The sequence below is a fragment of the Streptomyces sp. NPDC092952 genome (assembly GCF_044754785.1).
Taxonomy (GTDB): domain Bacteria; phylum Actinomycetota; class Actinomycetes; order Streptomycetales; family Streptomycetaceae; genus Streptomyces.
On sequence record NZ_JBIVPT010000002.1, the window covers coordinates 282,753 to 398,095 of the forward strand.

Consider the following 115,343-nt stretch of genomic DNA (forward strand, 5'->3'; position numbering starts at 1 on the left):
CGAAATCGAACTCCTTGACGGTGCCCAGCTTGCTGCGGTGACGCACCACCAGCCCGGATGTATCAAGGACTGCCGGCCGCTGGTGCCCGCCCTCGGGAAGAGCCGCCTTGCGGCCCCGCCGGCTCACACCGTCTCCAGCAGCGTGTCGATGTCCTGGATGCCGTCGCTCTCCTCCGCAAGGCGGGCCAGCAGAGACGTGACCCGCGCATCTGACACGCTCAGGCCGCCGGCCTCGGTGTCCCGCGGTGCTGGGTCAGCCATCAGCGCCCGGATCTGCAGGTCCGAGACGGGCGCCAGATAGATCTTGCGGGTCAGCTCGATGTCCCGGTGCCCCAGCAGGTCCTGCACCATGCGCCACGGATCGCCGTAGAGAAGCCGGAAGTCCCGCCTCTCCTCAGGGGTGAGTCCCATCCGCACGTCCATAACGTGGTGCAGCACCACGAGCATGTAGAGGGCGAAGGAGTGTCGGCACATGTGCGGGGTGCAAAACGGCGGCTCCGCCATCACCGGTCCCAGCACGTCGTCGCACCGGTCCGAAGCCGTACGGAAGACGTTCTCCCACGATTCCGGCTGGAACGGCAGGCCCTGCTCGTTCAGCCACAACCACAGCGGTTCCGGCCCTACCGGGCCCTCGGTGAAGTACGTCATCCGCTCCTCCACTGGCGCGTCCGTCAGCGGCGTCTTCCCCACCGTCCCGTCACGGTCAACCCAGTGCAGGATCTTCTTGCGGCGCCCGGTGACCTTCGTGACCAGGCGCATCTCATCCAGCGCCTCATAGCGGCCCCTCACCTGCGCACGCCGGATCACCCGGGCCCGCAGCGACTCCATGTAGCTCTCGACCTCGCCGACCACGGGCGATGCCACGTAGTAGGTGCGGGCTCGCCTGGACTTCGTCACCCGCTTCGCCAGCCGCCCCGTGTAGTAGCGGGGGCCTCCAAGTCGCAGCCGTGGCACCTCAATCGTCAGCAGCGACGCTCCCTCGGTCAGCCGCATCCCCGAGGAGAAGAGCAGATCGGCGAAGGCGACGTTGCGGGCTTCCAGACGTCCCCGCCAGCCCGGCGACGGCAGGCCTTCCGCTGTATAGCCGCGCAGGCCGACGTCCACCCAGAGCCGGAACATCCGCGGCGTCAGCCAGTGCACATCACTGGACTTGGCCTCCTTCGCCCGGGCCTCCGGCGCCTGCACCACGTCGCCCTGGTAGCCAGCCACGGCATGCATCAGGATCGGGTTGCTCACCATGTTCTCCGTGGCAACCGCCCACTTGTACAGGCGGGTCAGAGCGGCAAGGCCGCGGTTCCAACGTGCGGCCCCGACTTTCTGCGGGTTCCGCGACGAGCGCGTACGCCAGTCCTCGAAGTCCCATAGGTCGTCGGCCGTGGCCTCGTTCCACACCTTGCCCCTGCCCCATAGGAAGTCAAAGAAGATCGCGTAGTCATCGGTGTAGTTCCGCTTGGTCTCCACCGCGAGACGGGCAAAGGAAGACCGGCACAGAAACAGGCTCAGCAATTCATCAATTCGGTAGTCAGGCGACAAGAGGATCGGATCCCCTGCGTGAATTCCCGTGCGGTCCTCCCTCTCAGCCAGATCCTCCAAACCCGTCAAAACGGGCACCCGGTGCGAATCAACCGCACGGACCCTCGGCACCCAGAAGACACGCCAGCCAGTCACAATGTCCCCTCCTGCTTCAGCTTCAACACGTCGATTCAACAGGGAACACGTCGCACATCGCGAACGCCCAGTCGGGCGGCGGCCATCCGGTCAGGGCCCGGGTGAGCGGCACGGGGCGCAGTACCGCGAGGACCAGCAGCAACGCCGCGGCCGAGCAGACCCAGGGGTGGCGCACGAGGCGGCGGACCAGAACCACCACCGCCAGGGTCAGGGCGGCGAGCAGCACCGCCCCTTTGCCTCCGTCCGGCCAGTCGATCCCCGCGCCGGGCAGGGCCGCCCCGGTACGGGCCACGGTGGCGATCCACCCGGCCGGCCACCCCGCGACCCGGGCGAGCAGCTCCGCCACCGGCATGGCCACCGGGGCCACGGCCAGCGCCGCGAACCCGAGGACCGTGGCCGGAGCCACCGCGAACTCGGCCAGGAGATTGCACGGGATCGCCACCAGACTGACCCGGGAGGCGAGCAGCACGACGACCGGAGCGCACACCGCCTGCGCGGCGGCGGCCGCTGCCAGCGCCTCCGCGAGCCGGGGCGGTACCCCGCGCCGTCGCAGCGCTCCGCTCCACACCGGGGCGACGGTCAGCAGGGCCCCGGTGGCCAGCACGGAGAGGACGAATCCGTAGCTCCGCGCCATCCACGGGTCGTGGAGCACCAGCAGCAGCACCGCCGCGGCCAAGGCGGGGATCAGGGATCTGCGCCGCCCGGTGCCGATGGCCAGCAGGGTGATCAGCCCGCAGGCCGCTGCCCGCAGCACACTCGGCTCGGGCCGGCAGACCAGTACGAAGGCCAGGGTGAGCCCGCCGCCGAGCAGTGCTGTCAGCCGGAGCGGAATCCCCAGCCGGGGCGCCAGCCCGCGGCGTTCGGCGCGGGTCGCCGTGCCGGGCGGTCCGATGAGGAGGACGAGCAGGATCGCCAGATTGGCGCCCGAGACCGCCATCAGGTGGGTGAGGTCGGTGGCCCTGAACGCCTCGTGGAGTTCGGGACCGACCCGTGAGGTGTCGCCGACCACCAGCCCCGGCAGCAGCGCCCGTGCGTCGGGGCCGAGCCGCTCGGTCGCCTGCCGCAGACCGTCCCGCAGCGTGCCCGCCGTGCGCTGGAGCAGGGACGGCGGGCCGATGACACGGGGCGGCCCCTTGCCCTCGGCCCGCAGTACGGCGGCGCTGCGCTCGCCGCCGTGCAGCGGTGGCGCCAGTCGGCCGTCGACGCGCAGGTGGGTGGACGGAAGCAGCCGCTGCCACCGGTCCGCCGGACCGCCTGGCTCGGCCGCACCGGGCCCGGCTCCTTCCGGCCCGGCTCCGCCTGGCGTGACGACGAGCAGTACCGGCGTGCTCAGCCCGGTGACCGTACCGCCGGGCCCGGTCAGCCGGTTCACCTCCGCGTCCACCAGGAGCGAGACGGGCATGCCGTGGTCACCGCTCACCCGGGGCCGGGTCCGCCGGGCGTCGGACACCACCGTCACCTCCGCCTCGATCCGCTCGTAGCCCTGGGCCAGCCGGTGGACCGGCCCCTCCCGTACGTCCGCACCGCGCAGCCCGGCGGAAGTGGCCCCGGCCGCCGCACAGAGCAGCGCCGCGGCGACGGCGGTCGCGGTCGCCACGTCCCGGGACGGCCGCCGGGGGACCGTGGCGGGCCCGCGCGACGCGGCGCGGCCGCTCCGGGCTCCGGACAGGGCCAGGAGGACCATGGCCGCGCCCGTACAGAGCACCACGCCCACGACGGTCCACCGCCCCGGCGCGCTCAGCGCCATGGCCGCTCCGGCCCAGGCGGCCAGGGCCGGCGGAACCAGACGGAGGTCGACCGGGCCCTCCCGGCGCGGCTCAGAGGCGCCACGCCGGTCGGGCGGCGACACATGGGTGTCCTCGACGCTCATGGCCCCACCAGCGGCCTGAGGTCGGCGAACCTGCGGTCACCGATCCCGCTGACCTCGCGCAGCTCGTCGACGGACCGGAATCCGCCGTGCTGTGCGCGGTAGCCCACGATGCGCTGGGCGAGGACGGGGCCGACCCCGGGCAGCGTCTCCAGTTGATCGGCGGTCGCCGAGTTGAGGCTGACCGGCCCGGCCGGTGGGGATCCGCCGCCGCCCGGCGCGGCTCCACCCGTACCGCCCGGCGCCGAGCCCTCCGGAGGGGCGCCCACCACGATCTGCTCGCCGTCGACAAGCACCCGCGCCCGGTTGAGGCCGCTGAGGTCGGTGCCCTCCCGGACTCCGCCCGCCGCCCGTAACGCGTCGGTGACCCGCGCACCGGACGGCAGCGTACGGACACCGGGCCTGTGCACCTTGCCGCTCACGTCCACGACCACGTGTCCGCCGGGCCCCGCCGCCGGTGCGGGACCGCTCGACGGCTCCGGCGTCCCGGCACCCTCGGCCACCAGGGGTGGCGTCCGTACGGCCCCGGCCTCGGCGACCGGATCGGGCGCCCGTACGGAGTGCGGACGCGCCGACCAGAAGTGCACCGCGGCGAAGGCCCCGGCCGCGACCAGGACCACGGCCAGGGCGGCGAGGGCCCTGGGATCCAGGCCGCACCGGAGCCGCACCCAGACCGGCACCCGCTCCCACAACGCGGGGGCCAGCCGCTCCCACCGCCCGCCCGATCCGGCGGAACCGGGGGCCGGAGCAGGAACGGAAGCGGCAACCGGCGCGACGGGCGCGGCCCCACCCGGATCAGGGTCCGGGCCCGCCCTCGTACCGCTCCCCGGCCCCGCGCCGTGCGTCGGCCGCGCGCCCCGTCCGTCGTACCCGCCCGCCATCAAGGCGTCCGCACGGCGGCGCGATGCCGCGGCCAGGGCGGCATCCGTGCCGCCGTTCCGCCGGCGGCCGGGACCGCTGCGTACCCGGACGTCCGAGACCGGAGCGCGGCCGGGGCCGCTGCCCCTGCCTGCGCGACTGCTTGCACGATGTGTTCGGAGAGCCATGCCTCACGACGTTAGGCACATCCGTCCGAACCCGCCGAGCAGCCTCAATTCCCGTGGATATCCCATGGGTTGTGGACAACTCGGTCACCCTTGGGAGTGAGGGGCGGAAAGAGAGAACAAGGGCCGGCCGGGCTCAGCGCGGCGAGACCACGGCACCGAGCAGGCCGGGCCCGGTGTGCGCGCCGATCACCGCGCCGACCTCGCTCACATGCAGGTCGACCAGGCCCGGTACCCGCTCGCACAGCCGCTCGGCGAGCCGCTCGGCCCGCTCGGGCGACGCCAGATGATGCACGGCGATGTCCACCCGTCCACCGCCCGCCCGCTCCGCGACGATCTCTTCGAGTCGGGCGATCGCCTTCGACGCCGTCCGCACCTTCTCCAGCAGCTCGATGCGGCCGCCGTCGAGCTGGAGCAGCGGCTTCACCGCGAGCGCCGAACCCAGCAGCGCCTGGGCCGCACCGATCCGGCCGCCACGGCGCAGATAGTCCAGGGTGTCGACGTAGAAGTAGGCGGACGTGCCCGCGGCCCGCTTCTCCGCGGCGGCGACCGCTTCGTCGAGGCTCCCGCCCGTCTCCACCGTCTCCGCCGCGGCCAGGGCACAGAACCCGAGCGCCATCGCGACCATCCCGGTGTCCACCACCCGGACCGGGACCGGCGCGTCCTTCGCCGCGAGCACGGCGGCGTCGTACGTACCCGAGATCTCCGCCGAGAGATGCAGCGAGACGACGCCGACGGCTCCGGCCTCCGCCGCGGCCCGGTACGCGGCGGCGAACGTCTCCGGGCTCGGCCGGGACGTGGTCACCGGCCGGCGCTTCTGGAGCGCCACCGCCAGCGAGCGGGCGGAGACCTCCGTACCGTCCTCCAGCGCCTGATCACCGAGGACGACGGTCAGCGGCACCGCGGTGATGCCGTGCCGCTCCATCGTCTCGGGCGGCAGGTAGGCCGTGGAATCGGTGACGATCGCGACATGGCGGGACATGAGCGGGAGGTTACCTGGCAAGCCCGTGTCCTGGCAGTCCGACCCCGACCGAACGATCCCCGCTGATCGCTTCGGATCACTTCCTGTCACCGAGGGTCGTCCAACGTCCCAGGAAAGTCGGAAAGCTCACCCGTCTCCAGCAGGCTCGCCGGGGGCCGGAAAGAGCCGGAAGGGGCTGTCGGACATCCCGGGTCGGCTCACCGTTTCGAGCCCAGCCGCACGACGCGCCGCTCCGACCCCGGCCGTACGGCTCGCGGTCCGGCCCCGGCCTTACGGCTCGCCGTCCCGAACCGGGCCGGTCAGTTCGTCGCCTCGGGCCGGGCCGTCTTCTGCCACGGGTATCCGGTGTTCCGGAGCGGGTCCGGAGGCGTGATCGAGCGGGCCGCGCCGTCGGCCGCGGGACCGTTCTCCCGGCTGCGCTCCGACCTTCTCGTGCTCTCCCGCCGGGGCCGGTTCCCGTCCGCGGCCGGCCGGTCCTCCTCCGCCGCCCAGTGCCGGAGCGCGTCCGCCTCCAGGTCGATCTGTGCGTTCAGCGCGTCGAGATCGTCGTCGGTGAAGCGCTGGGCCCGGTCGCGCGCCGCCCATCTCAACGCGTCCGCCGACTGGGTGATCCGCTCCGTGCGCTGCTTCAGGCCGGGCAGCAGCGAGGCGACCGTACTCCGGTCGGGGTCGCGCTCCAGCTTCTTCAGCTCCTCGTCGAGCTGCCGCCCGTGCGCGCTCAGCCGCTCGAAGAGGCCCAGCGACTCCGCGAGCGAGGCGTCCTCGGCGACGCCGTGTCTCAGGGCGTCCTGCGTGGCCCGCATGGAGGTGCGCAGCGAGAGCCGCAGCTGCGCCAGCTCGCCGCCCACGCCCGCCTGGCCATAGCTCTTGGCCCGCAGAGTGGTCTCCTCGACCGTCCGCCGAGCCTGCGTGATCGTGCGGTCCACGCCGCGCTTCGCCGCGCCGACCGCCTTGACGCCCGCGTACACACCCAGGGCCACGAACGCGAGAAAGAGCAATCCCAGGATCAGGACCACGGCTAGCATGAGTGCCCCTCGGATGTTGTTTCGGCTGCCGGTGCCGGCCCCTCCACCGTAAACGGAAAAGGGCGGCCGGGGGTTCCCCCGGAACCCCCAACCTGCCCGTAGGGGAAGGCCCCCACTTCACCGCCCGGCACCGCGGCGCCCCGCTCGCACGGGGCGCCGCGCCATCACGCCGGGACGATGTTGACCAGCTTCGGCGCCCGCACGATCACCTTGCGGATGCCCGCGCCGCCCAGGGCCGCGACCACGGCCGGATCGGCCAGGGCCAGGGCCTCCAGCTCCGCGTCGGTGATCGACGGGGAGATCTCCAGACGGGCCTTGACCTTGCCCTTGACCTGCACGACGCAGGTCACGGTCTCGTCCACCACGTACGCCGGGTCGGCGACCGGGAAGTCCTGGTGCACGACCGACCCGGTGTGGCCCAGCCGGCGCCACAGCTCCTCGGCGATGTGCGGGGCCAGCGGGGTCACCAGCAGCACCAGCGACTCCGCGACCGGCCGGGGCAGCGGGCCGCCCGCCTTGGTCAGGTGGTTGTTCAGCTCGGTGACCTTGGCGATCGCCGTGTTGAAGCGCATCCCGGCCATGTCCTGGCCGACGCCGTCGATCGCCTTGTGCAGCGCGCGCAGCGTGTCCTCGTTCGGCTCGCCGTCGACGACGGTGACCTCGCCGGTCTCCTCGTCGACGACATTGCGCCACAGCCGCTGCAGCAGCCGGTACTGGCCGACAACCGCGCGCGTGTCCCAGGGCCGCGACACGTCCAGCGGCCCCATCGCCATCTCGTACAGGCGCAGCGTGTCCGCCCCGTACTCGGCGCAGATCTCGTCGGGGGTGACGGCGTTCTTCAGGGACTTGCCCATCTTGCCCAGGACGCGGCTGACCTTCTCGTCCTGGTAGTAGAACGCCCCGTCGCGCTCCTCGACCTCGGCCGCCGGGACCGCGATGCCGCGGCTGTCCCGGTAGACGAACGCCTGGATCATGCCCTGGTTGTACAGCTTGTGGAACGGCTCGGCGGACGAGATGTGCCCCAGGTCGTGCAGCACCTTGGACCAGAAACGGGCGTACAGCAGGTGCAGCACGGCGTGCTCGGCGCCGCCGACGTACAGGTCGACACCGCCCGTCGGCTGTCCCTCGCGCGGCCCCATCCAGTACTGCTCGATCGCCGGGTCGACCAGCTGCCGGTCGTTGTTCGGGTCCAGGTAGCGCAGCTCGTACCAGCAGGATCCGGCCCAGTTGGGCATGGTGTTGGTCTCGCGGCGGTACTTCTTCGGGCCGTTGCCGTCGCCCAGGTCCAGGGTGACGTTGACCCAGTCGGCGTTCCGGGACAGCGGGGTCTCGGGCTGGGTGTCGGCGTCGTCCGGGTCGAAGGTGCGCGGCGAGTAGTCGTCGACCTCCGGCAGCTCCAGCGGCAGCATCGACTCGGGCAGCGGGTGGGCGACGCCGTCCTCGTCGTAGACGATCGGGAAGGGCTCGCCCCAGTAGCGCTGGCGGCTGAACAGCCAGTCGCGCAGCCGGAAGTTGACGGTGCCCTCGCCGACGCCGTGCTCCGTCAGCCACGCGGTGATCCGCGCCTTGGCGTCGACGACGCCCAGGCCGTCCAGCGAGATCTCGTCGTTGGCGGAGTTGACCAGCTTCGCTTCGTACGAGCCGAAGGCGTCGTCCCACGTCGAGGGGTCGGTGCCGCGGTCGTCCGACGGCTCGACGACACAGCGCATCGGCAGCTCGAAGGCGCGCGCGAAGGCGAAGTCGCGCGCGTCGTGCGCCGGTACGGCCATGATCGCGCCGGTGCCGTAGCCCATCAGGACGTAGTCGGCGATGAAGACGGGCACCTTCTCGCCGCTGACCGGGTTGGTCGCGTACGCGCCGGTGAAGACGCCGGTCTTGTCCTTGGCCTCGGCCTGCCGCTCCACGTCGGACTTGGCGGCGGCCAGCTTGCGGTAGGCGGCGACGGCCTCGGCCGGGGTGGCGTATCCGCCGGTCCACACGGGGTGGGTGCCCTCGGGCCAGACGGCCGGGGTGATCCGCTCGACCAGCTCGTGCTCGGGCGCCAGCACCATGTAGGTGGCGCCGAACAGGGTGTCCTGGCGGGTGGTGAAGACGGTGATGCTGTCCGCGCCGTCCACCGGGAAGTCGACGCGGGCGCCCTCGGAGCGGCCGATCCAGTTGCGCTGCTGCAGCTTGATGGCCTCGGGCCAGTCCAGACCGTCCAGGTCGTTCAGCAGCCGGTCGGCGTAGGCGGTGATGCGCATGTTCCACTGCCGCAGCTTCGCCTTGAACACCGGGAAGTTGCCGCGCTCGGAGCGGCCGTCGGCCGTGACCTCCTCGTTGGCCAGGACGGTGCCCAGGCCGGGCGACCAGTTGACCGGCGCGTCGGAGGCGTACGCCAGCCGGTACTCGCCCAGGACGTCGGCGCGCTCGGCGGCGCTCAGCGCACTCCAGTCACGGCCGTCCGGGGTGGGACGCGAACCGCTCTCGAACTGCGCGACCAGCTCGGAGATCGGGCGGGCCCGGTCGGCCTCGGTGTCGTACCAGGAGTTGAAGATCTGCAGGAAGATCCACTGGGTCCACTTGTAGTAGTCCGCCTCGATCGTGGCGAAGGAGCGGCGCTTGTCGTGGCCCAGTCCCAGCCGGCGCAGCTGGGCGGTCATGTTCGCGATGTTGGCCTCGGTGGAGACCCGGGGGTGCGTGCCGGTCTGCACCGCGTACTGCTCGGCGGGCAGCCCGAAGGCGTCGAAGCCCAGGGTATGCAGCACGTTGTGGCCGGTCATCCGCTGGTGGCGGGCGAAGACGTCGGTGGCGATGTAGCCCAGCGGGTGGCCGACGTGCAGGCCCGCACCCGAGGGGTACGGGAACATGTCCATGATGAACTTCTTCGGCCGGGCAGCCAGCGCCGGATCGCCCGCCAGGTCACCGCTCGGGTTCGGCGCCTCGTACGTCCCCTCGGCGTCCCAGAAGTCCTGCCAGCGTGCCTCGATGTCGGCGGCCATCGCCGCCGTGTAGCGGTGCGGCGCGGCCGTCTCGGCTGCGGAATTCGTCTCGCTCATGATCCTCAAAGCTCCATCGATCGACATCTGCCGACGCCGTGTCTACGGACACGCGTCTCGGGAAACGAAAAATCCCCTCGCACAGGAGGGGACGCCGCGCCGATTCCGACCAGGCATTCTCACCGGTCGGGACTGATCAGCGCGGCTCGCTAAGCAGAAGGCGTACGGCACGCATGGCGTCAGGGTACCGCACGACACCGGAACCGGTCCGGGTGCGGTCAGGAACAAGCAAAGGAAGCGGGCCACTCGCGATGAGTGACCCGCTTCCCATTTCACTGTGGAGCTAAGGAGAATTGAACTCCTGACCTCCTGCATGCCATGCAGGCGCTCTACCAACTGAGCTATAGCCCCTTGCGGTGTTCCGCCTGGTTTCCCTGGCGACATCGAGAACATTACCGGTGACCCGGCCAGTCCACCAAATCGATTCCCCACTGCTCCTATTTGCCCGATTTTGCGGTACCGTTCCGGGCCGGAGGACCCACGGGACGGTCAGGCGGTGGCGAAGGAGTAGAAGCGCTTGAGCGTGCAGTGCTCCTCCAGCAGCCGACCGTAGATCGGCTCCCCCTCCAGCTCCCGGTAGGTCTCGATCGGGTCGCCCTTTATGATCAGCGCCCGCGCGCACTCCTCGCACCAGTACTGGTACTCCGGATTGATCGGGTCCATGTCCCTGACGATGGGCGTGCCACTGCCGCACCAGTCGCACTTCCGCCTGTGTGCGCCCATGGATCAGCTCCGACCGGAGCTGCGGGCGGCGCCCACGCGGCGGATCGCGAGGGACCGGCCGGGGACGGGGAGAAGGCCGGCGTGAGCACGGCTCGCGGGGGCCGGCACGAGTCCCGGAGCGGAGGGCACGGAGACGGGGAACGCGGGAACGAGGAGCAGGTCCGGCATCGTGCGGCCGCTCGCAGGCATCGCGCGCTCCCTCCCGTTCGATCCGTCGCCCCCTCCGGCGTTCCGATTCTGCCATGCCCCCGCAAGGGGAACAGCCCGTCGGAGTTCAGCCCGTTCGACGACGTCGTACGAGCCCGGCCGCCGCGCCCGCCAGCGAGGCCGCGGCCAGTGCGAGGGCGCACACCCACAGGGCCTGCCCCGACCCCTTCGGCCCTTGTACGCCAAGGCGGTTGAGGTAGAGGGTGCCGAACGCGGCGACCCCGGTCAGCTGGCCGAGCTGAGTGACGGTCACCAGGACGCCGCTCGCGTCGGCCGCGTCCTCGGGGCGGACGTCCGCCAGCGCTCCGGTCAGGGTGGGGCTGAAGGCCAGCGCCATCCCGGCCCCCACCGTCACGAGCGTCACGTAGAGGAAGGGGCCGCCGTCCCCGCCGCCGCGCATCAGCAGCCCGACGGCCACGACGGACACGGCCAGCAGCCCGAATCCGCCCGGCACCAGGAACCGTCGCCACCCCGCCGGCCACCGCCGCCAGGTCAGCCCGATCGCCCCGAAGACCAGCGCGGTCGGCGCGAACACCAGCCCGGCCCGCAGCGGCGAGTAGCCCAGATCCGCCTGGACGTGCAGCGTCATCAGGAACAGGAATCCCGCGTTGACCGCCATCGTGAGCAGGACGCGCAGCGCCGCCGGAGCCATGCCGGGCAGGCGGAGCACCCGGGGCGCGATCAGGGGCGCGCCACCGCGCGCGGCGAGCCGGGACTCGTACGCCACGAAGCCGGCGAACACCGCGACGGAGACCGCCGGGCAGACCAGGGACCAGGCCGGCCGGCCCAGTTCCTGCCCGAGCACCAGGGGGACGGCGAGCAGGGTGACGGCGGCGGCGAGCAGCAGCAGCCCTGGCAGGTCGAGGCCCCGCTCCCGGGCCCGTGCCCTGCCGGGCGCGGTGCGCGGTTCACGGGGCAGCGTCCTCCCGCCCAGCACCAGCAGGACGATCCCGATCGGTACGTTCACCAGGAAGACCGGCCGCCAGCCCGCACCGAACAGGTCCATGCTGACCAGCACCCCACCGGCCACCTGCCCGGCGGCCGCCCCTACGGCCAGCACCGCACTGTAGGCCGCGAGCGCCCGGACCCGGGCCTCACCGGTGAAGTGGCGCTGGACGAGGCTGAGCACCTGCGGGATCATCACCGCGGCCGCCGCGCCCTGGACCAGCCGGAAGGCGATCAGCTGCCCGGTCCCGGGCGCGAGCCCGCAGGCCAGCGAGGCCGCGGTGAAGACGCCGAGCCCGATCAGATGGGCCCGGCCGTGCCCCAGCAGGTCGCCGAGCCTGGCGCCGGTGACCAGTAGGACGGCGTACGTGATGGTGTAGCCGGCCACGACGAGCTGCAAACCGGCGCCCGAGGCACCGAGTTCGCTCCGGATCGTCGGGGCGGCGACATTGACGATGAAGATGTCGAGCAGCGCCATGAACTGGGCCGCGAGCACCAGGGCAAGGATCCTGCGGGGCCGGTTCCCGCTGTCGCGCCCGCCGTTCGGGCGCCCGTTGTCAGTGGCGGGGTCTTTACTGGGTGCGGAATGCGGAGTTGCCTCGGATGCCGTCGTCATGACGTCGAGCCTGGCCCCGGCCTCATACGGGTAACGAGAGCCCGCCGATGCTGGTACCGACAGCACCTGGCAACTCCCCTGCCGGTCACCGAGCATGGGGGGTGTGACAGCGGTGACGACGCATCGGGCGGCGAACGGTACGGGGCGGCACCGGCGGCGTCCGGAGCTGGCGGCCTTTCTCCGCAACCGCCGGGCGCGGGTGACACCGGGCGATGTCGGCATGGCCCCCGGGCTGCGCCGCCGCACACCGGGTCTGCGCCGCGAGGAGGTCGCGCAGCTCTCCGGCGTCGGTATCACCTGGTACACCTGGCTGGAGCAGGGAAGACCGATCAATGTGTCGCCGCAGGTGCTGGACGCCGTGGCGCGTACGCTCCGGCTGGACCCGTCGGAGCGCGAGCACCTCTACCACCTGGCGGAGGTGGCCCACGCGCCCGACCGGCAGTCCGACGTCATCGAGGTGGGGCCGGAGATCCAGGGCATCATCGACGCGCTCGACCCGCATCCCGCCGTGGTCTACAACTCCCGCTACGACGTCCTGGCCACCAACCCCGCCTACCTCGACCTCTTCGTGGTCCCGGAAACGGTCGCGATCGGGGCACGGGTGCGCAATGTGCTGTGGACGCTGTTCACGGTCTCCGAGGAGTGCTGCCCCGTCGTCCACCGGTCACGGGAGCTGCCGATCATGGTGGCGACCCTGCGCGGCGCGTACGGGCGCCACATGGGGGAACCGGCCTGGGAGTCGTTCGTCGAGCGGCTCTCGGCCGCCAGCCCGTACTTCGCGGAGCTGTGGCGCAGCGGGGACGTCGCGCCGCCGGGGCCTCGGGTGAAGGCCTTCCGGCACTGGGCGGTGGCCGGGGAGATCCGGATGACCTCGGTGTCGTTGTCCGTCAACGGGATGCCGGAGTGCCGGATCGTGGCGTACACCCCGGCGGACGCGGACAGCCGGGAGCGGATGGCCGTGCTGCGGGGCCGCCGCGGAGCCTGAGCCCGGGCCGGAAGTCCGGCGGGGTACGGGACCACCGGGGCCGATCGGCGCGGCGGACATCCCGGGGATGCAGAAGATCCCGCCCCCTGCCGGGGACGGGATCTTGACTGTGGAGCTAAGGAGAATTGAACTCCTGACCTCCTGCATGCCATGCAGGCGCTCTACCAACTGAGCTATAGCCCCGTCATTCGCGGTTTTTCTCTGCGCTCCCGCGCTGCGAACAAGAAGAACTTTAGCCTGTGACCTGCCGGAAAGTGAAATCCGGCCGATGAACCCCGGTCTCCCGGCCGGACCGGGTCCGGCCCGGCCCGCGCGAAGGGACTCAGGTGTCGTCGCCGAGCACCGGCTCCGGCAGCGTGCCGGCGTTGTGCTCCAGCAGACGCCAGCCCCGCGCGCCCTCGCCCAGGACCGACCAGCAGCAGTTGGAGAGACCGCCGAGCCCTTCCCAGTGGTGCGCCTCCAGGCCCAGGAGCCGGCCGATGGTGGTGCGGATGGTGCCTCCGTGGCTGACCACGACCAGCGTGCCGTTCTCCGGCAGCTTGTCGGCGTGGCCCAGCACGACCGGGGCGGCCCGGTCGGCGACCTCGGTCTCCAGCTCGCCGCCCCCACGCCGCACCGGCTCGCCGCGCTTCCACGCGGCGTACTGCTCGCCGTAGCGCGCGACGATCTCCTCGTGGGTGAGCCCCTGCCAGGCGCCCGCGTACGTTTCCCGCAGGCCCGCGTCGTGCGCGACCTCCAGGCCGGTGAGCACGGCGAGCTGGGCCGCCGTGTCCGCCGCCCGCTGGAGGTCGGAGGCGACGATCGCGGCGGGCTTCAGCGAGGCGAGCAGCCGGGCGGCCCGGCGGGCCTGCCCGACTCCGGTCTCGGTGAGCGCGATGTCCGTGGATCCCTGGAACCTGTGCTCCAGGTTCCAGGCCGTCTGACCGTGGCGCCAGAGAACGATCCTGCGGCCTCTGCCGCTTCCGCTGCTGTTCAGCTCTGCTCACCTTCCGTGCCGCCGGTGAGCCGGGCGTGCTCCTCGGCCTTGCCGCGGGTCTTGACGGCGTCCTCGGGAAGCGCGATCTCGGGGCAGTCCTTCCAGAGGCGCTCCAGCGCGTAGAAGACCCGCTCCTCGCTGTGCTGGACGTGGATGACGATGTCGACGTAGTCGAGAAGGATCCAGCGGGCGTCGCGGTCGCCCTCGCGGCGCACCGGCTTGGCGCCCAGCTCCTTCTGGAGCCGCTCCTCGATCTCGTCGACGATCGACTTGACCTGGCGGTCGTTGGGGGCCGAGGCGAGCAGGAAGGCGTCCGTGATCGACAGCACGTCGCTGACGTCGTACGCGATGATGTCGTGCGCGAGCCGGTCGGCGGCCGCCTGGGCGGCGGCGGTGATGAGCTCGATGGAGCGGTCCGTGGCGGTCACATGCAGGCTTTCGTCGGAGGTCAGGTCGGCCTCTAAGGGCTGTCCCGTCATCCGTGGCGGATCGGCGCGCGGCGTCGGACATGGTGCATCGCAGGGCGGAGGGGCCGGCCGCACACCGGAAGTGTGCGGACGTTCCGACAACGCCGCGAGGCGCCGTAGCCGTCGTCGCGCGCCCGCCAGGGATCGCGGGGTCTGTCCTTAGGGTCTCACGGACCACCGACAGCGACCGCAGTGACGGCCGGCCGCCCGGACCGGCATGGTCCGGGCGGCCGGGTACGGCTCACTTGATCTTGTAGTCCTGGCCGAGCAGTACGGACACGTCCGCGTTGGCCGCGGGCTTGCCCTGCTTCACCGCGCTGTCCGGCAGCCCCAGGGTCGCGGCGACCTGTACCGCCTTCTCCTTGTCCGCCGCGGCCCGGTAGACGACCTCGGACAGGGGCGTGGCCGTGGACGAGCCGCCGCTGACGAAGGTGTAGCCGCCATTGATCAGCTTGACCCGGGCGGAGCCCAGCGCCTCCTGGTCCCCGGTACCGTTCTTGACGCCGACCCGCACGGCCGCGTCGGCCGCCGGAGCCTTGACCGAGCCGCCCAGGATGTTCTTGACGACGTCCTCGGTGGCCTCGTCGGTGAGCGATCCGTCCGCCTGCACCGGCAGCAGGGTCGTCTTGTAGTCACCGAGCTTGGCGTGCTGGGCGAGCTTCGCGAGCGAGGCCCCCAGGTCCTTCTCGGGGAGCGACGGGTCGAGGATCTGTCCCAGCGTCTGCACGGTGACCGTGGCGGCCTTCGAGTCGTCCGAGATCTTCCGCAGCACGCCGCGCATGACCGCCCCGAACCGGGTGAGCTGCTTGGCCTCGTCCTCGCCCGGCCCCCGGTAGGTGGCGTAGGCGACGGCCATCTGGCCGCTCAGCGTCTGCGCCTCGCCCTTGTTCACGAGCGGGGAGGCGCCCTTCTTGGTGTCCGGTACCTCGGTGTCGGTGTCGACCTCGATGTTGCCGACCAGGTCGACCAGGGTCTCCAGGTACGGGGTGTCGAGGCGCCAGGTACCCGTGATGTCGGTGCCGAGGAGGTTGCCGAGGGATTCACGGGTGCCGGTGGTGCCGTCGGCGTCGACGGATTTGCCGAGGGTGGTGCCGACACCGTCCTCGTCGGCCACCGCGAGCGAGTTGGGGAGCAGGACGGTGGTGCCCTGCTTGGTCGTCACATTGTCGACGAGCAGCGCCGTGGAGGTGCCGCCCTTCTTGGTGTTGTGCAGGTGGACCACGATGACGTCCCGTTGCTGCGGGCCCGTCGACGCCGTGGTGTCCTTGTCCGTGTCGGACAGGCCGGGGATCATTCCGGCGGACCAGAGGTAGCCGATCCCGCCGACCACCACCAGGGCCACCACGACTATGAGCGCGACCATGCGGTTGCGACCGCGACGCCGGGCCTCCTCGCGCCGCTCACTGCGGCTCTCGGTGAACTTCAGCCAGTCGATGACGTCTTCGGAGTCCTCGTCGGGCTCCTCGATGAAGGAGAACTGCTCGGTGCGGTAGTCGCGGTCGGCCCGGCGCTGTCCGGGGACGGCCGGGTCGGGGTCCGCGCCGTCGTCCGGCCCCGGCCCGGGCTCCGGTGCGGGCTGCGGTGCCGGTGCGGGGGGAACAGGCGGAGCGGCGGCCTGCTGCGGGATGTTCCACTGCTGGGTGGTGTCGACAGCGGCGGGCTGCTGCCCGGTGTCGTAGCCGTAGCCGTCGTACCCGCCGTACCCCTGCTGCTGCGGCTGCTGCCCGTACGGGTCGTACGCCTGCGGCTGTGCGGCCTGGGGCTGCTGGGGCTGGGCGTACGGGTCGTAGCCGTACCCCTGACCGGTCTGCTGCGACTGCTGCTGTCCGCCGTACGGGTCGTACTGCTGATGCGGCTGTCCGTGCTGCGGCTGCTGGTACACCGGCTGCCCGTACTCGTCGTAACCGACGATCTGCGGCTGCTGATAGTACGGATCGTACGGATTCTGTCGGTCGTTCACCGGTGCCCCTCTGCCTCGCTCATTCGCCGCGGTACAGCTGGCGCTTGTCGATGTAACGGACCACGCCGTCCGGCACCAGATACCAGACCGGCTCCCCCTGCGCGACCCTCTCACGGCAGTCCGTGGACGAGATCGCGAGCGCGGGAACCTCCACCAGGGAGACCCCGCCCTCCGGCAGTCCGGCGTCCGTGAGCACGTGCCCCGGCCGCGTCACGCCGATGAAGTGGGCGAGCGAGAACAACTCGTCGGCGTCCCGCCAGGTGAGGATCTGGGAGAGCGCGTCGGCGCCGGTGATGAAGAAGAGGTCCGCGTCGTCGTGGAGGGCGCGCAGGTCCCGCAGCGTATCGATGGTGTACGTGGGGCCGCTGCGGTCGATGTCGCTCCGGCTGACCGAGAACTGCGGGTTGGACGCGGTCGCGATGACCGTCATCAGATAGCGGTCCTCGGCCGGGGAGACGTGCTTGTGGCTCTTCTGCCACGGCTGCCCGGTCGGGACGAAGACCACCTCGTCGAGGTGGAACTGGGCGGCCACTTCGCTGGCCGCCACCAGGTGTCCATGATGAATCGGGTCAAACGTCCCGCCCATCACGCCGAGTCGGCGCTTCACGCGGCCGGTAGGCACTTCCTGCTCTCCCATGCGTGCAGAGCCTACTGGCACAGCTGTACGCCTCCGCCTCAGCGGTCGCGGTTGAAGCGCGTGGTGATCCAGAGGAGGAGCAGCAGCGCGACGAACGCACCGCCCCCGGTGAGAAGCGGGTTGAGGCTTTCGTGGTTGCCACCGTGCTCGCCGCCTTCGGAGGCGAGGGTGACCAGCTGGTGCGCGGTGCTCGTGAGGCTCATCTTCGGCAGGACCTATCGATCGGGAGTCGGAAGGAAGACGTCGCGCACATCGTATGCGTGCGCCCCGGGCACGCTCACGCCGACTCAGTCGTTGTCGTCGTTGTTGCGGTATCCGCGGAGCAGGAACCAGGCGAGCAGCACGGCCCCGACGAGCGAGACGAACAGCGCGATACGGAGCGTGCTGCCGGGTCCTTGCGCCCCGGAAGCAGCGGCGAGCAGAGCAACGGTGTGCGGCATGTCGGGCGTCTCCTCAGTTATCCACAGCCCCCCGCACACCGTAGCCCCAGCACCTACGCTGGGCTGTGTCAGGGGGCGAGCGACATCGTGTACGAAAAGGGGGCCCATTCATGACCGAACGCAGCCACGAGAGCCATGAGAACGTGCCGAGCAGGCAGCGGCGGCGGTTCCCGGACATCTCGTCCCGTGCCTACGAACACCCGGCGGACCGATCCGCCCTGGTCGCTCTGCGCAAGCTGAGCGGCTTCGACACCGTGTTCAAGACGCTGAGCGGTCTGCTGCCCGAGCGCAGTCTGCGGTTGCTCTTCCTCTCCGACTCCGTCCGGGTGAGCGACGCCCAGTTCACCCACCTCAACGACATGCTGCGCGACGCCTGTTACATCCTGGACCTGGAGAAGGTCCCGCCGATGTACGTCACCCAGGACCCGCGGCCCAACGCCATGTGCATCGGCCTCGACGAGCCGATCATCGTGGTGACGACCGGGCTGGTGGAGCTGCTCGACGAGGAGGAGATGCGGGCCGTCATCGGCCACGAGGTGGGGCACGCGCTCTCCGGGCACGCGGTGTACCGCACGATCCTCCTCTTCCTCACCAGCATCGCGGTGAAGGTCGCCTGGATTCCGCTCGGCAACGTCGCGATCATGGCGATCGTGACGGCTCTGCGCGAGTGGTTCCGCAAGTCCGAGCTGTCGGCGGACCGGGCCGGGCTCCTCGTCGGCCAGGACATACAGGCGTCGATGCGCGGTCTCATGAAGATCGCGGGAGGCAACCACCTGCACGAGATGAACGTGGACGCCTTCCTCGCCCAGGCGGACGAGTACGAGAAGGGCGGCGATCTGCGCGACTCGGTGCTCAAGATCCTCAACCTGCTGCCCCGCTCGCACCCCTTCACCACGGTGCGCGCCGCCGAGCTGAAGAAGTGGTCCGAGACCCGCGACTACCAGCGGATCATGGACGGCCACTACCCGCGGCGCGAGGAGGACAAGGACACCTCGGTGACCGACTCCTTCCGTGAGTCCGCGGCCCACTACGCGGACACGGTGCGCTCCAGCAAGGACCCGCTGATGAAGCTGGTCGGCGACATAGCCGGGGGCGCCGGCGACCTGGGCGGCAAGCTCCGCGACAAGTTCACCGGCCAGGGCAGGGGCCCGGCGGGCAAGGACGGTGCCGCCGGCGGGTCGTCGTCGGACTCGGACCGGCCCCAGGAGCCGGGGGACGCCGAGGGGCCGGGGGCTAGCGGGAGCTGAGCGACAGAGTGCCGCAGAGCGCCGCCGCGGACCGGCCCGTCGCGTAGGGGTCGGTGCCCGCGGGGCCGCGGAAGGCGGCATGCTGCCCGGCGAGCAGGGGGCGGAGCGCACCGGTGGTGTCCGCCGGGCAGGCCTGCGGTCCGGCCTCGACGTAACTGGCGCGCACCTCCAACCGGTGCAGTCGCAGGTCCTCCTGGTCGAAGCGGAAGGTCAGCTCGCGCCGCACGGTGAAGAGGGAGGCGTCACCCGTCCGGTGGGGGCCCTCGGCGGCCGGGCGCAGGGTGTAGGTGAAGGTGTGGTCCGAGGTCACCTGCAGTGTGTTGGCGCCCTCCTCCCGGTAGTCCATCGTTCCCCGGACCTTCACGTCCGGAGCGGCCAGCGCCACCTTCGCCGGGTCGAACCGCACCAGCCAGCCGGCGGTGGCGTGCGCGCCGTCGTCCTGCGGCCGGTCCACGCTCTGCTCGAACTGGGCGGTCTGGCCCGGGTCCAGCAGCATCTCCACGGGGCGCACCCGGGCACCGGTGAGGACGTCGGGGTCGAGCGAGGAGGCGACGAGATACTCCTTGACGGTGTTCAGGGCCGCCATCACCTGGCTCTCGGAGAAGTTGTCCGTCGGGCCGGCCGGAGGCAGGTTGATGCCGTCGGCGCCGGTGTCGAACTGCGCGGCGGGGCTCTTGGCGAGGAGTGCGGCAGGGGTGCCGCCCGGCACGGTGCCCCGGGGCGCGAGGGGGATCACCGTCGATCTGAGCGGCTCGGCCGGGCGGGCGGAGGATGCCTGGTAGGGCCTGCTCAGGCCCATGAAGACGGCGGTGCCGAAGGCCAGTGCGATCAGGAGGATCAGGACGATGGCGGCCCTGGGGCCGGTACGCCAGCGCCGGGACGGCAGGCTGCGCACAGCGGGGGCGTGGTCCTCCATGCGCTCCTGGGCGGAGAACTCGCGCAGCCGGGCAGCGCGGACGAACGACTCGTCGAAGACCAGTGACCGGTACTCGTCGTCACCGCCGCCCGCAGGGTTGCCGGGCCCATCTGGTGGTTCTCCGCAGTCTGCCATGACTTCTCCCGACTCCACGTCACCGACCGGGGCCGGAACGCTTCGCTCCGCCTCGGCCGAGCGGCCTCGGACAGGGCCTGCCCGTCATGAATGCGCATGGCGCCGCCCGACTACGCGTACGACGGACGGCTGAGGAGCCCCCTCGGCGAAAGGGGTCACACTTTCAGGGTAGGTCGATCGGGGCCCGGGTAAACGCCCGGTCGCGAAGGAACCACGGAGACCGTGAAGAACCACGGAGAACCGTGGAGAGCGCGGCGGAGGCGGGCCGGACCGCGGACCGCCACCGGTGCGGCTCAGCCGTTCTCCGGGGCCACGGACGCCGTGGGGCGCGGATAGTCCGGCGAACTCCGCGGGGCGGTGCCCGGAGCGGTGTCGACACCGGTCGTGGCGGGCGGCGGGGCGGGGTCCTGGCGGCCGCCAGAGCTGTTCCGGTAGACGGCGCCGAAGGCCAGCGCGACCATCCCGATGCCCATCAGCACCGCAAGCAGCCAGGCCACCGGCCGGTGCCAGCGCGCGGCGCCCCGGTACGGCCGCAGACCGCCGCCGTGCCGACCGTAGGGGCCGTCGTCGTACCCGTCGTCGTCCAGCTCCGGGGGGTTGCCGTTGCCGCGGCGGGCGTATCCGCCGGGGCCGTACCCCTCGTCGTGGAGATCGTCGTCCAAGGGGCCGCCGCGCGACGCCGCACGGGCGGCCTCGGCCTCGGCACGCGCCTGGGCCGCCGCCAGCAGCCGCTCGACGGCGGTCGGCTCATGGATCTCGGCGGCCCGTACGAAGTCCTCGTCGAACACCACGGAGGCGAAGTCCTCGTCCGCGCCCCCGCGGTCGTCGTCGGGCTCCCAGCCGTCCGGGAACGGCCTGCCCCCCACGTCGTCCGGCACGTCTCCAGACTAGACCCGCCGGGTCGTTCTGGGCAGGGAGCCCGCGACATTCACCGTGCCCGGATCGTCACCGCACGTGCCCGTCGCCAGTGACGATGTACTTGGTCGAGGTGAGCTCCGGCAGCCCCATCGGGCCCCTGGCGTGCAGCTTCTGCGTGGAGATGCCGATCTCGGCGCCGAAGCCGAACTGGCCGCCGTCGGTGAAGCGGGTGGAGGCGTTCACCGCCACCGTCGTGGAGTCGACCAGCTGGGTGAAGCGGCGGGCCGCGGCCTGGGAGGTGGTCACGATCGCCTCGGTGTGGCCGGAGGACCAGAGCCGGATGTGCGCGACGGCGGCGTCCAGAGAGTCGACGACGGCCGCGGCGATGTCGTACGAGAGGTACTCGGTCTCCCAGTCCTCCGGCACCGCCTCCACCACCGTGGCCTTGGAGCCCTCGGCGTGGGCACGGACCCGCGCGTCGGCGTGGACCGTCACTCCGGCGTCGGCCAGCGCGTCCAGGGCGCGGGGCAGGAACCGGTCGGCGATGTCCTGGTGGACCAGGAGCGTCTCGGCGGCGTTGCAGACGCTCGGGCGCTGCGCCTTGGAGTTGATCAGGATGTCCACGGCCATGTCGAGGTCGGCCTCGGCGTCCACGTAGACGTGGCAGTTGCCGGTGCCGGTCTCGATGACCGGGACGGTGGACTCCTCGACGACGGTGCGGATCAGCGAGGCACCGCCGCGCGGGATGAGGACGTCGACGAGGCCGCGGGCACGCATCAGCTCCCGCACCGAGTCGCGGCTCTCGCCCGGGACCAGCTGCACCGCGTCGGCCGGGAGCCCGGCGCCGCCGACCGCGTCGCGCAGCACCCGGACGAGCGCGGCGTTGGAGGAGTACGCGGAGGAGGAACCGCGCAGCAGGACCGCGTTGCCGGACTTCAGGCAGAGCGCGGCGGCGTCGACCGTCACATTGGGCCGGGCCTCGTAGATGATGCCGACCACGCCGAGCGGTACCCGGACCTGCCGCAGGTCGATGCCGTTGGGGAGGGTCGAGCCGCGGACCACCTCGCCGACCGGGTCGGGCAGCGCCGCCACGTGGCGCACGTCGGCGGCGATGGCGCGGATGCGCTCCGGGGTGAGGGTGAGCCGGTCGATGATCGACTCGCTGGTGCCGGCCTCACGGGCGCGGGCGACGTCCTCGGCGTTGGCCTCGACGATCTCGGCGGTCCGCACCTCCAGCGCGTCCGCGATCGCGAGCAGTGCGTCGTCCTTCGCCGCGCGCGGCAGTGGCGCGATGTCGGCGGCGGCGGAGCGGGCCCGGTAGGCGGCCTGGGCGACCGGGGACATGTTGTCGTACGGCGAGAGCGTGGTCATGCCCGCAGGGTAGTGCGCATACTGCGGGCATCCGGCGCGTATCCCGTGATGCGAGACGACTCCCCCGCCGACGGCCCCGGCGCTCAGTAGGGGTGCACGCCGACCGGGGCGGCCGGAGGCGGCCCGTACCCCTCGGCGACGCGCTGGTGGTACGTCTCGCGGTCGATGACCTCCAGGCCGACGATCGTCCAGGGCGGGAGTCTGGCCGTGGAGCGGTGCTCGCCCCACAACCGCAGGGCCACGGCCGCCGCGTCGTGCAGGTCCCGGGCCTCCTCCCAGTAGCGGATCTCCGCGTGGTCGTCGGCGTACCTGCTGGTCAGCAGGAAGGGGTGGTCGTGCGCGAGCTGTTCGAGTCCGCGCCTGACCTCCTTCAGCGGCGTGGCGTCCCCCGAGACGCTGAGCGTGATGTGCCACAGCTTCGACGGGGTGCGCTCCTCCCGCGCCGTCGGCTCGGGCGCGGTGGCCCGGCCGTCGTCGGCGCGGTCCGCCGTCCGGCTTCCGTCGCAGTCGGCCCCCGTTCCGACGCTGGTCAGGGCCCGGCCACTCGTTCCTCGGGGCGCCGCCCCCGGGCGCGCTCGTCTCACCGGCGGCCTCCTGTGAATGCGTTCGCTGTGCTGTAACCCCGCTGTTCCCCACTACAGAGTTGACCAGTCCGCGGCGGGAAATGGGGCGGTTTTCGTGAAGGTCTCCGTCCCGAGGCTGGACTTTCAGCCGTTTCAGGGTGTCTCGAGGAGGGCTTCAGCGGTCCAGGACGACCAGATCGTCCCTGTGTACGATCTCGCGTTCGTAGGCCGGGCCGAGCTCCCGCGCCAGATCGCGGGTGGAGCGGCCGAGCAGCTGCGGGATCTCCTTGGCATCGAAGTTGACGAGCCCGCGGGCCACCGGACGGCCTTCGAGGTCGCGCAGCTCCACCGGGTCACCGGCGGTGAACTCGCCCTCGACGGAGGCGATCCCGGCGGGCAGCAGCGAGCTGTGGCGCTCGACGACCGCGGCCACGGCGCCGTCGTCGAGGGTCAGCGAGCCCTGCGGGGCGGAGGCGTGGGCGAGCCAGAGGAGCCGGTCGGCCGAGCGGCGTCCGGTGCGGTGGAAGTACGTTCCGGTGTCGCGGCCCGCCAGGGCGTCGGCCGCCCGGCTGGCCGAGGTGAGGACGACCGGGACCCCGGCGGCCGTGGCGATCCGGGCGGCCTCGACCTTGGTGACCATGCCTCCGGTGCCGACCCCCGCCTTCCCGGCGCTGCCGATGGTGACGCCCACCAGGTCCTCGGGGCCGGCCACCTCGGCGATCCGCGAGGTGCCCGGGGTGCTGGGATCGCCGTCGTAGAGGCCGTCCACGTCGGAGAGGAGGACCAGCAGGTCGGCGCGGACGAGGTGGGCGACGAGCGCGGCGAGCCGGTCGTTGTCGCCGAACCGGATCTCGTCCGTGGCCACGGTGTCATTCTCGTTGACGACCGGGAGCGCGCCCATGTCCAGGAGCTGGTCGAGGGTGCGGTAGGCGTTGCGGTAGTGGGCACGGCGGCTGGTGTCGTTGCCGGTGAGGAGCACCTGGCCGACCCGTACGCCGTACCGCGCGAAGGAGGCGGTGTAGCGGGCCACGAGCAGCCCCTGGCCGACACTGGCGGCGGCCTGCTGCCTGGCCAGGTCCTTGGGGCGGCGCAGCAGGCCGAGCGGGGCGAGCCCGGCCGCGATGGCGCCGCTGGAGACCAGCACGATCTCGCGTTCCCCGCCGCTGCGCACCTTGGCCAGTACGTCGACGAGCGCGTCGACGCGGTCGGCGTCGAGGCCGCCCGCCGCGGTGGTGAGGGAGGAGGAACCGACCTTGACCACGATCCTGCGGGCCTCCGTGACGCCCTGCCTTGCCCCTGACACGTCCATCCCCAAATGTTTCGGCCGCTCCGGCCCACGCAATCTACGCGAGCCGGGGCGGCGGCGCTCGGGTGTTCCGCCCCCTGGACCGCTCCGCGCGGGCCGGGTTCCGCCGGGCCCGGGGTGGACCGCCCCGTCCGCCCTCTCCGTACGCGGACGTACCGGACCGGCACATCGTTGCCCCGCCGATGCGAAGGAATGGTGAATATCGAAATACCCGTTCTAAACCTGCCCGAACATCGAACACCCTCCCGACGAACACCCGCTGGACACCTGTTCACATTTGGCCGAATACCAACTGTCTGCGCGGGCAACCATAGGGGCACCCGGATCATCTAACAGCCGATAGGGTGCACGGCGGGCAACGCGCCATGCCCGTTTTCCAGCGGCATGGACCCCGTATCGAACGCCGCCAGAGGGACTTCTACAGACATGGGACCGCAGCAATGCCAGTCAAAGTAAGTGTCGTCATTCCTGTGTACAACCCGGGGGATTACATCACCCCCTGCATCGACTCGCTTCTGCGGCAGACCCTCCCGGCGGAGGAATTCGAAGTCCTCTTCGTCAACGACGGCTCGACCGACGACACGCGCGAGCGGCTGGAGAAGCTGGCCGGGGAGCACCCTCATTTCCGCGTCATCACCATCCCGAATTCCGGCTGGCCGGGGAAGCCCCGCAACATCGGTGTGGACGAGGCGAAGGGCGAGTACATCCAGTTCGTCGACCAGGACGACCACCTCGCCTCCGACGCCCTGCGGCGGCTGTACGAGATGGGGCGGCGCAACGGCTCCGACATCGTCATCGGCAAGGTGGCCAGCAACTTCCGCGGCGTACCGCACGGGGTGTTCAAGCAGAACCGCGAGAAGTGCACGCTGCACAACGCGCCCCTGTACGACAGCCTCACCCCGCACAAGATGTTCCGCACGGAGTTCCTCCGGAAGAACGGCATCGCCTACCCCGAGGGGAAGCGCCGCCTGGAGGACCAGCTCTACATGATGGAGGCGTACTTCCCGGCGGAAGTCGTCTCCATCCTGGGCGACTACACCTGCTACTACTACTCCCGCCGCGACGACGGCAAGAACGCGGGCTCCGCCCGGATCATCCCCGCCGCCTACTACGGGAACCTCCGCGAGGTCCTGGACGTGGTGATGGCCAACACCGAGCCGGGTGACTTCCGCGACCTGCTGCTGCGCCGCTTCTACCGGGTCGAGATGCTCAGCAGGCTCAGCGAACCCGCAGTGGTCAAGTACCAGCCCGTGTTCTTCGCCGAGATGTGCGACGCGATCCGGCCGCTGGCGCTCGAGTACATGGGCGACGGCGTGCACGACGGGCTCGGCCCGCTGCTGCGGCTCCGCTCCGACCTGCTGCGCGCCGACGACCGGGAGGGGCTGCTGCGGATCGCCCGGTTCGCCGGCTCCGTCAAGGCCGCGGCCCGGCTGGAGGAGTTCGCCTGGCAGCCGGACGGCAGCGCCACCGTGACCGTCACCGCCCGGCTGGTCCGGGGCGAGGACGGCGAGCCGGTGAAGCTGCTGCGCCGGGGCGACCGCTACTTCCTGCACCCGGACAACGAGGGCGCGCAGGCGGCCGGGGCCGAGCTCCTCGACGTCACCGACGACCTCGGCTCCTTCTCCGCCGAGATGTCCGTGCGCAACCGCGAGACGGCCGTCGAGTGGCCCTGCGCCTCGACGTTCACCCGGCGGATCGAGGATCTCGGCGACGGGGCCTGCGAAGTGGTCCTGCACGGCAGCGGCCGGGTCTCCCCGGAGGCGGTCAAGGGCCGCGGCCGGCTCGGGCGCGGCTTCTGGGACATCTGGGTGCCGCTGCGCGGCCTCGGCCTGGTCCGCAAGGCACGGCTGGGCGCCGACCGCGCTCCGGAGGTGGACGCCGCCTGCCTGCCCGCCTCGCTGGGCTCACCGGCCCGCGCGGTCATCCCGTACTTCACCGATCCGTTCGGCAACCTCACGCTCGATGTCGCCCGGCGCAGCAAGACGCTCGCCGTCTACCTGGCCGACCGGCCGGTGATGCGGGCCGGTCGCGGCAACGAGCTCCGGCTGGACCTGCTCACCACCGCGGCGACCGCCGCCTCGGACGTCGAGCTGGTCCTGAGCCCCGCCGACGGCTCCGGCGCGGCGGCGCACACGCTGCGGACCTCGCTCCACCCCACCGGGGGCCGGGCCCACATCGCCGTACCCGGCCGCGCGCCCGGCGTGGCGGCGGGGTCCTGGAAGCTCGCCGTGCGGCTGGACGGCGAGAAGCGCCCCGCGCTCGACCTCTGTGCCGTCACCGTAGGCGGGGACGGCCGGATCACGGTGGACCCGGGGCTGCCCGAGATCCCGGCGGCCCTCATGGCGGACGTGGCCGCCCTGCGCCGCAAGGCCGCCCTGCGCCGCGTGCTGCGCGCCGTCGGCGGCCCGGTCGTGCGCCGGCTCCCCCCGGCGGGTCGCAGGAAGGCCCGGCGGCTGGCCGCCCGGTTCACCGGCTGAGCCCCGCCCCTCCCCCGTACCCACATCAGCGACAGAACACAGACCACAGAACAAGGACGTGATCGCATGCGGCAGCTCTCCATCGACGGAGCCTGGGTGCATGAGCCCAAGGTCTTCCCGGACAGCCGCGGCAGCTTCCACGAGTGGTTCAAGGCCGCGGAACTGGAGGAGGCCGTCGGGCACACGCTGCGGCTGGCGCAGGCCAACTTCTCCGTCTCCAGCCGGGGCACGCTGCGCGGGGTGCACTTCGCCGACGTGCCGCCGAGCCAGGCGAAGTACGTCAAGTGCGTGCGCGGCGCGGTGCTCGACGTCATCGTGGACATCCGGGTCGGCTCCCCCACGTACAAGCGGTGGGAGGCCGTCCGGCTCGACGACGTCGACCACCGCTCCGTCTACCTCGCCGAGGGGCTCGGCCACGCCTTCATGGCGCTGACCGACGACGCCTCGGTCGCCTACCTCTGCTCCGAGGGCTACGCGCCCACCCGCGAGCACGGCCTCCACCCGCTCGACCCCGACCTGGGCATCGAGTGGCCGTCGGACATCACCGCGCTCCTGTCCGACAAGGACGCGGCGGCCCCCTCGCTGGCCGAGGCCGAGCGGACGGGCCTGCTGCCCACGTACGCGGCCTGCCAGGAGTACTACGCGCTGCTGCGCGCCCGCGGCTGAGCCCCGGACGGCACGCCGAAGCCCCGCGGGCCCTCCCGCGGGGCTCGGTGGGCGGCCGGTCAGCCGGTCACCCGCTCGATGCGCGGGCGCAGGGACGTGAACGCGGCGCGCGGACGGCGCAGGTCGCGGGCCCGGACGAGGGCCGGCCAGAATCCGGCGCGGAGCAGCGCCTCGGGCCGTACGGCGTTCTTCCGGCCCAGCACCTCCTCGGGCACGTCCTGCGGGTCGGGGACGACGTACTCCTCGACGATCCCGTCGTACGCGTCCCTCAGGGTGGTGTCCGCCGGGTCGGCGCCGAACACGACGACCACGCCGGTCGGCTCCGTGTCCACCTCGACGACCAGCAGATCGGGCCGGTGGCGGCGCAGCACCCGCACCAGCTTGTACACGTCGCCGGTCCAGTACTTGGTGTGCCGCTCGCGGGCGGCCTCGTCGACGTCGCGCGGCAGCATGTCGTCCAGCACGATCACGCTCGACCAGCGGGAGTGCCGCTCGACGTTCATGAAATCGCGCAGGGCGTATTCGAAGTGGTGTATCCCGTCGATGAACGACAGCTCCACCTTCGGGTCCCCGCCGAACAGGCCGAACGGGTCGCGACGGGCGAGGGCGCGGAACGGGTTGCGGCCGTTGCGCAGATGAATCAGCGGGTCCGCGCGGGCGAAGAAGTCGTCGCTCGTCGCCCTGATCAGGTGGATGTCGCAGCTGATGTCGGTCACCACCCGGAAAGCGGGGTCGACGGCGACGGAAGGAACCCGTGAAAGGGCAAGGCTTCTGCCGTCGTTGACCCCGATCTCCAGATAGTTCCGGGGGCGGTAGACACGGTGCAGCTGACGAAGGAAGTCATGGCGGTTCACGTGGAGCGGCCCTTCGCAGAAACCAAAATGACTTGGTGTCCCGCGAAGCTATCTCATGACCACTTCATGACCTGAGTATTCGCCTGTATGTAAATCCGTGTTGTATTTCTTTCGGGTGGGTCGGCCGGTCGACGCTCCGTGCTCAGGGGCGTTCCGCCGCGAGCAGCACCGGGAACGCCTCCGTCAGCGCCGCCCGCCAGTCCCGGACCGGTTCGATTCCGGCCGCGGCCCAGCGGTCGTGGCCCAGCACGCTGTACGCGGGCCGGGGCGCCGGCCGGACGAAGGCCGCGCTGGTGGTGGGGCGGACCCGCTCCGGGTCGGTGCCGAGCAGCCGGAAGATCTCCCGGGTGAAGCCGAACCAGGTCGTCTCGCCGCCGCTGGTGCCGTGGTAGACACCGGCGGGCGCGGTGCCCGCGAGGGCGGCCTGCCCGAGCCGGACCAGCCGGTCGGCCAGGTCGACCGTCCAGGTGGGCTGGCCGCGCTGGTCGTCCACCACGTCGAGGGTCTGCTTGACGCCCTCCAGCCTGATCATCGTCCGGACGAAGTTGCCGCCGCCCGCGCCGTACAGCCAGGCCGTGCGGACCACGTAGCCGGTCTCCGGCAGGGTGCCGAGCACGGCCCGCTCGCCGGCGAGCTTGGTACGGCCGTAGGCGCCGCGCGGTCCGGTCGGGTCGTCCTCGGCGTACGGCTTGTCGGCGTCACCGGCGAAGACGTAGTCGGTGGAGACCTGGAGGAGTACGGCGCCGTGCTCGCGGCAGGCCCGGGCGAGGACCTCGGGGCCCGTGCCGTTGACCCGCAGCGCGGCCTCCTCCTGGGACTCCGCGTCGTCGACCGCGGTCCAGGCGGCGCAGTTCACCACGACGGCGGGGCGGTGCTCCTCGAAGGCGGCCCGCACCGCGTCCGCGTCCGCGACGTCCAGCGCCGCGCGGTCCGCGGCGACCGCGGTCACGTCCTCCGTGGCGAGCCGGGCCAGGACGTCCCGGCCCAGCATCCCGGCGGCGCCGGTGACCAGCCAGACGGCGCTCACAGGGCGGCCCTCTCCTTCAGCGGCTCCCACCAGGCGCGGTTGTCGCGGTACCACTGGACCGTCTCGGCGAGGCCGGTGCGGAAGTCCTTGCGGGGCTCGTAGCCCAGCTCCGCGCGGATCTTGGTGCAGTCGACCGAGTAGCGGCGGTCGTGGCCCTTGCGGTCCTCGACGTAGGTGACGCTGGTGTCCCAGTCGGCGCCGCAGGCGTCCAGCAGCAGCTGGGTGAGCTCCTTGTTGGAGAGCTCGGTGCCGCCGCCGATGTTGTAGACCTCGCCGGCCCGGCCCCTGGTGCGGACCAGCTCGATGCCCTGGACGTGGTCGTCGATGTGCAGCCAGTCGCGGACGTTGGCGCCGTCGCCGTAGAGCGGGACCGTCTTCCCGTCCAGCAGGTTGGTGACGAAGAGCGGGATGACCTTCTCGGGGAAGTGGTGGTGCCCGTAGTTGTTGGAGCAGCGGGTCACCCGCACGTCGAGGCCGTGGGTGCGGTGGTAGGAGAGCGCGATCAGGTCGCTGGACGCCTTGGCCGCGGAGTACGGCGAGTTCGGAGCCAGCGGGTGGGTCTCGGGCCAGGAGCCCTTGTCGATCGAGCCGTACACCTCGTCGGTGGAGATGTGCACGAAGGTCCTGATGCCCGCCAGGTGCGCGGCGTGGATCAGGGTGTGCGTGCCCACGACGTTGGTGCGGACGAACTCGGCGCCCCCGTCGATGGAGCGGTCCACGTGCGACTCGGCGGCGAAGTGCACCACCTGGTCGTGCTCGGCCATCAGCTTGGCGACCAGCCCGGCGTCGCAGATGTCGCCCTGGACGAACCGGAAGCCCGGATGCTCGCGCACCTCGTCGAGGTTGGCCGGATTTCCCGCGTAGGTGAGCTTGTCGAGCACGGTGACCGCGACGTCCCCGGGGCCCTCGGGGCCGAGCACCGTACGGACGTAGTGCGAGCCGATGAAGCCGGCACCGCCGGTCACCAGGATGTTCGTGGTCATGAGGAGATCTGCACCTTGCTGTGGTCGCCGAGCACGAGTCGGTGGGCGGACGGGGAACGGGGGGCGGGGGTCACTTCGACGTCATGGCCGATGAGCGACGCCTCGACGCGGCGGACACCGACGATGGAGGCGCCCCGCAGGACGATGGAGTACTCGATCTCGCTGTCCTCGATGCGGACGTTCTCCGAGACCGAGGTGAAGGGGCCGACATAGGCGCCGCTGATCACCGAACCGGCACCGATGATCGCGGGGCCGACGATCCGGCTTCCGCTGACCCGGGCGCCCGGCTCGATCCGCACCCGGCCGATGATCTCGCTGTCCGCGTCGACCTCGGCGTGCTCGTGGGTGGGCTCGACGGTCTCCAGGACCGTCCGGTTGACCTCCAGCATGTCGGTGACGTTGCCGGTGTCCTTCCAGTACCCGTGGATCGTGGTGGAGCGCACGTCGCGCTTCTGGTCGATCAGCCACTGGATGGCGTGGGTGATCTCCAGCTCGCCGCGCCAGGACGGCTCGATGGCGCGGACCGCCTCGTGGATCACGGGGGTGAAGAGGTAGACGCCGACGAGCGCCAGATCGCTCTTGGGCTCCTTCGGCTTCTCCTCCAGCGCCACCACCCGGCCCGCGGCGTCCAGCTCCGCGACACCGAAGGAGGTCGGGTTGGGCACCTGCGTCAGCAGGATCTGCGCGTCCGGCCGGTCCGAACAGAACTCCTCCACCAGGCCGGTGATCCCGCCGACGATGAAGTTGTCGCCCAGATACATGACGAAGTCGTCGTCGCCCAGGAAGTCGCGGGCGATCAGCACCGCGTGGGCCAGTCCGAGCGGCTCCTCCTGCGGGATGTACGTGACCTCGATGCCGAGCGCGGAACCGTCGCCGACCGCTTCCCGGATCTCCGGGGCCGTGTCGCCCACGATGATGCCGACCTCGGTGATCCCGGCCTCCGCGATGGCCTCCAGCCCGTAGAACAGCACGGGCTTGTTCGCCACCGGCACCAGCTGCTTGGCCGAGGTGTGCGTAATGGGACGCAGGCGGGTGCCGGCCCCTCCGGACAGTACGAGAGCCTTCACTTGACCAGTCCCCAAGGTGATCTGTCGGTCCCGCCGCGTCCGCGACGTCTCTGCCGACTTTACGGAGTTGAGGCCCGGTATACGGGGAATTCATCGTTCCCACCACCCGGAAACGCACAGCCTTTACAAGCGCCCATTACCCCACATTCAGGCGCTTCTTCCAGCGCCTCGCGTCACGCCTCACACGGCGCGCCACCCGCCGCGAAAGCGAGGCCCGGCGGGCGGCCGGTGATGGTGCCGCCACCGCTGCCCTCACCGGCCGCTTGACCCGCTTGCCGTCGCGCCAGTCGGGCACGGTGACCTCGTACATCACGTCGGGCAGCGCCGCCGCCCGGTCGCGGAAGCGCGGGTAGGCCAGATGGACCGTCCGGCCGTCCGACGAACGGACCAGATCCGGCACCTTCTTCGCCCGGACGTACTGCACCACCTCGACGAGCAGATCCACGCTGCCGTACGCCACGCAGGCGAGCCGCAACCGCTCCGGAATCTTGATCAGCCGGGCCACGCCCTCGTGCCAGTACGCGTCCATCAGCGGACGCGCGAGTTCCATCTTGTGCCGGCGGACCTCTTCGGAATCCCGCAGCACGACCGGGCCGAACTGCTGGAGCATGCCGACCGTGAAGGGCCGCACCATCAGGTAGTCGCGCTTCGGCCCGGCCGGTTCAATCCGGTGAATGAGCTCCATCATGGCGCGCATGGAATCGAAGCGCCACACATAAGTGCCGCTCTTCGTGACGTGCTTACCGTCGTCACGGCCCACCAGGTAATAGCAGACGTAATCGGCGATCACCGAGATTCCGTTGCCCCGCAGATACGCCTCCATCGTGAAGAGGGCGTCCTCGCCGGTCCTGAGGCTCTCGTCGAACCGCAGGGAAAGCCGCTCCAGGAGTTCGCGGCGGAAGAGCTTCTGCGCGCTCAGGGTGTAGATGACCTTGGAGTCGTAGACGTCGACGCGCTCCTCGGTGGCGCCCCACATCGACTTCGGCGCCCCCCTGTTCACGCCGACGACCTTGCCGAGCACCACGTCGGTTCCGGCCCGGTCCGCCATGGCCACCATGCGGGCGAGCGCCTCCTCGCCGAAATAGTCGTCCGCGTCCAGGAAGAAGACGTAGCGGCCACGGGCCATGCCGATCCCCACGTTGCGGGGTCCGCTGGGGCCGCCGGAATTCTCCTGCCGAATCACTCGGGTCGGCACCTTCGATCGCGCCGCGAATTCTTCCAGGTACTCGCCGGTGCCATCCGTGGAACCGTCGTCGACCGCGACGATTTCAATCCGATCGGCCCCGATCGTCTGTGCCTCCACCGATTCGAGACAACGAACGAGGTAAGGCATTGCCTCATATGCACCGACGATCACAGTTACGTCTGGAATTCGCGTCTCGCTCACATGAAAAGAAGACAGTCGACCGCCCCCATCGGTTGTCTTCCGTGACGCGAATAGATGGTGACACTCATCACAAAGGCCCGGTACAACCTTTTTACGGGTTGTACCGGGCCTTGGTCGACCAGGTCATGCGAAGGGCTGGTCCCTCAGCCGCCCACGGGCTCCCCGAGGCTCCTGGCGACGCCGGTGTTCCGGGCTTCGGACTTGGCCGAGAGCGCCTTGACCGCGTTGTCGAACTGCACGATCGAGGTGGGCTCGTCCGGGCCGAGCAGGTACCTCTTCAGCTCGCGGCGGCCCTCCGCCCGGGTGTCCCCGGCCGGGTCGGTCACCGCGGCGAGCAGCTCGTCCAGCTCGGCCGCCGAGTTGGACAGGATCACGGCGGCACGGACCGCCGTGTTCTGCCGGCGGAACTCCTCCTCGCCCAGCTCGGCGGAGTCGGTGACCGCGTACGGCTTGCCGCTCGCGATGAAGTCGGAGACCACGCTGGAGATGTCCGAGACCATCGCGTCCGACTCGTTGAAGCAGTCGTACAGCCGCATCCGGGCACCGGTGATGACCCGGTGCTCCCACCAGCCCCGCGCACGCCAGGACGCCGCGTTCCACTCGTCCTTGAGCCGCGCCGTCTCGGCCTCGCGCGCCGGGTCGGCCAGCGAGTCGCGGGACATCTCCGCCTCGTCGCGGGCGGTGCTCGCGCCGCCCTCCAGCTCGGCCAGCCGGGCCTCGATACGGGCCAGCTCGGCCCGTGCCGCGGCCTGGTCGCCCTTGAGCGCCGCAGCCTGCTCCGCCCAGCGGGAATCGGTGGCGCGCTCGGCGGCGGCCCGCTCGATCATCGCGGTGATGCGCAGGTGGACGGCCTTGGCCTTGGCGCTGCGGGTGCCGGTGAAGGGGTGCGGCTTGTAGAGCAGCCGGACCGGCCGCTCGGCCTCCAGCAGCCGCCGGACGATGTTCTCGCCGGCCAGCAGCAGGGAGGTGTTGCCCGGGTTGTCGTCCCAGCCCTCCCAGGTGGGGGCGTACAGCACGGTCGGGATCGGGTTCCTCTGCGTACCGGACCACGTCTGGATGGTGGCCAGCTGCGGACGGCCCACCTCCACGATGTCCTCGTCGCGCACTCCGACGTCGGCCAGCGCGTAGCGGTCGCGGCCGGCCCGGCCCGCGGTCCACACCTCGTCGTAGACCTTGCTGAACGGGTTGACGCTGGCGAGCTTGTCGCTGTCGCCGTGGCCGATGAATACGTGCTTCATCGTCGGCACCCGGAGCAGGTGGATGTTCTTGCCGACGTTGGCCGCGTAGAGCGCGACCCGCACCGACAAGAGGTCCAGGTTCATCAGGTGCACGCCACCGGGCACGCAGAGCACCGGCACCGAGGTGCTGGCGAGCTGCGGCAGGATGTTGCGCTCACGCAGCAGGATCATCGGCCGGCCGCCGAGCTGAGCCATCGTCTCCAGCCACATGTTGGCCTGGTAGGCGGACTCCTTGGAGCCGGAGAAGTACAGCACCACGGTCGGCTGGTACTCGGTGAGCCAGGTGCCCACCGCGGCCAGCGTCTGGTCCGCGGACGGCACGCGCCGCTTCCGGCCGATGTACGGCAGGAGCAGCAGCAGGTACCCGAGGGCCGCGAGGAGCGTGACGGCGAAGCCCGCGTAGGCGATGCCGTCCACCCCCGTCTCGATCGCGATCAGCACGCCGATGACGGCGAAGACGTCCAGGTGGAGCATCTTCTCGGCGGGGCGGTTCATCAGCAGCGACGGCGGGGCGTCGGGAACGCGCAGCCGCTCCAGGTCCACGTTGAGAGTGACCACCGGCAGCTTCCGGCGCAGCCGGATCAGGGTGACCATCGCGCTCTGCGGCGCCTGGAGCCCGTAGAACGCCAGCAGGCAGGCAACCGTCACGTAGAACAGCGTCTCCTCACCGAGTCCCATGCGGGACAGCAGGAGGATCAGCAGCAGCTGTCGGACCAGGAAGCGGATCGAGATCCCGGCCCGGACAGCGGTGAGCCGGTTGATCAGGTAGCTCCCGCGATGGTGCAGGTAGCGGTCCGCGAGATAAGTGGCCGCGGCGGCCGCGGCGAAGAACCAGAGGTTGGGGATTATTGCCGCGAGCATTATGCACGGGAACCCCACAGCCATCAGGAGCGCTGCGGCCAGCTCCGAGCCGCTGCCCACCCGAGCCAAGCGCATGGCTTTCGAAATCACGAAGTACCGCTCCCGAGGGTGCCGACTTGCTTTACGTTACGAGGGGATTGTGAAGGCAGAGCTTCACGAATTCGGACCCCTGCGGTTCGCAACGAAGCGACAACAGGGGTCCGAATAGTCGATTATCCAGAATTATTACACATCGGCCTGACGGTCGAGGACCGCGGCAAGGGCCTGCTCGAAGCCGGACGCCTCGGACGCCCCCTTGGTCGGGTCCTGCTGACGCACGTCGATGACATGGCCGGTCAGCTCGGAGAGCAGGACGTCGAGCGAGGTCCTGGCGACCGCCTCGGAGGAGAGCAGCGTGCCCGCCGGCTCCTGGCCGAACGCCTTGGTGCGCATCGGGGTGGCGGTGCGCTCGGGGTTCACGCAGTTCACCCGCACGCCGTCGCCCGCCCACTCGTCCGAGAGCGCCTGGGTGAGGTTCACCATGGCGGCCTTGGTCGAGGAGTAGAGGCTGTACTCGGCGCGGCCCCGGGTGTAGCTGCTGGAGGTGTAGAGCAGCAGCTGGCCCTTGGTCTCGGCGAGGTACTTGTACGAGGCGCGGGCGATCTGCACGGGGGCCAGGTAGTTGACGTTGAGCGCTTCCTGGATGGTCGCGCTGTCGGTCTCGGCGAGCTTGCCGATGCGGAGCACCCCGGCGGTGTTGATGACGTAGTCGACCCGGCCGGTCTCGGAGTACGCCTTGGAGAGCGCCTCGTCGATGTGGACCGGGTTCTCCACGTGCGTACCGGTGGTGGAGCGGCCCAGGGCGTAGACCGTGGCGCCGTAGGACTCGGCGAGCGCCGCGATGTCCGCGCCGATGCCGTACGAACCGCCGAAGACGACCAAGGTCCTGCCGGTGAGCAGCTCGCGGTAGGCGGCGTCGTCGGCGGGCTGCGGGGCCGCCGTGGAGGCCAGCTGGAACAGCTTGTCCGCGATGAAGACGTCGACCGGCTGCGTGACCTTCATGTTGTACTCGTCGCCGGCCACGACGTAGATCGGCACGTCGGGGAGGTACTTCAGGACGACCGAGCAGTCGTCGGTCGCCTGGAAGTTCGGGTCGCCCGCGGCGACCTCGTAGGCCCGGCGGATCGTGGACAGCTTGAACGCCTGCGGCGTCTGGCCCCGGCGCAGCCGGGAGCGGTCCGGTACGTCGGTGATGAACTCGCCGTCGTCACCGTGGGTACGGGTCACGATGATCGTGTCCGCGGACGGGATGGCGACGTCGACCGCCTGGTAGCGGTCGAGGGCGTCGACGCAGTCCTGGATGACGCGCTCCGAGAGCAGCGGGCGCACGGCGTCGTGGAAGAGGACATTGCGGTCCTCGCCCTCGGCCAGGCCCTCGCCGAGGGCCTCGATGGCGCGCTCGGTGGTCTCGTTGCGGGTCGAACCGCCCTCGATCACCTTGACGACCTTGGTGAGGCCGGCCTTGGCGACGATCCTCTCCACGTCGGGCACGTATCCCGGCGCCATCAGCACGATGATGTCGTCGATGGAGTCGGCCTGCTGGAAGATCGACAGCGTGTGCTCGATGACGGCCTTGCCAGCGATCTTCAGCAGCTGCTTGGGAATGGACAGACCCACGCGCTGGCCGGTGCCCCCGGCGAGCACGACTGCTGTGGTTCGGGCTTTGGCTATGTGCTGAGCAGACACAGACGACCTACCTTGCGAGGCTGGGAGATACAGCGATGGTTGCACTCTCCGTTACCGTCTCGCAAGGTGGACGATGGCCGTCGCACGCCCCCTCGACACCTTTCGTTCCCTTGCCATCAGGGCGAATACCGGAATCCACGCCTCCCTGACAGGTGATCGACGCCACACGACTGAGCGCCATGAATCACCCCTGAGCAGGTTTGGTTCCCTCGGACGTGTGACAAAGGAACCGTTCCCACCGGCCGCCCGGGACCCGTGCGGAGTCCTCGGGACGCATCCCGGGCGGCCGGAACGACGTGTCCGGATCAGAACGGGTTGAAGTCGTCGTAGTCCCGCTGCGCCTCGTCGCGCTCCGCCTCGCGGTCGCGACGGCGCTGCGCGGCCGGGCGCGGCGCCTCGAAGCGGTGGTCCTCGCCGCGGCGGCCGAGCATCTCCGCGCCGGCGGCCATCGACGGCTCCCAGTCGAAAACGACCGCGTTGTCCTCGGAGCCGATCGCGACGCCGTCGCCGGACCGGGCCCCGGCCTTCAGCAGCGCGTCCTCGACCCCGAGGCGGTTGAGCCGGTCGGCAAGGTAGCCGACGGCCTCGTCGTTGCTGAAGTCGGTCTGGCGCACCCAGCGCTCCGGCTTCTCGCCGCGCACCCGGTAGAGGCCGTCCTCCTCCTGCGTGACGGTGAAGCCCGCGTCGTCGACGGCCTTCGGGCGGATGACGATCCGGGTCGCCACCTCGACCGGCTTGGCCGCGCGCGCCTCGGCGACGATCCCGGCGAGCGCGTAGGAGAGCTCCTTCAGGCCGGTACGGGCGACCGCGGAGACCTCGAAGACGCGGTAGCCGCGCTCCTCCAGGTCCGGGCGGATCATGTCGGCGAGGTCCTGGCCGTCCGGGATGTCGATCTTGTTGAGGACGACGATGCGGGGCCGGTCCTCCAGGCCGCCGTACTGCTTCAGCTCCTCCTCGATGATGTCGAGGTCGGAGACCGGGTCGCGGTCGGACTCCAGCGTCGCGGTGTCCAGCACGTGCACCAGGACCGAGCAGCGCTCGACGTGGCGCAGGAACTCCAGGCCGAGGCCCCGGCCCTGGCTGGCGCCCGGGATAAGACCGGGGACGTCGGCGACGGTGTAGACCGTGCTGCCCGCGGTGACCACGCCGAGGTTCGGGACGAGGGTGGTGAAGGGGTAGTCGGCGATCTTCGGCTTGGCCGCGGAGAGGACCGAGATCAGCGAGGACTTGCCCGCGCTCGGGTAGCCGACCAGCGCGACGTCGGCGACGGTCTTCAGCTCCAGGACGATGTCCCGGGCCTCGCCGGGCTCGCCGAGCAGCGCGAAGCCGGGGGCCTTGCGCCGGGCGGAGGCCAGCGCGGCGTTGCCGAGGCCGCCCCGGCCGCCCTGGCCCGCGACGAACGTGGTGCCCTGGCCGACCAGGTCGGCGAGGACCTCGCCGTTCCGGTCGAGCACGACCGTGCCGTCGGGAACGGTCAGGACCAGGTCCTGGCCGTCCTTGCCGGAGCGGTGGTCGCCCGCGCCGGGCTGGCCGTTGGTGGCCTTGCGGTGGGGGTGGTGGTGGTAGTCGAGGAGCGTGGTGACCGCCTGGTCGACGACCAGGGTCACATCGCCGCCGCGGCCGCCGTTGCCGCCGTCCGGGCCGCCGAGCGGCTTGAACTTCTCGCGGTGTACGGAGGCACAGCCGTGGCCTCCGTTACCCGCGGCGACATGCAGTTCGACGCGGTCCACGAAGGTGGTCATGGGTGGAACCTCCAGTTACATCCGTACAGAAATGTCTCACTCGTGCCGCCCCTCCGCGCGTGCGTGACCGCCGGGGGACGGCGTTCCTCATCGGAGGAACACGCGAAAGGCGGACCCGCTTCCCGTAACGGGAAGTGAGGTCCGCCTCCGCAGGAACCGCTCGACGAGCGCCGGGGTGTCAGCCGGCGATCGGAACGATGTTCACGACCTTGCGGCCACGGTGCGTGCCGAACTCGACCGCACCCGCGGCGAGCGCGAACAGCGTGTCGTCGCCGCCACGGCCGACGCCCGTGCCCGGGTGGAAGTGGGTGCCGCGCTGGCGGACCAGGATCTCACCGGCGTTGACGGCCTGACCGCCGAAGCGCTTCACGCCGAGCCGCTGAGCATTGGAATCGCGCCCGTTCCGGGTGGACGATGCGCCCTTCTTGTGTGCCATGTCTCCTCAGTCCCTTACTTCGCAGCCGCGGGGATACCGGTGACCTTGATCGCCGTGTACTGCTGGCGGTGACCCTGGCGACGGCGGTAGCCGGTCTTGTTCTTGTAGCGAAGGATGTCGATCTTCGCGCCCTTGTGGTGGTCCACGACCTCGGCCTGGACCTTGATGCCGGCCAGCACCCACGGGTCGCTGGTCACGGCGTCGCCGTCGACCACGAGCAGGGTCGAGAGCTCGACCGTGTCGCCCACCTTGGCGGTGGAAATCTTGTCAACCTCGACGATGTCACCGACAGCAACCTTGTGCTGGCGGCCACCGCTGCGCACGATGGCGTACACGCGGATCTCTCTCTCGCTCGGAACGGAACCCCTGATGCCAGCCACTCACCCGGACCGGGGCCCGGAATGATCCGAATGGACGAGCGGCCTCTCCCGGCGGACGGAGCCACCAGGAGGAATGTGCTCAGGGGAAGGCGCGCATAGGAAACACGCCGATGGGCAAGATTACGGGGCTGCCCGCAGCCGGTCAAACCGGGCCGCTGCCGGATGCCTCGGGCGAACGTGTGTCGCACCAGGTCGTAGGCTCGCCGCGCGAGGCCCTACTCCGAAAGGCAGACGTTCAGTGAACTACAGAGTCCAGCCCACCGCCCAGGTCGACGAGACCGCCGAGATCGGCGCCGGGAGCAGTGTCTGGGAGCTCGCCCAGATCCGCGAGGGCGCCCGGCTCGGCGAGGGCTGTGTGGTGGGACGCGGCGCCTACGTCGGCACGGGCGTCCGGATCGGCGACAACGTGAAGATCCAGAACTACGCGCTCGTGTACGAGCCCGCCGAACTCGCGGACGGAGTCTTCATCGGCCCGTCGGTGGTCCTCACCAACGACCACAACCCGCGCTCGGTCGACCCCGACGGCAAGCAGAAGCGCGGCGGCGACTGGGAGGCCGTGGGCGTGAAGATCGCCGAGGGCGCCTCCCTGGGCGCCCGCTCGGTCGCCGTCGCCCCGGTCCGGATCGGCCGCTGGGCCATGGTCGCGGCCGGCGCCGTGGTCACCAAGGACGTCCCCGACTTCGCCCTGGTCGTCGGCGTCCCGGCCCGCCGGGTCGGCTGGGTCGGCCACGCGGGCGTGAAGCTCGTGGAGCGCGAGGGCGAGCCGGGCCTGTGGGAGTGCCCGCGGACCGGCACCCTGTACGCGGAGAAGGACGGGGCCCTGACGGAGCACAGCGCGTAGCCCGAAGGCCTCGCGGGCAGGTCCCGGCGCGCTGGCGCGCCGGGACCAGTTCCAGCGCTACATCCGCGTCCGGCTCCACCTCTGGCGCGACGCCGTCGACTTCATTGAGCTTCTTCGATGTGGCCACCGATCGGGTGACGGTCCGTGAAGCGCAACGAGCGAGGCCCCGGACAGTTGATCAGATGTCCGACGTCTCAATCACACTGCTCGGGGGCCTCGTTGGTGACCCATCCTGCCGCAATCGACCTGCCGCACGCACTCGTGGAGTGGGTCACCATGCTGATCGTCACCCGTGGGAGCGGACCGGCGCCGCAAGCTGCGTCCGTCCCAGCGAGCGGTAGTGGCACTGGTGTACCTGCGCGAGCACATCACTTCGGCTGAGATCACCGCCGGGTTCGGGACCAGCGGTACACCGCCCACGCGTACACCAGCACGGTCGCCGACCTGCCCGCCGCACGTGCTCCGGGTCTACTGAAAACGCCGCGCGAGCATGATCCCGGCTTCGTCCTGCTCGACGGGGCCCTCGCCGAGTGCGACCGGGTCGGCGACGGCCGGGCCGACCACTCCCACAGACACCGGCGCCACGGCGTGAACGTGCAGGTCGTCACCGACCCCGGCGGCCGGCCGCTGTGGCTCTCGCCCGCCCTGCCGGGCCGCACCCACGACCTGACCGCCGCCCGCACCCACCGGATCATCCGAGTCTGCGAGCGCCAAGGCGTTCCCATCGCGGCCGATCCCGCCCACCAGGGCGCCGGCCCCTGGCTGACCACCGGCATCAAACGCGGACCGCGGCGGGAACCCACCCCACCGGGAAGACCCGGAACCATGCCTTGGCCGCGGCACTGGCACCCGTCGAACGCGACGTCGCACGCCTAAAACCCTGGCGGATCTTCCGCAGATCCCGGTGCAGCCCCAACCGCATGACGTCAATCGCCAAGGCCGCCCTCACCCTGGAGCTGCAACTCTGAAGAAGCTCACTGAGTTGCCTGCCCCTTCATACCCTTCGGCGACGCAGACCGGACTGAGGGCGGCGAAATCCTTCGCCTGTGCAACCTCGGCCGCCGACATTTCCGTCAACTATTACAACACCGCAGCGGTCCCACCAGAAAAGATCTGATGGGACCGCTGGGTAACATATGAAGAATCGACCACTTCACTTCTGGATTAGTTGCACACAGCCGCTTCAGGATGCCTGGATCGAATCACTGTCGATGGCGATAACCAACGAGCCAGAATCCTCCTCCAGATAGTCATGCCCTGGAAAGTAGTCTACATGGAGGTGGTCGTCCTGATCTGCTTCCAAAGCGAAGCCTTCGATGTTCTCGGCAAGGAGAGAGAAGGACTCCAGTCCGCCCTCAATCTCGAGAGATTCACTATCTCCGGAAGAAGAGATCTCAATCTTCCCACTCGCTTGCTGAAATTTGATCCGCAACAACGATCCGGTGTACGGGAACGGATTTGAAACCTTCGCAAGGAGAATTTCCCCCCTGCCGCTCCGCAGTTCCTGCCCCAAGGCCAGTAGTTCAGAGCGGGTTCCAGACAGCTCCAACTCCCCGGTCGAATCGCTGTGCAAAACCTTCAACGTTACTCCTCTTTCAGTGGCCTAGGGCCAGTAGTCGCCGGGCCGGATCGTGGATGGATTGATTGCAGTGTGCGGATCCTTGAGTGGGCCACTAGTAACCGTCTTTCCGTTGATCTGGGTTTCCAGATTCAGGTGTGGTCCCAGTTTCTGAACATGCGCACTATTGGGGTTCACATCGAAGCGTGCAATCTTTCTGACCGCATTACCGGCCTCGTCAGTGGTCACGCTCATGAACTGAACTCCGCCACTGCCAGACCGCACTACCGTTGCACTGTCACCAACGTGTGCCACGCCTCGCTTAACGGCCTCATCCATCGAAATGTCGCAGTTGTGTACGAGTACCGGCGTATTTCCGGCCAGCACATAGTACGTGTGCTACGCGGACCCTCTCTATCTGCGTATTCGCAGATCAGCGGCGATTTCGGGTTCCGCTGGTGTCCGTGATTGTGCGGGGGAATCCGTGGGTGTTGCCGTCGCTACTGCCGTCAGGAGCGCGGGGCGCACGATGGTGCTGCCGCTGGCTCGGTATCGGCGCAGGGGGGACTTTACTGCCACGCTCCGGGCTCGGCACGGAGTAGGGCGCGGACGGTCTGCTCGTAGTGCTCGTGGCCGGTCTGGGCGCAGTGTCCGGCGATCCAGCGGGTCAGTTCGTCCTGGGTGTGCAGGGTGCCGGATGCGGCACCGCAGTTGTGTTCCTCTCCGGTGACGCATAGCGCCGTGAAGGCCGGCAGAGCCAGAGGATCGGGGACGGTGGCCACGTGGTACTCGCGAAATCGGTAGCGCCCCCGTGCGAAGTCGCGGACCGGTGCATCGGTGTGCGCAGAGTCAGGCACCCTCGTCCACCTCTTCCTCTTCCGGGTCCGGGAGGCGCTGCCCGCGCGAGTCGGCTACTCGGAGCGCGTCCGCCAGGGCCTCGGTCAACCGGCAGGCCAGCCACCGGTATTCGGTGGCCGACGAACTTGACGCTCCGGGAGCCGTGGCCTCTCGGGCATACTCCAGCAGTTCCTGGCCCATGCCGAGCTGCACCGTCTCGATGCTGTCGGCGAGGGTGGAGAGGTAGCCCCGACCGTCGGTGCTCAGGTAGCAGGGCTTCCCTTCCGGGCTGGTCCACGGCAGTAAGCGGGGACCTCCCCCGCCCGACGCGGCGTCGTACAGCTCTCTGCGACGCATGCGGTCGGCATCGCTCCTGGGCTGGCTCACTGGGCACCCCCGGCCTGGGTCACTGATAGTGGACGCACTGACCGTAAGTACCGACTGATCGTCACCCCAGCTGGGAGCCATGACAGTTCGCGACTATCGGTTCACGAACTGCCATGCTGCGTGGCAGCTACCCAACAACGCCCAGGTAGTCGGCCATTTCGCGCATCTCCGTCGTAAGGGTGCGCTTACGCTTGCTCAGGATCTCCTGCATGGTCTCGGCGGCACTGTTCTGGTGCCGCAGCCACTGCGGGGCGGCTTCCTTGGCACGAGTCAACTCGTCCATGGCGGCGGACAGGTCTCCCGTTCGAGTGTGGGCGCGCGCCACGTCGAGGGTGAAGCGGTTCCCGTCGTTGGTGCTGGGCCTGCCCAGGCGCTTCCACGCCTTGGGCGACAACTCCTCCTGCTCGCCTGCCTTGCGCACCACGGTGCGGGCGTCGCCGATGACCAGGGAGTCTTCGAGTGCCTTGACCGCGACGGTGACCGGCCCGAAGACGGACCAGTGCCGGGAGACATTGCGATGCGCTGTCCCGATCGCGGTTGCCGCGACCCGGGCGGCCTGACGGTACGCCTTCGCCTCGTCGGGACGGTTGTTCCTCGCGGCTGCGGCGGCGGCCTCCATCGCCAGGCCGCCCCACACCGCGTAGTGGTCCGGCTCGGCCCCGGTGATCTTCGGCTCCACCGCGTCCATGCTCCGGGCGGCGACCTGTTCCGCCTCGTCCAGCCTTCCCTGTCTCACCAGCAGCCAGCACATGCAGCCGACACCGGAGCCCGCCGCAAGCATGTCTCCGGCCTGACGGGCATCCATGATGGCGCCGCGCACAGCGGCGTACGCGATGTCGTACTGCCGTACCTGGGTGAGGTAGGTGCCCGCCAGACGCAGCGCCTCGGCGCGGGCCAGCAGGGCCTGCCGGTGCTCGTCCCCGCTGTCGTAGTAGGCGACGGCTTGTGCGGCATCGCGCAGCAGGCCGGGCAGTTGGGCCGCGACGCTCTTGTAGCTGTCGGAGAAGTACAGCACCCGTGCGTCTTGCAGCGTCCGCCGGAAGGTGCGCAGGTTCGGTTCCTCGGCCACGGCTTCGGCGTCCTGGTCCACGAGTCCGACGGCCGGGGTGAGGGCGGCGCGGAGCTGGATCAGGTTGACGCGGTTCGGCTCCTCGGTCCGCCCAACGGGCTCCGGGGCATCGGACGCCATCAACGCGGCGGTGGTCACCCCCAGCGCGCGGGCGAGCGTGTGCAGGGTCTCCATGCGGAGAGTGCCGCCCTGCTCGGCCTTGCGTACCGTGCCCGGCGATACGCCTGCGGCGTGGGCCAGTTCCTCCTGGCTCATCCCCGCGCGACGCCGGTACCTGCGGACGTTGTCGGCCAGCTCCGTAGTCATCAACTCACCACCTCCCACTCCACGGTACGCCCGGTCGGCACATCAGCCGGGGGCGATCCGGCACACGCCCACCCACAGGAGTGCCCCACCACGTGGCGAGCCGGAGCACCGGCAGAATCGGGGCCTGAGCGGGAGGGGGTCCCTCGTCGGTCGGGCAGCTTCGCCGTGCCAGGGTTCCCCGGGGGCCGCCAAGGCTCACCCCGTGACGCGTGCGCTCGGCCTTGGCGGCCCCCGGGGGTTCCTGGTACGCCTCCGGTGACCGGGCGGCGAGGGACCCCCTCCCGCGACCCGCGACCCCACACCACGACGAAGCCGCACCCGCAAGTCTGCCCCCTGCCCCTCAGAGAGAGGGCCGGGGTCTGGGGCAGGGCCCCAGGATGGTTCGCAGTGCTGGCTGTTGCGCGCCCGGACCGGCGGGGTCGTCGCCAAGCGGGGCGGAGACAGGAGCGGGCGGCGGCCCCGAGGGGCCGGACGCGCGCGGGCCGCGTCAGCGGGCCGCCTTGATCAAGTAAAGAAACTCTGAACAGCTCACCCTGTCGCCCCTGTCGCCGCATCTGACCAGGGTGTCAGGCCGACCGTCAGGGGCGCTGCTGTCGGCGCTTCTTCGATTCGGCCAGTGCGGCTTCGAGTTTCTCGCGCGGCGATGCGTCCGAGTCGGCGTCGTCGTCATGGAGTGGTGGCAGGAAGAGGCCACGTCGGCTCGTCTCGCGTTTGATCTTCCGGCGCTCGTTGAAGATCCGCTGGTGTTCTTCACGGATCGTGGCCCATTGCTGGTCGAGTTCCGCTTCCCGTGCCAGGAGTTCGTCATCGGTGAGGTCGGCGAAGTCGGCGGCGGCTGCGCGGGCCTCGCGGGCGATCTCCTCGCGTAGCAGGTAGTTCGTGATCGGCCCGTGGTGCTTGCCCGGCTCCGGGGTTTGGCGGACGAAGACACCGCGGCCCTTGACCGAGTACACGAGCCCTTCTTGCTTGAGGCTTCGGTAGGCGTTCTGCGCGGTGGAGTTGGCGACTTGGAATCGCTCCTGGATCTCACGGGCGGGCGGGAGCTGGGAGCCCGGAGGGTAGGTGCCTTCTGTGATGTCGCGGCGGAGGAAGTCGGCCACCTGGACGTAGGGCGGACGACCGTCGTCGTTGCGGATGAGATCGGCCGGCCAGTCCGGGCCCGGCTCTTCGTCGTCCGCGTCCGCTGGGGTGTCCGGGGCATCGCTCGTGTTGGCCGTCGCGCTCACGAAGCTGCCCCGGCCGAGTTGGGAGTGGACCAGCCCTTCCTGCTTGAGGACCCGCAGGGCGTTTTGAACGGTGGAGCTGGAGACGCCGAATCGCTCGCCGAGCACGTTGGCCGAGGGCAGGCGCTCGCCCGATGTGAACTCGCCGGTCAGGATCGCGTCCCGCAGGGCGGCAGCGGCCTGGAGATACGGCGGTCGGGAGTCCTCGTCCAAGGGCAGGGTCATGACCCCAAGGTATCGCCTGCCCGGTAGGCCGCTACAGGCAGATCACCGTGCTTCCCGCCTGACCGCCCACCCACCTCATCGCTGTCACAACTTCATCGGGCTTGCAAGTTATGCGATCATCTCCTTATGCTCATGGCGAGTCGATCAAGCGGCTCCATCGAACGAGGATGTGATGGCATGGCTATGACCCGTATTCGTGTTGCTCTGCTGCCGTCTGCGGTGTGCATCGCGGGCACCGAGCCGGTGCTGAAGATCAAGGACCAGCAGACCGGGGAGGTCGCCACCGACCGGGAGACCGGTGCGTCGCTGTACACGGTGACCGTGATGCTCATGGAGGACGGCCGGGCCGAGGTCCTGAAGATCACCGTCCCGGAGACGGGCCTGGCCGCCGGGCTGAGGCCGGGTGCGATGGTGCGGCCGGTGGAGCTGTTCGCGACCCCGTGGGCGCGGATCTTCAACGGGCAGCTCTCCGACGGCGTCGCCTACCGGGCCTCCCGCCTGGAGCTGGTGACGGTGGAGGCGGCCCAGTGATCCGCTTCGAAAACCCCGCGCCGGAGCGGGAGTTGCACCCGCTTCGGCTCCTGCCGGGGACCGAGGGCAAGGCCACGTTCTCCGCCTCGTCTGCGGTGCTCGATCTGCTCGGCCTGAGCCTGGAGCACGCGGCCCGTCTGAACCTGGGCCACATACTCCGGCTGATACGCGAAGAGGGGGCATGAACGTGGAAGCCATGACGGGATACGCGCCGGACATACTGCTGGTAGCAGCGGTGCTGGTCAGTGTGTGGCTGCTGGTGACGGTGGTGCGCTACGTGCGGGCCGACCGGGGCACGCGGGTCAGCATGTGGCAGGCCGTGCGGGTGCGGTGGGGCTGGGTACGGCTCGCGCGGATGGCCGGGCTGACGGTCACCGACAAGACCCCGGGCCTGCTCGCCCAGATCACCGCGCAGAAGGACAGCCCCGCCCCCGCGCCCCGAGTCCTGACGCCGAAGATCAAGGTGAAGCCGGACCGGTTCGGCGTGATCGTGCGAGCCAAAACGCTGCCGCAGGTCGGCGTGGAGGAGTACCAGAAGTCGGCGCGGTTCCTGGCGGACGCCTGGCGGTGCACGCGGGTGTCCGTCCTGCCGGACGGCCCCGGCAGGGTGGTGATCCGGGGCGTGCGCTCCGACCCGCTGACCACGCCGACCACGCACCGGCCCTCCGGCCTCCCGCCCGTGGACCTGACGCGCTGGGAGCTGGGCATCGATGAGTACGCCGCCCAGGTGTGCGTGTCCCTGGCCAACGTGCCCGGGGTGACCGTGGCCGGCGTCCCCGGTGCGGGCAAGACCTCGGGGGTCAACAAGTTTGTCTGCGACTTCGCGCCCTCTGCGTCCGTGCAGATCGTGACGGCGGACGGCAAGGTGTCGCGGGCCTCGGAGGGCGACTACGCCGACCTCGTCAAGCGGATGTTCGCCTTCTGCGGAGACGACCTCGATGAAGCCAACGCGCTGTTCAAGCGCCTGGTGGAGCTGCGCAAGCGGCGCTCAGCAACCATCCGTGACGTGCTGGGCGTGAAGAACATGTGGCACGTCGGTCCTTCTCCGGAGTGGCCGCTCACGGTCCTGATCATTGATGAGGCGCACACGTTCTTCCGCGAGTACAAGGGCAGCGACCCGACGACGAAACGCCTTGGCGCGCTGACGGCGGAGAACGCCCGGCTGGTGGAGGACCTGGTCAAGAAGGGCCGCAGCGTCGGCGTCCTGGTGATCCTGATCAGCCAGAAGACCACCGGCGATGCCATCCCGACCTTCATCCGTGACGTGTGCCCCATCGGGCTGTCCTTCGCGCAGAAGACCGTGGAAGCCGCTGTGGCCGCGTTGGGTGACGACATCCGCAACTGGCCTGATGCCAGCCCGGTGACCTTGCAGGACCCCGCCTACGTCGGCGTCGCGGTGATGGCGATGCAGGGCCGCCCCGGCTACACCCGCATCCGCACCCCCTACGTCTCCGACGCCGACGCGGCCCGCGTCGCCGAAGCCACTTCGCATCTGACCGCCGATCCGGACCTGTGCCTGGACGCCTTCCTCGCCTCGACCGGCCGGACCACGGCACCCCTTCCGTCGCTCACCAAGTAGCTCCGAAAGCCCACACTGGAAAGGAGGTTGAGATCATGGCGGAGGAACGGTTCACCCGGCGCACCGTGAGCGTGGTCATGGCGGTCATCGCGGCCCTGGCCTTCGTCTTCTCCTTCGGCAACGTCTGGGCACTCGCCCTGCGGCTCGGTGTCCCCCGCCCGATCGCGCCGCTGATCGCGCCCATGGTGGACCTGTCCGTCGTCGGGCTCCTGGTCGCCCTGCGGTTCCTGGCCCTGCGCGGCGTCCCCAAGGCGGAGTTGAAGGCCGGTACCCGGCTGCTGCACCTGTGCGGCCTGCTCACCCTCGCGCTGAACGCCGCCGAACCGCTGCTGACCGGACGCTACGGACGGGCCTGCCTGGACACCGTCGCCCCGCTCCTGCTGCTCGGCTGGGGCCACGTCGGCCCCGCCTTCCTCGCCCAGTTCCACACCCACACCCGCCCCAACCCGCACCTGGAGGCCACCGCCGCCGCCCTTGCCACCGAGCCGGTGCCCGACGTCGCACCATCACCCGAATCGGCACCCCCGACGCCCGCCCGCAGATCGCCGCCTCCCTGATCGAGGAGCTGGAGCCCGCTCCGGCCGCCGCCCCGCCGGTCGCCGTCACCACGACGGGCCGACCCGCTTCCGGCCCGGCCCTGCCTGCCGCCCTGCTGGACGCGGCCCGGCGCATCGCGGACACCCACCGCGCCGAGCACGGAACTCCGATCACTGCCGCCCACCTGGGCACACGCATGGGCATCGCCCTGCCGGTGGCCACCACCGCACTCGCTCAGCTCTGAGCACCGGCCCCGCCGGCCACATCCCCCTCGCTGAACCCACGCCCGCCCCTGGGCCTGGTTCGCCATGCCCCGAGCAGCACCAACACGCCTACAGATCCGGCTGGTTGCTGCTCGGGGCCACCCACCCGAACAGAAGGGACACGCCCCGAATGGTCACCCTGGACCTGCGCCACGTGGCAAGCCCCGCCGTACGGGACCTGCTCCACCTCGTCAACCACCCCGACTTCGACCGCGCACAGCAGCAGATCGAACGCCTCGGCGGCTGCGCCGAACCCATCCGCCTGACCGGACAGACCACCACCGTCGACACCACGACCGGCGAAGCCCTTCGTGCCTATACCTCCTCCGACGAGCCGACGGGCAGCCTGCTCACCACGTGCGGCAACCGCCGCTCCTCCCGTTGCCCGGCCTGCTCCCGCCTCTACGCCGCCGACACCTACCGCCTCATCCGCGCCGGCCTCTCCGGCGGCAAGACCGCACCCACCCCCGCGTCTTCGTCACCCTCACCGCACCCTCCTTCGGCCCCGTCCACAACCGCCCCGATGCCCGGCCCTGCCGCTGCGGCACCCGCCACGAACCCGCTGACCCGCTGCTCGGCGCACCGCTCAATCCGGCGACGTACGAATACGCGGGCGCGGTCTTGTTCAACGCCCACGCCGGGGCCTTGTGGGCCCGCTTCACCATCTACCTGCGCCGGGAGCTCGCCGCCCGGCTCGGCCTGACGCAGAAGGCTGCCCGCGCGGTGTTGCGGGTGTCCTTCGCCAAGGTCGCCGAGTACCAGAAGCGTGGCCTGGTCCACTTCCACGCCGTGATCCGGCTCGACGGCTCCGACGGCAGCACCCAGCCTCCGCCGTCGGACGCCACCGTCGCCGTGCTCACCGACGCCATCCGCGCCGCCGCACCACGCGCCCGCATCTCCGTCACCTCGGACGCGATCGGGGAACGCGAACTCACCTGGGGCCAACAGCTCGACGTACGCGAGATCGCCGCCTTCGACACCGACAGCGAACTCACCGACCAGGCCGTGGCCGCCTACGTGGCCAAGTACGCCACCAAGTCCGCCGACGCCTCCGGCACCCTCGACCGCGCCCTGTTCTGCCGCCCCTGCCAGGGACGCGGCACCACCCTCCTGCCTCACGGCACCCCGCTCCCGTGCACTACCTGCGACGGCACCGGACAGGCCCGGCCCCTGCCCCGCCTCGCCGTCGCCCGCCACGTACGGCAGATGATCCGCACCTGCTGGGAGCTCGGCCGACTGCCGGAGTTCGCCGACCTCAAGTTGTGGAAGTGGGCCCACATGCTCGGCTTCCGCGGCCATTTCTCCACCAAATCCCGTAACTACTCCACCACCCTCGGCGCGCTGCGCGAAGCCCGCCGCTCCTGGCGCACCGAACAGGCCCGCGCCCACGCCGGCCTGCCGGACCTCGACCCGGACACCACGCTCGTCGTCGGCCGCTGGGACTACCTCGGCTCGGGCTACAGCCCCGGCGCTGCCCTCCTCGCCGCCGGCACCTGGCACCGCAAGGAACTGGAACGGCAGTTCGCGGCCGAAGGGGGCTGCTGATGGCCTCGCCCCTGCCCACCGTCCTCCACCCTGCGGACCCGGCACCGGAGTTGCTGACGGTCCCCCAAGTCATGGACCGCCTCCAGCTCGGCCGCTCCGCCGTCTACGACCTGCTCCGCACCGGACAGCTCGCCTCGATCACCCTCGGCCGCGCCCGCCGCATCCCCACCCACGCGCTCACCGACTTCATCCGCACCCGCCTCGAACAGGACGCCGCCTGATGACCACGCCCCGCGACACCCCCACATCCCGCCGCGTCCGCCGCAACGGCGACGGAACCGTCTACCAGCGCAAGGACAGCCGCTGGGAGGCCGCCGGATACGTCCTGGCCCCCGGCAACACCCGCAAGCGCATCCGCGTCTACGGCACCACCAGGAAGGAGGCCCTGGCCAAGCTCACCGAGAAGATCGCCAACAGCAATCGCGGAGTCCCCATTCCGTCCGCGCAGGGCAGCCTGGCCACGTACCTGACGTACTGGCTCGACGCTGTCGCCGTCCACCAGCTCCGCGAGAACACCCACACCCGCTACACCACCGTCGCCCGGCTCTACCTGATCCCCGGCCTCGGACGGAAGAAGCTCGCCAAGCTCACCGCCAAGGACGTCCGCACTTGGCTCAACCAGCTCCGCACCACCTGCCAGTGCTGCACCCGCGGCCTCGACGCCGCCCGTGACCGACCCCTCTGCTGCGCCGCTGGAAGGTGCTGCTCCAAGCGGCTCTCACCCCTGACCCTGGCCTACGTGCACTCCGTCCTCAAGTCCGCCCTGGAGCACGCCGTGCGCGAGGAGGAGATCCCGCGCAACGTCGCCCGTAACGTCCGTACCGGCACGCCCCGGCCTCGCCGCTTCGAACCCCTCACCGCCGACGAAGCACGCAACTTCCTGACCGCCACCAGCGGTCACCGGTTGCAGACGCTGTTCGAACTCGCTCTGTACACCGGGCTCCGGAAGGGCGAACTTCTCGGCCTGCGCTGGGAAGATCTCGACCTGGCCGGCGGAACCGCCAGCATCCGCCGCACACTGCAACGCACCAACTCCAGCGGCCTGACCGCCCTCCCGACCAAGACCAAGAGCTCCGAACGGCGCATCGCCCTGCCTACGCCGTGCCTGCGCTCCCTCCAACAGCACCGCAACCGGCATCTCCAGAAACGCGAGACGGCGGGTACGGACTGGAAGGACAGCGGCTACGTTTTCACCCGTCCCAACGGCGCCCCGATCGAAGGATCCACCCTCACCCGGCACTTCAACACCCTGCTCCGCCGGGCCAGGCTCCGCCGCATCCGGTTCCATGACCTCCGCCACTCGACCGCGACCCTCCTCCTCGAACAAGGAGTGGAACTCGTCGTGATCAAGGAGCTGCTGGGGCACGCCCACATCGGCGTCACCGCCACCGTGTACGCCCACGTGCGGCTCCGCCTCCAACGCGACGCCATCGACCTCCTCGGCCACGCACTCCGCGACCCCGTCAAGATCACCGGCAAGCCCGACAGCGATGACGAACCGCCCTTCGCTGGAGCCGCCGTCCGCTGACGTTGCCGTCAACTACTGCCGTCACGCCGTGCTGGAGCCCCGCCAGGCAGTGCCTGGCGGGGCTCCAGATTTGCGTGTGTACGTGAGCTACTGGTCCCCGATGGACTCGCGGAACCGCCGCACCTGAGAGGTGGTCGTCGACCACTCAGAAATTTGGTTCCCGTCCTCGTCAACCAAACTCCGAGCCTCCACATATCGCCAAGGCTCTTGCGGATTGAACTGTTCTTCGAGGCCGTCCAGGAAGATGATCGAGTTTTGCACGTGGACATCTTCCCCTTCTCGGTAAATAGGCCAGCAGAAGATGAAGGTAGCGGTCTCTGGGTCCGTGATCGAAGAGATGAGGCACGAGGTCGATTTCTTGCTCGCCTCAAGCTCCCTCAGGGCTCTCTCCCAACTCCGAGAGTAGTCACCCACCGTCCAGAAGCTCAGGTCCATCGGGAATGATTCTGAGAAATCCCCGACTGTGACCCTACCGGCGGCCTCGGAAGGCGACGAGACGCCACCCTCCGAGGCGGAATCACCGACCACTTCCATCACGAATCGGGTATTCCTTGAGATAGCCCCCGCCACGCCCCTCACCCCTCGCCAGGTCTCTCCCATGCCGCTCTGACTATGCCGTCTGAATCCGGCACCACGGCGCACCACCCAACCAAGACCCCATCCGCCAGCATGAACGACGATCCCCTGTCCGTTACTTCGGCGAGGCTATCGGCCCCCCCTGGGTGGGCGTGGTAAATGAGCTGGCCAGGCGTAAGCGGGGCTTCGAACGCAGTGAAATCTTCTTCCAATAGCCCCGCGTCGAGCCGCAGGTCCGGGTTTGCTACAACGCAGAGGAGCGAGCGAGGACGTGCAGCCTGCGCCACCTCAGCTAGATTCCCCGCAGTCACCCGGAACCATCGGCAGCCGTAGGCACCGTGCGCCCAGCGCTCGCGCAAGAGCACTAGCCCATCGGTCGCCGCTCGAACCGAGCTCCAAAACTCGTCATTCACGACGTCATCGACAAGTCTTGGCCCCTCCTCGGGATCCGGTTCCGAGGCGCGCCACTCAAGAGACAGGTTGTCGCCAGCAAGCCCGGTAAGCGAATTGGCTACCGCTGGATCCATTGAGAGATGGATCGCCCCATCCCATCCCGACTCGACGCAAAGCCGCCCCGGTGTGATCAGTCGGCAGTACGGTCCGAACCCAGCCGCCATCCGCTCAGCGAGATCTATCGCCTCCGTCGGGTTGGCCTGCATCCCGTTGCGAAGCCTCCAGTACCGGTCAGGGAGCGGTTGGCTGACCAGCAACTCACTGACCTCAAGACGCTCAGCTCCACATTCCTCGATCACCACGTTGAGCAACCTCCGCAAATCCACCGCGTAGGCACTCCAGGCCGGCGCCTCTGCCAGGGAGGCTCGCACATGCTGGTCGCTCGGGCTGACGACAAGCTCGGCTGTCATTTGGCTAGCCACTTGAGACCCATCACCTCTCCTGTCGGGGATACATCCAGCCCATACGTTCCGTCCCGAGCCGAATCCTTCGTCGACTGGAAAGGATTACGGAAGCTGGCACCCTTGAATACCGCCTGCTTGTTATGACCGGTTCGATCGTAGGTGATATAGCGAGGCTGACCACCTCCAGCCTTCTTGTTCTCCCAAATCGGGGCCCCACCTGCAGACTTCATTTTGGTCTTCGTGTACCCCAAGAAATTCGCAACATCGTCAGACTGTGCACGCGTGAGCGAGTTGCAGTTGCTGTTGTGAACGAGGACCGGTGTCTGACCAGCGAGTACATAGTACGTGTGGGTCTCGCTGACGGTGAGGTTGTAGACCGTCGCGTCCAGCACCGTCCAGCGCTTGACCGCCTGGATCGTTACCTGCGCACCCGAATCCGTGCGGAGCTGTTCGCCCGGTTCCAGGTCAGTGGCCTTGAGCCAGGCACCCAGTTCCGGCACCCAGAACGGGTGGCCGTCCGTGGCGGTGACCGAAGCGGTCTTGTCGCCCTTGGGGCCGTCGATGTCGACGGTGACCTTGACGAGGTCCTTCAGGCCTTGGCCCTTGATCTCGGCCGTGACCTTTTGTGATCTGGTTTCGCCGGTTTCAGGATCCGTGGCGAGGACTTCGTCACCGATCTTGACCTTCTCGATCGGTCTCGACGAGCCATCGGCCATCAGTACCCGAGTGCCCGGCACAAAGCTGTTGCATTTTCTCAGCCTTTGGGCCAGCTTCGTCTTGCTGTACCAGTTCTTGACTCCGCTGATCAGTTCATCGGCCACGCGCCCCAGACGGGCGATGAGCTCGGCACCCTTCTTCCATTTCCATGGAAGGCCGTACCTGCTGGCCATCTTTCCGATGAGGCCACCGACCGCGCTGGTGACGACGTTGACGACGGTGGCGCCGCAAGCACCCAGTGCGCCTGTAGTGAAGCAGTCCAGCGCGTCGGTGATACCGAGTTCGTCGGCAGCAATCTTGGCCAGTTCCTTGGCCGCGGCGATCACGCGCTGCTTGGCCGCGTCGGCGGCGTTCTGCGCCTTGCGGGACTTGTACTGTGCCGGGGTTTCCTTCGGGGCCTGGACCTGGTGGTATTTGTAGTAGTCCTGGGTGGCCTCGACGTCCCAGCCGCCCTTGTTGTTCAAGTTGCAGCTGATGCCGATCATCATGCAGTCGTCGGGCTTCAGGCCGTCCGGGTCGGAGAAGGTGACCGGGTTATTCAGGCCGTACGCGTAGCCGTTGATCTGCTGGGGATCGGTGTAGTCGATGATCGGGTCGGCGGATATGAACCGGCCGGTCCCGGAGTCGTACTCGCGTGCTCCGAGTGTGGTGAGTCCGGTGGACTCCTGCACCGTGCCGCCGACGAATCCCTTGTCGTCCACCCAGTCCGACGACGTGCGCTCACGCTCGGCGCCGAAGGGGTCCATCCGGCGCCGCTGGACGGTGCCGGTCGCCGCGTCCACGGCGAACTGTGCGGTGCCGTGGTGGTCGGAGGCCAGGAACGTCACACCGTTGTTGTCCCGGGTCGCGACGGTCTGGCCGGCCAGACCGTAGTAGCGGGTGGCCGTCACCGCACCGGTGGACTTCTTGAGGTGCAGTTCCATGCCCGGGAGGTAGAACGTGGACTCGTCCGCCGTCTTCCTCAGCAGACGCCCGCCGGACGCGTCGTAGACGTAGTCCGTGGTGGTGGCGTCGGCATTGGTGACCTTGGTGAGGTTGCCCTGCTTGTCCCAGTCGAGCTTCTGGGTGTCGCCGTTGAGCACACGGGTCTCGGTGTTGCCCGTGTTGTCGTAGGTGTAGGTGTTGGCCGACTTGACGGCCGGGGTGGACGAGGTGGCGGTGGTGTCCACCGTCTGGGTGGTGAGCTGGTGCGGCCCCTCGCCGTTCTCCCCGTAGGTGTACGTCTTGGTGGAGGTGGCGGAGCCGTTGATGCCGTGGGTGGTCTCCGACGTCCGGTTGCCGAGCGTGTCGAACGCGTAGGAGGACCAGTACGGTGCCGTACCGCCGACCGTCGTCGCTGAGGCGGCGGGGGCGCAGGCGGCGTCGGCCGGACCGGTGCCCGCGGCTCCGTCCGGGGTGACCTTCGACGTCCACGCCTCGGTCATCTGGCGCAGGCCGTCGTACCGGAAGCACTGGGCGTCGGCGGCACCGTTGGCCGGGGCGTCCACGATCGACTGGACGTTGCCGCCCGCGTCGTAGGTGTACCGGGCGTCGTAGGACGTGGGAGTGCCCTCGACGGCAACTCGGGCATTGACCAGCCGGGCGGTGCCCTGCTCGTAGGCGTAGGAAAGGGACGTCTTCTTGTCCCCGGCCCGGCCCGTGCTCAGCTCCAGACCCGTCAGCTCGTTCGTCGGCGAGTACGCGACCTTGGAGACGTAGTTCGACCCGCCGAGCGAGGTGTCCAGACCGATCGGACGCTGCAGGTCGTCGTACAGGTACGAGAGCGTCTCCGCGGCCAGGCCGCCTCCGGCCGGGACCGTCTGCGAACTGACCGTGCCGTCCTGGTTGTACTCGGTGTCGACCTCGTACGTGCCCCCCAGTTCGGGCTCGGCCGTCTTCGACAGGTAGTACTTGGTCTTGGTCGGTTCGAGGTCATCGGAGAGCGCGGTGTGGGTCACCGACGAGAGGACGGCGCCGTCCTTGTAGGTGTACGTGCCGTACAACTCGCCCTTGGCCACCGTGTCGTACTTCGACACGGACAGCTTGGTGCCGGTGCTCGCGGCGCCCTGCCAGGTCTCGGTGACGCGGCCGATCTTGTCGTAGACCGACGTGACGGTGTTGTTCCGCGAGTCCGTGGTCGACAGCAGCCGGTCCAGGGCGTCGTACTCGAACGTGCTGGTGCCGGTGTCGGGGTCGGTCGCGCTGTGCTTGCGGCCCCGCTGGTCGTACGTGTACGTCCAGGTGTTCTTCTTGTCGTCGGTCACCTTGGCCAGCTGGCCGGACGGCGTGTACGCGTACGTCGTGGCGACGTAGTCGGCCGCGGTTCCCGTCGGAAGGGGCTTGTCGCCCTTGTACTGGCGCAGCTCGACCGTGCGGTCCTGCGCGTCCGTGATCGTCGTGGTCGGGATCTGGCCGTTCGGCGGATCCACGTGGACCCGGTCACCGCCGTAGGTGAAGATGGTGCGGTTCTTCTCCACGCCCGCGACGTTGAAGATGCTGGCCGTGGTGCGGCCGGCCCCGTCGAACTCGGTCACCGTTTGTGCGTCGATGTCCGTGTTGACCGGGACGAACAGCGTCGACGACGGTGCGCCCTTGGCGTAGTAGGTGCTGTTGGTTTTCACCACGCGGCCCGAGCCGTCGTAGTACACGTCCGCCAGGAGGCGTCCGCCGCCCTGGGCCTCGGTCTGGACCTGGCGCGGCCTCAGCAGGCCGTCGTAGAGGGTGTACTCGTGGCGGTAGGTGGCTCCGTCCTTCTTGATCTTCTGCGTGTGCAGGTAGTTCGCGCCGTCGGCCCGGATGCCGTACTCATAGGCGATGGACGGGGTGTGGTCCGTCTTCGACCGGTCGGGCATCCACACCGAGACGATGCGGCCGAGCCCGTCGTACGCCAGGTCCGTGCGCTTGCCGTTCATGTCGGTCTGCGCCGAGACCGTGCCCCACTGGGGGGCGTACTCGGTGGTCGAGGCCCAACCGAAGACGTTCGTCTCGGTCTTGGAGACGGCCAGCCCGTACGCGTTCTCCTTGTAGCTGACCGTGGTCGGCGTCTTCGCCGCGTCGGTCGCGACCAGCGGGCGTCCGTAGGAGTCGAACGTGGAAGTGGAGACCTCCTGGTACGTCGCGGTCTTGCCGTCGTGCGCGGACAGCCGCTTCACCAGGGTCGTGTCGCCCTTGGTCGGCGCGGCGCCCACGGTGGTCGTGTCGTCGTAGAAGGTCAGGTCGTCGGAGATGACGTGCTTGGAGCGGTCCGTCGTCGCACCGCAGTCCACCGAGACGGTCTCGACCCGCGACACATAGCTGTACATGTGCTTGTCGGGGTTGTCGGCGTACTCGGTGCGGGTGCACTGGTTGTCGGCGACGTCCACTTCCCCGACGTCGGCGACCTGGACGGCACGGCCCTTGTCGTCGTAGGACGTGGTGGACGCGGTCTGCCGCCAGCCGCCGGCCGCCAGTGCCTCGTACGTGTCGGTGCGGCTGGTCCTGACGAAGCGGGAGGTGGAGGTGGCCCAGTCCTTGACGCGGGTACCGGTGACCTTGGTCCAGGGGACGTTGACCGACTTGGAGACGATCTTGTCGCCGTTGTAGGTCGTGGTCTCCAGTTCGATGCCGGACTTCCAGTCGGAGTCCTCGTACTCGTCACCGGTGGAGGTGGTCAGCTTGACGGTGCGGGTACCGCCACTGGGGTCGGTGTCCCCGTGCAGACCGCGGAAGAAGACGTGCTCGGTCTTGGTGTTGGAGGGCTTGACGCTGCCGTCCGAGGTCTCGACCCGGACCTTGCCGTAGCCGCGCCAGTCGCTCCACGTCAGGTAGTCGGTCTTGGACAGTCCGTCGGGCCTGGCCTTGCGCCAGCCGGCGTCCCCCAGGTACGTGTACGTGGTGACCTGGTCCGGCGCACCACCGACGAGGTCCTGCTCGGCCACGTCGGTGACGACGTACTTGTTGAACCAGTCGGTGACGGGGTCCTTCACACCCGGCGGGTTCCACTTGACCGGGTAGCAACGCACCTTCGACTCACCCGGTTTGGGCAGCGTGGTGGGGGTGCACTCCGGCTTCGAGTAGTTGACCGACAGGGCGCTGCCCGACTCGCTCTCCACCCCGCTGAGGCGGAAGCGGTAGAACGGCTGGATGTTGTCGTTGGGGATGTCGATGCGGTTGGCGAGCTGGATGCCGTGCAGACGCACCGTGGGAACGGACTTGTCCGTGCCCACCCGGCCCGTGTGGTCGATGGTGTCGAGCCAGAGCGACCGGGAGCCGTCACCGTTGTCGGTGAACTTGTGCCCGAGCTTCCAGACGTCGACGTCCTCGTAGGTGGTGTCGCCGTCGCGGATCTGCGTGGTGATCCCGCTGAGCATCTTGCGGGTCCAGAAGGTGGGCGAGTTCTGCCCCGGGCACTTGGTGTCGACCTTACAGTTGCGGTCCCACGGAACATCCGGCCAGTCGGCGGCCGTGGTGTCCTTCAGTGCCGACTCCGAGCAGTCCGTGAGCTTGCCCAGGCACCGCTCCTCGGTGGTGAACACGACGCGCGCGGCGGGCTTGGTGGAGTATGCCTTGTTCTCCCGCTGCCCGTAGTCGATGCGCTTCAGGTAGCCGCCCCGGATGTACGGCTTGCCGTTCTCCCCTGTCTTCAGGCCCTGGGTGTAGTAGTTGGTCTCCGTGCCGTAGAAGTACGACATGGTGTTGCCGTGCGGGTCGATGACGTGGTCGAGGTTCCAGCGCCACGCCTGGTCGCAGTAGGCGTCCGCGAGGGTGGCCTTGTAGCAGGGCTCACCGCTGTCGTCGCCGTAGACGGGAACGGTCCAGGCGGAGTTGGTGGTCTCGTTGCCGGTCGCGAAGCCGGGCAGCCGGTTGCGGCCGAAGAAGAACTGGGTGCCGTCCGTGGAGGTGAGCTTCCAGTACTCGCCGTCGTTGTCGCCGTTGGTGGCGCCGGTGAGCTTCTCGATCTTGGAGAAGTCGTCGGAGCTGACGTGCCACTCACCGGTGGTGTCGTCCTTGATCAGCTCGCCCGAGGTGCCGCCGGCCAGCGAGATGGTGGCGTTGTCGAAGCCCCAGCACTGGTCGCCGTTGGTGTCGTCGTGACCGTCGTCGGAGCACGGTTTGTAGCGGCGCTCGATGTAACCCGGCTCGTAGCCGAAGCCCTCACCGATCCAGGAACCCTGGTTGTTCGTGACGGCGGTCTGCCCGTCGACCGACTGCGAGCTGTAGGTGAGGGTGACTCCCGGGGCCTGTCCGCCGGGCACGGGCGGGGCGGTGATCGGGTAGGACCAGTTGAAGACGCCGGAGGAGTTGGAGACGCTCCACTGCGACGAGGGCTTGAGCGAGGTGGCGCCGAAGTTGCCCTGGTCACCGCCGGAGCCGGCGGTGGCGGCCAGGACGGTGACCGGGGAGGCCGTTGCCGCCAGGGCCTTCGAGTCCGGCACGTCCGTCGTCGTGTCCGGCGCGGCAGGCACCTTCGCGGTCAGCGTGGAGGTCTTGGTGTCGTTGGTGGTCGGCAGCGGGGTGGCCGTGGAACATCCCGGCCGCTCCGGTGTGGTGAGCACACACTCCGGATAGGTCACCAGCTGCAGTCGCGAGCCGTAGCCGCCACCGTAGGCACCCGCGAAGTCGCCGTAGTCGAGCGAGACCTGGACCGGTCCGCGCTTCGACTCGCCGTCGGTCCGTGCCACCGTCATCAGCGGGCCGTCGATGCCCGCCTTCTCGGCCTTCTTACGGGCCAGGACCTCGACCCGGACGCGATCCGGGCTGCCGGAGCCGGTGGCGGCGACCTTCAGGGGCAACCCCTCGGCCTGCGTTCCCCGGGCCCCCTTGGCCCCGACCACGACCTCGTCGGAGGTGGCCTCGGGCCAGCTGACCGCGTTCGCCTCGGTCACCTCGGCGCGGGCGGTCTGGTCGGTGCCGGTGAACTTCCGGGCCTTGGCGTTCTTACCGGAGACCGGGTCGTCGTTCTTGGTCTGGAGTTCGGGCCAGGCCGCCCCCTCGGATTCCGACGAGGCGGTGGCCTCCGGTGCGTACTGCGGCAGCAGGCCGACGGAGAGGGCCAGTGCCACGGTCAGTACGCAGTTACGCACTACGCGTATTGGTATATGGAAGCGTGATCTTCCAAAAGGTGACGAGCGCATTGATGCTCCATCAGGAGTGATCGGTGGGAAACATGCGGTAACGCAGGCGGCAGGGGCGGGACGCGGACGTCCCGCCCCTGCCGCTGTGGTCGGTCAGGAAACGGTCTCCTCGATGCTCGTGTCATCCGCGAGACCTCTGACCAGGTTCACCAGACTCGCGTCCAGGGCCCCCTGGAAGAGGCGAAGCTCGTCGGCCGCACCCGAGAGGAAGACACCGGAGGTGCCGCCCTTGAGCGTGCGGCCGACCTGGAGCGCGGTGGTGGTGAAGTCCCAGGTGTGCTCCCAGGGGAGCCGGGCGCTCTCGACGCCGTTGACGTAGAGCACCACGTCGCCGAAGACCGCCGAGTAGACGAGGGCCAGATGGTCCCCCGTGATGCCGGTGCTGGGCAGGAAGCCCGTCGCGTTCACGGTGGTGGTCGTGGCCGTGGCCGAGTCCCCGTCCGTGACCGAAAGGGTCCAGCGGCTGTCCGCGGCCGAGTAGCCCACGGTCACCGCGCTGCCCTGGGCGCCGGAGAGCGCCATGACCGTCTGGTCCTTGGTGGGCGACACCGAGGAGAGCCGGGCCCGCCCGGTCAGGGTGAAGCTGTCCCGCTTGGTGAGCAGCCCGGCCGCCCGGGTGGCGTAGGCGTCGGTGCCGTTCAGCACCAGGTGCCCGTCACCCCACATCGGGTCCTCGGGTGCCGTCTCGACACACTCCGGATCGGCCTCCGGGTCGCAGCCCGGCGCCGGCACGTAGATGGACGCGCCGCCGCCGAGCGTGAGCCCGGTGCCGCCGCCCGCCTCCGGCGCCACGCCGTCGGGCGCGGAGTCCACGTCCCAGTAGGCGATCTGCTGGGCCACGATGCCGCCCAGGTCGGCGCTCTCCGGTCCGGTCACGACGCGGTCATAGACCTGGACGTCGGCGATGCCGCCCTTCAGGTGGGCCGTGTACCCCTCCAGCGAGATCCTGCGGCCGATCTGCAGGCTCCCGGCCGCGTCCCACGGGACCTGCCGCTTCGCGGTGGCCGTGACCGCCGTGCCGTTCACGTACATCCGCATCACACCGGTGACGCGGTCGTAGGAGCCGATGAGGTGCGTCCAGGCCCCGGGCACCACCTTGCCGCCGGTGACCTTCCAGTCGCCCATGGACTCAAGGTCGTTGAACGGGGAACGGAACACCCAGCTACGGCTGTCGGCGTCGTATCCCAGGTCGAAGCCGGGCAGGCCCGTGCCGTCCTGGCTGACCACGGTCTGGTCCTGCTTGGGTTCCTCGGGGAGGTTGACCCAGGCGCTGACCGAGAAGCCCGCGCCCGTGTCGACGATGTGCCGGCCCGCGTCCAGATAGGCGTTCTCGGTACCGTCCAGGTCCGCGTACGTGTCCGCCGCGCCGAGCGGTCCGGGCTTGGCCCCGAAGGCCACGCCCGTGCCGGGTGCGGCGGCGGGCGAGGTGCCCGTACCGGCCGCGGAACCCGACCCCTTGACGTCGCCGAGGGTCCAGCCGCCGATCGGGGCCCGCCCGCCGGAGACGAGGAACGCGTACCCCATGGTCGTCCTCTGGGCGTTGCCGGCCGCGTCGACGGCCTTGGCCTCCACGGACCAGTCGCCCTCGGACGTCGGCATGAACTTCACGGTCGCGGGGCCGCCGGGCTTCGCGGCGTCCACCGTGGACCAGCCCTCGTTGCCCTTGAACCGGTACTGGTAGCGGACCACGTCGGCGGCGGGCGAGTCGAAGGTGAAGTTTCCGTAGTCGCCGACGCCCGCGTGCCAGTCGCCGTCGTCGGGGTACTCGACGGAGCTGATCACCGGCGCGGCGGGCGCGGTGGCATCGTAGATGAACTCACAGCGGGTGGCACTGCCCGCGCTGCTCCACGGGCCCCAGGAGGTCCCGTCCGTGCCCTGGACCTCCCAGCCGATCGTGACGTTGGACGGGATGGTGAAACCGGGGTCCGAATCAGTGCTGAGGTCCGAGCCGACGGTGTACTTGAACGACGCCGAGCCGGTCTGTCCGGTGCCGGTCGTCGTACGGGCCCCGGTGGCGGCGTAGTGGTCGACCTGCTTGCCGTCCTTCGTCCAGAAGACGTGGAACCGGGCCTTCAGGCTCTCGGCCTTGCCGGGGGTGTCGTTGTGGTCGTAGTCCTTGACGATCGCGTTGAGGACCGGGGCCTCGGACACGTAGTGCTCGTTCGCCTTCCCGTACTGGCACGAACCTCCGGGCGACATGCTGAGGTCGCTCATGGCGGGTGCCAGCGGCGGCCGGTTGTACACCACTTCGAGCTGGGCGTTCCCGCAGAACCGCTTCCAGTACGAGTAGTCGTCCTCGTTGTCCGCGCGCAGCCGGAAGGTCGTGGTGTCCCAACCGCTGTCGGCAGCCTTCTGGACGGTGCTCTTCACGTCGAACCGCACGTTCTGGTTGGTCGACGTGCACGACCCCGCCGGGTTGGTGGGGGACTTGGAAGCGAGCGTCTCCTTCAGCGTGGGCTGCTTGCTCCAGCTGGTGGAGGAGCTGATCGCGCTCGCGCCGGTGGAGTTGACCCGGCCCAGCTGCACGGCCTTCGCGGAGGTGCTGTACGTGTGGACCATCGTCACGGCGAACTCGGCGCTGACGATGTCCTTGCCCTCGAAGGAGGCCGTAGGAATGGCGAAGAACTGCCGCTTCCTGTCATTGGAGCTGGCACACCGGTACGACACGTCGGCGGGGCACCTGCCGACGCCTTCGTCGTCCTTGAACTTCCAGAACGAGGCCGACGAGTAGTACGAGGACACCATCGTCCAGCCGGTACGGCTCGCGGTCTTGACCACCGGGTCGATGTAGACCGGATACACCGTGTCGTCACCCAGGAGCAGGGACCTGTCCGGCGTCAGTGTCAGCGCGTCGGCATCGACCCGGACGTCGACGTCGGCGACGCGGGCACCGTCCGGAGGCGTCACGGCGACCGGCGTTTCGGTCGCCTGCCTCAGTGCCCGAGCGGAATCCGCCCCGGCCTTCCCCTCTCCTCGCGCGCTGTCCCACATCAGCGGTGCGGGCGCCTCGAAGACGGTGCCACCCGAAGCGTCGGTCGCGGTGAGAGCGCCGTCGGCCGACTCCTTGAGATCGACCGCGGTGGACTCCACCGGCATTTGCAGTTCGGCCAGTTCCGGGTTGGCGGCGGCCTCGGCGTCCTTCACGACGATCAGGTGCGAGAAGCCCTCGGCGTTCGCGGTCACCTTCAGGTCGACCCCCGACAGGACGTCCCGGTACGTGGCGGTCGAGCCGTCGATCACCGGCTCGGGCAACTTGCCGATCCAGTCCAGGGAGAGAGCGCGGCCGTCCTTCTCGATCGTGGCGAACGTCGTGGCACCGCCCCCGGAGAAGGACATCGCCGTCACGGCCGCCTTCGGCCCGTACGAGCCGTCCGCCCGCCGGACGAGGGTGGTGTCGATGTCCACCCACTTCCCGTTCTTGCGGGTCCGTACGGGCTGGACGGCCGTGGTGGTGGTGAAGGTACCGTCCGGGTTGGCCACCGTGGTGCTGCGCTCGTCACGCAGGCCCAGCACCTCGACCGGGGCGTCGGTCTTCGCGGCGGCCTCCTGCGCCTCCTCGGTTCCGCCCGCGGCACTCCGGCCGACCGGTGCCGCGACCGCCTGGGAGAGCTCGCCGGGCAGGGCCTGGACCCCCAGCCCCGCGGCCAGCACGGCCGTGGTGATCACCGCGGCGAGGGATCTTCGGCTACGCCGATGCCCGTCTCTGAAAGGTCCGTTCACGGTCACGTTCTGCTTTCTCCGGCTTTCACTGGTGTCCGACTCCTGATGTCCCATGCCGCTCATCCGACTGCCGCGAAGGACGTGCCGATGTCCGAGAGCCCGCCACTTCCGGGCTGGAAGGTCTTGGTCCCCCCACTCGTAGTGCCGTCGACATCGGTCCACGGCATCGTGTACAGGACTCCCTTGGAGGTGGCGGGGTCCTTGCTGTAGGGGACTCCGACGTAGAGGGTCACGGAACCGGAACGCAGCGAGATGCCGGTAAAGTCGCGGGGATTCGGCTTGCCGGGCAGGATGTCCGAGCCTCGCTTGATGATCTTGTCGGCGGCTCCGATGTCGCTGTCGAGCGGCTTGAACAGCTGGATCACCCCGGCGTCCTTCACCCCGTCGACGTCCCGGCCCGGTATGCCCACGATCAGCCTGACGGTATCGGTGCTGGTGACGACGCCGGTGTTCGTGTTGGCGATGGTCACGCGCTGTCCGAAGAAGTCCCCCGCTCCGGGGTCGCCCTCGACATTCGCGGTCCCCGCGTCGAACGCCTTGAGTTCGGTGACCCGGCCGGAGGGTTCGATCCGCACCACGGCGACACCGCCCGCGTCAGGGACACTTCCGATGCCTTCACCCGGCGTGCCGATTGCCAGGAGCGCATCGGAGTTGTAGGTCTGATTGGCCGGTCGGTAGTTGGTCATGGACAGCGCGGCGCCGAACCGGTCGCCCGTCTCGGCGATACCGGTGAGTGCCTCGCCCTCGCCCGCCTGGTCCATGCCAGCGATCGCGGCCGGTATCCCGTCAGTGACCGTGTGGTTGAAGACGGCCACGGTTCCTGCGGCGACCGCGTCGGCGCCGATGGTCTCGCCCGGCGCCCCGACGGCGAAATACCGGTTGGTACCGGCGAGCGCGGCACCGAACTGGTCACCGGCCTCCACCACGCCGGGTACGTTCGGGCTGTCCTGGCTGACGCTGGTCCGCTTGCCGCCCTGCTGGTAGACGATGATGCCGGCGTTCTCCTGGTTCACACCGTTCACGACCACGCCCTCGCCGGGAACACCGACGACGAGGTACGGCTGCCCGTTGTCCGCCGCGCCCGCCTGGAGTGCGTAACCGAAGAGGTCCCCCGCTTCGTTGTTGGCCCCTGGAGTGAAAGCCGCCTGTGTGAAGCCCTCCATGACGGATCCGGCGCCGATCCCGGTGGGCGAGCCGTAGATGATGTGGATGAATCCGGCATCCTTGACATCCGCACCGGATCCGCCAGTGTCCTCGTAGGGGGTTCCGACGACCAGGTCGGCACAGCCGTCGCCGTTGAAGTCCGCCCAGGCGACCGCCGTTCCGAACTGGTCATCACGTTCTGCCGCAGTTCCCATCCCCGGCGTCGCCTGCGAGATCTCACTGACGCCCTTGCCGCCGCCGTACAGCACGCGAACCAGGCCGGCCCGGGGAATTCCGTCCACGGTCGCCTGCGGATCCGTGACCACGTTGTCGACGATGCCGTCGCCGTTGAAGTCCGTGGTCACCCCCGCACAGGTCGCCGCTGCTGCGGCGGGTACGGCCCCTGCGGGTGCCACACCCACGGTCGCGACGAGCAGCCCGACCACGGCCGCGATTCCGGACGCGGCAGATTTCCTATACACATCCCACCCCTTGAGGAGAATTCGTGCACCACTGACTCTGTCTTCGTGAAATTCAGGCAGTACACGACAGAGCGCATGCAATAACCCACTCATGATCTTGTCAAGAACATGTCCGTTACATGCTGTTAAGTGCCGGTGGGACCGCCGCGCTCGCGCGAGACCCGTGGAACGGACAGCTCCGCTTCACCGGCACCGGATGGCGAAGAGCCCCCGCGTGCCGGTACGCACGGGAGCCCCCGGCCACGGATCGCCCGGGTGCGAAGCGGCGGCCGGACGGGCTCTCCACGGCACCGGACGCGATGCCGCCGGGGCCCGGAAGCGGCGGCCGACGTGGCAACCGGGGCTCGCCCCCGCGGCGTTCGCCTCGGTCAGCGCACCGTGGCGCCGAAGGTGACATCACCGGCGGGGATTCCGCCGTCGCCGGGCCTGAAGGTCTCGCTCGGGGCGCCGCCGTTGGCGGCGTCCCAGGGAAATCCGTGCACCGCGTGCCCCTCCGCGGGGCCGTAGGGCATGCCCACGTACAGCAGGGCCTGGCTGCCGCCCAGGCTCATCCCGGCGAGCTGCCTCGGCGCGGACGGCCCGGGAATTCCGTGACCCGGCTCGATCCAGCTGTCGCCGGCTCCCGGCTCCCCGAGCATCGAGAACAGCGCCACGCCGCCCGCGTCCGCCCGGTCCGCAGCCGACTCCTCGCCCGGGACGCCCACGGCCAGCCTCATCGCGGCCGGGGTGCTGACCACGTTCGTGGCGGTGTTGACGGCGGCGAGCCTCTGGCCGAAGAAGTCGCGGGGCTCCGCCTCCCCCTCGACATCGGGCGCGTCCTGGTCGATCCACTGGGTCGTCACGACCGTTCCGTCCGCCTTGATCTGGTAGACCTGCACCGCTCCGGCGTCGACGACACCTCCCAGGTCCTCGCCCGGGACGCCCACCGCGAGCATCGAGTTGGTGACGGTCGGCTCCCCGCTCGGGCGGTACGGCGCCATCGCCACCGAAGTCCCGTACCGGTCGCCTTCCTCGGCCGCGAGATCCGATGCCGCGGTACGGGACTGCCCCATACCGAACAACGGGTCCGGGATGCCGTTCGTGTTGATCGACGGGCGGAATGCCAGCACGGCGCCCGCGGACGCGGCGTCCCCCAGACTCTCCCCCGGGGCGCCGACCACGAAGTGCCTGTCGGTGGCCGCGATCGAGGCGCCGAAGCGGTCGTAGGGTTCCGCGTCCTCCCAGACTCCCGTCGTGTCCTGGCTCACGGATGTCGCCTTGTAGTCCGTTCCGTACACGTAGTGGATGATCCCCATGTCCACTCCGCCGGCGCCGTCCTCACCGGGCACCCCGATGACCAGGAATGGGTACCCCGTCTGCGATCTGCCCGCCGCGACCGCGTAGCCGAGCAGGTCGCCGGTCTCCGGCCCACCGCCCAGCGGCTGGTCGGCGCCCTGGACGAAGCCCTTGCTGGGCTTCTCCTGACCGACCGTCACCGTGGAGCCGTAGACGACCTGGACGTAGCCGGCGTCCTTGACCGTGCCGACATCCTCGTAGGGGATGCCGACCGCCAGGTCGCTGCACCCGTCCTGGTCCGCGTCGTACACCGCCATCGAGAAGCCGAACTGATCCCCCTCCTCCGCGGCGTCGGCGACGTTGGGGGTGTCCTGGGAAATCTCCACCACACCTTTACCGCCGCCCAGCACGATCCTGATCAGACCGGCCCGCTTCTTGCCGGAGACCGTGGCCTGTGGGTCGGCGATGGCGACGTCACGCACCCCGTCCCCGTTGAAGTCCGGGCTCGTGGTGCCGGCGCAGGCCGTGGCAGCGGCAGCTCGCGGCTCGAAGGGCGGGAGCTGGGCGAACGAGAGTCCGACCACGGCCAAGAGTGCCCCGGCCGCGCCACGCGCCAGCCCTCGCCGCACCCGGTCACGGGGTTCGACCTTTCCGCCGAAACCTTTCTGCATGAGCCTTTTCCTGTTCCGTTCGATGCGCGGCGGGCCGCGCACGGGTGCCGCCCGGAAACCCGGCACGATGCCGAACGCCCATCGACCGGGGAGCCCGGAACTCCCCCCAAGCAGCCCCGCCCCGCCGCCGAACCCCACCCGTAGCAGATCCAACAAGCTGAATCGAATCTTTCTCTCACAAAGTCATCACAAGCAAGGGATCATGTCGGACATCCATCGATGCGACCTGTCACAGATCCATCACAAGCCGCTGAGGAGCGGGGGTCCGCTCCGTCCCGGCCGCGGTCGTCCCCGCCAAGGTCGCGGGCGCCCGGCCGGTACCTCTCCCGCCATGGCCTGCTGGCAGGTTCGTCCGCCGCGGCCATTGCCTACCATGGCGTGAAACATTCACTCGAGCGTTTGTCCGGCCGCCCGGCTCCACGCCCGGGGCCCGGACGCGCGTGCCGCCCGTACGCACGGGCCGCAGCCCGCTCACCGGTTCACGCACGACCCGCCCGCCATCGCATGGCCCTGAAGAAGAGTGCTCAAATGAAAGTCATCAGCATCGTCGGCGCCCGCCCGCAGCTGGTCAAACTCGCCCCCGTGGCGGCGGCGTTCGCCGGTACGGAACACCAGCACGTGATCGTCCACACCGGTCAGCACTACGATGCGGACCTCTCGGACGTCTTCTTCTCCGGCCTCGGCATTCCCGACCCGGATGTCCATCTGGGAGTCGGCTCCGGGAGCCACGGCGTCCAGACCGGTGCCGTCCTCTCCGCTCTCGACCCGGTGCTCGAGGCCGAGCAGCCCGACTGGGTCCTGGTCTACGGCGACACGAATTCGACGATCGCCGGCGCGCTCTCCGCGGTGAAGCAGCACCTTCCCGTCGCTCACCTGGAGGCGGGGCTGCGGTCCTTCAACCGGCGGATGCCCGAGGAACACAACCGGGTACTCACCGACCACTGCGCCGATCTGCTGCTGGCCCCCACCGAGGAGGCCATGCGCCACCTCGTCAACGAGGGCCTCGGGGACCGGTCCCGGCTGGCCGGCGACGTGATGGTCGACATCTGTCTGCAGATCCGGGACGCGGTCCTCGCGGGCGAGCACCCGGCTCCGGCACTGCCCGAGGGAATCGACCCCGAGCAGCCCTTCCTGCTCGCCACCCTGCACCGCCCGGACAACACCGACGATCCCGCCAGGCTGTCCGCGATCGTCGAGTCGCTGGCCCGGCTGCCGCTGCCGGTGGCCCTGCTGGCCCACCCCCGCCTGATCGCGCGCGCCAAGGAGCACGGCATCGACCTGGCCCGGGGCTCGGTGCACGTGAGCCGTCCCCTCCCCTACGCGGGGCTGGTGAGCGCCGTACTGGCGTCCTCCGGAGTGGTGACCGACTCCGGCGGGCTGCAGAAGGAGGCGTTCCTGCTGGACCGCGTCTGCACCACCATCAGGCCCGAGACGGAGTGGGTCGAGACCCTCGAGGGCGGCTGGAACCACCTCGTTCCCGACCCACACGAGATGGATCCCGCCCAGTGGGCGGCGCTGGCCACCCGCCCCGCTCCCGAGACCCCGCACGGGGCTCCCTACGGCGACGGCACGGCCGCCCGGCGCGTGGTGGAGCTGATGGAGCAGGCGGCACTGCGTCAGAAGTGACGGACGGCGAAGGGCTCCTCCGCGCGGTGCGCGGAGGAGCCCTTCGCCATGGGAGCGGCCGTCAGGCGAGATCCTTCAGAAGCCGCTCGTAGAGCACGACGTACTTCTCCGCCTGGGCCTCCCAGCTCCACTCGTCGAGCATGCCGGGACGGTCGTAGACCGCGGCGTAGCGGTCCCGGTCGTTCAGGACCGCCCCCACAGCCCTGGCCAGGTCCTTGCTGTCCTCCGAGCGGAAGACCTCGCCGTTGCCGACCCGGGTGACCTCGTCCGACATGGCCTTGACGTCACTGACCACCACGGGCAGCCGGGCCTGCATGAACTCGAAGAACTTCGTGCTGAGGGCGACCTCGTGGTTGACCGGCCCCTTGCGCAGCGGATGGATGCCCACGTCCGCGGTCGACAGAAACCGCACCAGGGCGTCGTACGGCACGTACGGCATCAGGTGGATGCGGTCGAAGACCCCCAGCTCCCTGGCGAGCGTGCGCAGGGAGTTCACGTAGTCGCCGTCAAGGTTGTTGATCATGAAAGCGGCATGGAGGTCCGTGGAGTACTGCAGCGATTCCACGATGGTGTGCAGACAACGCTGCGGGGCCGCGCCGCCGCAGTACACCGCCAGCGGGGTGTCCGGCCCCAGGCCGCACGCCTCGCGGACGTCGTGCGCCCCCTCCGGCGTGGTCCAGCCCGTCCCGTCGTCCTCGCCGGGCACCAGCTTCGGCGGGGCGTTGAGCGTGACGGCCGGCCGTTCGGCCAGGCCGTGCGCGGACTCCAGCATCTCCGCCAGCGCGGGGGACACGGTCACGACCGCGTCGACGTAGCCGATGTGCTCGCGCTCGTAGGCGACCTGCGAGGCCAGCCACTTCTTCGACCGGTTGGCCGTCGCGAGGCCGGGTACGAACTCGTGTGCGTCGTAGATTACGCGCACATTTCGACCCGCGCGTCGAGCACGCACGGCGGCGCGGGCCGCCACCCCGATCATGCGGAAGTCGTGCGCGTGGATCAGGTCGGGCCGGAGCTCCTCGATCTTGTCCCGGTAGCTCAGTTCGTAACGGAGCGGCAGCGGGTCGAGGCGACGCCAGGCCCGGTCCCCCATGGTGGTGCTCCAGAAGCGGCGCTCCACCTCCTCCCAGGTGCCGTCCCGGTCGCCCCAGTTCCTGGCCCGCTCGTTCGTCTGCCGGGTCCGGGCCTTGATCGTCTCGCGCCTGAGCCTGCCCACCGTGCGCTGCGCGAGCAGCGGCAGCTGCTGGGTCCGCGGCTCCTTGGCGATGCCGGTGCGGACGTCCGAGCCCGCACCGTTCATCTCCAGCTCGGCCCAGATCAGCTTGATGCTGCGCGACTTGAGGAGCGCCTTGTCCTGGTTCTGGTAGGACAGCGGATACCGGAGCTTGGTCATCCGCCTCCGGAGGGTCTTCCGGGCGGGCAGTCGCCTCAGCGGCAGGCGGTGGATCTGCGCCTCACCGATCAGGTAGGTGTCCGGGCCCGACGAAGGCGCCCGGCCGATGAGGTGGACCTCCCACCCTGCGTCCGCCATGGCCCGGGCGCTCTTCTGAACGCGTGAGTCACCGTCGATGGTGTTGTCGACGAGCATCACGACTCGTCCGGGGCGGCTTTCTCGCATGTTGTCCATATCTCTCTGCAAGTCGGGGTCAGCCGCCGATGACGACGCGGCGGACGCCCTCCCAGCGGGCCGGGTCCGTCGTGCGGCGCCCGTCGACCAGGACGCGGACGTCAGGGAGATCGGCGGCGGCCAGCTCGCGGTACTCGGCGTGGTCGGCCTGGAGGATCGCCGCGGTGACGGTCTGGCCCTCGTGCGGGACGAGACCGTGCGCGACCAGTTCCTCGGACGTGTACATCGGGTCGGAGACGAACGGGACCGCGCCCCGGGCCCTGAGCGCCTCGACGGTCGGGAAGACGCCGGAGAACGCCGTCTCCTTCACGCCGCCGCGGTAGGCCGCGCCCAGCACCAGCACGCCCACCCCGTCCAGGTCGCCGTAGGCGGCGGCGAGCAGGTCGACCGCGTACTCCGGCATGGCGGCGTTGGCCTCGCGCGCCGAGCGGACCACGGTGGCCGTCGGGTCGTTCCAGAGGTACATCCGCGGGTAGATCGGGATGCAGTGGCCGCCGACGGCGATGCCCGGCTGGTGGATGTGGCTGTAGGGCTGCGAGTTGCAGGCTTCTATGACCTTGAGGACGTCGATGTTCTGCTGGTCGGCGAAACGGGCGAACTGGTTGGCCAGGCCGATGTTGACGTCCCGGTAGGTGGTCTCGGCGAGCTTGGCCAGCTCGGACGCCTCGGCGGTGCCCAGGTCCCAGACGCCGTTGGCGCGCGGCAGGTCGTCGCGGTCGTCGAAGTCGAGGACCGACTCGTAGAACGACACACCGTGCTCGGCCGAGGCCGTGTCGATGCCGCCGACCAGCTTCGGGTAACGGCGCAGGTCCGCGAAGACCCGGCCGGTGAGCACCCGCTCCGGGGAGAACACCAGGTGGAAGTCCTCGCCGGCCTTCAGCGCGGAGCCCTCCTCGAGCATCGGCGCCCAGCGGGTACGGGTGGTGCCGACCGGCAGCGTGGTCTCGTAGCTGACCAGGGTGCCGGGCTTGAGGCCCGCGGCGATCGCCTTGGTCGCGGAGTCCATCCAGCCGAAGTCCGGGGTGCCCTCGGCGTCCACGAAGAGCGGGACGACGACCACGACGGCCTCGGACTGCGCGACCGCGGCCGCGGTGTCCGTGGTGGCGGTGAGCAGCCCGGCCCCGACGGTCTCCTTGAGCTTGACGTCCAGGTCGTGCTCGCCGGGGAACGGCTCGACGCCGGCGTTGACCAGCTCGACGACCTTCTCGTTGACGTCGGCGCCGATCACCCGGTGGCCCTTGGCGGCGAACTGCACGGCGAGCGGCAGGCCGATCTTGCCGAGGGCGACTACGCAGATGTTCATGGTTACTTCCTCTTGGAGCGCTTGGCGCCGATCAGCCGGGACCGCAGCCGCGAGCCCAGCGAGGTCTTGGGTGAGTGGAGCGGGCCGGTGCTGATCACCATGCGCCCCTTGGAGTTGAGCTGCGCCGCGGCACGGTACGGGTCCACCTCACCGTGCCATCTGCGGGCCAGCGGCATGGGCCGCCCGTCGCCGCGCACCGGGATCTCGTACGTTCTCCCGGCCACATCGGCGTAGACGCGTATCCCGCGCTTGGCCTTGCGTGCCGCGAGCGGTATCCGGGCACGCAGCAGGGTGGCGTTGCCGTCGGCCGTCACCTCACGGGTGAACTCCCCCTGCGCCGGGGGCAGTTCGTGGCCTTCGGGCAGGCACCGGGCGCGCGCCTTGTCGGCGCTGTTGGGCATGGCGCCCTCCGCTAGACGGACCACCGCGGAGCCGGTGTCGCCGAGGACCCCGATCCGTACGGTCAGCTCCAGCGCCAGCTCCTCGCCAGTCTGCACCCACTCCGACCCGACCAGCGCGGTCTTGTTGGCGAGCCGGCCGGGGACGATCTCCCCGACCAGTTCGAAGCAGCGGTCCGGCAGCTCCAGGCCGGCGTCACGGAAGCCGGGGTAGCGGGCGAAGGCCCGGCCGTCCTCCAGATGGAAGGGCGGCGCGCCGTGCTCGGCCTCCTCGGTGACGGCGCGGCAGAGTTCGTCGACGGCGCCGCGCTGTGCGAGCCGCAGGCGTGCTCGGAGCTTCACGGGCAACGAGTCGCTCAGCGCGTCGGTCAGGTAGGCGTCGGCGAGCCGGCCGATCCCGGCGCAGATGCTCTTCTTCGTCCCGCCGTCGAGCTCGGCGAAGTCGGCCTGGATGAGCTTGGAGAGTTCCCAGGTGAAGTGACGCTTGAGGACGGCGTCCCGCTTCGGCCCGGCCTCGACCAGTTCCGCCGTACGGTCCATGATCTCGGCGGTGCAGCGCAGCCGCGCCAGGTGGTCGGCGCGGTAGGTGATGTTGCTGGCGTCCCCGCGCTTCACCGCGTAGTAGCAGGTGTAGTCCGCGACCACCGATATCTTGCGCGCGCGTACGCAGGCCTCGATGGTGAACGGCTGGTCGCTGCCGACCGGCAGGTCCTCTGGGAAGCGCAGCTTGTGCCGCTCCACCAGGTCGCGGCGGAAGAGCTTGGTGTTCGCCAGGGCGAACGGCAGCTCGGGCCCGTACAGGCTGATGTCGGGGTCGTTGGCCTTGTAGAGCGACTGGCGCACGTACCGGCCGTTGGTGCCGACCATCTTGCCGATGACGACGTCGGAGCCGTTGGTGTCCGCGCAGGCCACCATCCGCTCCAGCGCCTCCTCGCCGAGGTGGTCGTCGGAGCCGATGAAGTAGACGTACCGGCCGGTGGCCAGCTCCAGCGCCCGGTTGCTCGGCATCGCCGGACCGCCGGAGTTGGCCTGGTGGACGACCTTGACCGTGTCCGGGTATCGCGCGGCGAACCGGTCGAGTTCGGCGCCGCTCTCGTCCGTCGAGCCGTCGTCGACCGCGACGACCTCCAGTCGGTCCAGCCCGATGGACTGCCCCACGAGCGAGTTCAGGCACTCGGTGAGGTACGGCATGGTGTTGTACACGGCCACGACGACCGTGACATCGGGGGCAGGGGGTCTACCGGTCACACGGTCACCTCGGCGGCTCTCTCGACGGATACGCGACGACTACCGGGCAGCAGCTTCGTGTACACCTCGTCGAGAGCTGCCGCCTGGGCTTCCCAGGTCCACTGGTCGAGCAGTCCGGGCCGGTCGTAGACCTCCCGGTACTTCTTCGGGTCGGCGAGGACGGCCTTCACCGCGCGGACGTAGTCCGCCACGTCCTCGGCCTTGAACACCTCGCCCTGGCCGGTCTCCGTGACCACCGCGCTCATCGTCTTCACATCGCTGACCACGAACGGCAGCCGGGCGTGTGCGTACTCGAAGAACTTGGTGATCAGGGCGATCTCGTGGTTCGGCCAGTGGTGGATCGGGATGGCCCCGAGGTCCGCCGCCGCCAGGAAGCGCGCGACCTGGTAGTGCGGCACGTACGGGAGCATGTGCACTCGGTCGGCGACCCCGAGTTCCTTCGCGCGGTCCGCCAGCCCCGTCATGTACGGCGAGTTGGACCGCGCCACGATGAACGCGACGTGCAGGTCCGGCAGTTGGGGCAGCGACTCGACCATGATGTCCAGGCCGCGCTGCGGTGCCGCCGTACCGCTGTAGACGGAGAGCGGCACGCCGGGTCCGATGCCGCACAGCTCGCGCAGGTCGGGCACCGGCTCCGCGGCCTGCTCCGGGGAGATCTCCGCGCCGGGGGCGTTGAGGACGACCGCGGGCTTCTCGGCCAGCCCGTGCCGCTCGACGAGCATCTCCGCGAGGGTCGGCGAGACGGTGGTCACCGCGTCGGCGTACTTGGAGTAGGCCAGCTCGTGGAGGCACTGCGCGACGTGCCAACGGGGGTGCGGGTCCCAGGGCTTGATGCCGGGCAGGAACTCGTGGGCGTCCCAGACCAGCTTGACGTCGCGCTTCGCGGCGCGTGCACGCATCACGGCCCGCGCCCCGACGCCCAGCATGCGGAAGTCGTTGGCGTGGATCAGGTCGGGCTTCAGCTCGTCGATCACCTTGCCGTAGGCGAGGTCGAGGTCGAGCAGGAAGGGGTCGAGCCTGCGCCAGGCCCGGTCCCCCATCGTGCGCTGCCAGAACGCCGTGGTGAAACGGTCCAGCGGGGCGTCCATCCGCTTGCGCCGCTGCTCCAGGGCCTGGGTACGCCGCACTCGCGCGTCGACCCAGCGGGTGGCCGCCTTCGCACCGGCCCGCTTCGGGAGGAGGAGCGCCTTCGTCAGCGCCGCCCCGTTCTCGTTCGCCTCGATGCGGCGGATCTGGAGGTCGGCCCGCCATGCCTTCATCTTCTGCTTGCGGTAGGCGGCGAGCGGTCCGGGCCGGTAGGCCAGCGGGGAGCGCAGCGGGGCCCACCGGTACTCGTGCCGGCGGCGCTGCATCGGTGTGGGCACCTTGAGCAGCCGGACCCGGGCGTCGCCGAGCGTCCAGTGCTGCTCGGACTTGCCGGGCGACTTGCCGAGCAGGACGACGTCCCAGCCCGCCTCCGCCGCAGAGCGGGCTTCCTTCTGGACCCGGGAGTCGCCGTTCACCCCGTTGTCGACGAGCATGACGACCCGGCCCCGGCTGCCGGGGCGCGGCGTCGTGGTGTTCTCAGGTTCCATGTGTGGCCAGCTCTCCCGCCGAGGCCGTGATGGTGCGTCCGCTCCGCGCCGATTCCAGTACCGCCGCGGCCACCTCGACCGTGCGGAGGCCGTCACGCAGGGTGCAGATGTCCTGGGCGACGCCGAGTACCGCGTCCCGGAAGAGCTCGTGCTCGACCAGGAGCGGCTCGCGCTTGAGTATGGCGTAACGGATCATGTCGCCCTCGGAGACGCCCCGGAAGGCCTGGAGCGCCTCCCACTCGGTGGCGACCGCGGCGTTCGAGTGGAACGTGAGGTCGGCGGTGAGGGTGTCCGCGATGAACGTGCCACGCTCGCCGGTAACGGAAGTGAAACGTTCCTTCAGCGGGCTCAGCCAGTTGACCAGATGGTTGACCATGGTCCCGTCGGAGAGCCGGCCCACGGCGGAGACCATGTCCTCGTGCGGCCGTCCGGACTTCGAGACGGTATGCGCCGCGATCGAGTCGTACGTCTGCCCCGTCACCCAGCCCGTCAGGTCGATGTCGTGGGTGGCCAGGTCCTTGACCACGCCGACGTCGGCTATCCGGTGCGGGAAGGGGCCCTGGCGCCGGGTGACGACCTGGAACACCTCGCCCAGCTCGCCGGCCTCCAGCCGGGCCCGCATCGACCGGAGCGCCGGGTTGCAGCGCTCGATGTGGCCGACGCCCGCGACCAGGCCGCGCGACTCGAAGGCCTCGACCAGGCGCCGGGCGCCCCCCACGGTGTCCGCGAGCGGCTTCTCGATGAGCGCGCAGACCCCCGCCTCGGCCAGGCGGAGCCCGACCTCCTCGTGCAGGGCCGTGGGGCAGGCCACGACGGCGTAGTCGATGCCCTGGGCGATCAGCTCATCGACCGTGGACAGGACGGGGGCACCCTGCGCCCAGCCGTTCTTGTCCCCCATCGGGTCGACGACGCCGACGAGCTCCACGCCCTCCAGGCCGGCCAGCACACGGGCATGGTGGCGCCCCATCGAGCCGAGGCCCACCAGGCCCGCTCTCAGTCCTGCGGTCACTGCATTTCTCCCAGCGAGTTCACTGCGGCAACGATGCGCTCAAGGTCCTGCGGCGTCAGCGACGGGTGCACGGGCAGCGAGACGACCTCGGCAGCGGCGCGCTCGGTCTGCGGCAGGTCCCAGTTCCGCCCGGCCTTCTGGTCGGGCTCCCAGTACGGCTTCAGCCGGTGGATCGGGGTCGGGTAGTACACGGCGTTGCCGATGCCCGCCTCGGTCAGCCTGGCCATGGCGGCATCCCGGTCACCCTGCACCCGGATGGTGTACTGGTGGTAAACGTGGCGTGCACCCTCGGCGACGGGCGGAACCGTGACGTTGGGCGCGCTGATGTGCTGGTCGAGATAGGCGGCGTTGGCGCGCCGCTGCTCGGTCCAGCCGAGCACCTTCCCGAGCTGTACGCGCCCGACGGCGGCGGACACATCGGTCATCCGCATGTTGGCGCCGACGATCTCGTTGGCGTACCGCTGCTCCATGCCCTGGTTGCGCAGCAGCCTGAGGGTGCGCGCGACCTCGGCATCGGCCGCAGTGATCATGCCGCCCTCAAGGGAGTGCATGTTCTTGGTGGGGTAGAAGCTGAAGGCACCGCCGGAACCGAAGGCACCGACCGGGGTCCCGCCCAGCGCCGCGGTGTGCGCCTGGCAGGCGTCCTCCACGACGGCCAGCCCGTGCTTCCGCGCGATCGGCATCAGCGCGTCCATCGCGGCCGGGTGGCCGTACAGGTGGACGGGCATGATCGCGGCCGTACGGGGCGTGACGGCGGCCTCGACCGCGGCCGGGTCCAGCCCGAAACTGCCCGGCTCGATGTCCGCGAAGACCACGTCGGCACCCGCCAGGCGGACCGCGTTCGCGGAGGCCGCGAAGGAGAACGACGGGACGATCACCTCGTCGCCGGGGCCTATCCCGAGCGCGAGCAGCAGCAGGTGGAGCGCCGAGGTGCCCGAGTTGACCGCCACGCAGTGGCGCCCGTCCACCAGCTCCGAGAAGCCCTCTTCGAAAGCCGCGACCTCCGGCCCCTGCACGACGCGGCCGCTGCGCAGTACGCGCACGGCGGCCTCGATCTCTTCCTCGCCGATCACCGGCCGGGCCGCAGGGATCATCTCCCCGTTGTCACTCGACATGGAAACCCTCCTTGACACCGCAAGATCACGTGAAAGGCGATGCCCCCGAGGGCCTGCGAATATCGAATGAGGCTCCGCCGCCCCGGCGCATGGCCGATTCCGTACCAAAATTGTGCACAAATCGCCCTTTTGCCTCGGATGTGACGTACCCGGGCGGAAGGCTTTCTGGTTCTGCCGACGCAGGCTGACACACCAGCCAACCCTCTGAAATCGGACTGTCCGGTGGCAGCCGCGTCACATTATCAGTCTTTTCACAGCAGGTTTCGTGAAGGTAAAGCGCGACGTGACGCACGCCTCAGTGGTGATCCACAGAGAGTGGAAGCGCGGAGGGGGCGCGGGCCGATGGCCCGCGCCCCCTCCGTCGTGTTCCGGCCGCCGGTCAGCTCTCGGCGTCGGCGGGGACGGCGGCCTTCGCCGCCTTCTCCGCCGCGGCGGTCTTCTTCGTCGCCGCCTTCTTGGCCGTCGTCTTCTTCGCGACGGTCTTCTTGGCGGCCGTCTTCTTCGTGGCCGCCTTCTTGGCCGTGGCCTTCTTGGCGGTCTTGCGGGCCGCCTTCTTGGCCGGGGCCGCCGTCTCGGCCTCCGCGTCCGCCTCCGCCGCCGCCTCGGGCTCGGACGGGGCGGTCACCACGACGACCTCGGCGCCGTCTCCGCCGGCGGGCGGGCCCGCAGGGGCGGTGACCTTGCGGGTCACCCGGCGACGCGCACGCGGCGGGGCGGCCTCGGCGGGCGCCTCCTCCGGTGCGGCGGGCTGCTCGGCCGGAGCCGGCTCGGGCTCGGCGGGCTCCACGGGGGCGGCCGCCTCGGCCGGGGCCTCCTCGGCCGGGGCCGGGGAGCCGGCCGGTGCGGTCGCCTTGCGGGTCGCCCGGCGGCGGGTACGGGCCTTGGGGGCCTCGGCCGCGGGGGTCTCCTCGGCCACCGGGGCAGGGGCCTCGGCCACCGGCTCCGGGGCCACGACCGGCTCGGGCTCGACGGGCTCGGCAACCACGACGGGCTCCGGCTCGACGGCCTTCGGGGCACCGGCCGGGGCCGTCGCCTTGCGGGTCGCCCGACGGCGGCCACGGCCGCGGGACATCGCGGCCTCGGCCTCGGCCGCGCTGCTGTACAGCTCCTCGTCCGGGGCGAACTCCGGCTCGGGCAGCGCCACCGGGGCGGCCACCTCGGCGGCGACCTCCGCCTCGGTCTCGGTCTCGGCCTCGGTCTCCGTCACGGCCTCGGTCACGTGCTCGTGGTCCGCACCGCCCCGGCCGCGCTTCTTGGAGCGCTTGCCGCCGCCACCGACCGACGTCGGCTGTTCCATGTGGACGATCACACCGCGCCCGTTGCAGTGGACGCAGGTCTCGGAGAAGGACTCCAGCAGCCCCTGGCCCACCCGCTTGCGGGTCATCTGGACCAGGCCCAGCGACGTAACCTCGGCGACCTGGTGCTTCGTACGGTCCCGGCCCAGGCACTCCAGCAGGCGCCGCAGCACCAGGTCCCGGTTGGACTCCAGCACCATGTCGATGAAGTCGACGACGACGATGCCACCGAGGTCACGCAGCCGCAGCTGGCGCACGATCTCCTCGGCCGCCTCCAGGTTGTTCTTGGTGACGGTCTCCTCGAGGTTGCCGCCCTGCCCGGTGAACTTGCCGGTGTTGACGTCGACGACGACCATCGCCTCGGTCTTGTCGATCACCAGCGAGCCGCCGCTCGGCAGATAGACCTTCCGGTCCAGCGCCTTCATCAGCTGCTCGTCGATCCGGTACGTCGCGAAGATGTCGACCTCGGAGGTCCAGCGCGACAGGCGGTCCGCCAGGTCGGGCGCCACCTGGGAGACGTATCCGTGGATGGTCTCCCACGCGTCGTCGCCACTGACGATGACCTTGGAGAAGTCCTCGTTGAAGATGTCGCGGACGACCCGGACGGTCATGTCCGGCTCCCCGTAGAGCAGGGTCGGCGCGTTGGAGCCGCCGGTGCTCTTCGACTTCTTCTGGATCTCCTCCCACTGCTGCTGGAGCCGCTCGACGTCGCGGCGCAGCTCGTCCTCGCTCGCGCCCTCCGCGGCGGTACGGACGATGACGCCCGCGTCCTCGGGGACGATCTTCTTGAGGATGGTCTTCAGCCGGGCCCGCTCGGTGTCGGGCAGCTTGCGGCTGATGCCGGTCATCGAGCCCTCGGGCACGTAGACCAGGTAGCGGCCGGGCAGCGAGACCTGGCTGGTCAGGCGGGCGCCCTTGTGGCCGATCGGGTCCTTGGTGACCTGCACGAGGACGGACTGGCCGGACTTGAGCGCGGTCTCGATGCGGCGCGGGCCGTGGGCCATGCCGAGCGCCTCGAAGTTCACCTCACCGGCGTAGAGCACGGCGTTGCGGCCCTTGCCGATGTCGACGAAGGCGGCCTCCATGGACGGCAGGACGTTCTGCACCTTGCCCAGGTAGACGTTGCCGACGTAGCTGGTGGCCTGCTCCTTGTTGACGTAGTGCTCGACGAGCACGTTGTCCTCGAGGACGCCGATCTGGGTGCGGTCGCCGTTCTGGCGGACGACCATGACCCGCTCGACGGCCTCGCGGCGGGCCAGGAACTCGGCCTCGGTGATGATCGGGACGCGTCGGCGGCCCTGCTCGCGGCCCTCGCGGCGGCGCTGCTTCTTGGCCTCCATGCGCGTCGAGCCCTTGATGGACTGGACCTCGTCGAAGCCGGTGCCGGGCTCGCGCTCCTCCTTGCGGCGGGGCTCGCGGACCTTGACGACCGTGCGCTCCGGGTCGTCCGCGCCACTCTCGGCGTCGGCCGCGGCGTCCCCGCTGCGGCGACGGCGACGGCGACGGCGACGGCTGCTGCTGGAACCCGAGGCGGCCGCCTCGTGCTCGTCGTCCTCCTCGTCGGACTCCGCGGCGTGCTCCGCCTCGTCCTCGGCGTGGTCGGCTGCGGCCTCGTCGGCGGACTGCTCCGCGGCCTCCTCGCCCTCGTGGGCCTCGCCACGGCGGCGGCGACGGCCCCCGCGACGGCGGCGGCGCGAGGGGCGGTCCCCGTACTCGTCGGTCTCGTCGCCCTCGCCCTCGTGCTCGGCCTCGGGCTCGGCGGGCTCCTCCTCGGCCGGCTCCTCCACGACGGGGGCGGCGGCCTGCTCGGGCTCGGCGGCCTCACCGCGACGGCGCCGACGGCGGCGCGGACCGGACTGCGGCTCGGCCTCGACGGCGGACACCGTCTCCTCGACGGCCGCGGGCTCCTCCTCGACCACGCTCTCCGCCTCACGCGAGGCGGCAGCGGCGGCGGCGGCCGTCTCCGGGGTCTGGAACATCGGCTCGGCGAAGACGGGCGCCTGGAACACGGCCACGGCGGGACGGGTGGCGCGGCGGCTCTTGCGGGCCGGCTCCTCGGTCCGGGCCGTGAACTCCGGCCGGCCGGCGGCGGCCGTGGCCCGGCGGCGCTGACGTCCGCGCGGCGCGGCGTCCTCGGCCTCCGGCTCGGCGGCCGGGGCCTCGGCGACCGGCTCGGGCTCGACGACGGCCGGGGCCTCCGCCACGACCTCCACGGCCTCGGCGGCCTTCGGCGCACCGGCCGGGGACGTCGCCTTGCGCACCGCACGACGACGCGGACGGGCCGGAGCCGCCTCCACGACCTCGGCGACCGGCTCGGCGGTCTCCTCTTCCTCTTCCTCCTCCTCCACCGCGACGACGGCCTCGGCCACCGGCTCGGCGAACTGCGGCGCACCGGCAGGAGCCGATGCCCGGCGGCGGGTCCGGCCACGCGGCGCGGCGGGCTCGGCGGCCGGCGCCTCGGCGACCGGCTCGGGCTCGACGACGGCCGGGGCCTCCGCCACGACCTCGGCAGCCTCGGCGGCCTTCGGCGCACCGGCCGGGGACGTCGCCTTGCGCACCGCACGGCGGCGCGGACGGGCCGGAGCGGCCTCCTCCACCGGAGCGGCGGCCTCGGCCACCGGCTCGGCGGCCGCGACGGGCTCGGTGGCCTCGGCGGCCTTCGGCGCACCGGCCGGGGACGTCGCCTTGCGCACCGCACGGCGGCGCGGACGGGCGGGGGCCGCCTCCTCCGCCGGAGCGGCGGCCTCGGCGGGCTTGCTGTCGGACACTCCGGCGTCAACGGCCGGTATGGCCGGCGCGGCGGCCTCGGCGGCCCGCTCCTCCGTCACCGGCGGACCGGCCGGCCGGGACGCGGCGCGGCGCCTGCGGCGCGGCGGCAGCTTGTCGCCGGGAGCGTTGTTCTCTTCGTTGTTCCCGGTCGTGCCGGGTTCAGTGGACTGGGGCATGCGGGCGGTTCTCCCGTCAGGCTCCCGGGCGCCGCGCCTGGTTCCGGTCCGGCGGTCCGCGTGGGATACGCGGCTTTGGCCGTCCGGGGCGCGGGCGCCGCACGGGAGCTCAGTGTCTGGCTCGCCGGTTCCGTACGCGCGGGGCGGACGGCCTGGCGAAAGTCTTATTGGGTCATCGCGCGGCCCGCTCCGGATGGCTCCGGGGCCGAAGGCCGCGCCGCAACGACCGCCTTACGCGGAACCTGCACCTTCCGGCGCCGTCGCGGCGGCGGTCCCGGTGGCCGTGGGTGGAGCGGCCGGGGCTGCCTCGCGGTCGGGCGCGAGCGGGTCGGTCACCGTGCCGGAATCCTCGTCGAGGAGCCCCTGCGCCAGCCTGGTCACCGCTGCGGGGACCGGCGGCGCCAGGTCGGCCACCACGTGAAGACCGGACAGGACGTCGTCGGGTCGCACGGCAGGTGTTACGTGCCGAACAACCAGCCGCAGTATCGCACAGGGCCTGTCCCCGGGCCTATCAGCCGGTGGATCGACGACCCGCAGGTCGACGACGGCGGCCCGGGCGTCGAAGGTGCGCATCCCGTTCTTCGCGCGGCGCTGGACCTCCACGGTCTCCGCCCGGTTGAAGGCGTCCACCGCCCCGGCCGCCGCGGCGGGCTCCACGCCCTCCAGCCGCAGCTCCCAGACGGAGGCGGTCAGCCGGTCGGCGAGGCCGGAGGTGTGGGCCTCCACGGCGTCGACGATGTCGAGGCCGTCCGGCAGGGAGTCGTCGAGCAGCGCGCGCAGGACCGCCGGATCGCGGGCCTCGGTGAGGGCGATCTCCAGGAACTCGGCCTCGCTGCCCGTGCCGGTCGGGGCCGCGTTGGCGTAGGAGACCTTGGGGTGCGGGGTGAATCCCGCCGAGTAGGCCATGGGCACCTCGGAGCGGCGCAGGGCCCGCTCGAAGGCGCGCTGGAAGTCACGGTGACTGGTGAACCGGAGGCGGCCGCGCTTGGTGTAGCGCAGTCGGATGCGCTGCACCGCGGGTGCGGGCGGCGGGCCTTCGGGCTGTCGCTTGCCCAGTGGTTCTTCTCCTCGATGCGGAGCGGACGCGGTGGCACGCCGCCCTCGAAATGTCAGGTGGCCCGGGGTGTCCGGTCCGGCTCACCCCCGCCCGGCCTCATGGGTTCCGGGCGAGGAGATCTCTGGTTCGGGCGCCGCGCTGGGCACAGTCGTTGTACTACCCAGAGTACGCGCAAGGCGCCTCCCCGGTTCCCCCGGCCGCCGCGCCCCTGGTCAGCGGGGTGGTGCCCGGCACACGCGGGGCCCGGTCCGGGTTTCCCCGGCCGGGCCCGAGCACCCGGCGGCCGGCCGGGCGTGGCGGTTCTCGCGGCGGTCACGCGCGGACCCCCGTGCTCCGTCCGGAGCACGGGGGTCCGTCCGCCCCTCGGCGGTCGCTCCTACTTCACGACCGACAGCGGCAGCAGCTTCTTGCCGGTCGGGCCGATCTGGATGCTCGTGTCCATCTGCGGGCAGACGCCGCAGTCGAAGCACGGGGTCCAGCGGCAGTCCTCGACCTCGGTCTCGTCGAGCGCGTCCTGCCAGTCCTCCCAGAGCCAGTCCTTGTCCAGGCCGGAGTCCAGGTGGTCCCAGGGCAGGACCTCCTCGTAGCTCCGCTCGCGGGTGGTGTACCAGTCGACGTCCACCCCGTAGCCGGGCAGGGTCTTCTCCGCGGCGGTCATCCAGCGGTCGTAGCTGAAGTGCTCGCGCCAGCCGTCGAAACGGCCGCCGGACTCGTAGACCGCGCGGATGACGGAGCCGACGCGGCGGTCGCCGCGGGAGAGCAGGCCCTCGACGATGCCGGGCTTGCCGTCGTGGTAGCGGAAGCCGATGGAGCGGCCGTACTTCTTGTCGCCGCGGATCTTGTCGCGGAGCTTGGCCAGGCGCTCGTCGGTCTCCTCGGCGCTGAGCTGCGGGGCCCACTGGAAGGGCGTGTGCGGCTTGGGCACGAAGCCGCCGATGGAGACGGTGCAGCGGATGTCGTTCTGGCCGGAGACCTCGCGGCCCTTGGCGATCACGTTGACCGCCATGTCGCCGATCTGGAGGACGTCCTCGTCGGTCTCGGTGGGCAGGCCGCACATGAAGTACAGCTTCACCTGGCGCCAGCCGTTGCCGTACGCGGTGGCCACCGTGCGGATGAGGTCCTCCTCCGAGACCATCTTGTTGATGACCTTGCGCATCCGCTCGGAGCCGCCCTCGGGGGCGAAGGTGAGGCCGGAGCGGCGGCCGTTGCGGGTCAGCTCGTTGGCCAGGTCCACGTTGAACGCGTCGACGCGGGTGGAGGGCAGCGAGAGGCCGATCTTGTCCTCGGTGTACCGGTCGGCGAGGCCCTTGGCGATCTCACCGATCTCGGTGTGGTCCGCGGAGGAGAGCGAGAGCAGGCCGACCTCCTCGAAGCCGGTCGCCTTGAGGCCCTTGTCGACCATCTCGCCGATGCCGGTGATGCTTCGCTCCCGCACGGGGCGCGTGATCATGCCGGCCTGGCAGAAACGGCAGCCGCGGGTGCAGCCGCGGAAGATCTCGACGGACATCCGCTCGTGGACGGTCTCGGCGAGCGGGACGAGCGGCTGCTTCGGGTACGGCCACTCGTCGAGGTCCATCACGGTGTGCTTGGAGACCCGCCACGGCACGCCCGAACGGTTGGGCACGACGCGGCCGATGCGGCCGTCGGGGAGGTACTCGACGTCGTAGAAGCCCGGTACGTAGACGCCGCCGGTCTTCGCGAGGCGCAGCAGCACCTCCTCGCGGCCGCCAGGGCAGCCCTCGGCCTTCCAGGCGCGGACGGTCTCGGTGATCTCCAGGACGGCCTGCTCGCCGTCGCCGATGACCGCGCAGTCGATGAACTCGGCGATCGGCTCGGGGTTGAACGCGGCGTGGCCGCCGGCCAGCACGATCGGGTCGTCCACCGTGCGGTCCGCGGCGTTCAGCGGGATGCCCGCGAGGTCGAGGGCGGTGAGCATGTTGGTGTAGCCGAGCTCGGTGGAGAAGCTCAGCCCGAAGACGTCGAAGGCCTTGACCGGGCGGTGGCTGTCCACGGTGAACTGCGGGACGCCGTGCTCGCGCATCAGCGCTTCCAGGTCCGGCCACACGCTGTAGGTGCGCTCGGCGAGGACGCCCTGCCGCTCGTTGAGTACCTCGTAGAGGATCATGACGCCCTGGTTGGGGAGCCCGACCTCGTACGCGTCCGGGTACATCAGGGCCCAGCGGACGTCGCATTCGTCCCAGGGCTTGACGGTGGAGTTCAGCTCACCGCCGACGTACTGGATGGGCTTCTGCACATGCGGGAGCAGAGCTTCGAGCTGTGGGAAGACCGAGTCGACAGACATCGCGCACTTTCGAGAGCGGGCAAGGGGTGACCATCAAGCGTACCCCGATGCTCAGCCTCCCAGCGCCGCCCGCAGTCCGGGCCGGGAGGCCCGCTCCCATACGCGGACGAGCTCCCGCTCCCTGGCCGCGGCGGCGGCCTCCTCCCGCCCGTACAGCAGTCCCCAGGTGAAGGCCGACTCGCCCGCGGCGTGGGCCCGGGCGGCCAGGAGGCGCAGCTCCTCGCGGGCGACCACGCCGTCGTGGTGGTCGCCGAGGAGGCTCTGTACGGCCTTCATCCGCTTGGCGAACCTCCTGGCCGGGCGGCCGAGGGCGGGGCGGGCGGCGTCCGCCGCGTACCGGGCGCGCTTGGCGGCCTTGCGGGCCTCGTGCAGGGCGAGGTCCCGGCCGGGTCCGGGCGGGAGCTCCAGGGCGCGGGTGATCCGGGCGGCGAGGCGGCGGTACTCCCGCAGCACCGCGCGGGGCAGCTCCCGGGCGGGGTCGCGGGCGGCGGCGGGGAGCAGCGGCGGGTCGGCGAGAAGGGCGTCGAGCGCGTCGAGGAGGTCCCGGTAGCGGTGCCCGTCGAGCACGGCGACGGTACGGCGGCGGGGGCCGCCGCGCCGGTCCGCCGACCGGATCCGCAGCCGGGCGCGGACCGGGCCGAGGACCAGGGTGCCGGGCAGCTCGTCGAGGCGGGCGAGGAGCCGGGCGTCGAGCACTTCCTGGTCGCGGTCGGCGCCGAGTTCGGCGGCGAGCCACTTCAGCTCGTCGGCGAGCGGGCCGGTGGCGCCCCGGTCGAGGAGCCTGCGGTGGGTCCGCAGGGCGCTGCGCAGGCTGCGGGTGGCGACGCGCATCCGGTGCACGGCGTCGGGCCGGTCGCGGCGGACGGCCGGTTCGAGGGCGGCGACGGCCCCGGCCTGCTCGCGCAGGTAGGCGAGGACGTGGTCGCCCGCGGTGGCCGGCTCCTCGCCGCCGGCGCGCCGCGGCCGCCCGTGCCGTACGTTCGCCATACCCCGAATCTACGGCGATCCGGGCGCTTCCGGTGGATCAGGCGCTTATCGGGCGCTGCACCTTGATCGACTGGAGCAGCCCGACCGCCACCCAGACGGCGAACATCGAGGAGCCGCCGTACGAGACGAAGGGCAGCGGGAGCCCGGCGACCGGCATGATGCCGAGCGTCATCCCGATGTTCTCGAAGGCCTGGAAGGCGAACCAGGCGATGATCCCGGCGGCGACGACGGTGCCGTAGAGCTCGGTGGTCTCGCGGGCGATCCGGCAGGCCCGCCAGAGCACGACCCCGAGCAGGACGATGATCAGCCCGGCGCCGACGAAGCCGAGCTCCTCTCCCGCGACGGTGAAGACGAAGTCGGTCTGCTGTTCGGGGACGAACTGGCCGGTGGTCTGGGTGCCGTGGAAGAGGCCGGTCCCGGTGAGTCCGCCGGAGCCGATCGCGATACGGGCCTGGTTGGTGTTGTAGCCGACACCCGCCGGGTCGAGCGCGGGGTTGGCGAAGGCGGCGAAGCGGGCGATCTGGTACTCGTCGAGCAGGCCGAGCTGCCAGATCGCGACGGCCCCGGCCACGCCCGCGCCGAGGAGTCCGGCGATCCAGCGGTTCGATGCCCCGGAGGCGAGCAGCGCGCCGAGCACGATGACGACCATGACCATCACCGAGCCGAGGTCGGGCATCCCCATCACGATGACCATCGGGACGGCGGCCAGACCGAGGGCCTTGGCGACCGTCCGGTGGTCGGGGTGGAGCTGGTCGCCCGCGTCGACGCGCTCGGCGAGCAGCATCGCCATGATCAGGATGATGGTGATCTTGGTGAACTCGGAGGGCTGGAGCGAGAAGCCGCCGCCGATGATGATCCACGCGTGGGCGCCGTTGACGGTGGCGCCGAGCGGGGTGAGCACCGTCAGCACCAGGAGCACCGAGACGCCGTACAGGATCGGGACGGCGCCGCGCAGGGTGCGGTGGCCGAGCCAGACCGTGCCGATCATCAGGGCGAGGCCGATGCCGGTGTTGAGGGCGTGCCGGAAGAGGAAGTAGTACGGGTCGCCGTGGGTGAGCGAATCGCGTCCCCGGGTCGCCGAGTAGACCAGCAGCGAGCCGATGAAGGAGAGCGCGAGGGCCGACCCGAGCATCGGCCAGTCGAGCTTGCGGACCACCGAGTCGCGGGCGACGAGCCTGGCCCAGGTGGTGCGCTCGGGCGCGTACCGCTGTACGGAGAAGCCGGCCATCAGTCGCGCCTCCCCACGATCGCGGCGAGCGTCTGGCTCTCCGGGGTCTGCTGCGAGCTCGGGTCGTAGGGCTTGATCGACGGGGAGTCGATCGAACCGTCCGACTGGATCTTCGGCAGGGCCTTCTGCGGCGTCGGCAGCAGCGCCTTCTTCAGGTCCTGGTTGCCGGACTTGTCGAGCCCGTAGATCGCGTCGTAGATGTTGCGCACGGCGGGGCCGGAGGCGCCGGAGCCTGTACCGCCCTGGGAGATCGTCATGACGATCGAGTAGTCCTTGGTGTACGTGGCGAACCAGGAGGTCGTCTGCTTGCCGTAGACCTCGGCCGTACCCGTCTTGGCGTGCATCGGGATCTTGGCCTGCGGCCAGCCGCCGAACCGCCAGGCGGCCGAGCCGACGGTCGCGACGCCCGCGAGGGCCTTGTCGATGTCGTTGCGGGTCTTGCGGGTGAAGGGCAGCTTGCCGTGCGACTTCGGCCTGATCTCCTGGATCTCCTTGCCGTCGCCGCTGACGACCGCCTTGCCGACGGTCGGGTCGTAGAGCGTGCCGCCGTTGGAGATGGCGGCGTAGATGGTGGCCATCTGGATCGGGGTGACGAGCGTGTCGCCCTGGCCGATCGAGTAGTTGACGGAGTCACCGGCGCGCATCTTGTCGCCCTCGCGGCAGTTCTCGTAGGCGATCCGCTCGACGTACGTGCCGTCCTTCTTGCCCTGCTTGCACCAGGCGTCCTTGTTGGCGTCGAAGAACTTCTGCTTCCACTCGCGGTCGGGGACGCGGCCGCTGACCTCGTTGGGGAGGTCGATGCCGGTCTCCTTGCCGAGGCCGAACTGGTGGGCGGTCCTGAAGAACCAGTCCTTGGGGTGCTTCTTCGGGTTCATGCCGCCGTCCTTCAGCCACTCCTTGTGCGCGAGGCCGTAGTAGACGGTGTCGCAGGAGACCTCCAGGGCGCGGCCGATCGTGATGTCGCCGTATCCCTGGGACTCGTAGTTGGTGAAGGTCTGGCCGCCGATGCTGTACGCGCTGGGGCAGGGGTAGTGGCCGTCGAAGGCGTATCCGGCGTTGACCGCGGCGGTCGAGGAGATGACCTTGAAGATCGAGCCGGGGGCGGCCTGGCCCTGGATGGCCCGGTTCAGCAGCGGGAAGTTGGAGTTCTTGCCGGTGAGCTTGGCGTAGTCCTTGGCGGAGATGCCGCCGACCCAGGAGTTGGGGTCGTAGTTGGGCAGCGAGGCCATCGCGACGACCCGGCCGGTCTTCGCCTCCATGACGACGACGGCACCGGAGTCGGCCTTGTAGTTCTCGCCGGTGTTCTTGTCGAAGGCCTTGCGGGCCTCCTTCATCGCCCCGTTCAGCTCGTACTCGGCCACGGCCTGGACCCGGGCGTCGATGGAGGTGACGACGGAGGAGCCGGGCTCCGCCTTGTCGTTCTTGGCCTGGCCGATGACCCGGCCGAGGTTGTCGACCTCGTAGCGGGTGACCCCGGCCTTGCCTCGCAGCTCCTTGTCGTACGTGCGCTCCAGGCCGGAGCGGCCGACCTGGTCGGCGCGGAGGTACGGCGAGTCGGTGTCCTGGGCCTTGGTGATCTCCTCGTCGGTGACCGGCGAGAGGTAGCCGAGGACCTGCGCGGTGTTGGCCTTGCCGGGGGCCGGGTAGCGGCGTACGGCGGTGGGTTCGGCGGTGATCCCGGGGAAGTCCTCGGCTCGCTCGCGGATCGTCAGGGCCTGCTGGGTGGTCGCCTCGTCGGTGACCGGGATCGGCTGGTAGGGCGAACCGTTCCAGCAGGGCTGCGGCGTCTTCGCGTCGCAGAGCCGGACCTTGTCGAGGACGTCCTTCGGCTTCATGTCGAGGACCCCGGCGAGCCGGGTCAGCACGCTCTTGCCGTCGTCCTTCATCTTCAGCAGCTCGGTGCGGCTGGCGGAGACCACCAGCCGGGTCTCGTTGTCGGCGAGCGGCACCCCGCGCGCGTCGAGGATGGAGCCGCGGACGGCGGGCTGGACGACCTGCTGGACGTGGTTGTTCTTCGCCTCGTCGCTGTACTCCTGGCCGTTGCGGATCTGGAGGTACCAGAGCCGCCCGCCGAGGGTGAGCAGCAGGGAGAGGACCAGGATCTGGATGACGACGAGGCGGATCTGGACCCGCGGGGTCCGGCCGGTCTCGGGAATGTTGGTCACAGGCGCTTGACCCCCTTGATGCGTCCGGCGCGGGCCGCGCGGTTGCGGGCGGCCTTGACGCGCAGCCCGCCGCGCTGGCTGCCGATCCTCAGACCGGTGCCGGTGGCGAGCCAGCCGGCCGCCACGTCCCCGCCGCCACCGGTGTCGGCGAGCGGGTCGCCCACCGTGCGTCTGGCGGCGGCCATGACGAGCGGGACGACGAAGGGCGCGAGCAGCAGGTCGTAGAGGGCCGCGGTGAACAGCAGGCTGCCGAGGCCCACGTGGCGGGCCGCGGTGTCCCCGACGAGCGCGCCGACCATCGCGTACAGCAGGGTCGAGCCGATCGCCGCGGCCACCACGCCGGTCATCGGGACCAGTGCCGACTTGAGCTGCCCGGTCTCGGGCTTGGCCAGCCCGGCGAGGTAGCCGATGACGCAGAGGACCAGCGCGTACCGCCCGGCCGCGTGGTCGGCGGGCGGTGCCAGGTCGGCCAGGAGCCCCGCGCCGAAGCCGACGAGGGCGCCGCTGACGTGCCCGTACACGAAGGCGAGACCGAGTACGACGAGCAGCAGCAGGTCGGGGACGGCACCGGGGAGCTGGAGGCGGGCGAGGACGGAGACCTGGACGACCAGGGCGACGACGACCAGGACGGTGGAGAGCAGAATCCGGTTCAGACGCATGGGAATCAGCTCTACCTCTGCTCGTCGACCGCGTTCGAAGTGCCGTTCGGATCCGGGCTGTTGCCGGCGTCCGGGCTCTCGTGGATGTTCCCGACGACGTTCCCCCCGGTGTCGACGATGTCGCCGTTGGGCGAGATCGTGACCGTGACGGTCGGCGTCGGCTTCGGCTTGGCGGGCTTGGCCGGCTGCTTGGGCAGGACCATGTCCCGGGGGTCCTCGCGCGGCGCCTGGACCACGACGCCGACGATGTCGAGCTTGGTGAACCCGACGTACGGACGGACGTAGACCGTACGGGTCAGACCGCCGCCGGACGGGTCGACGCGGACGACCTCGCCGACCGGGACCCCGGGCACGAACGGCTTGTCCTTGCTGGAGCCGAAGGTGACCAGCCGGTCGCCCTTCTTCACCTTGGCCTTGCCGTTGAGGAACTGGACGGACAGCGGCTGGGAGCCCTGGCCGGTGGCGAAGCCCAGCTCGTCGGTCTTCTCCATCCGGGTGCCGACGGTGAAGTCGGGGTCGTTGGCGAGGAGCACCGTGGCGGTGTCCGGGCCGACGGTGGTGACCCGGCCCACCAGGCCGTCACCGTTGATGACGGTCATGTCGCGCTTGATCCCGTCCTTGGACCCCGCGTCGATGGTGATCGTCCAGGAGAAGCCCTGGGCCGCTCCTATGGCGATGACCTCGGCACCCTTGATGCCGTACTGCCCGGTGGCCGACTTCTTCAGCATCCGGTCCAGCTCGCGGACCCGGCTGCGGTTCCGGCCGTCGCTGCCCAGTTCCGTGCGGAGCTTGGCGTTCTCCTGCTCCAGCTGGGCGATCCGGGTGTGCCGCGCCCCGGATTCGCGTACCGCCCCTATGGCGTTGCCCACCGGATCGACGGCGGCCGCGACGCCGTTCTCCACCGGCCCGAAGGCCGCCGCGGCGGCCTTCCGGGCGCCGTCCACCGGCGACTCCTCGCCTCCGCGGATGTCCACCGTGATCAAAGCGAACGCGATGGCGATCAGCAGCACCAGGAGCAGCCGGCTCTCTCGTGTGTCCCTCACGTGCGGCGGCCGTGCCTTCCTCGTCGGAATATTCGTGCCTGTATGTCAACGACCGGCCGTACGGAACAGTGGCGTTCCGTACGGCCGACCGGGGTTGTTCACCTGCGGGGCTGGGCGTCCAGCACCTGCTGGAGCGCCTCGAACTCCTCGACGCACTTGCCGGAGCCGAGGGCCACCGAGTCCAGCGGGTCCTCCGCGATGTGGATCGGCATGCCGGTCTCGCGGCGCAGCCGCTCGTCGAGCCCCCGCAGCATCGCGCCGCCGCCGGTGAGGACGATGCCGCGGTCCATGATGTCGCCGGAGAGCTCCGGCGGGCACTTGTCGAGCGTGGTCTTCACCGCGTCGACGATCGCGTTGACCGGCTCCTCGATGGCCTTGCGGACCTCGGCGGCGGAGATGACCACGGTCTTGGGCAGCCCGGAGACCAGGTCGCGGCCGCGGATCTCGGTGTGCTCGTCCTTGTCCATGTCGTACGCCGAACCGATGGTGATCTTGATCTGTTCGGCGGTGCGCTCGCCGAGGAGGAGCGAGTACTCCTTCTTGACGTGCTGGATGATCGCGTTGTCCAGCTCGTCACCGGCGACCCGGATGGACTGGGCAGTGACGATTCCGCCCAGCGAGATGACCGCGACCTCGGTGGTGCCGCCACCGATGTCGACGACCATGTTGCCGGTGGCCTCGTGGACCGGCAGCCCGGAGCCGATGGCGGCCGCCATGGGCTCCTCGATGATGTGCACCTGACGGGCGCCGGCCTGGGTCGACGCCTCGATGACGGCGCGTCGCTCGACCCCGGTGATGCCGGAGGGCACACAGACCACGACCCGCGGACGGGCCAGGTAGCGGCGCTTGTGGATCTTCAGGATGAAGTAGCGGAGCATCCGCTCGGTGATCTCGAAGTCGGCGATCACGCCGTCCTTCAGGGGCCGTACGGCGACGATGTTGCCGGGCGTACGGCCGATCATCTTCTTGGCCTCGGAGCCGACCGCCAGGATGCCGCCGGTGTTGGTGTTGATGGCCACGACGGACGGCTCGTTCAGAACGATGCCGCGCCCCCTGACGTACACCAGCGTGTTGGCAGTCCCGAGGTCGATAGCCATGTCACGACCGATGAACGACATTGAGTTCCCCTTGTTCCTCATTGAGGATGCGTCGGGCCTTCAGAGAAAGCATGGTGGCTTGTTCTGGATGGCGGGCTGAGCGCGGCGGGCGTGGAGGATTCCATCGTAGTGGCGTACCGACGGACACCGCGCGAGGGTGCTTCGCCTTCGCGAGTGGAACGGAAGACCGTTCCCCTCATGGTGACGTTATGTCGGAGGGATGCGTTCCCGCGATCCAGGACCCTATACCGAAGGGCGACCGAATTAATTCGGTCGCCCCAGGGTTGAGCGCTGTTCGGCTGATCCGCGATCAGGCGATGCCCGGGAAGAACAGCTTCAGCTCGCGCTCCGCGGACTCCTCGGAGTCCGAGGCGTGGATGAGGTTCTCCCGGGTGATGGTGCCGAAGTCGCCCCGGATGGAGCCGGGCGCGGCGGCGATCGGGTCGGTGGGGCCGGCCAGCGTACGGACGCCCTCGATGACCCGCTCGCCCTCGGCGACCAGCGCCACGATCGGGCCGGACTGCATGAACTCCACCAGCGGCTCGTAGAACGGGCGGCCGACGTGCTCGGCGTAGTGCTGCTCCAGCGTGGCACGGTCGAGGGTGCGCAGCTCCAGCGCGGTGATCCGCCAGCCGGCCTTGCGCTCGATCCGCCCGACGATCTCGCCGACCAGTCCGCGCCGGACAGCGTCGGGCTTGAGGAGAACGAGGGTGCGCTGGGTCATGGTGTGCGGCTCCTTGCAGGCATGCGGGTGCGGTGGATCGAGGCTACAGGGGTACGGAGCCGGGCCCGCGGCCGGGTTTGGCCGCGGGACGCGCTCCGCCGGTCAGGCCGCGGCCTCGGCCGCCTCCTGCGCCGCCGCCCAGCGGGCCTTCGCCTCGTCGATCTTCCGACCGTAGTGGACCGAGGCCCACCACAGCCCGGCGAAGACCACCCCGAGGATGAACATCGTCGGAACGAAGAATCCGCCGAGCACCAGGGCGATCTGGAGCACCCAGCCGAGCTGGACGCCACCGGGACGAGTGATCATCCCGCAGAGCAGCACGGAGAGCACCATGCCGATGCCGCAGACCGTCCAGACCGTGCCATTGCTCAGATCGTCGGACTTCATCGCGACGAGACCGGCGAAACCGATCACGAAGAATTCACCGATGAGCGTGGATGCACAGAGCGTACGCATGGGTCAGCGCCTTCCCAGAAGCAGCCGGGCCTCGCCGACCGTGATCACGGAACCGGTCACCAGCACACCGGCCCCCGCGTATTCGTCCTCCTCCTCGGCGAGGGTGATCGCCGCCTCCAGCGCGTCGTCCAGGCGCGGCTCCACCTGGACCCGGTCCTCGCCGAAGACCTCCACGGCGATGGCGGCCAGCGCGTCCGCGTCCATCGCGCGGGGGGTGGAGTTCTGGGTGACGACGACCTCGGCGAAGATCGGCTCGAAGGCTTCGAGGAGCCCTCTGACGTCCTTGTCGGCGCTGGTGCCGACGACGCCGATCAGCCGGGAGAAGCCGAACGCCTCGGAGAGCCCGTCGGCGGTGGCGCGGGCGCCCCCGGGGTTGTGCGCGGCGTCCAGGACGACGGTGGGGCTGGACCGGACGACCTCCAGGCGGCCCGGGGAGACCACCGAGGCGAACGCCCTGCGGACCGTGTCGGCGTCCAGCGAGCCGGGCCGCTCGGCCCCGACCCCGAAGAACGCCTCCACCGCGGCGAGCGCCACCGCGGCGTTGTGCGCCTGGTGGGCCCCGTAGAGCGGGAGGAAGATCTCGGTGTACTCGTTGCCCTCGCCGCCCAGGCCGCGCAGGGTCAGCAGCTGCCCGCCGACCGCGACCTCCCGGGAGACGACGCCGAACTCCATGCCCTCGCGGGCGACCGTGGCGTCGACCTCGACGGCCTTCTTCAGCATCACCTGCGCGGCGTCCACCGGCTGCTGCGCCAGGATGACCGTGGCGCCCTGCTTGATGATCCCGGACTTCTCCACGGCGATCTCGGCCGGTGTGGAGCCCAGCCGGTCGGTGTGGTCCAGCGAGATGGGGGTGACGACGGCGACCGAGCCGTCGATCACGTTCGTCGCGTCCCAGCTGCCGCCCATACCGACCTCGACGACGGCGACGTCGACCGGGGCGTCGGCGAAGGCCGCGTAGGCCATTCCGGTCAGCACCTCGAAGAAGGAGAGCCGGTAGGGCTGCTGGGTGTCGACCATCTCCACGTACGGCTTGATGTCCTGGTACGCCTCCACGAACCGCTCGGGGGCGATCGGGGCGCCGTCCAGGCTGATCCGCTCGGTGATCGACTGGACGTGCGGCGAGGTGTAGCGGCCGGTGCGCAGGTCGAAGGCGCCGAACAGCGCCTCGATCATGCGGGCCGTGCTCGTCTTGCCGTTGGTCCCGGTGATGTGGATCGAGGGGTAGGCGCGCTGCGGCTCGCCGAGCACGTCCATCAGCGCGGCGATGCGGGTGACGGACGGCTCCAGCTTGGTCTCGCCCCAGCGTCCGGCGAGCTCCTGCTCCACCTCGCGCAGCGCCTTGTCCACCTCGGGGTCGGCGGGGCGGGCCGGAAGCTCCGCGCCCTGCGGCGGGCCGGAGCGGGTGCGCAGCGTACGGCTCCCGGCCTCGATCACCGCCAGGTCGGGGTCGCGCTGGGTCTCTTCGTCGACGATCTCCGCGAAGGCGTCGTCGGAGTCGGAGTTGTCGGGCCGGTCGGAAGGGCGGGGCTCACTCACACGAGCCAGTCTACGGATGGGCACCGACAACGCGCGCGGCGCATGGGCCCGGACGGAACGGAGCCCCCGTCCCCCTGGTCGGTCAGGGGTACGGGGGCTCCGTGCTCAGGTGATCAGCTCTGCGGCAGTTTCGCCAGCTGACCGGTGATCCGCTCGATGTCGGCCTCGGCCTTGGCGAGCCGGCCGCGGATCTTGTCGACGACCTGGTCGGGCGCCTTGGCGAGGAACGCCTCGTTGCCGAGCTTCCCGGTGGCCTGCGCCTTCTCCTTCTCGGCGGCGGCCAGATCCTTCGTCAGGCGCTTGCGCTCCGCCTCGACGTCGATGGTGCCGGAGAGGTCCAGGGCGACCGTGACACCCGCGACGGGCAGCGAGGCGGTGGCGTGGAAGCCCTCACCGGCCGGCTGGAGCCGCAGCAGCTGGCGGACGGCCGCCTCGTGCGGCGCGAGCGCCGTACCGGCCAGGGTGAGCTCGGCCGGGACCTTCTGGCCGGGCTGGAGGCCCTGGTCGGAGCGGAACCGGCGGACCTCGGTGACGAGCTGCTGGACGAGCCCGATCTCCTGCTCGGCCGCCTCGTCGCGGAAGCCGGAGTCCTTGGGCCACTCGGCGACGACGACGGACTCGCCGCCGGTGAGCGCCGTCCACAGCGTCTCCGTGACGAACGGGACGACCGGGTGCAGCAGCCGCAGCATCACGTCGAGGACCTCGCCCAGGACCCGGCCGGAGACCCTGGCCTGCTCGCCGCCCGCGAAGAACGTGGTCTTGGACAGCTCGACGTACCAGTCGAAGACCTCGTCCCAGGCGAAGTGGAACAGGGCGTCGCTGAGCTTGGCGAACTGGAAGTCGTCGTAGAGGGCGTCCACCTCGGCGACGGTCTTGTTCAGCCGCGACAGGATCCAGCGGTCGGTCGAGGACATCGACTCGGCCGGGGGCAGCTCGCCCTCGATCGTGGCGCCGTTCATCAGCGCGAAGCGCGTGGCGTTCCAGATCTTGTTGGCGAAGTTGCGCGAGCCCTGGACCCAGTCCTCGCCGATCGGGACGTCGACGCCGGGGTTGGCGCCGCGGGCCAGCGTGAAGCGGAGCGCGTCGGAGCCGTACTTGTCCATCCAGTCGATCGGGTTGACCGCGTTGCCGAAGGACTTCGACATCTTCTTGCCGAACTGGTCGCGGACCATTCCGTGCAGGGCGATGGTGTGGAAGGGCGGGGTGCCGTCCATCGCGTACAGGCCGAACATCATCATCCGGGCAACCCAGAAGAAGAGGATGTCGTAGCCGGTGACCAGGACGGAGTTCGGGTAGAACTTCGCGAGGCTGTCGGTCTTCCCGGGCCAGCCGAGGGTGGAGAACGGCCACAGGCCGGAGGAGAACCAGGTGTCCAGGACGTCGGTCTCCTGGTGCCAGCCCTCGCCGGACGGCGGCTCCTCGCCGGGGCCGACGCAGACGATCTCGCCGTTCGGGCCGTACCAGACGGGGATGCGGTGGCCCCACCAGAGCTGGCGCGAGATGCACCAGTCGTGGAGGTTGTCGACCCAGTCGAAGTACCGCTTCTCCATCTCCTGCGGGTGGATCTTGACCCTGCCGTCGCGGACGGCGTCACCGGCGGCCTGCGCGAGCGGGCCGACCTTGACCCACCACTGCATCGACAGGCGCGGCTCGACGGTCGTCTTGCAGCGCGAGCAGTGGCCGACGGAGTGGACGTACGGGCGCTTCTCGGCGACGATCCGGCCCTCGGCGCGCAGGGCGGCGACGATGGCGGAGCGGGCCTCCAGCCGGTCCAGACCCTCGAAGGGGCCGGGGACGGTGATGACCGCGCGCTCGTTCATGACGGCGATCGAGGGCAGGTCGTGGCGCCGGCCGATCTCGAAGTCGTTCGGATCGTGGGCGGGCGTCACCTTGACGGCGCCGGTGCCGAACTCGGGGTCGACGTGGGTGTCCGCGACGACCGGGATCGTACGGTCGGTGAGCGGCAGCTTGATCTGCTTGCCGACCAGATGGCGGTAGCGCTCGTCGTCGGGGTGGACTGCGACGGCGGTGTCGCCGAGCATCGTCTCGGCGCGGGTGGTGGCGACGACGATGGTCTCCTCGCCCTCGCCGTACGTCATGGAGACGAGCTCGCCGTCGTCGTCCTGGTACTCCACCTCGATGTCCGAGATGGCCGTCAGACAGCGCGGGCACCAGTTGATGATGCGCTCGGCGCGGTAGATCAGCTCGTCGTCGTAGAGCTTCTTGAAGATGGTCTGGACGGCCTCGGAGAGGCCCTCGTCCATGGTGAACCGCTCGCGGGACCAGGCGACGCCGTCACCGAGGCGGCGCATCTGGCCGGAGATCTGGCCGCCGGACTCGTTCTTCCACTTCCAGACGCGCTCGACGAACGCCTCGCGGCCCAGGTCGTGGCGGGACTTGCCCTCCTTGGCCAGCTCGCGCTCGACGACGTTCTGCGTGGCGATGCCCGCGTGGTCCATGCCGGGCTGCCAGAGCGTCTCGTGCCCCTGCATGCGGGCGCGGCGGGTCAGCGCGTCGATCAGCGTGTGCTCGAAGGCGTGGCCCAGGTGGAGGCTGCCCGTGACGTTCGGCGGCGGGATGACGACGGTGAACGGGGGCTTCTCGCTGTGCTCGTCGGCCTCGAAGTAACCGCGCTCCACCCAGCGCTCGTACAGCTTCCCCTCTACCTCGGCCGGCGCGTACTGGGTCGGCAGTTCGGGGGTGCTGGCTGGCGTCTGCTGAGTCTTCTCGGTCACGGGGGACAGTTTAGGGCCGTCACAGTCATGCACTGAAACCGGTTTGTTCAGTAACGGTGCGGCTCCCGGTGCCCCATCCGGGTGGACCTTCCGCCAGGATGTCCAAAACACATAAACACTCCGGTGAGCACTTCCGAACAGGGGAACCGCAGATGAGCTACAACCAGCCGGGCCCGTACGGCCAGCAGCCCCCGCAGGGCCAGCCCGGTCCGTACGGTGGTCAGCCGCCCCAGGGGCAGCCCGGCCCCTACGGCCAGCAGCCGGGCCCGTACGGCCAGCAGCCCCCGCAGGGCCAGCCCGGCTACGGCTACCCCCAGCAGGCCCCCCAGGGCGTCCCCCCGCAGGGCCAGCCGGGCTACGGCTACCCGCAGCAGCAGCCCCAGCAGCCCGGCCCGTACGGCCAGCAGCCGCCCACTCCCCCGTACGGCGGCCAGCCGGCCTACGGCGGCCAGATGCCGATGCCCCCGGCCCAGCCGAAGAAGAAGACCGGCCTGGTCGTCGGCGGCGTGATCGTGGCCCTGGCGGTCATCGGCGGCGGCATCTACTTCCTGACCGGCGGGGGCGGCGGCGGGCTCAGCGACGACGGCCCGCACACCCTGACGACGCCGGCGACGGTGCTGGGCGACTACAAGCGCCTGAGCAAGGACGCCGCGAGCCAGGAGCAGAGCGACGACGACACCAAGGAACTGACGCAGACCGGCATCCAGGACCCCAAGACCGCCGCCGGGCTCTACTCCACCGCGGACATCACCAAGTTCGACCCCAACAAGCCCAACGACCCGAACATGCTGACCGCGAAGATGATCACCCTCGCCGGCGCGTACGGCAAGATCAGCGATCCGGCCAAGACGCTGGACGCGTTCTTCGCCTCCATGCAGAAGAACGCGGCCGGAAGCAAGAACGGCAAGCTCGTCGGCAGCCCGGAGGAGGTCTCCCCCGCCGGGTTCGACAACGGCATCATGAAGTGCCAGGGCACCGAGGGCACGGACTCCAAGACCCAGAAGCCGAAGAACGACTGGTTCTGTGCCTGGGCCGACTACAGCACCCTGGCGATGGTCTCCCCCGGCGACATGACGCGGAGCGTGGACAGGGACACCGCGGCCAAGATCGCGGCGGACCTCCGCAAGGAGATCCGCGTCAAGAAGTAGCGTTGGCAACGCGGAAGGGGCGCCCGCCAGTTCACCTGGCCGGGCGCCCCTTCCGTCCGTGTGCGGCCGCCGTTACGCGGACTTCTCGTGCCGGCCTCCGCCGTCGCCCTTGCCGATCGTGCGCGGCTCGCGCGGGACCAGGGTGGGGTTCACGTTGTTGCGGACGACGTCCGGGGTGATGACGACGCGGGCGACGTCCTTGCGGGACGGCACCTCGTACATCACCGACTGGAGGACTTCCTCCATGATGGCGCGCAGCCCGCGCGCGCCGGTCTGGCGGAGGATCGCCTGGTCGGCGATGGCTTCCAGCGCGCCGCGCTCGAAGTCCAGCTCCACACCGTCGAGTTCGAAGAGGCGCTGGTACTGCTTCACCAGCGCGTTGCGCGGCTCGACGAGGATCTGGAGCAGCGCCTCGCGGTCGAGGTTGTGGACCGAGGTGAGGACGGGCAGGCGGCCGATGAACTCCGGGATCATCCCGAACTTCACCAGGTCCTCCGGCATGACCTCCTGGAACTGGTCGCTCGCCTCGATCTCCCGCTTGGACCGGATCGTCGCGCCGAAGCCGATGCCCTTGGCGCCCGCCCGGGACTCGATGATCCGCTCCAGGCCGGAGAAGGCACCGCCGACGATGAAGAGCACGTTCGTCGTGTCGATCTGGATGAATTCCTGGTGCGGGTGCTTCCGGCCGCCCTGCGGCGGTACGGAGGCGGTGGTGCCCTCCAGGATCTTCAGCAGGGCCTGCTGGACGCCCTCGCCGGAGACGTCGCGAGTGATCGACGGGTTCTCGCTCTTGCGGGCGACCTTGTCGATCTCGTCGATGTAGATGATCCCGGTCTCGGCCTTCTTGACGTCGTAGTCCGCGGCCTGGATCAGCTTCAGCAGGATGTTCTCGACGTCCTCGCCGACGTAGCCGGCCTCCGTCAGCGCCGTCGCGTCGGCGATGGCGAACGGGACGTTGAGCATGCGGGCCAGGGTCTGCGCGAGCAGCGTCTTGCCGGAGCCCGTGGGGCCCAGCAGCAGGATGTTGGACTTGGCCAGCTCGATGGCGTCGTCCCGGCCCTGGGCGCCGCCGTTCTCACCCGCCTGGACCCGCTTGTAGTGGTTGTACACCGCGACCGAGAGGGCCTTCTTCGCGGGCTCCTGCCCGACGACGTACCCCTCGAGGAACTCGTAGATCTCGCGCGGCTTGGGGAGTTCCTCCCAGCGCACCTCGGAGGTCTCGGCGAGCTCCTCCTCGATGATCTCGTTGCAGAGATCGATGCACTCGTCGCAGATGTACACACCGGGTCCCGCGATGAGCTTCTTCACCTGCTTCTGGCTCTTTCCGCAGAACGAGCACTTGAGCAGGTCGCCGCCATCACCGATGCGTGCCACGAGGTGCTTCCCCTTCGCCTGGGAGCAGCTTGGTTCAGCGGCTCCTGGTGCCTCTATCCGACGGTACCTTGCCTGGCCCCCCGTTCGGGCCCCCCTTGGCACGGTTCACGCGGCCGGAGCCGGGCGAACACGGTGTGCCAAGGGGCTGAAGACCGGCGTCAGACGGCCGAGGCCGCCTGCTTGCGGGTCGACACGATCTGGTCGACGAGACCGTAGGCGAGGGCTTCCTCGGCGGTCAGGATCTTGTCGCGCTCGATGTCGTCGCGGACCTTCTCCAGCGGGGTGGTGGAGTGCTTGGCCAGCAGCTCCTCCAGCTGGGTGCGCATCCGCAGGATCTCGTTGGCCGCGATCTCCAGGTCGGAGAGCTGCTCGCGGCCGGTCTGCGAGGACGGCTGGTGGATCAGCACGCGGGCGTTGGGCAGCGCCATGCGCTTGCCGGGGGTGCCCGCGGCGAGCAGCACGGCCGCGGCGGAGGCCGCCTGGCCCATGCAGACCGTCTGGATGTCCGGCTTCACGAACTGCATCGTGTCGTAGATCGCGGTGAGCGCGGTGAACGAGCCGCCGGGGCTGTTGATGTAGATCGAGATGTCCCGGTCCGGGTCCATCGACTCCAGGCAGAGGAGCTGGGCCATGACGTCGTTGGCGGAGGCGTCGTCGATCTGCACGCCGAGGAAGATCACGCGCTCCTCGAAGAGCTTCGCGTACGGGTCGTACTCGCGCACGCCCTGCGAGGTGCGCTCCACGAAGCGCGGGACGATGTAGCGGTTGTCCACCTGCGGGCCGGTGTAGAGGCCGCTCGCGGAGGCGCCGGGGAAGTTGTTCATGTGGGTGTTCACCATCCTGGTGGCGTTCTGTGGCTGGGTGTCTCGGCGTACGAGAGGTGCGCGGGGCGGTGGCGCCGGTCCGGTGGAAGCCGGATCAGGCGCCGGTGCCGCCGCCGCCCGGAACGCCCGATGCGGCCGTGATGATCTCGTCGATGAGGCCGTACTCCTTGGCCTCCTCCGCGGTGTACCAACGGTCGCGGTCGCCGTCGCGGATGATCGTCTCGACGGTCTGGCCGGAGTGGCGGGCGGTGATCTCCGCCATCCGCTGCTTGGTGCGCAGCAGGTACTGGGCCTGGATCTTGATGTCCGAGGCCGTACCGCCGATGCCGGCCGAACCCTGGTGCATGAGGATGTCGGTGTTCGGGAGCGCGAAGCGCTTGCCCGCGGTGCCGCCGGTGAGCAGGAACTGGCCCATGGAGGCCGCCATGCCCATCCCGATCGTCACCACGTCGTTGGGGATGTACTGCATGGTGTCGTAGACCGCCATGCCGGCCGTCACCGAACCGCCGGGGCTGTTGATGTAGAGGTAGATGTCCTTCTCGGGCTCCGCGGCGAGAAGAAGCAGCTGCGCGGTGATCTTGTTGGCGATCTCGTCGTCGACCTGCTGGCCGAGGAAGATGATGCGCTCGCCGAGCAGCCGGCTGTAGACCTGGTCACCGAGGCCTCCACCGAGGGACGGCTCTCCGGCGGCGTAGGGCATCAGATTCGTCACGTATCCACCTGCTCGTCTCTGACGGCTCCGGCCGTCTCAGCGTCTTCGTACCGGGTGGGCGGGGAGCTTCCCCACCCTTCCTCTTCATGGACCCTAACGCGCAGGTGGGACAACGCCATCCCGCTTCCGCAACTGTTCGCTGGGAGCGCAAGCTCCGCAGTCCGCACAAGGGTTGTGGGGCACCGTACGCCCTACGGCGACGGGCTCCGGACGCGGGTGCGTCCGGAGCCCGTCGTACGGGGGTCAGCGCGAGGCTCAGGCCTCGGTCTTCGCCTCGGCGGCCTCGGCGGTGTCGGTGCCCTCGGCGGCCTCGACGACCTCGGTGGCCTCCTCTTCCTCGTCCTCCAGGTCGATGACCTCACCGTTGGTGTCGACGACCTTGGCGGCCTCGACGACCACGGCCAGCGCCTTGCCGCGGGCGACCTCGCCGACGAGCATCGGCACCTGGCCGCCCTCGACGACGGCCTGGGCGAACTGGTCCGGGCTCATGCCGGAGGAGGCGGCACGCCGCATGAGGTGCTCGGTGAGCTCCTCCTGGTTGACGTTGAGCTTCTCCTTGTTGACGATCTCGTCCAGGATGAACTGGGTCTTGATGCCCTTGATCGCCTGCTCGGAGGTCTCGGTGTCGAACTCCTCGGCGGTCTTGCCCTGGATCTCCAGGTACTTGTCGAGGGTCAGGCCCATCTGGCCGAGCTGGTGGTGCTCCAGGTTGTGCTTGCGGGTCTGGATCTCGTCCGCGAGCAGCTTCTCCGGGATCGGGACCTCGGCGAGCTTGAGCAGCTCGTCCAGGACACGCTCCTGGGCCTGGGTGGCCTGGTCGTACTGCTTGGTGTTCTCCAGGCGCTTGCGGCTGTCGGCCTTCAGCTCGTCGAGGGTGTCGAACTCGCTGGCCATCTGGGCGAACTCGTCGTCCAGCTCGGGCAGCTCGCGGGCGGCGACGGCGGTGACCTTGACGGTGACCTCGGCCTCCTTGCCCGCGGCGGAGCCGCCCTTCAGCTCGGAGGTGAAGGTGGCCTCGCCACCCGCCTCCAGGCCGGTCACGGCGGCGTCGATGCCGTCGAGCAGCTCGCCGGAGCCGATGGTGTACGAGACACCGTCGGCCACGCCGTCCTCCAGGACCTCGCCGTCGACCTTGGCCTGCAGGTCGATCGTCACGACGTCGCCCTCGGCAGCGGCACGCTCGACCGGGTTGGTGGAGGCGAAGCGCTCGCGGAGCTGCTCCACGGCCTTCTCGATGTCCTCGTCGCTGACCTCGAGGGCGTCGACGGTGACCTCGATGCCGGAGTAGTCCGGAATCTCGATCTCGGGGCGTACGTCAACCTCGGCGGTGAAGGCCAGCAGCTCGCCGTCCTTCAGCTCGGTGATGTCGACCTCCGGCTGGCCGAGGACGTTGAGCTCGCCCTCGTTGACGGCCTCGGTGTAGAACTTCGGGAGGGCGTCGTTGACGGCCTCCTCCAGCACCGCACCGCGGCCGAAGCGCTGGTCGATGACCCGGGCAGGGATCTTGTCCTTGCGGAAGCCCTTCACCGTGACCTGCTGGTTGATCTTCTTGTACGCCGCGTCGAGGCTGTCCTTGAGCTCCTCGAAGGGCACCTCGACAGTGAGCCGAACCCGGGTCGGGTTCAGGGTCTCCACGGCGCTCTTCACGGTTCGGTCTCCTTGGTGGCTGACTTCTTGGGGTTCTGCTCCGCCGCACGGTTCGGCGGCTTCGCGGACCGAGCCCGGTACATCAGACACACGGGCACGCATTTTGCATAGTAACGGCAAGGAGTCGGACTCCCGCAACGCGCTCCGCCCTCGGCCGACGCATCGTGCGGCCCGCCCCGGCGCGCTGTTTCCGGGGCCGTCCCGGTTCCGCGTCCCGCCGGCGGTACCGCCGCGCGGTGGTTCCTGGTCGTGCCGGTTGGTCGGGGTGGCCGGATTCGAACCGACGACCTTCCGCTCCCAAAGCGGACGCGCTACCAAGCTGCGCCACACCCCGTCGGTGCGACACGTAGGGTACATGCAGCGGGGCGGTGCGTCGGCCGCTTTGCGCGGGCCGCACCGAAGCCGTCACCGACGGCGGTGCCGGGTCTCCGGCCGCGGGGTGTGCGCGCAGCGTCCGCGACCCGCTACGATGCTTCACGTGCCGTCGGCCCCCGGGCCTGCGGCGCGGCTGTGCGGGCGTAGCTCAATGGTAGAGCCCTAGTCTTCCAAACTAGCTACGCGGGTTCGATTCCCGTCGCCCGCTCCACGACTGGGCCCGGTCCGGCGAATTCCTCGCCGGACCGGGCCTTTCGCATTCCCGCACGCGCACCGGGACCGCACACGAAAGAACCGGGCGCTCACGGGCCGGTCGCCCGTGAGCCCGGTTCGCACGGGCCGCGGAGTGGCGTCAGAAGGAGAGCTGGCTGACGGTCTGCGCTATCGAGTCCAGGAAACGCTGGATAGACGGCGCCATGCCGCTGGACGCCAGGAAGAAGCCGAAGAGCACGGCGACGACCGCCGGTCCGGCCTTGAGGGAACCGCCTCTGATCAGCACGACCAGGATGATCGCCAACATCAACACCACAGACAGCGAAATGGCCACGTCTGATCACACCTTCGGTCGGTCCGCCTTGCCGGCCCGGAGAGATGCGGCGCGGCACCCCTCCGTCCGGTCCATCGTGCCACCAACTCCCCATGGGTCGCTGCCGGGTGACGGATCGGAGTGACCGGTTCTCGCCATTCCCCGCGCCCCGCGCGCACCAGGGGCGCACCGCCGCACGGGAGGGGCGCGCAGCCACCTCCGACGTCACGCGTGAACGGCCGGACAAGAGGTTTCGACGGACTTCCATTGTGACGATTTCCATACCCGCACACTTCGTTCACAGGCAATTCCAAGATTCAAGTGCGATTAGATTCACGTCGCACAGAACCCTGCCGATATGCCCCATTTAAGCGGGATGAATCGGTGCATAGCGGCCGGTAAATGGCTGTTTCGCTTTCGAGGGGACGGAGTCAGATCAATATCCCCGAGCGGTTTTACGAATTCCGATCCCGGCGTCTAAGGTGACTGGAATGTTCCACGCTCCGAACGTATTCCAGCGGGCCCAGATCCCACCGGCGCACCAAGGGTCGGAGCCCGGAGGCAGAGGTGCGGCGACCGCCGTCGCGACACCCCCCACGCAGGTGGGACCGTCCGGGAAGGTGGCGAACGAGCCTCCGGCGGGCGCACCGGCGAAACGGCGCGAGGCCTACTTCGACAACGTGAAATACCTGGCCATCGTGCTGGTCGCGGTGGCCCACTCATGGGAACCGGTGATGGACGGCAGCCGGACCGTCCGCGCGCTCTACATGGTGGCGTACACCTTCCACATGCCGGCGTTCATCATCATCTCCGGCTACTTCTCCCGTTCCTTCGACATGTCCGCGGCCAAGGTGAAACGCCTGGTCACCGGGGTCGCCCTGCCCTACGTCGTGTTCGAGACGGCGTACTCGCTGTTCAGGTGGTACGCGGGCGACACCGGCGACATGGAGATCAGCCTGCTCGACCCCTGGTACCTCACGTGGTTCCTGGTCGCGCTCTTCATCTGGCGGCTCACCACCCCGATCTGGCAGGCGCTGCGCCATCCGCTGCCGGTGGCGCTGGTGATCGCCGTGCTCGCCTCCTTCTCCCCCTCGATCGGCGACGACCTGGACCTCCAGCGGGTCCTGCAGTTCCTGCCGTTCTTCGTGCTGGGGCTCCGGCTGCGCCCCGAGCACTTCCGGCTGGTGCACCGGCGCGAGGTGCGGATGTTCGCCGTCCCGCTCTTCGCCGGGGCCGTGGCCCTCGCGTACTGGGCGGCGCCCCGGATGCAGCTGGGCTGGTTCTACCGCAGCAACAGCGCCCAGGAGTTGGACGCGCCCTGGTGGTCGGGGGCGGTGATGACGCTGCTGATGTTCTGCGCCGCGCTGCTGCTCACCATCGGGTTCCTGGCCTGGGTGCCGCGCCGCCACATGTGGTTCACGGTGCTCGGCGCCGGGACGATCTGCGGTTATCTGCTGCACGGCTTCCTGATCAAGGGCGCCGGGTACGCGGGCGTGTTCGACGCCTACGACTGGCTGGCGGAGCCCGCCGGGCTGGTCCTGGTCTCCGTGGTCGCCGCCGTGGCGGTGACGCTGATGTGCACGCCGCCGGTGCGGCGGGCGCTGCGGCCGGTGACGGAACCGGACCTGGACCGGGCGTTCCGGAAGGACTCCGCCCGGCGCTGAACCGGTCGGCCGGGACCGGACGGTTCAGCGCCGGGGGTCAGGACTTCGCCGTGTTGGCTTGATCCGATCGGTCGATGGGCGATTCGTCCGGAGTGAGCCCGAGCAGTCTCCGCACCCGTGCGTATTTCTCGGTCAGCCGGGTACGGGTCGCCGGTTCCAGTACGGCGAGGCGGGCCGGGTCCGCGTTGTGGGCCAGGTCCGCCTCCTTGACCAGCAGGGCTCCCGGGGTGTCCAGGATGCGCCGGGTGTACGCGGAGAGGTCCTCGCCGTCCCGTTTGGAGACGGCGAGGACCATGTCCTTCACCCGCTGGGGCAGGGCCGCTTCGGCCAGCCACCGCTCCGACAGCGCGTCGTCCTCGACCGCGTCGTGCAGCCAGGCCGCGGCGATCTGTTCCTCGCTGCCGCCCCGGGCCCGTACCCCCTCCGCGACGGCGGCGAGGTGTTCGGTGTACGGGCGGCCCGCCTTGTCGCGCTGGTGGGCATGGGCCTCGCGGGCGATCGCCTCGACCTCGGCCAGGGTCAGCTGGGGGCGCGATGTGGTCATGCCCGGACTCTACGGCCGGGCGTCCGCCGTCCGCAGGGCCGCCCGGGCCGGGAGCAGCATGGCGGCGAGGCCGAGGCCGACCGTCGCGGCGACGAAGGTCCCGTACAGCAGCGGCGGGATGTACGGGTCCTCGCCGGTCAGGCCCCTCATCATCGGGAAGAGCGTGGCCAGCGCGATGGCCGTGCCGAGGACGGCGCCGGCCACCGTGACCAGCAGCGCCTCCCAGCGGATCATGCCCAGGACCTGGCGGCGGGTGGTGCCGACCATGCGCAGCACGGTCAGTTCGCGGCGGCGGTCGAGGATGGTCATCACCAGGGTGTTCACGGCGGCGACGGCCGCGAATCCGCCGAGCACGGCGGCCATGACGGTGTTGGCCCAGGCGTTCAGTTCGCGGGCCTCGTCCTGTGCGGCGGCGTAGCCGGTGGCCTCGGTGACGGTGCCGAGCGCGGCGAGTCCCTCCGCGCCGGCCGGGGTGGCGCGGACCAGGACCTCGGAGGCGTACGGCGCGGTCACGCGGCCGGTGAGGTCGGCGGCGGGGAAGGTGAGGAGGCTGGTGCCGAGGCCGCGTCCGTAGACCGCGACGACCCGCGGCCGCGCCGGGGTGCCGTCCGGGAGGCGCAGGGCGAGCCGGTCGCCGGTGCGGACGCCCGCGGTGTCGGCGAGCGTGGTGTCGACGGCGACGGTCCCGGGCCGCAGGGCCGTGAGGGAGCCGGTCCGGACGTCGAGGTCCTGGACCTTCGCGAGGTGTGCGCCGGTGCCGATGACGCCCTGCGCGGGGACGGTCTGGAGCTGTGGTCCGGGACCGGCGGAGACCAGTACGGAGGTGCGGAGCAGGCCGACCGCGGTGGTGACGCCGGGGGTGGCGGCGGCCCGCGCGGTGGCGTCGGAGGCGAGTCCGGCGGGGGCGGTGACGATGTGGTCGGCGGTGATCGCGTCGCGCTGCTGGTGGGCGGTGACGCGCTCCTGGCTGGTCTGCATGAAGACGAGCGTGGACGCGAAGGCCATGGCGAGGACGATCGGGGTGATCGCGGAGGCCAGTCGGCGGGAGTTGGCGCTGGAGTTGGCGGCGGCCAGCGAGCCGGGGGCGCCGGCGGCGCGCAGCGCGAGTCCGAGGACGGCGGCGCAGGCCCGGGCGATGACCGGGCCGAGCAGCCCGACCGCGAGCATGAAGAGCATGACGACGCCGAGGGCCGCGTTGGCGGAGTCGCCGCCGGAGGTGCTGGCGGCGACTCCGGCGAGGACCCCGCCGCCGATCAGGGCGAGGACGCCGACGGGGGTGCGGACCGGGCCGAACGCGGAGCGTTCCACGGCGGTCTCGGCGAGGGCGAGTCCGGGCTTCATCCGGGCGGGGCGCCGGGCGGCGAGGAATCCGGCGCCCACCGCGGTGAGCAGCGACAGCGCGACGGCGGCGGCGAACGGCATCCAGGAGATCTGCAGGCCGACGGAGTCGAGGACGGCGCCCCGGTCCTGGAGCTGGCCGAACCACCAGCCGGCCAGGGCGGTGCCGGGGAGGCAGCCGAGCGCTCCGGCGAGCGGGGCGACGAGGAGCGCCTCCGTGGCGATGGTGCGGCGCAGCTGGCGCGGGGTGGCGCCGATGGCGCGCAGCAGGGCGTACTCGCGGCCGCGCTGGCCGACGGCGAGGGCGACGGTGCCGGCCGCGGTCATGACGGCGACCAGGGTGGCGACGGTGCCGAAGGAGACGCTGAGCCCGAAGAGGAGTTCCTTGGTGGAGGCGAGTGCCGGGGTCTCGACGGCGCCCCGGTCGTCGCCGGTGTGGACCTGGGCGGTGGCGGTGCGGCCCACGGAGTCGCGCACGTGGCCGGCGAGCGCGGTGGCGGCGGTGCCCGGGGCGGCGAACACGGCGACGGCGTCGACCCGGCCGGGGTGGCCGGAGAGCCGTACGGCCTGGTGGTCGGTGAACCAGGCGGTGCCGGGGGCGGCGGCGGTGCCGGAGACCCGGAACGCGCGGGGGCCGGCGGGGGTGTCGAGGGTGACGCGGTCGCCGGTGCGGGCCTTGCCGCCGGCGGGGAGGACGACCTCGCCGGTGCGGGGCGCGGTGCCGTCGGCGAGCGTGGCGCCGGTGAGGACGGCGGAGCCCCAGCCGTGGGCGGTGAGGGGGGTGCCGTCCTGGCGTACGGGGTAGGTGACGTCGCCGATCGCACCGGCCGCGCCGGGGGCGTGCGCGGCCTTGGCGACCAGGGTCTCGGGCAGCCGGGCGGTGTCCGGGATCAGGACGTCGGTGGTCTCCTCGCTCTCGCCCCGGTCGACCTTCAGGTGGATCTGCTGGTCGGCGGCGACCACCACGGGGGCCTTGGCGTAGCGGTCGGCCGGGACCGAGGCGCGCAGGCCGGTCTCCAGGAGGATGCCGCAGGCGGAGGCGATGGCGGCGGCCAGCAGGAGCGCGACGAAGGTCCCGGCGAACGAGGAGGGTTTGAACCGGACGGCGGCGCGGGCGAGACCGTTCGGGGCGTGCGGGGTGAGCATCAGGCAGCCGCTCCTGCGGGGCCGGGGGCGGTACGGGCGGTCAGTCCGGTCATCCGGGCGGCGATCCGGTCGGCGCCGGAGCGCGGCAGCCGGTCGGCGATCGCGCCGTCGGCGAGGAAGAGGACCTGGTCGGCGTAGGACGCGGCGACGGGGTCGTGGGTGACCATGACGACGGTGGCGCCGAGCTGGTCCACCGCGTTGCGCAGCAGGGCGAGGATCTCGGCGGCCGTGGTGGTGTCGAGGGCGCCGGTCGGCTCGTCGGCGAAGACCACGTCGGGCCGGGTGACCAGGGCGCGGGCGACGGCGACGCGCTGCTGCTGGCCGCCGGAGAGCTGGGCGGGGCGGCGGCCGCCCTTGTCGCCGAGGCCGACCCGGGCGAGGATCTCGGCGGCCTCGCGGCGGCCGCGCGCCGAGCGGGTGCGCTGTCCGGCCAGGCGCATGGGCAGGACGACGTTCTGCTCGACCGTCAGCGACGGCAGCAGGTTGAAGGACTGGAAGACGAAGCCGAGGCGGGTGCGGCGCAGTTCGGTGAGCCGGTTCTCGCTCATGCCGGTGATCTCGGTGCCGCCGAGGCGTACCGAGCCCCCGGTGGGGCGGTCGAGTCCGGCCGCGCACTGGAGGAAGGTCGACTTCCCGGAGCCGGAGGGGCCCATCACGGCGGTGAAGGAGGCGCGCGGGAGGGCGAGGTCGATGCCGCGCAGCGCGTGGACGGTGGCGCCGCCCCGGCCGTACTGCCGGCGCACACCGCGCAGTTCGACGGCGAGGTCGGCGGCGCGGCCCGTGGCGCGGGTGTCCTGGACGCCGACGGGACCCCACGCGTCCGTGGTGCCGGTCCCGTGGTGGAGGTCCGCCGGGTACCGCCCGTCCTGCCCGCGCCGCCTGGTGGCTCGCAGCCCCATGTCGTCCGCCTTCCGTTGCTTGTGCGCTCGTCGGCCGAGCGGCCGTTTCGTCGGCCCTTTCGGCCGTACTCCGAACCTATGGAGCGGAGGGGGTCGCGGGACATGGCGGCTGCTGGCGGATCCGGGGTGGGGAAAACCCCAGGTGTCGCCGGGGGACGGCCGACGGAACGGGGACGGGACCGGGGTCCGCGGTGCCGGAGGGGCGTGGGAGCACCAGGGGTTCGCGCGGGGTCGGGGAGGGATCGAGCAGAGTTCTGGACGGGGGGATAGTTGCAACGTCAATCGTTCGGTAAACTAATTACTGACACTTTCTTGACGCTCTCTTGACCAAGTGAAGGATCGGGCTCATCGGACACGCAGACACGCTCATCGCCATGGGCGGCGCCTTCCTGGCCGCCGCTGTTCTCGCCCGCGTCGGCAGCCGCATCGGACTGCCGACCATCCCCCTCTTCATCCTGGCCGGAATCCTGCTCGGCCCGCACACCCCCGGCATCGTCCTCGTCGCCGATCCGCACGAGCTGGAGATGCTCTCCGCGCTCGGCCTGGTACTGCTGCTCTTCTACCTCGGTCTCGAGTTCCATCTCGACGACCTCAAGACCGGCGGCCGCAAGATGGCGATCGCCGGCGGCACCTATCTCGCCCTGAACGTCGGCGCCGGGCTCGGCTTCGGCTTCGCGCTGGGCTGGGGCACATCCGAGGCGCTGGTCCTCGCCGGGGTGCTCGGCATCTCCTCGTCGGCGATCGTCACCAAGGTCCTGGTCGACCTGGGCCGGATCGGCAACCCCGAGACCAAGCCGATCCTCGGCATCATCGTGGTCGAGGACGTCTTCCTCGCCCTGTACCTGGCCGCCCTCCAGCCCATCCTGTCCGGCGCCGACAGCCTCTCCTCCGCGGCGGTCGACGGCGGCAAGGCCTTCGGCTTCCTGCTGCTGCTCGCGCTCGCCGCCCGCTTCGGCACCCGGGTCATCGGCAAGCTGATCAACACCCGGGACGACGAGCTGCTGGTCATCTCCTTCCTCGGCGCCGCCGTGCTGGTGGCGGGGATCTCGGAGTGGTTCGGGGTCGCGGACGCGATCGGCGCCTTCATGGTCGGCCTGATGCTCGGCAGCACCACCTCCGGCGAACGCATCCTGAAGCTGGTCCATCCGCTGCGGGACGCCTTCGGCGCGATCTTCTTCTTCGCCTTCGGGCTCTCCATCGACCCCGGCGACCTGCCGGTCGTGTTCTGGCCGGTGCTGGCCGCCGTCGCGGTGACCCTGGTCATGAACGTCCTGGCCGGTCTCGCCGCCGCGAAGGTCTACTCCTTCGGCCCGCAGGCCACCGCGAACATCTCCACCACGCTGGTGGCGCGCGGCGAGTTCGCCCTGATCCTCGCCACGATGGCGGCGGCCGCCGGGCTGGACGAGCGGCTCTCCCCGTTCATCGCGGGCTATGTGCTGCTGCTCGCCGTACTGGCTCCGCTGGCCGCCGGGCGCTCGCACTGGCTGGCCCGCATCCTGCCGGGCGGCCGCGACCGCGACCGGGGCAGCGGGAACGGCGCCGGCGAGGACGCCGCCGAACCACTCGCGGTACGGGCCTGAGCCTGCCCGGCGGTCACCTCGCACCCGCGGCCCGGTCGCGGGCACGGCCCCAGCGCCGTGTCCGGACCGGGCCGTACGCGGGACGGACCGGGGCGTGCGTACGAGGGCTCAGGCCCGGCGCGACAGGAGGAGCAGCGCCCGGTCGTCGTTGACGTCCTTGGCGCAGGCCTCGATCAGATGCCAGGCCGCGCCCTCGAAGCCGGTGGCGACGTAGCGGTCGGCCTCGCCGGTCAGCCGGTCGATGCCCTCGGCGATGTCCCGGTCCGATGCCTCGACCAGGCCGTCCGTGAAGAGCATCAGGACGTCGCCGGGGGCCAGCGAGCCCTTCACGGCGTCGAACTCGGCCCCGTCGTACACCCCGAGCAGCGGGCCCTCGGCGGCCATCTCCTCCCACTGGCCGCTGCCCGCGTGGAGCTGGAGGGCGGGCGGGTGGCCGGCCGAGAGCAGTTCGTAGTCGCCCGATTCCAGGTCCAGCACCAGATGGATCGAGGTGGCGAAGCCCTCGTCCCAGTCCTGGCGCAGCAGATAGCCGTTTGCCGCCGGGAGGAAGCCGTGCGGCGGCAGCGAGCCGAGCAGCCCGCCGAAGGCCCCGGAGAGCAGCAGGGCGCGGGAGCCCGCGTCCATGCCCTTGCCGGAGACGTCGGTGAGCACGGCCTCCAGGGTCCGTCCGCCGTTGGTGCGGGCGGCGACGACGAAGTCCCCGGAGAAGGACTGACCGCCCGCCGGGCGCAGCGCCATCTCGCGGTGCCAGCCCTGCGGCAGCCGGGGCAGGGCGCTCTGGACGCGAATGCGTTCGCGGAGGTCGAAGAGCATGGTGCCGCCGCGCCGCCACGGCACCCCGACCCGGGCCCGGAACTGCGCGAGGACCAGCCCGAACAGGCCGCAGGCGGCGACCACCAGGACGATGCCCGGGGTCACCCGGGCCGCGCCGTCCTTGTAGGGCCCCAGCACGGCCGACTCCACGATCAGGGCCGTGGCGGCGGTCGCGTACAGCCCGAGCAGGCTGGCCGGGCGCAGCAGCAGACCGCCCGCGACGATCGGCAGCACGAGCGCGGCCGGGGAGCACCAGAGGGGCTGGAGGAGAGTGGCGACGGTGATCGCGGGAATGGTCAGCATCAGGCCGGCCAGGGCGATCCAGTCCGATCCGTCGCCCCGGAAGTAGTCGACCCCGGATCTGCGCAGCGTGATGCGTACCCGGTGCGCCGATTTCCGCAATCGGGCCGGGTACGTCTCTGCTCCCGCGCGACGTGCCATTGCGGGGACCTTATCTACCCGGCCGCCCGAGGTGGAGGGGTACCCCGTGGCAATGCGTTCGAAATCGGTTCGCTCCGCCGTCGAAGCCCTGGTAGGCATGGCCCATGACTACTGAGCTCCGCGTACTGCGTCCGTCCGAATGGAACCAATGGTTCGACTGCCTGGAGCTGGCGTTCGGAGGCGTCCCGGAGTCGCCGGAGGAGCGTGGGCTGTTCCAGGAGCTGACCGAGCCGGAGCGTTCGCTCGGCATCTGGGACGGTGACGACGTGGTCGGCACGGCGGGGGCGTTCAGCTTCCGGGTGGCGGTGCCGGGCGGAGCGGTGGTGCCCGCGGCGGGGATCACGATGGTGAGCGTCGCCTCCACGCACCGCAGGCGCGGGCTGCTGACCTCGATGATGCGCCGCCAGCTGGACGACATCCGGGCGCTGGGCGAGCCGTTCGCCGTGCTGACGGCCTCGGAGCCGGTGATCTACGGCCGGTTCGGCTACGGCGCGGCCTCGCGGCAGATGTCGCTGACGATCGAGAAGGACCGGGTCCGGCTGGAGGTGCCGCCGGGCACGGACTCGGTGCGGCTGCGCCGCGCGAAGCCGGACGAGGCGCTCGCGGCCTGCGAGAGCGTGTACGCGCGGCTGGTGCCGGGCCGTCCCGGCATTCCGGCCCACGGGCCCGGCTGGGAGCGCAAGCCGATGGTCGACCCGGCCGAGCACCGGCAGGGCGCCTCGCCCCAGCAGTGCGTGCTGGCGGAGCTGGACGGGCAGGTCGTCGGCTATGTGAACTACCGCCTCAAGCCCGCGTGGGAGCCGTCCGGCCCCAAGGGAACCGTCGAGGTGAACGACCTCCAGGCGCTGGACCCGGCGGCGTACGCGGCGCTGTGGCGGTTCGTCCTCGACATCGACCTGATGACGACGGTGGTGGCCCGCAACCGCCCGGTCGACGACCCGGTCCTGCACCTGGTGTCGGACACCCGGCGGTGCAACATCCTGGTCCGCGACTGCCTCCATGTCCGGCTGGTGGAGCTGGGGGCGGCGCTGGAGGCGCGGACCTACCGGGGCCCGCTGGACGTGGTGCTCGACGTGGAGGACGCGTTCTGCCCCTGGAACGCCGGGCGCTGGCGGCTGACCGCGGACGCGAAGGGCGTCGCGACCTGCCGCCGGACCGAGGCCCCGGCCGACCTGGCGCTCTCGGTGCGGGAGCTGGGCTCGGCGTATCTGGGCGGCGAGGCGCTGAGCGCGCTGGCCGGGGCCGGGCGGGTGCGGGAGCTGACCCCGGGCGCGCTGGCGGAGACCTCGGCGGCCTTCCACTCCGACATCGCGCCCTGGCTGCCCCGGGGATTCTGAGTACGGCTCAGGCTGCCTGGCAGCCGGGGCACCAGAAGAGGTTGCGGGCGGCGAGGTCGGCGGTGCGGATCTCGCCGCCGCAGATGTGGCAGGACTGGCGGGCGCGGCGGTAGACGTACACCTCGCCGCCGTGGTCGTCGACGCGCGGCGGGCGGCCCATCGCCTCGGGCAGGTGCTCGGGGCGGACGGTGTCGATCCGGTTGTTCCGTGCGCCCTCGCGCATCAGGGCCACCAGGTCCGCCCAGACCGCGTCCCATTCGGCGCGGGTGAGGTCCCTGCCGGGCCGGTACGGGTCGATGCCGTGCCGGAAGAGCACCTCGGCGCGGTAGACGTTGCCGACGCCCGCGACGACCTTCTGGTCCATCAGCAGGGCGGCGACGGTGATCCGGCTGCGGGAGATCCGCCGCCAGGCCCGCTCGCCGTCCTCGTCGGTGCGCAGCGGGTCCGGGCCGAGGCGGTCGTGTATCGCGCGCTTCTCCGGCTCGGTGAGCAGGGCGCAGGCGGTCGGGCCGCGCAGGTCCGCGTGGTGTTCCTCGTTGAGCAGCCGCAGCCGGACCGTGTCGGTGGGCGGCGGGGCCGGGACCGTGCCGAAGCCGAGCTTGCCGAAGAGGCCCAGGTGGATGTGGACCCAGCCGGTGTCCCCGAAGCCGAGGAAGAGGTGCTTGCCGTGGGCGTCGACCCCGGTGAGGGGCAGCCCGTCGAGCAGCGCGGCACCGGCGGCGAACCTGCCCTGCGGGCTGCTCACCCGCACCGGCCGTCCGGCGAAGCGCTCCTCGTGGTCGGCGGCGAGGCGGTGGATGGTGTGTCCCTCGGGCACGGCGGCGGCTGCTCCTCGGTTCCTTGCGGGCGGGTACGGAAACGGCTGTGCCGCCGGGGGCTGCCCGGCGGCACAGGAGGTCGGTGGGCTCAGCCCTGCTGCGGGTGGTGGGCCGGGATCGGGGGGAGCTCGCCGGTCGTCTCGTACGCCGTCAGCATCTCGATGCGGCGGGTGTGGCGCTCCTCGTTCGAGTACGGCGTGGCGAGGAAGATCTCGACGAACCTGGTGGACTCCTCCACCGGGTGCATCCGGCCGCCGATGGCGATCACGTTGGCGTTGTTGTGCTCGCGGCCCAGGGCGGCGGTCTGCTCGCTCCAGGCCAGCGCGGCGCGGACGCCCTTGACCTTGTTGGCGGCGATCTGCTCGCCGTTGCCGGAGCCGCCGATCACGATGCCGAGGCTCTCCGGGTCCGCGGCCGTCCGCTCGGCGGCACGGAGGCAGAACGGCGGGTAGTCGTCCTGGGCGTCGTAGATGTGGGGTCCGCAGTCGACGGCCTCGTGGCCCTGGGCCGTGAGCCACTCGACGAGGTGGTTCTTGAGTTCATAGCCGGCATGGTCCGAGCCGAGGTACACGCGCATGCATCCGAGTGTGGCACGTGCGGCGCGCACCGGCCGCCATCGGGGTCCGTGACCGGGCCCGTACGGACGGCGAGGGCCCGCCGTCCGCGATCGTCCACGCGGTCCGGCGGGCCCTCGTACGGGCGGGGGCGTCAGCCCCGGCGGCCGGCCAGCTTCCAGGCGGCGGGGAGCGCGCCCATGGCGAGCGCGGCCTTCAGCGCGTCGCCGATGAGGAACGGCACCAGGCCGGCCGCGATCGCGGCACTCGCCGACATGCCGGTGGCGAGGGCCAGGTAGGGGACACCGACCGCGTAGATGATCGCGGAGCCCAGCACCATCGTGCCCGCGGTGCGCAGCACGGAGCGGTCTCCGCCCCGGCGGGCGAGGCCGCCGACCACGGCGGCGGCGAGCAGCATGCCGAGGACGTAGCCGAAGGAGGGGAAGCCCATGCCGGAGGTGCCCTCGGAGAACCACGGCATGCCCGCCATGCCGACCAGCGCGTAGACCGCGAGGGAGAGGAAGCCCCGGCGGGCGCCGAGCGCGGTGCCGACCAGGAGCGCGGCGAAGGTCTGGCCGGTGACCGGGACCGGGGAGCCGGGGACCGGGACGGCGATCTGGGCGGCTATGCCGGTGAGCGCGGCACCGCCGAGGACCAGGGCCGTGTCGACGGCGTAGCGGTGCCGGGCGGCGGGGAG

General features: G+C 70.5%; 87 protein-coding genes, 4 tRNA genes and 4 pseudogenes (2 of these 95 cut by a window edge). 19 read left to right on the top strand and 76 right to left on the bottom strand.

What is annotated here, in order from left to right; all coding sequences use genetic code 11:
- The 10 genes and pseudogenes from ACIQGQ_RS05275 to ACIQGQ_RS05320 form a co-directional block, all read right to left on the bottom strand.
- A protein-coding gene (locus ACIQGQ_RS05275) for a hypothetical protein (RefSeq protein ID WP_402390895.1) crosses the window boundary here: on the bottom strand, positions 1-127 show its 5' end (the start). It extends 1,628 nt beyond the left edge of the window; only the first 127 of its 1,755 coding nucleotides appear in the window; it begins with the start codon at positions 125-127; its stop codon lies beyond the left edge, outside the window.
- Positions 124-1,668: a site-specific integrase gene (locus tag ACIQGQ_RS05280; RefSeq protein WP_402390898.1), complete on the bottom strand. Its 1,545-nt coding sequence runs from the start codon at positions 1,666-1,668 to the stop codon at positions 124-126. The genes ACIQGQ_RS05275 and ACIQGQ_RS05280 overlap by 4 nt, the downstream gene beginning before the upstream one ends.
- Positions 1,669-1,714: 46 nt before the next feature.
- Positions 1,715-3,538: pseudogene (locus ACIQGQ_RS05285) on the bottom strand (ComEC/Rec2 family competence protein); the annotation flags it as partial.
- On the bottom strand, positions 3,535-4,215 hold the full coding sequence (locus ACIQGQ_RS05290; RefSeq protein ID WP_402390900.1) for a helix-hairpin-helix domain-containing protein: 681 nt from the start codon (positions 4,213-4,215) through the stop codon (positions 3,535-3,537). The pseudogene ACIQGQ_RS05285 and the gene ACIQGQ_RS05290, both read right to left, overlap by 4 nt.
- A gap of 499 nt (positions 4,216-4,714) precedes the next feature.
- Complete coding sequence (locus tag ACIQGQ_RS05295; RefSeq protein WP_402390903.1) at positions 4,715-5,560, bottom strand: DegV family protein; 846 nt, start codon at positions 5,558-5,560, stop codon at positions 4,715-4,717.
- 299 nt (positions 5,561-5,859) lie between these two features.
- Entirely contained in the window at positions 5,860-6,585 is a 726-nt protein-coding gene (locus ACIQGQ_RS05300; protein ID WP_402390906.1) for a hypothetical protein, read from the bottom strand.
- Positions 6,586-6,749: 164 nt separating this feature from the next.
- The gene (gene leuS / locus ACIQGQ_RS05305; RefSeq protein ID WP_402390908.1) at positions 6,750-9,623 is read right to left on the bottom strand and encodes a leucine--tRNA ligase; all 2,874 of its coding nucleotides are present in this window, start codon (positions 9,621-9,623) and stop codon (positions 6,750-6,752) included.
- A gap of 278 nt (positions 9,624-9,901) precedes the next feature.
- Positions 9,902-9,974: transfer RNA gene (locus ACIQGQ_RS05310), tRNA-Ala, on the bottom strand.
- A gap of 138 nt (positions 9,975-10,112) precedes the next feature.
- Positions 10,113-10,346 (bottom strand): hypothetical protein, encoded by a 234-nt coding sequence (locus tag ACIQGQ_RS05315; protein WP_015608461.1) that lies wholly within the window; start codon positions 10,344-10,346, stop codon positions 10,113-10,115.
- A gap of 274 nt (positions 10,347-10,620) precedes the next feature.
- A complete protein-coding gene (locus ACIQGQ_RS05320; protein WP_402390910.1) occupies positions 10,621-12,114 on the bottom strand; it encodes an MFS transporter in 1,494 nt (497 codons plus the stop codon).
- Between the two features lie 94 nt (positions 12,115-12,208).
- Here ACIQGQ_RS05320 and ACIQGQ_RS05325 point away from each other — a divergent pair, with 94 nt between their 5' ends.
- Positions 12,209-13,099 (top strand): helix-turn-helix transcriptional regulator, encoded by an 891-nt coding sequence (locus ACIQGQ_RS05325; RefSeq protein ID WP_402390913.1) that lies wholly within the window; start codon positions 12,209-12,211, stop codon positions 13,097-13,099.
- Positions 13,100-13,209: 110 nt separating this feature from the next.
- Here ACIQGQ_RS05325 and ACIQGQ_RS05330 read toward each other — a convergent pair.
- The 7 genes from ACIQGQ_RS05330 to ACIQGQ_RS05360 form a co-directional block, all read right to left on the bottom strand.
- Positions 13,210-13,282, bottom strand: a tRNA-Ala gene (locus ACIQGQ_RS05330).
- Between the two features lie 139 nt (positions 13,283-13,421).
- Entirely contained in the window at positions 13,422-14,075 is a 654-nt protein-coding gene (locus ACIQGQ_RS05335; protein ID WP_366291373.1) for a histidine phosphatase family protein, read from the bottom strand.
- On the bottom strand, positions 14,072-14,503 hold the full coding sequence (gene rsfS / locus ACIQGQ_RS05340) for a ribosome silencing factor (RefSeq protein WP_366291371.1): 432 nt from the start codon (positions 14,501-14,503) through the stop codon (positions 14,072-14,074). The genes ACIQGQ_RS05335 and rsfS overlap by 4 nt, the downstream gene beginning before the upstream one ends.
- Before the next feature lie 280 nt (positions 14,504-14,783).
- A complete protein-coding gene (locus tag ACIQGQ_RS05345) occupies positions 14,784-16,502 on the bottom strand; it encodes an LCP family protein (RefSeq protein WP_402390916.1) in 1,719 nt (572 codons plus the stop codon).
- Positions 16,503-16,521: 19 nt separating this feature from the next.
- Complete coding sequence (gene nadD / locus ACIQGQ_RS05350) at positions 16,522-17,139, bottom strand: nicotinate-nucleotide adenylyltransferase (RefSeq protein ID WP_352275267.1); 618 nt, start codon at positions 17,137-17,139, stop codon at positions 16,522-16,524.
- A gap of 38 nt (positions 17,140-17,177) precedes the next feature.
- A complete protein-coding gene (locus ACIQGQ_RS05355; RefSeq protein WP_352275268.1) occupies positions 17,178-17,342 on the bottom strand; it encodes a hypothetical protein in 165 nt (54 codons plus the stop codon).
- An 84-nt stretch (positions 17,343-17,426) separates the two neighbouring features.
- The gene (locus ACIQGQ_RS05360; protein ID WP_402390919.1) at positions 17,427-17,579 is read right to left on the bottom strand and encodes a hypothetical protein; all 153 of its coding nucleotides are present in this window, start codon (positions 17,577-17,579) and stop codon (positions 17,427-17,429) included.
- A gap of 110 nt (positions 17,580-17,689) precedes the next feature.
- Here ACIQGQ_RS05360 and ACIQGQ_RS05365 point away from each other — a divergent pair, with 110 nt between their 5' ends.
- Positions 17,690-18,826 (top strand): M48 family metallopeptidase, encoded by a 1,137-nt coding sequence (locus tag ACIQGQ_RS05365; RefSeq protein WP_402390922.1) that lies wholly within the window; start codon positions 17,690-17,692, stop codon positions 18,824-18,826.
- On the opposite strand, the gene ACIQGQ_RS05370 is transcribed toward ACIQGQ_RS05365, so the two are convergent.
- The 5 genes from ACIQGQ_RS05370 to proB form a co-directional block, all read right to left on the bottom strand.
- Positions 18,813-19,877 (bottom strand): hypothetical protein, encoded by a 1,065-nt coding sequence (locus ACIQGQ_RS05370; RefSeq protein WP_402390925.1) that lies wholly within the window; start codon positions 19,875-19,877, stop codon positions 18,813-18,815. The two genes, ACIQGQ_RS05365 and ACIQGQ_RS05370, sit on opposite strands and share 14 nt — an antisense overlap.
- A gap of 293 nt (positions 19,878-20,170) precedes the next feature.
- Positions 20,171-20,755: a hypothetical protein gene (locus ACIQGQ_RS05375; protein ID WP_402390928.1), complete on the bottom strand. Its 585-nt coding sequence runs from the start codon at positions 20,753-20,755 to the stop codon at positions 20,171-20,173.
- 67 nt (positions 20,756-20,822) lie between these two features.
- On the bottom strand, positions 20,823-22,106 hold the full coding sequence (locus ACIQGQ_RS05380; protein WP_402390930.1) for a glutamate-5-semialdehyde dehydrogenase: 1,284 nt from the start codon (positions 22,104-22,106) through the stop codon (positions 20,823-20,825).
- A gap of 83 nt (positions 22,107-22,189) precedes the next feature.
- Positions 22,190-22,690, bottom strand: coding sequence for a hypothetical protein (locus ACIQGQ_RS05385; protein WP_402390932.1), 501 nt, complete (start codon positions 22,688-22,690; stop codon positions 22,190-22,192).
- 154 nt (positions 22,691-22,844) lie between these two features.
- Positions 22,845-23,978 carry a glutamate 5-kinase gene (gene proB, locus ACIQGQ_RS05390; protein ID WP_402390934.1) on the bottom strand — a complete coding sequence of 378 codons (1,134 nt, stop codon included), beginning with the start codon at positions 23,976-23,978 and terminating at the stop codon, positions 22,845-22,847.
- A 437-nt stretch (positions 23,979-24,415) separates the two neighbouring features.
- Here proB and ACIQGQ_RS05395 point away from each other — a divergent pair, with 437 nt between their 5' ends.
- Positions 24,416-26,452 carry a glycosyltransferase family 2 protein gene (locus ACIQGQ_RS05395; RefSeq protein WP_402390937.1) on the top strand — a complete coding sequence of 679 codons (2,037 nt, stop codon included), beginning with the start codon at positions 24,416-24,418 and terminating at the stop codon, positions 26,450-26,452.
- A gap of 66 nt (positions 26,453-26,518) precedes the next feature.
- Positions 26,519-27,118, top strand: coding sequence for a dTDP-4-dehydrorhamnose 3,5-epimerase (gene rfbC, locus ACIQGQ_RS05400; RefSeq protein ID WP_402390940.1), 600 nt, complete (start codon positions 26,519-26,521; stop codon positions 27,116-27,118).
- 59 nt (positions 27,119-27,177) lie between these two features.
- Here rfbC and ACIQGQ_RS05405 read toward each other — a convergent pair whose 3' ends face one another.
- The 10 genes from ACIQGQ_RS05405 to rplU all read right to left on the bottom strand — a co-directional run bounded on the left by ACIQGQ_RS05405 (position 27,178) and on the right by rplU (position 38,773).
- Positions 27,178-27,972 carry a class I SAM-dependent methyltransferase gene (locus ACIQGQ_RS05405; protein ID WP_402390942.1) on the bottom strand — a complete coding sequence of 265 codons (795 nt, stop codon included), beginning with the start codon at positions 27,970-27,972 and terminating at the stop codon, positions 27,178-27,180.
- Positions 27,973-28,114: 142 nt separating this feature from the next.
- Complete coding sequence (gene rfbD / locus ACIQGQ_RS05410) at positions 28,115-28,963, bottom strand: dTDP-4-dehydrorhamnose reductase (protein WP_402391970.1); 849 nt, start codon at positions 28,961-28,963, stop codon at positions 28,115-28,117.
- A gap of 32 nt (positions 28,964-28,995) precedes the next feature.
- Positions 28,996-29,982: a dTDP-glucose 4,6-dehydratase gene (gene rfbB, locus ACIQGQ_RS05415; protein ID WP_402390945.1), complete on the bottom strand. Its 987-nt coding sequence runs from the start codon at positions 29,980-29,982 to the stop codon at positions 28,996-28,998.
- Complete coding sequence (locus ACIQGQ_RS05420; protein ID WP_402390948.1) at positions 29,979-31,049, bottom strand: glucose-1-phosphate thymidylyltransferase; 1,071 nt, start codon at positions 31,047-31,049, stop codon at positions 29,979-29,981. Before ACIQGQ_RS05420 ends, rfbB begins: the two co-directional genes overlap by 4 nt.
- A 136-nt stretch (positions 31,050-31,185) precedes the next feature.
- Positions 31,186-32,436, bottom strand: coding sequence for a glycosyltransferase family 2 protein (locus ACIQGQ_RS05425; RefSeq protein ID WP_402390951.1), 1,251 nt, complete (start codon positions 32,434-32,436; stop codon positions 31,186-31,188).
- A gap of 143 nt (positions 32,437-32,579) precedes the next feature.
- Positions 32,580-34,625, bottom strand: coding sequence for a hypothetical protein (locus ACIQGQ_RS05430; protein ID WP_402390953.1), 2,046 nt, complete (start codon positions 34,623-34,625; stop codon positions 32,580-32,582).
- Between the two features lie 135 nt (positions 34,626-34,760).
- Positions 34,761-36,260 carry a D-ribitol-5-phosphate cytidylyltransferase gene (locus tag ACIQGQ_RS05435; RefSeq protein WP_402390956.1) on the bottom strand — a complete coding sequence of 500 codons (1,500 nt, stop codon included), beginning with the start codon at positions 36,258-36,260 and terminating at the stop codon, positions 34,761-34,763.
- A 305-nt stretch (positions 36,261-36,565) separates the two neighbouring features.
- Positions 36,566-38,002 carry a GTPase ObgE gene (gene obgE / locus ACIQGQ_RS05440; RefSeq protein WP_402390959.1) on the bottom strand — a complete coding sequence of 479 codons (1,437 nt, stop codon included), beginning with the start codon at positions 38,000-38,002 and terminating at the stop codon, positions 36,566-36,568.
- Positions 38,003-38,180: 178 nt separating this feature from the next.
- On the bottom strand, positions 38,181-38,438 hold the full coding sequence (gene rpmA, locus ACIQGQ_RS05445) for a 50S ribosomal protein L27 (RefSeq protein WP_018103204.1): 258 nt from the start codon (positions 38,436-38,438) through the stop codon (positions 38,181-38,183).
- Positions 38,439-38,452: 14 nt separating this feature from the next.
- A complete protein-coding gene (gene rplU / locus ACIQGQ_RS05450; protein ID WP_042812502.1) occupies positions 38,453-38,773 on the bottom strand; it encodes a 50S ribosomal protein L21 in 321 nt (106 codons plus the stop codon).
- 283 nt (positions 38,774-39,056) lie between these two features.
- Here rplU and ACIQGQ_RS05455 point away from each other — a divergent pair, with 283 nt between their 5' ends.
- On the top strand, positions 39,057-39,659 hold the full coding sequence (locus ACIQGQ_RS05455) for an acyltransferase (protein ID WP_402390962.1): 603 nt from the start codon (positions 39,057-39,059) through the stop codon (positions 39,657-39,659).
- A gap of 219 nt (positions 39,660-39,878) precedes the next feature.
- Positions 39,879-40,627 (top strand): annotated as a pseudogene (locus ACIQGQ_RS05460) (transposase family protein).
- Between the two features lie 215 nt (positions 40,628-40,842).
- Here ACIQGQ_RS05460 and ACIQGQ_RS05465 read toward each other — a convergent pair.
- From ACIQGQ_RS05465 to ACIQGQ_RS05490, 6 genes are all read right to left on the bottom strand, one after another.
- A complete protein-coding gene (locus tag ACIQGQ_RS05465) occupies positions 40,843-41,241 on the bottom strand; it encodes a hypothetical protein (RefSeq protein ID WP_402390965.1) in 399 nt (132 codons plus the stop codon).
- A gap of 21 nt (positions 41,242-41,262) precedes the next feature.
- Positions 41,263-41,472, bottom strand: coding sequence for a hypothetical protein (locus tag ACIQGQ_RS05470; RefSeq protein ID WP_402390967.1), 210 nt, complete (start codon positions 41,470-41,472; stop codon positions 41,263-41,265).
- 314 nt (positions 41,473-41,786) lie between these two features.
- Positions 41,787-42,074 carry a hypothetical protein gene (locus ACIQGQ_RS05475; protein WP_402390969.1) on the bottom strand — a complete coding sequence of 96 codons (288 nt, stop codon included), beginning with the start codon at positions 42,072-42,074 and terminating at the stop codon, positions 41,787-41,789.
- Positions 42,067-42,411, bottom strand: coding sequence for a hypothetical protein (locus ACIQGQ_RS05480; RefSeq protein ID WP_257849026.1), 345 nt, complete (start codon positions 42,409-42,411; stop codon positions 42,067-42,069). Before ACIQGQ_RS05480 ends, ACIQGQ_RS05475 begins: the two co-directional genes overlap by 8 nt.
- Before the next feature lie 157 nt (positions 42,412-42,568).
- Positions 42,569-43,816 carry a helix-turn-helix domain-containing protein gene (locus ACIQGQ_RS05485; protein WP_402390971.1) on the bottom strand — a complete coding sequence of 416 codons (1,248 nt, stop codon included), beginning with the start codon at positions 43,814-43,816 and terminating at the stop codon, positions 42,569-42,571.
- A gap of 578 nt (positions 43,817-44,394) precedes the next feature.
- On the bottom strand, positions 44,395-45,264 hold the full coding sequence (locus ACIQGQ_RS05490) for a GntR family transcriptional regulator (RefSeq protein WP_402390974.1): 870 nt from the start codon (positions 45,262-45,264) through the stop codon (positions 44,395-44,397).
- A 177-nt stretch (positions 45,265-45,441) separates the two neighbouring features.
- Between ACIQGQ_RS05490 and ACIQGQ_RS05495 the strand changes: the two genes are divergently transcribed.
- From ACIQGQ_RS05495 to ACIQGQ_RS05525, 7 genes and pseudogenes are all read left to right on the top strand, one after another.
- The gene (locus ACIQGQ_RS05495) at positions 45,442-45,795 is read left to right on the top strand and encodes a hypothetical protein (RefSeq protein WP_402390976.1); all 354 of its coding nucleotides are present in this window, start codon (positions 45,442-45,444) and stop codon (positions 45,793-45,795) included.
- Positions 45,792-45,980: a hypothetical protein gene (locus tag ACIQGQ_RS05500; protein WP_402390979.1), complete on the top strand. Its 189-nt coding sequence runs from the start codon at positions 45,792-45,794 to the stop codon at positions 45,978-45,980. Before ACIQGQ_RS05495 ends, ACIQGQ_RS05500 begins: the two co-directional genes overlap by 4 nt.
- Positions 45,977-47,374 (top strand): cell division protein FtsK, encoded by a 1,398-nt coding sequence (locus ACIQGQ_RS05505; RefSeq protein ID WP_402390981.1) that lies wholly within the window; start codon positions 45,977-45,979, stop codon positions 47,372-47,374. The genes ACIQGQ_RS05500 and ACIQGQ_RS05505 overlap by 4 nt, the downstream gene beginning before the upstream one ends.
- 35 nt (positions 47,375-47,409) lie before the next feature.
- A complete protein-coding gene (locus ACIQGQ_RS05510; protein ID WP_402390984.1) occupies positions 47,410-47,931 on the top strand; it encodes a DUF2637 domain-containing protein in 522 nt (173 codons plus the stop codon).
- 373 nt (positions 47,932-48,304) lie between these two features.
- Positions 48,305-49,719: pseudogene (locus ACIQGQ_RS05515) on the top strand (replication initiator).
- Positions 49,719-49,940, top strand: a complete 222-nt coding sequence (locus tag ACIQGQ_RS05520; RefSeq protein WP_402390986.1) for a helix-turn-helix domain-containing protein — start codon at positions 49,719-49,721, stop codon at positions 49,938-49,940. Before ACIQGQ_RS05515 ends, ACIQGQ_RS05520 begins: the two are co-directional and overlap by 1 nt.
- Positions 49,940-51,247: a tyrosine-type recombinase/integrase gene (locus ACIQGQ_RS05525; RefSeq protein ID WP_402390989.1), complete on the top strand. Its 1,308-nt coding sequence runs from the start codon at positions 49,940-49,942 to the stop codon at positions 51,245-51,247. Before ACIQGQ_RS05520 ends, ACIQGQ_RS05525 begins: the two co-directional genes overlap by 1 nt.
- Positions 51,248-51,334: 87 nt before the next feature.
- Here the strand turns inward: ACIQGQ_RS05525 and ACIQGQ_RS05530 are convergent, their stop codons facing one another.
- The 6 genes from ACIQGQ_RS05530 to ACIQGQ_RS05555 form a co-directional block, all read right to left on the bottom strand.
- Positions 51,335-51,781 (bottom strand): hypothetical protein, encoded by a 447-nt coding sequence (locus tag ACIQGQ_RS05530; protein WP_402391973.1) that lies wholly within the window; start codon positions 51,779-51,781, stop codon positions 51,335-51,337.
- Positions 51,782-51,822: 41 nt separating this feature from the next.
- Positions 51,823-52,578 carry a hypothetical protein gene (locus ACIQGQ_RS05535; RefSeq protein ID WP_402390991.1) on the bottom strand — a complete coding sequence of 252 codons (756 nt, stop codon included), beginning with the start codon at positions 52,576-52,578 and terminating at the stop codon, positions 51,823-51,825.
- Between the two features lie 104 nt (positions 52,579-52,682).
- Positions 52,683-59,438: a polymorphic toxin-type HINT domain-containing protein gene (locus ACIQGQ_RS05540; protein ID WP_402390994.1), complete on the bottom strand. Its 6,756-nt coding sequence runs from the start codon at positions 59,436-59,438 to the stop codon at positions 52,683-52,685.
- 144 nt (positions 59,439-59,582) lie between these two features.
- On the bottom strand, positions 59,583-63,155 hold the full coding sequence (locus ACIQGQ_RS05545; protein ID WP_402390997.1) for a LamG domain-containing protein: 3,573 nt from the start codon (positions 63,153-63,155) through the stop codon (positions 59,583-59,585).
- Between the two features lie 113 nt (positions 63,156-63,268).
- Positions 63,269-64,834 carry an FG-GAP repeat protein gene (locus tag ACIQGQ_RS05550; RefSeq protein ID WP_402391000.1) on the bottom strand — a complete coding sequence of 522 codons (1,566 nt, stop codon included), beginning with the start codon at positions 64,832-64,834 and terminating at the stop codon, positions 63,269-63,271.
- Positions 64,835-65,202: 368 nt separating this feature from the next.
- Positions 65,203-66,780 (bottom strand): VCBS repeat-containing protein, encoded by a 1,578-nt coding sequence (locus tag ACIQGQ_RS05555; protein ID WP_402391003.1) that lies wholly within the window; start codon positions 66,778-66,780, stop codon positions 65,203-65,205.
- Positions 66,781-67,308: 528 nt separating this feature from the next.
- Between ACIQGQ_RS05555 and wecB the strand changes: the two genes are divergently transcribed.
- The gene (wecB, locus tag ACIQGQ_RS05560) at positions 67,309-68,406 is read left to right on the top strand and encodes a non-hydrolyzing UDP-N-acetylglucosamine 2-epimerase (protein WP_402391006.1); all 1,098 of its coding nucleotides are present in this window, start codon (positions 67,309-67,311) and stop codon (positions 68,404-68,406) included.
- Positions 68,407-68,467: 61 nt separating this feature from the next.
- On the opposite strand, the gene ACIQGQ_RS05565 is transcribed toward wecB, so the two are convergent.
- From ACIQGQ_RS05565 to ACIQGQ_RS05655, 19 genes and pseudogenes are all read right to left on the bottom strand, one after another.
- Positions 68,468-70,021 (bottom strand): glycosyltransferase family 4 protein, encoded by a 1,554-nt coding sequence (locus ACIQGQ_RS05565; RefSeq protein ID WP_402391009.1) that lies wholly within the window; start codon positions 70,019-70,021, stop codon positions 68,468-68,470.
- Between the two features lie 28 nt (positions 70,022-70,049).
- Positions 70,050-71,333: a nucleotide sugar dehydrogenase gene (locus ACIQGQ_RS05570; protein ID WP_402391012.1), complete on the bottom strand. Its 1,284-nt coding sequence runs from the start codon at positions 71,331-71,333 to the stop codon at positions 70,050-70,052.
- A 2-nt stretch (positions 71,334-71,335) separates the two neighbouring features.
- Positions 71,336-72,922, bottom strand: a complete 1,587-nt coding sequence (locus ACIQGQ_RS05575) for a glycosyltransferase family 2 protein (RefSeq protein ID WP_402391976.1) — start codon at positions 72,920-72,922, stop codon at positions 71,336-71,338.
- A 53-nt stretch (positions 72,923-72,975) separates the two neighbouring features.
- On the bottom strand, positions 72,976-74,553 hold the full coding sequence (locus tag ACIQGQ_RS05580; protein ID WP_402391014.1) for a glycosyltransferase family 4 protein: 1,578 nt from the start codon (positions 74,551-74,553) through the stop codon (positions 72,976-72,978).
- Complete coding sequence (locus ACIQGQ_RS05585; RefSeq protein WP_402391017.1) at positions 74,543-75,562, bottom strand: Gfo/Idh/MocA family protein; 1,020 nt, start codon at positions 75,560-75,562, stop codon at positions 74,543-74,545. Before ACIQGQ_RS05585 ends, ACIQGQ_RS05580 begins: the two co-directional genes overlap by 11 nt.
- Positions 75,559-76,677: a DegT/DnrJ/EryC1/StrS family aminotransferase gene (locus tag ACIQGQ_RS05590; RefSeq protein WP_402391019.1), complete on the bottom strand. Its 1,119-nt coding sequence runs from the start codon at positions 76,675-76,677 to the stop codon at positions 75,559-75,561. The genes ACIQGQ_RS05585 and ACIQGQ_RS05590 overlap by 4 nt, the downstream gene beginning before the upstream one ends.
- 379 nt (positions 76,678-77,056) lie before the next feature.
- Positions 77,057-80,917 (bottom strand): Rne/Rng family ribonuclease, encoded by a 3,861-nt coding sequence (locus ACIQGQ_RS05595; protein ID WP_402391022.1) that lies wholly within the window; start codon positions 80,915-80,917, stop codon positions 77,057-77,059.
- Positions 80,918-81,148: 231 nt separating this feature from the next.
- Positions 81,149-81,931 (bottom strand): TIGR03936 family radical SAM-associated protein, encoded by a 783-nt coding sequence (locus tag ACIQGQ_RS05600; RefSeq protein WP_402391025.1) that lies wholly within the window; start codon positions 81,929-81,931, stop codon positions 81,149-81,151.
- 419 nt (positions 81,932-82,350) lie between these two features.
- Positions 82,351-84,276, bottom strand: a complete 1,926-nt coding sequence (locus ACIQGQ_RS05605; protein WP_402391027.1) for a TIGR03960 family B12-binding radical SAM protein — start codon at positions 84,274-84,276, stop codon at positions 82,351-82,353.
- A gap of 51 nt (positions 84,277-84,327) precedes the next feature.
- Positions 84,328-85,218 (bottom strand): annotated as a pseudogene (locus tag ACIQGQ_RS05610) (CHAD domain-containing protein); the annotation flags it as partial.
- 82 nt (positions 85,219-85,300) lie between these two features.
- Positions 85,301-86,491, bottom strand: coding sequence for a rod shape-determining protein RodA (gene rodA, locus ACIQGQ_RS05615; RefSeq protein ID WP_402391029.1), 1,191 nt, complete (start codon positions 86,489-86,491; stop codon positions 85,301-85,303).
- Positions 86,491-88,656 carry a penicillin-binding protein 2 gene (gene mrdA, locus ACIQGQ_RS05620; protein WP_402391032.1) on the bottom strand — a complete coding sequence of 722 codons (2,166 nt, stop codon included), beginning with the start codon at positions 88,654-88,656 and terminating at the stop codon, positions 86,491-86,493. The genes rodA and mrdA overlap by 1 nt, the downstream gene beginning before the upstream one ends.
- A complete protein-coding gene (gene mreD, locus ACIQGQ_RS05625; RefSeq protein WP_402391035.1) occupies positions 88,653-89,315 on the bottom strand; it encodes a rod shape-determining protein MreD in 663 nt (220 codons plus the stop codon). The genes mrdA and mreD overlap by 4 nt, the downstream gene beginning before the upstream one ends.
- An 11-nt stretch (positions 89,316-89,326) precedes the next feature.
- Entirely contained in the window at positions 89,327-90,358 is a 1,032-nt protein-coding gene (gene mreC / locus ACIQGQ_RS05630) for a rod shape-determining protein MreC (protein WP_402391038.1), read from the bottom strand.
- A gap of 98 nt (positions 90,359-90,456) precedes the next feature.
- Entirely contained in the window at positions 90,457-91,476 is a 1,020-nt protein-coding gene (locus ACIQGQ_RS05635) for a rod shape-determining protein (RefSeq protein ID WP_402391040.1), read from the bottom strand.
- A 289-nt stretch (positions 91,477-91,765) separates the two neighbouring features.
- Positions 91,766-92,179 carry a nucleoside-diphosphate kinase gene (gene ndk, locus ACIQGQ_RS05640; RefSeq protein WP_366290990.1) on the bottom strand — a complete coding sequence of 138 codons (414 nt, stop codon included), beginning with the start codon at positions 92,177-92,179 and terminating at the stop codon, positions 91,766-91,768.
- Positions 92,180-92,281: 102 nt separating this feature from the next.
- Positions 92,282-92,635 (bottom strand): DUF4233 domain-containing protein, encoded by a 354-nt coding sequence (locus tag ACIQGQ_RS05645; protein ID WP_352275306.1) that lies wholly within the window; start codon positions 92,633-92,635, stop codon positions 92,282-92,284.
- Positions 92,636-92,638: 3 nt separating this feature from the next.
- Positions 92,639-94,171, bottom strand: coding sequence for a bifunctional folylpolyglutamate synthase/dihydrofolate synthase (locus tag ACIQGQ_RS05650; RefSeq protein ID WP_402391042.1), 1,533 nt, complete (start codon positions 94,169-94,171; stop codon positions 92,639-92,641).
- 113 nt (positions 94,172-94,284) lie between these two features.
- Complete coding sequence (locus ACIQGQ_RS05655) at positions 94,285-96,906, bottom strand: valine--tRNA ligase (RefSeq protein ID WP_402391045.1); 2,622 nt, start codon at positions 96,904-96,906, stop codon at positions 94,285-94,287.
- A gap of 152 nt (positions 96,907-97,058) precedes the next feature.
- Here ACIQGQ_RS05655 and ACIQGQ_RS05660 point away from each other — a divergent pair, with 152 nt between their 5' ends.
- Positions 97,059-98,054 carry a hypothetical protein gene (locus ACIQGQ_RS05660; protein ID WP_402391047.1) on the top strand — a complete coding sequence of 332 codons (996 nt, stop codon included), beginning with the start codon at positions 97,059-97,061 and terminating at the stop codon, positions 98,052-98,054.
- A gap of 72 nt (positions 98,055-98,126) precedes the next feature.
- On the opposite strand, the gene clpX is transcribed toward ACIQGQ_RS05660, so the two are convergent.
- The 5 genes from clpX to ACIQGQ_RS05685 form a co-directional block, all read right to left on the bottom strand.
- Positions 98,127-99,428: an ATP-dependent Clp protease ATP-binding subunit ClpX gene (gene clpX / locus ACIQGQ_RS05665; protein ID WP_366290978.1), complete on the bottom strand. Its 1,302-nt coding sequence runs from the start codon at positions 99,426-99,428 to the stop codon at positions 98,127-98,129.
- Between the two features lie 158 nt (positions 99,429-99,586).
- Positions 99,587-100,267, bottom strand: a complete 681-nt coding sequence (locus ACIQGQ_RS05670; protein ID WP_366290976.1) for an ATP-dependent Clp protease proteolytic subunit — start codon at positions 100,265-100,267, stop codon at positions 99,587-99,589.
- Positions 100,268-100,346: 79 nt separating this feature from the next.
- Positions 100,347-100,952 carry an ATP-dependent Clp protease proteolytic subunit gene (locus ACIQGQ_RS05675; protein ID WP_187438547.1) on the bottom strand — a complete coding sequence of 202 codons (606 nt, stop codon included), beginning with the start codon at positions 100,950-100,952 and terminating at the stop codon, positions 100,347-100,349.
- Positions 100,953-101,219: 267 nt separating this feature from the next.
- Positions 101,220-102,611: a trigger factor gene (gene tig / locus ACIQGQ_RS05680; RefSeq protein ID WP_402391051.1), complete on the bottom strand. Its 1,392-nt coding sequence runs from the start codon at positions 102,609-102,611 to the stop codon at positions 101,220-101,222.
- Between the two features lie 257 nt (positions 102,612-102,868).
- Positions 102,869-102,945, bottom strand: a tRNA-Pro gene (locus ACIQGQ_RS05685).
- Between the two features lie 178 nt (positions 102,946-103,123).
- Between ACIQGQ_RS05685 and ACIQGQ_RS05690 the strand changes: the two genes are divergently transcribed.
- Positions 103,124-103,197, top strand: a tRNA-Gly gene (locus tag ACIQGQ_RS05690).
- A gap of 141 nt (positions 103,198-103,338) precedes the next feature.
- On the opposite strand, the gene ACIQGQ_RS05695 is transcribed toward ACIQGQ_RS05690, so the two are convergent.
- Positions 103,339-103,533: a hypothetical protein gene (locus ACIQGQ_RS05695; protein ID WP_352275316.1), complete on the bottom strand. Its 195-nt coding sequence runs from the start codon at positions 103,531-103,533 to the stop codon at positions 103,339-103,341.
- A 470-nt stretch (positions 103,534-104,003) separates the two neighbouring features.
- Between ACIQGQ_RS05695 and ACIQGQ_RS05700 the strand changes: the two genes are divergently transcribed.
- A complete protein-coding gene (locus ACIQGQ_RS05700) occupies positions 104,004-105,176 on the top strand; it encodes an acyltransferase family protein (RefSeq protein ID WP_402391054.1) in 1,173 nt (390 codons plus the stop codon).
- Positions 105,177-105,213: 37 nt separating this feature from the next.
- On the opposite strand, the gene ACIQGQ_RS05705 is transcribed toward ACIQGQ_RS05700, so the two are convergent.
- From ACIQGQ_RS05705 to ACIQGQ_RS05715, 3 genes are read right to left on the bottom strand one after another with little or no spacing between them, the layout of a single operon-like run.
- A complete protein-coding gene (locus ACIQGQ_RS05705; RefSeq protein WP_402391056.1) occupies positions 105,214-105,720 on the bottom strand; it encodes an HD domain-containing protein in 507 nt (168 codons plus the stop codon).
- A gap of 9 nt (positions 105,721-105,729) precedes the next feature.
- Positions 105,730-108,204: an FtsX-like permease family protein gene (locus ACIQGQ_RS05710; RefSeq protein WP_402391059.1), complete on the bottom strand. Its 2,475-nt coding sequence runs from the start codon at positions 108,202-108,204 to the stop codon at positions 105,730-105,732.
- The gene (locus ACIQGQ_RS05715; protein ID WP_402391061.1) at positions 108,204-109,103 is read right to left on the bottom strand and encodes an ABC transporter ATP-binding protein; all 900 of its coding nucleotides are present in this window, start codon (positions 109,101-109,103) and stop codon (positions 108,204-108,206) included. Before ACIQGQ_RS05715 ends, ACIQGQ_RS05710 begins: the two co-directional genes overlap by 1 nt.
- 374 nt (positions 109,104-109,477) lie before the next feature.
- On the opposite strand from ACIQGQ_RS05715, the gene ACIQGQ_RS05720 reads away from it, so the two are divergent.
- Positions 109,478-110,683 (top strand): cation:proton antiporter, encoded by a 1,206-nt coding sequence (locus tag ACIQGQ_RS05720; protein WP_402391063.1) that lies wholly within the window; start codon positions 109,478-109,480, stop codon positions 110,681-110,683.
- 108 nt (positions 110,684-110,791) lie between these two features.
- On the opposite strand, the gene ACIQGQ_RS05725 is transcribed toward ACIQGQ_RS05720, so the two are convergent.
- Positions 110,792-111,937, bottom strand: coding sequence for a PP2C family protein-serine/threonine phosphatase (locus ACIQGQ_RS05725; RefSeq protein ID WP_366290957.1), 1,146 nt, complete (start codon positions 111,935-111,937; stop codon positions 110,792-110,794).
- 104 nt (positions 111,938-112,041) lie between these two features.
- Here ACIQGQ_RS05725 and ACIQGQ_RS05730 point away from each other — a divergent pair, with 104 nt between their 5' ends.
- The gene (locus tag ACIQGQ_RS05730) at positions 112,042-113,274 is read left to right on the top strand and encodes a GNAT family N-acetyltransferase (RefSeq protein WP_402391066.1); all 1,233 of its coding nucleotides are present in this window, start codon (positions 112,042-112,044) and stop codon (positions 113,272-113,274) included.
- 7 nt (positions 113,275-113,281) lie between these two features.
- On the opposite strand, the gene ACIQGQ_RS05735 is transcribed toward ACIQGQ_RS05730, so the two are convergent.
- From ACIQGQ_RS05735 to ACIQGQ_RS05745, 3 genes are all read right to left on the bottom strand, one after another.
- Complete coding sequence (locus ACIQGQ_RS05735; RefSeq protein ID WP_402391069.1) at positions 113,282-114,091, bottom strand: Fpg/Nei family DNA glycosylase; 810 nt, start codon at positions 114,089-114,091, stop codon at positions 113,282-113,284.
- Positions 114,092-114,180: 89 nt separating this feature from the next.
- Positions 114,181-114,669, bottom strand: coding sequence for a ribose-5-phosphate isomerase (locus ACIQGQ_RS05740; protein WP_352275330.1), 489 nt, complete (start codon positions 114,667-114,669; stop codon positions 114,181-114,183).
- 131 nt (positions 114,670-114,800) lie between these two features.
- Positions 114,801-115,343 carry the 3' portion of a biotin transporter BioY gene (locus ACIQGQ_RS05745; protein ID WP_352275332.1) on the bottom strand. The gene runs 54 nt beyond the window's last position, so only the last 543 of its 597 coding nucleotides appear in the window; the start codon falls outside the window, past its right edge; its stop codon occupies positions 114,801-114,803.

Bases quoted from the DNA above. Each gene is read 5' to 3' on its own strand.
- ACIQGQ_RS05295 (WP_402390903.1), bottom strand. From the start codon at position 5,560: ATGTCCCGCCATGTCGCGATCGTCACCGATTCCACGGCCTACCTGCCG.
- ACIQGQ_RS05300 (WP_402390906.1), bottom strand. From the start codon at position 6,585: ATGCTAGCCGTGGTCCTGATCCTGGGATTGCTCTTTCTCGCGTTCGTG.
- leuS (WP_402390908.1), bottom strand. From the start codon at position 9,623: ATGAGCGAGACGAATTCCGCAGCCGAGACGGCCGCGCCGCACCGCTAC.
- ACIQGQ_RS05315 (WP_015608461.1), bottom strand. From the start codon at position 10,346: ATGGGCGCACACAGGCGGAAGTGCGACTGGTGCGGCAGTGGCACGCCC.
- ACIQGQ_RS05320 (WP_402390910.1), bottom strand. From the start codon at position 12,114: ATGACGACGGCATCCGAGGCAACTCCGCATTCCGCACCCAGTAAAGAC.
- ACIQGQ_RS05325 (WP_402390913.1), top strand. From the start codon at position 12,209: ATGGGGGGTGTGACAGCGGTGACGACGCATCGGGCGGCGAACGGTACG.
- nadD (WP_352275267.1), bottom strand. From the start codon at position 17,139: ATGGGAGAGCAGGAAGTGCCTACCGGCCGCGTGAAGCGCCGACTCGGC.
- ACIQGQ_RS05355 (WP_352275268.1), bottom strand. From the start codon at position 17,342: ATGAGCCTCACGAGCACCGCGCACCAGCTGGTCACCCTCGCCTCCGAA.
- ACIQGQ_RS05360 (WP_402390919.1), bottom strand. From the start codon at position 17,579: ATGCCGCACACCGTTGCTCTGCTCGCCGCTGCTTCCGGGGCGCAAGGA.
- ACIQGQ_RS05365 (WP_402390922.1), top strand. From the start codon at position 17,690: ATGACCGAACGCAGCCACGAGAGCCATGAGAACGTGCCGAGCAGGCAG.
- ACIQGQ_RS05370 (WP_402390925.1), bottom strand. From the start codon at position 19,877: ATGGCAGACTGCGGAGAACCACCAGATGGGCCCGGCAACCCTGCGGGC.
- ACIQGQ_RS05380 (WP_402390930.1), bottom strand. From the start codon at position 22,106: ATGACCACGCTCTCGCCGTACGACAACATGTCCCCGGTCGCCCAGGCC.
- proB (WP_402390934.1), bottom strand. From the start codon at position 23,978: ATGGACGTGTCAGGGGCAAGGCAGGGCGTCACGGAGGCCCGCAGGATC.
- ACIQGQ_RS05395 (WP_402390937.1), top strand. From the start codon at position 24,416: ATGCCAGTCAAAGTAAGTGTCGTCATTCCTGTGTACAACCCGGGGGAT.
- rfbC (WP_402390940.1), top strand. From the start codon at position 26,519: ATGCGGCAGCTCTCCATCGACGGAGCCTGGGTGCATGAGCCCAAGGTC.
- rfbD (WP_402391970.1), bottom strand. From the start codon at position 28,963: ATGCTGGGCCGGGACGTCCTGGCCCGGCTCGCCACGGAGGACGTGACC.
- rfbB (WP_402390945.1), bottom strand. From the start codon at position 29,982: ATGACCACGAACATCCTGGTGACCGGCGGTGCCGGCTTCATCGGCTCG.
- obgE (WP_402390959.1), bottom strand. From the start codon at position 38,002: ATGACCACCTTCGTGGACCGCGTCGAACTGCATGTCGCCGCGGGTAAC.
- rpmA (WP_018103204.1), bottom strand. From the start codon at position 38,438: ATGGCACACAAGAAGGGCGCATCGTCCACCCGGAACGGGCGCGATTCC.
- ACIQGQ_RS05470 (WP_402390967.1), bottom strand. From the start codon at position 41,472: ATGAGCGTGACCACTGACGAGGCCGGTAATGCGGTCAGAAAGATTGCA.
- ACIQGQ_RS05480 (WP_257849026.1), bottom strand. From the start codon at position 42,411: ATGCGTCGCAGAGAGCTGTACGACGCCGCGTCGGGCGGGGGAGGTCCC.
- ACIQGQ_RS05485 (WP_402390971.1), bottom strand. From the start codon at position 43,816: ATGACTACGGAGCTGGCCGACAACGTCCGCAGGTACCGGCGTCGCGCG.
- ACIQGQ_RS05490 (WP_402390974.1), bottom strand. From the start codon at position 45,264: ATGACCCTGCCCTTGGACGAGGACTCCCGACCGCCGTATCTCCAGGCC.
- ACIQGQ_RS05495 (WP_402390976.1), top strand. From the start codon at position 45,442: ATGGCTATGACCCGTATTCGTGTTGCTCTGCTGCCGTCTGCGGTGTGC.
- ACIQGQ_RS05505 (WP_402390981.1), top strand. From the start codon at position 45,977: ATGAACGTGGAAGCCATGACGGGATACGCGCCGGACATACTGCTGGTA.
- ACIQGQ_RS05510 (WP_402390984.1), top strand. From the start codon at position 47,410: ATGGCGGAGGAACGGTTCACCCGGCGCACCGTGAGCGTGGTCATGGCG.
- ACIQGQ_RS05520 (WP_402390986.1), top strand. From the start codon at position 49,719: ATGGCCTCGCCCCTGCCCACCGTCCTCCACCCTGCGGACCCGGCACCG.
- ACIQGQ_RS05525 (WP_402390989.1), top strand. From the start codon at position 49,940: ATGACCACGCCCCGCGACACCCCCACATCCCGCCGCGTCCGCCGCAAC.
- ACIQGQ_RS05530 (WP_402391973.1), bottom strand. From the start codon at position 51,781: ATGGAAGTGGTCGGTGATTCCGCCTCGGAGGGTGGCGTCTCGTCGCCT.
- ACIQGQ_RS05555 (WP_402391003.1), bottom strand. From the start codon at position 66,780: ATGCAGAAAGGTTTCGGCGGAAAGGTCGAACCCCGTGACCGGGTGCGG.
- wecB (WP_402391006.1), top strand. From the start codon at position 67,309: ATGAAAGTCATCAGCATCGTCGGCGCCCGCCCGCAGCTGGTCAAACTC.
- ACIQGQ_RS05565 (WP_402391009.1), bottom strand. From the start codon at position 70,021: ATGCGAGAAAGCCGCCCCGGACGAGTCGTGATGCTCGTCGACAACACC.
- ACIQGQ_RS05570 (WP_402391012.1), bottom strand. From the start codon at position 71,333: ATGAACATCTGCGTAGTCGCCCTCGGCAAGATCGGCCTGCCGCTCGCC.
- ACIQGQ_RS05575 (WP_402391976.1), bottom strand. From the start codon at position 72,922: ATGCCGTACCTCACCGAGTGCCTGAACTCGCTCGTGGGGCAGTCCATC.
- ACIQGQ_RS05580 (WP_402391014.1), bottom strand. From the start codon at position 74,553: ATGGAACCTGAGAACACCACGACGCCGCGCCCCGGCAGCCGGGGCCGG.
- ACIQGQ_RS05590 (WP_402391019.1), bottom strand. From the start codon at position 76,677: ATGTCGAGTGACAACGGGGAGATGATCCCTGCGGCCCGGCCGGTGATC.
- ACIQGQ_RS05595 (WP_402391022.1), bottom strand. From the start codon at position 80,917: ATGCCCCAGTCCACTGAACCCGGCACGACCGGGAACAACGAAGAGAAC.
- ACIQGQ_RS05605 (WP_402391027.1), bottom strand. From the start codon at position 84,276: ATGTCTGTCGACTCGGTCTTCCCACAGCTCGAAGCTCTGCTCCCGCAT.
- rodA (WP_402391029.1), bottom strand. From the start codon at position 86,491: ATGGCCGGCTTCTCCGTACAGCGGTACGCGCCCGAGCGCACCACCTGG.
- mreD (WP_402391035.1), bottom strand. From the start codon at position 89,315: ATGCGTCTGAACCGGATTCTGCTCTCCACCGTCCTGGTCGTCGTCGCC.
- ACIQGQ_RS05635 (WP_402391040.1), bottom strand. From the start codon at position 91,476: ATGTCGTTCATCGGTCGTGACATGGCTATCGACCTCGGGACTGCCAAC.
- ndk (WP_366290990.1), bottom strand. From the start codon at position 92,179: ATGACCCAGCGCACCCTCGTTCTCCTCAAGCCCGACGCTGTCCGGCGC.
- ACIQGQ_RS05645 (WP_352275306.1), bottom strand. From the start codon at position 92,635: ATGCGTACGCTCTGTGCATCCACGCTCATCGGTGAATTCTTCGTGATC.
- ACIQGQ_RS05660 (WP_402391047.1), top strand. From the start codon at position 97,059: ATGAGCTACAACCAGCCGGGCCCGTACGGCCAGCAGCCCCCGCAGGGC.
- ACIQGQ_RS05670 (WP_366290976.1), bottom strand. From the start codon at position 100,267: ATGGTGAACACCCACATGAACAACTTCCCCGGCGCCTCCGCGAGCGGC.
- ACIQGQ_RS05675 (WP_187438547.1), bottom strand. From the start codon at position 100,952: ATGCCCTACGCCGCCGGAGAGCCGTCCCTCGGTGGAGGCCTCGGTGAC.
- ACIQGQ_RS05700 (WP_402391054.1), top strand. From the start codon at position 104,004: ATGTTCCACGCTCCGAACGTATTCCAGCGGGCCCAGATCCCACCGGCG.
- ACIQGQ_RS05705 (WP_402391056.1), bottom strand. From the start codon at position 105,720: ATGACCACATCGCGCCCCCAGCTGACCCTGGCCGAGGTCGAGGCGATC.
- ACIQGQ_RS05710 (WP_402391059.1), bottom strand. From the start codon at position 108,204: ATGCTCACCCCGCACGCCCCGAACGGTCTCGCCCGCGCCGCCGTCCGG.
- ACIQGQ_RS05715 (WP_402391061.1), bottom strand. From the start codon at position 109,103: ATGGGGCTGCGAGCCACCAGGCGGCGCGGGCAGGACGGGCGGTACCCG.
- ACIQGQ_RS05720 (WP_402391063.1), top strand. From the start codon at position 109,478: ATGGGCGGCGCCTTCCTGGCCGCCGCTGTTCTCGCCCGCGTCGGCAGC.
- ACIQGQ_RS05725 (WP_366290957.1), bottom strand. From the start codon at position 111,937: ATGGCACGTCGCGCGGGAGCAGAGACGTACCCGGCCCGATTGCGGAAA.
- ACIQGQ_RS05730 (WP_402391066.1), top strand. From the start codon at position 112,042: ATGACTACTGAGCTCCGCGTACTGCGTCCGTCCGAATGGAACCAATGG.
- ACIQGQ_RS05740 (WP_352275330.1), bottom strand. From the start codon at position 114,669: ATGCGCGTGTACCTCGGCTCGGACCATGCCGGCTATGAACTCAAGAAC.